This window comes from Bacillus sp. lyk4-R2A-2 (assembly GCF_030209735.1).
Taxonomy (GTDB): domain Bacteria; phylum Bacillota; class Bacilli; order Bacillales; family Bacillaceae; genus Bacillus; species Bacillus pumilus.
In genome coordinates this window covers 286987-401698 of sequence record NZ_JARVRK010000004.1, presented here as the reverse complement: position 1 = coordinate 401698, position 114712 = coordinate 286987, and the positions used below count along the sequence as shown (strand labels likewise).

Sequence of the window (114712 nt, the reverse complement as noted above, 5' to 3'; positions counted from 1 at the left end):
ATAAGACTCTGCTTCAATTCGTTTAGAAATGAGCATCATTTTTGCCCCAAGTCCAGTAAAAATAGCGCCGCTAATCAAGATTCCGAATAATCCAATCCAGCCAAAACGAACAAAAAATTCTACAATTTCTTTTCCGGTCGCAAACCCAGCTCCAACCACTGTTCCTACATATACAAAGGCAAGCTGAAAAGCGGATTCATTTGAACGTTTCATGTGACCCCTCCGCACCCATCACTTTCGATTGTCTTTTTTTATCCTATGAGACAAGTTCCTTGAAAAGAAGGACAAACCATGATTAAATGCAAAAAAGGATTTTCACCCGCCTTTGAGCAAAACAGTTGAAAGTCAAAATAGGTCAGAGTATACTATAGTCAAAGATGGTCAAACAACAGACCATTTTCTTTAACATTCATTGGTCAAATAAAGTCAAACTTTTATCATAAGGAGGTCATGGCAAATGCGTTGTCAACATTGTCAAGTAAATGAAGCAACAATTCGCCTGAATATGCAAGTGAATTCATCCCGGAGCCAAATGGTTTTATGTGAAGACTGCTACACCTCTTTGATGGAGCAATCAAAAATGAAAATGGGACCTCAATTTTTCGGAGGAAGCTCATTCTTCTCTGGGCAAGAGCAAGCAGGACATACGCAAAACGTAGAGCAGCCAAAGCAAAAAGGCTTACTTGATGAACTTGGCCGCAATTTAACAGATGGCGCAAATGCTGGTTTAATTGATCCAGTCATCGGCCGTGATGAAGAAGTCGCAAGAGTCATTGAGATTTTAAATAGAAGAAATAAAAACAATCCTGTCCTCATTGGTGAACCAGGTGTTGGGAAAACAGCGATCGCTGAAGGACTTGCATTGAAAATTGCAAGTGGCGATGTACCAAATAAATTAAAGAACAAACAAATCTATTTATTAGATGTCTCCTCCCTTGTAGCGAATACAGGGATACGTGGTCAATTTGAGGAAAGAATGAAGCAATTAATTAAAGAACTGCAAAGCCGTAAAAATATTATCTTATTTGTAGATGAAATCCATCTTCTTGTAGGCGCAGGATCTGCCGAGGGGTCAATGGATGCTGGAAACATCTTAAAACCAGCTCTTGCAAGAGGCGAGCTCCAGCTAGTAGGTGCGACGACATTAAAAGAATATCGTCAAATTGAAAAAGATGCCGCACTTGAACGACGCTTCCAGCCCGTCATTGTAGATGAGCCAACACAAGCTGAAGCGATCGAAATTTTAAAAGGCATTCAAGATAAGTACGAAAGCTACCATGGCGTCACCTATTCAGACGAAGCCATTCAAGCGTGCGTTCAATTATCTTCCCGGTATATTCAAGACCGTCATCTGCCGGATAAAGCCATTGATTTAATGGATGAAGCAGGTTCAAAAGCGAACCTCTCCATTGATGCAGCAAGCGAAGATGAACTAACAAATCGTCTGAGAGAAATTGCTGCTGAAAAACAAGTCGCTTTAAAAGAAGAACAATACGAAAAAGCAGCGAAGCTTCGAGATGAAGAAGAGGCCATTGAAGCTAGACTTCAAAACAAAACAAATGACAAAGAACATGTCGTCACAGCAGAAGACATTCAAGCCATTGTGGAACAAAAAACAGGCATCCCTGTCGGCAAACTGCAAGCAGACGAACAAACCAAAATGAAAGAAATTGACGTCCGCTTAAAAGCACGAGTGATCGGTCAGGAACATGCGGTTGAAAAGGTAGCGAAAGCTGTGAAGAGAAGCAGAGCCGGCTTAAAATCGAAACATAGACCAACTGGCTCCTTCCTATTCGTTGGACCAACAGGTGTCGGGAAAACCGAATTATCAAAAACACTAGCTGAAGAATTATTTGGTTCAAGAGATGCGATCATCCGTTTAGATATGAGTGAGTACATGGAGAAACACTCAGTATCTAAGCTCATCGGTTCTCCTCCTGGTTATGTTGGACATGATGAAGCGGGTCAACTGACGGAAAAAGTACGCAGAAAACCATACAGCATCATTTTGCTGGATGAAATCGAAAAAGCACACCCTGATGTGCAGCACATGTTCCTTCAAATCATGGAAGATGGCCGGTTAACAGATAGCCAAGGTAGAACCGTCAGCTTTAAAGATACGGTCATCATCATGACAAGTAACGCAGGCAGCACAGATAAAACGGTCAAAGTCGGCTTCCAGTCTGATCAGGAAGAAGCAATTGAGGAGCAATCACTCATTGATTCACTCAGCGCCTATTTCAAGCCAGAATTCTTGAACCGTTTTGACAGCATCATTCAGTTTGATTCATTAGATCGAGATGATTTGGTGAAGATTGTGGATCTTTTGCTCAATGAGCTATCAGAACAATTAAAAGAGCAAAATTTAACAGTCCATGTGACAAATGAAGCGAAAGAAAAAATTGCAGAACTTGGATACCATCCTGCATTTGGTGCTCGTCCACTGCGAAGAACCATTCAAGAGCATGTTGAAGATCAAATGACGGAAATATTGCTTGAAGAAGAACAGCTTTCAGGATTTACTGTAGAAGTTGAAGATAACGAAATTGTCGTAAAAAAAGGATAAGTACATCTTAAGAAGGATCTATAGCTCCATCATGTTGCGGTGTCTAAGTTCCATCCGCACGCCGACGGCTCCCCCGCCTCTATTCCTTTAAGATAAAAGAAAAAGAGGTGGATCACATGATGAATTGGAGCTATGATCTTGTCAAAATCATGTATGAGGAAAAATTAAAAGAGCTGCTTTTAATTGAAACCGCTCAAAGAAATTAAAAAGAAACTCCCTTTATATCAGAGGGAGTTTCTTTTTTAAGGTAATAGAAAGCGCTTTCGTCAAAAATTCTTCACAGAAACTGCCTTAATTTGATATTCAGACTAAAACCCTTCTAGAAGACACCGATATTAACTATAGAAAAAGATAGTTAAAGGATTTGGTGAGATAATGGACAAAACATCGTTAATAGGTATTATTTTAGCATTTATTGCACTGAGTGTCGGTATGGTTCTGAAAGGTGTAAGTCTAACCGCTCTTATCAACCCAGCGGCTATATTGATCATTGTGGTTGGGACGATTGCAGCTGTTGTCATCGCATTCCCATCTAGTGAAATTAAGAAAACACCAAAATTGTTCGGCAAAATTTTCAAAGACAACAAGCTTCCAACGATTCAAGAAATGATCCCTCTTTTTTCAAACTGGGCACAAATTGCGCGTCGTGAAGGTCTTTTAGCATTAGAAGCTAGCATTGAGGAAGTAGATGACGATTTCCTTAAGAACGGCTTAAGCATGGCGGTTGACGGTCAAAGTGCAGAATTTATTCGCGACGTCCTAACAGAGGAAGTTGACGCCATGTCTGAAAGACATCAGTCAGGCGCATTAATCTTTACACAAGCCGGTACATACGCTCCGACGCTTGGTGTACTTGGCGCCGTTGTCGGACTTATTGCTGCACTTGCTAACATGGGAGATATTGAAGCACTTGGACATGCAATCAGTGCAGCCTTCGTTGCCACACTGCTTGGGATTTTTACTGGGTATGTGTTATGGCATCCATTTGCCAACAAGCTAAAGCGTAAATCAAAGGAAGAAGTAAAACTTCGTCTAATTATGATTGAAGGGATCCTTTCTGTTCTTGAAGGTCAATCTCCAAAAGTGATTGAACAAAAACTTCTCATGTACTTACCAGCGAAAGAACGTGCAAATCTTGTCATTGAAGAAGGAGAAAAACAAAATGGCTAGGAAACGTAAAAAACATGATCACGATGACCATGTAGATGAATCTTGGCTGATCCCTTATGCCGATCTTCTGACGCTTCTACTCGCTCTCTTCATTGTGCTTTTTGCATCAAGTTCGATTGATGCGGCAAAGTATGAACAGATGGCCAAGTCTTTTAATGTCGTCTTTACGGGCGGTACAGGTGTCATGGATCAAACCAGCATGCAAAGCACTGAAGAAACTGAAAATAGCAACCAGACCAAAAAAGCAGCTGAAGAGGATGAAGAAGCTCAAGCGAAAGCTCGAGATCATGCCGTTCTCACAAAGGTCAAAAAGCAAGTGGATTCCTTCATTGCCAATAAGAAACTTGGAGCTAAGCTCGAAACAAAGCTCACGGACGAAGGTTTGCTCATTACGATAGAAGACAGTATCTTCTTTGATTCTGGCCGGGCGATTATTCGCCCTCAAGATGTCCCGTTAGCAAAGGAAATCTCAAAACTACTCGTCATTAACCCCGCTCGTGACATCGTCATTAGCGGACATACTGATAATGTTCCGATCAGAAATTCAGAATTTGAATCCAACTGGTATTTAAGTGCCATACGTGCTGTAAACTTTTTGAGTATTCTTCTTGAGAACAGCAATTTAAACCAAGAAAACTTTAGTACAAAAGGTTTCGGTGAATTCAAGCCAATCGCTTCAAATGATACAGCAGAAGGCAGAAGTAAAAACCGACGCGTAGAAGTACTTATTTTACCGATTGAGAAAAAAGCAAAATAAAAAAGGGAGCCCTCGGCTTCCTTTTTTATTTATTCTTTATGATCATATAAATGTTTTGCACGCAGTCCCACATGTTTAAGCATGTCAATGCAGGCATCCTTCTCTTCTTCGCTCAGGACACTGATCATCTCATGAATTTCTTTCGCATGATCTGGGAAGATATCATCAAGCAAAGCTCGTCCCTGCTCGGTAATATGCGCAAATGTGACCCTGCGGTCTTCTGCACAGGCCTTACGACTAAGGAGTTCTTTCTTCTCCAATTTATCGACCACATACGTGATGCTGCCGCTTGCAAGTAAAATCTTATCACCGATTTGCTGAAGCGGCTGATCCCCTTTATGATACAGCAATTCTAATACTGCAAATTCAGTCGGATTCAGCCCGTGCTTCACAATATGTTTGTTCATGTGATGATTAATTGAGCGATAGGCACGTGATAATACAATAAATAATTTCAAAGATTTTTCAACATTATGATTTTCCATTTTTTATCATCCTTTATGAAATACACCCCACTAATGTGACATTAATAAACAATAAGTAAAATGTCAACATTTTGATCTATCTTTAGCATGAAAATGAGACCAGAACGAATCACCTAATTTTTTAAAAATCACACAAGTCATCGTAATAAACATAGGTTCAATGCTATAATAAGTCTATTAGGTAATACGTTGGAGCGATGAATGATGAGTATACTGAAAGGGTTTTGGAAGAAGATCAGGCTGTACCTTATTTTGGTCATGATTCCAACCCTAATCATTAGTTATTTTATCTATGAAAAAGAAACGGAAAAAATCGACTTAAAAAACAAACAAACTGCTACACTTATGTTAAATATTCACAAAAACCAAATGAATTATTTAATTAGTGAAACAGAAGCGAGATTAACTTCACTTGCCATGGGATTTGACCAGCCTCTTGAGACGAAAAAAGTAAAAAACATCCTAGAGAAAATCTATAAACAAGAACCTCGTTTTTCAGGCCTGTATCTCCTAGACAAAAAAGGAAATGTAACAGTAAGCACCACACCATTAAAGGAAAAAATCAACCTATCATTCAGAGATTACTTTAAGCGCATTCAAGTGACCAAGCAGACGGTGATCACAGATAACTATGTGAGCCGAATTACAAAACAGCGGATTCTTTCCATTTGCGTGCCTGTGCTGGATGAAAACGAAGAAGTCACCAATGTGCTAGTCGCCGCCATTCAAATTGATTATTTAAGAAATATTATGAATGTATTGAACCCTGATCTTCATTTTAAGATGCTGAATCAAAATGGACATGTCGTGTTTACAAGTGGTCCACAGCCAGCATCAGAAAATGGCAGCACCGTGTCTACATATTTAGATGAAAACAGCTGGAAGCTAGAGGTCTATCCGCAACGCGCTTCTACAGGTGAAGTGCTGTCTGTTATGCTGATCCCTTTATCCAGTGCTTTTATTTTATTAAATATTTTATTCACACTTGTTCAATATGTTATTTTAAGGCGTCAAACCCAGCAGGAGCGTCACCAAAATGAAGCGCAAAAGCTTGAATTAATCGGAACCCTCGCAGCAAGTACGGCACACGAAATTCGCAACCCATTAACAGGGATTAGTGGATTTATACAGCTTTTGCAAAAGAAGTATCACTCTGAAGAAGATCAGCTCTATTTTTCTGTCATTGAAGAAGAAATTAAACGAATCAATCAAATCGTCAGTGAGTTTCTTGTATTAGGGAAACCAACGGCAGAAAAATGGCAGAATAACTCTGTCAAAGAAATTGTCAGTGAGATCATGCCGATCGTTTTCTCTGAGGCGAACCTTTATAATGTTGAGGTTGATTTGCAAATTAATACGATTCAAGATGTTGGGGTATATTGCACAAAGGATCACATTAAACAAGTCGTATTAAATGTAGCGAAGAACTCGTTAGAAGCGATGCCAAATGGCGGTCATTTGAAGATTTTAATTGAGGCTGAAAAAGAACATGTCATTATTAAAGTGAAGGATACAGGCGAGGGCATACAAGAAGAAATGTTAAAACATATCTTCCTCCCTTTTATTACGTCGAAGGAAAAAGGGACAGGTCTTGGGCTTGTTGTGTGTAAACGAATCATTTCGATGTATGGCGGAACAATTGATATCGAGAGCGAAGTGAATAAAGGAACAACCGTCATGATCATGCTTCCTTCTGCTCACTCAGCATAGCTGAAACATTCAGCCGGTTTTGCTTAGGCAAGACCGGTTTTTTCATTTCAATAAGAGGGACGGTTCACAGATAGAAGACTCATTTGAGTTACAAGATCATGAAAGGAGGGGGCAGATTGTTTCTCATGAAAAAGGAGATGCTGATACTCATTCATCAGGTTGTCCAGTTCTTGACTATATTTAATTGTCGTCTCACCAGTGTAGCCTTCTGCTTGAGCAGCTTCTACCATCTGTTTTCTCTTCTCATCAATGGACATTAGCAATTGTTCTTTTCTTACATAAATATTCATGATCTCAGCTCCCGCAATGAATTCGACTGTCTATGCTCAAAATGATCCGACACCAAAATTATACTTTATTTGTAAATTAAATTAAATATGCTAATTTTATTTAATTTTTTACAGCCTAAAGACCTCTTACCCAATCATATTTGGGGGTAAACTTCAAATTTGGACAGGACTGACACATGGATTAAACAGAATTTTATCCTATGTAGAAGATCAAAATCAACTATTTTCTTTCTCATTTTATGTCTATTTCCCTAAAAAAAAGCTGATCTTCCGCCTCATGCGGAATGATCAGCTTTTGTCATTAAACCTTTTCTTCCTCGTAAATTGGCACCCAGCCCTCAGTTGTGACAAATATGCGAACGGCAACCACTTTTCGATCCTCTTGAAGTGTAAAATAGTGACGAATATGTGGCGGAACAGAAATTAAATCGCCTGGATTCAGTCTCACGTCAAAAAAGACCCCATCCTTACCTTGAATGGCAAAGATTCCATGTCCGCTTACAATAAAGCGTACTTCGTCATCTGTATGGTGATGCTCACGCTGAAAATTTTGGAGCAGGTCATCTAGGTTTGGTGTGGCGTCAGATAATGAAATCACATCCTGCGCTTTGTATCCTCGTTTTTCAGATATACTCTCGATTTCCTTTTGGAAAACAGTCAAAATCTCTTCCTTTTCCTCATCTGTTAAATCATACTTTTCTGATAATCGGTTTGGCAGCTTTGCAATATCCCAATGCTCATAAATGACCCCTTGGTTTTCTAAATAGGCTGCCACCTCTTGCTCGCTTTCAAGTAATGTGTTCTCTTCGTTATGAATCAAAATCGTCGCCATGTGCTTTTCCTCCTTTTTATGTGACAAGCTGCTTTTGATATAGCGTTAATTTTAAGTGGTAGCTAAACAAAAATTCATACGCCTCTAATACTCGTTTTGCTTCAGAGGCTGTTTTTCCCCAGACTGTGATGCCGTGATTTCGAATGAGCACAGCTCCTGATTCCGACTCTTCAGTGAGATGCTTTGCAAATTGTGCTGCAAGATGCGGGATATGGGCTGGATTTTCAATAATCGGTAACGACACTTCTGCATCCTCTTCCCAGTAACCAAGCGCTTTGATGATTTCGTTTCCTTTGAAACGAACCTCGCCCCTATCCCCATACAGCTCAGACATCACATTATTATCGATTGTATGAACATGGAGACAGCAGCCTGCATTCGTCTGCTCATACACGTAGTTGTGAAGCAATGTTTCAGCTGATGGTCTAAGCGGTTCGTTCGGATCAACAGGCTTACCTGCTGCATTTACTAAAACAAAGTCTTCATCTGTTTCTTTTCGTTTATCTTTGCCGCTTGCCGTCACCAAAAACGTGATTGGATCATCCGACACCTTGATCGATAAATTGCCGCTTGTTCCGTAAAACCAGTCTCTTTGTGCCAGTTCACGTTTGACGTCTGCTAGCTCCTGCCAGCGCTTGCTCTTTGCGTCTGCCATTCCTTCACTTCCTTTATTTGATCAAATTGTGCTTTAAGATCAATAAATGTTTCATACTCTAGATGGACAAGCCCGAGCTCTTTACATTCGTTTAGCAAGTAGTCACGCGCAAATGTGAGATCCGCATGCTTTGCCGCCTCCACATCGGTGACTGAATCTCCAATCATGATAATGAAGTCATTCTCACAGGTCAGCTCTCGAATGATTGACGGCTTGCAGCATCCGCAGCCATTTTGACATTGCGAATCGCAGGCATGCGGCCATTCAATCTGAATATGCTCTTCCCCAAATGACGCATGATTGCAATAAATATCGTCTCGATCCACAATGCCCTCGAGTATGGGATAAACAAAGAAGTCCATCCCGCCGCTTAGCACATAGAAGGGAATATCAGCCTTTTTCACATGATCAACAAATTGCTTGAATCCTTCTCGAATCTCTGTATCTTCTAAAATAAACGATTGAACGGCTTCTTTTTGATCACTCGTCAGTAATTGAAACATCTGCCCGACGCCTTCTTGAATGGTGATCTCCTTTGTGAGAACATCGTCCTTCAGCTTCGTCCATTCACTTGGTGCAAAGTGTTTCATGATGCGAATGATATTATCATTTTTCGTAATGGTTCCATCAAAATCACAACATACAATTGGTTTTTTCATTTATTCTGCTACCCTTCCCCATAGTTCAAGTGCTGCATTTAAATCTTGACAAGAAGCTGCCTTCTCTTGGATCGACTCTCCATGTATCACCGCATCAATGATCGATCGAAATGCTTTCCCTCCGCCGATGGCTCCACGCGGATGTCCGTGAATTCCTCCACCAGCATTTATCACATGATCGAGTCCAAAATCTTTCATCAAAACTGGAACCATTCCAGGATGAATGCCTGCTGACGGAACAGGGAACGTTTTTTGAACCGAATCCTCTTTTACACAAGCTTCATAGATTCCAAAGGCATCTTTTTTCGGAAGTGCGACCGACCCATACGGTGAGGGAAAAAGACTCAAATCAGCGCCTGCATATCGATTTAATTTACCTAAAAGAAGAGAATGGGAGAATCCATATTCGTGCGATGATGTCAGAGCGCCGCTTACTGCGGGATGGGCCATAATAGGCAATCGAATATCTGGATCCTCAGCTAAGCTTTGCATGACATCTAACCCGTAGGCAAAAACATTGAATAAGAGTGCATCTGCTCCAAGCTCAGCTGCCTTTCTTGCTCGATCCTTTAGTTCAAAGGTTCTGCCTGTTAAATTAACGGCATATAGCGTTCGGTGCCCTGTCTCTTCATATGTTTCTTTTAATATCTTTTTTCCTTCTTTGATTCGTTCTTCAAAAGGGGCTAGTGGGCTCTCAAATAAAATTTCATCGTCTTTGATAAAGTCAACGCCTCCTAATGCTTGTAAACGGAGCTGTTCTTTTAAATCTGCCATATCACGGCCAATGACACCTTTAAAAATACTCATCAACAAAGGTCGATCAAACACGCCTACTTTTTTTCGTATGCCATCAATTCCAAATACCGGTCCTGGCAGACTTCTTTTCAATCGATCCGAGAATTGAATGTCGATTAGCTTCACTTTTCCATCTAGTGAAAGCTTTCCAAAGATCGTCGTCAAAACGGCCGGAATATCCGCTGAAAAGTTAGCCTCAGGATAAGCAATGGTCACCTCAGATTGATATAGGCCATTTTCGGCTGGAGCAAACTTTTCTGATACCTTTTCCACCCGGCCTTTATGCTTTTGAAGCTGCTCTTTTTTGAGCTGCGGCAAATCCGTCCATGATCCAACTGTTAAACCAAGTGCGATCTGCTCCGCTTTTCGGTTTACTTGTTCATCCTCTCGATGTGTTAATACGTATGTTGCCAGTAATTCACTCACTAGGAATCCCCTTTCGATTGCGTCATGCATATGGTCAATAAAAAAACCTCTCCAAGTGCTTTATCAGCGCCTTAAAGAGGTTGTTTCGTGTCATTCATCCGAATCTTATCTCTCAGCGCTTGCTGCAAGAATTAGCACCGTGCTTCATGGAAGTCGGTTGCCGGGCTTCATTGGGCTAGTCCCTCTGCCTACTCTTGATAAGAATATTCAATTTTCTTAAATATTGTCTGAATTATCGCACCGTTTATTCATGTTGTCAATGGCTTATTTTCAAACAGATTCAAGGAATCGATTCGCCGAGCGGCTTCTTTTAACCGCTCCTCATTTGTTAAAAGTCCTACTCTCACGTATCCTTCACCGTGAGTACCAAACCCATTCCCCGGCGCCACAACCACATGTGCTTTCTCTAATAATACGCCAGCAAAAGATTCAGATGAATATCCTTCTGGCACCTTTAGCCAAGCAAAAAACGACCCCTTTGGTGCAGTGACCTCCCAGCCAATCTCCTTGCAGGCAGCAATCCACACATTTCGCCGATTCTCATATCGATCATTTTGCACCTGTACGCACGTTTGGTCGCTTAACAAAGCTTCCGCTGCCGCATCTTGAGTGGCTTTGAACAGTGAAACAAACAGGTGATCCTGATAAAGCTCAATCGCTTCAATAACAGACGGATTTCCTGCTGCAAAACCTACTCTCCAGCCGGCCATATTATACGTTTTAGACAATGTGTATATTTCAATTCCTGTCTCTTTCGCTCCATCTGTTTGCAAAAAGCTGATTGGCTTTTCCCCATCAAACCCAATGCCGCCATAGGCAAAATCATGGACAACACAGAGCTTGTGATCTTTTGCGAATGTAACGGTTTCTTCAAAAAATGAACGGCTTGCCGTGGCACCTGTCGGATTGTTGGGATAATTTAAATACATCAACTTTGCTTTTTCCTTAACATCCTCAGGCAACCTGTCATAGTCAGGTAAAAAATCATTTTGTTCAAGAAGCGGCATCGTCACCATCTGAGCTCCAGCAAGTACGGCACCTGACCAATAATCAGGATAACCTGGGTCTGGAACAAGGAGCGTATCACCCGGATTCAGCAGGCATTGCGGCAGCTCAACAAGCCCCGCTTTCCCGCCAAATAAAATCGCAATTTCCGTCATCGGATCAAGCGTGACACCATATTCTCTTTCATAAAAGGCAGCGGCAGCCTTTTTTAATTTCGCTGTTCCGCGGAATGACGAGTATTGATGATTTTCAGGTTTTAATACCGCTTCCTGCATGGCTTTTACAATGTGCGCGGGAGTTGGCTGGTCAGGATTTCCCTGCCCTAAATTAATCATATCTGCGCCTTCCTGCACCTTTTTCTGGACCTTTTGGACAAGGGATGCAAAAAATTGTGTCGGTAATTGTTTCAATACATCTGATTGCTGGAATTCCATTTTTCTTCACCTTCTATTCAAGTTACGTAGCAATACAAATACTGTAATGGATTGTTTTACGAATTGTAAAGCAATTTTGAAAAAGGATTGACATGTGAAGCGCAGCTCTGATAATATCTTGAATTAAGAAATGCAAACAGACACGAGACAATGACATATTGATTTCTCTTATCGAGAGTTGGGCGAGGGATTTGGCCTTTTGACCCCAACAGCAACCGACCGTTAATACCACTGTGAAGTGGGGCGCAGCAAGTAAGCGCCAAGACAATTGTCTTATAGGGCACGGTGCTAATTCCATCAGACGTATGTGCTGAGAGATAAGAGAGGCTTTGAGCATACACGCCATCAAGCCTCTTTCTCTCAGGAGAAAGAGGCTTTTTTATATGATTTGGAGGGGAAGCAATTGGTTACACTTACGGCATCATATGAAGAATTAACAGAAAGCTCGGCAGTTGCACTCGCAATTAGACTTGGCTTGATCCAAGAAAGCAGTCATTTGACATGTACGGAAATCGGGGACGGGAATTTAAATTACGTCTTTCATATTTTTGATCATAAACAAGAAAAAGGTTTGATCATCAAGCAGGCACTGCCCTACGCCAAGGTGGTCGGAGAGAGCTGGCCGCTTACATTAGACCGTGCGAGAATCGAAAGTACTGCCCTGATCAAGCAGTCAGAGTATACACCGCACCTCGTACCAGCAGTCTATTATTCAGATACAGCTCTTGCTGTGACGGCAATGGAGGATCTATCACACCTCGAAATCGTCAGAAAAGGGCTAATTGCCGGAAAACAATATCCGCATTTATCCGATCATGTCGGAGAATTTTTAGGAAAAACACTTTTTTACACTTCTGACTTTGCCACAAATCCTAAAATTAAAAAACAATTTGTGAAGCAATTTACGAATCCGGACCTTTGTGACATTACCGAAAAGCTCGTCTTCACAGATCCTTTCTTTGATAGCGGCACAAATGATTTCGAAGAAGAATTAAGAGAAGCTGCCGAAGCACTTTGGGCAGATCTTGAAGTGCAGGCAAAAGCAGCTGAATTGAAGCGTATTTTCCTGACATCTGCAGAAACACTTGTTCATGGAGATCTTCATACAGGCAGTATTTTTGCAAGTGAGACGGAAACAAAAATCATTGATCCAGAATTCGCTTTTTATGGTCCCTTCGGATTCGATATTGGTCATTTTATCGCTAACCTGTTCCTAAATGCTTTGTCCCGTGAGAATGAACACGATCAGCAGCACCTTTTTGACCATGTCGTCAATGTATGGGCAACATTCAAAGAAGTGTTCGCAAAAGCTTGGAAAGAAGACAGCATTGAAGCGTTTAGTGTATCAGACAGTTTTTTAGAAACAACCTTTGACCGTATTTTAAAAGAAGCGACAGGCTTTGCAGGCTGTGAACTTGTCCGCCGAACGATTGGCCTTGCTCATGCCGCTGATCTCGATGCGATTCCATCACCATCTAAACGGATTCAGCAGAAAAAAGCAGCACTTACGCTCGGAAAAACATTCATCAAACAATATCATGCAGTGGAAACAGCGTCTGACCTCGTCGCATTATTCCAGCAATCTGTAAAGGAGTGACGGGTTTTGTCTAAAGAATTTGAAGTCCCCCGTTCTGTCGAATGGGAAGAAAACCATATTAACATTTTGAATCAGCAAAAATTACCGGCTGAAACTGAGTTTGAGCATCTATATACAAAAGAAGACGTGTATGATGCCATTGTCACGTTAAAAGTGCGGGGAGCACCTGCCATTGGCATTACAGCAGCTTTTGGACTGGCGCTCAGTGCCCAAGACATTGAGACAGAAGAAATTGATGTGTTTAGACAAGAAGTCATTCAGATAAAAGAATATTTAAACAGTGCTCGTCCAACCGCTGTGAATCTAGCCTGGGCATTAGAGCGATTGTTGCAGCGCATTGATCGTGCAGCTTCGGTCAATGCAGCCAAAACAGACCTTGTCCATGAGGCCATTCAAATTCAAATTGAAGATGAAGAAACATGCAGACAAATCGGTCAAAATGCACTCCAGCTCTTTAAATCGGGTGATCGGATTATGACCATTTGCAATGCAGGCTCCATCGCCACGAGCCGGTACGGAACAGCCCTTGCTCCATTTTATTTAGCCAAAAAGAAAAATCTCGACCTTCACATTTATGCCTGTGAAACACGCCCTGTTCTCCAAGGGGCTAGGCTGACAACATGGGAACTCATGCAAGGCGGCGTAGATGTGACGCTCATTACAGATAACATGGCAGCCCATACGATGAAAGAAAAACAAATTTCTGCAGTCATTGTTGGAGCTGATCGCATTGCCCGTAATGGAGATGCGGCGAACAAGATTGGCACGTTAAGTCTCGCCATTTTAGCCAAGCATTTTCAAATTCCGTTTTTTATAGCTGCACCGCTTTCTACCTTTGATATCTCAACCAAAAACGGGGCAGATATTCCAATAGAAGAGCGTGACCCGCTGGAAGTAAAGGAATTAAACGGCGTCCAAATTGCACCACCTGATGTTCAGGTATTCAATCCCGCCTTTGATGTCACTCCTCACCATCTCATTTCAGGGATCATTACAGAGAAAGGGATTATCACGTCAAACTATACAGAAGAGATTGATGCTCTGTTCACTGAAGGCATCTCACTCTGATCATAAAAAAAGCGCCGTGTACTTCTTATTTAAGAGCACCGCGCTTTTTTATTTCATTCGTTTTTGCTAAAATTTCTTTTTTCTGTTCTTCTGTCAAAACCTTCATTTTGACACATAGTGATGTGACGGCATACATTTTATTCTTTTTGTCCCAAAACATTCCCTAGCGCCCTCCTTTTTCCCTCAACCAACTTTTTTAGCTTAATAAAAGGATATGTCGCACGGAAAACATTTGGAACAGGTCAATCGATTTATTTTTGAACAAATGGGATACCTTCTAATTCAAGCAGAACCGCTTTCATATCTGTCTTCGTTCCTGCATAGCCCGTCAGAGAACGGTCTTTTCCAATCACTCTGTGACAAGGGATAAAAATAGGTAATGCATTGCGTCTATTGGCTTGTCCAATCGCTCTCACAGCCTTTGGGTTACCAATTGCTTCTGCAATGTCTGCATAACTTTTTGATTCACCATACGGAATAGTCGAAAGTGCTGCCCACACTTGCTCTTGAAACGAAGTTCCCTTTTGCTTGAGCGGGAGATCGAATTCTTGGCGCTCACCCTTGAAATATTCATCTAGCTGCTTTTTTGCTTCTTGTAATACAGACGTTTCTTCTTCTTTTAGATTGGCTTCCTGTTTTTTTGCTAAAAACGGCTCATCATCAAACATCACTTCGATGATGGCGTCGTCTTTTTCTAGTATGTATAGTGCCCCAATTGGTGCGTGATAGACGGTATAATACACGTTAATGCTCTCCTTCTTGTTTCTTCTGCCTCAGTGGCAGCGTGAGATGAAAGACGGTTCCTACCCCTTCCTCACTTTCTACCTCAATAGTTCCTTGATGCTCTTCAATAATTTTATAACTAACCATTAAGCCAAGTCCAGTTCCTCTTTCTTTTGTCGTATAAAATGGTTCCCCTAGACGCCTCAGCTTGTCCTCTGCCATTCCGCACCCTTCATCCCGCAGTGAAATGACAATATGCTCTTCGCCCTTCCGCTGAATGCTCACATAGACATTTCCTTTTCTCGGCATGACTTCAATTGCATTTTTTAAAATGTTAATAAAGACTTGTTTTAATTGATTTTGTTCACAATAAATGAGCGGAATCTCATCAATCACATTGAGATGCATTTGAACGTTGCCAAGATTCGCCTGTGCGTGCAACAGATCCATCGTGTCTTTCACAATTTGCACCACATTTTTTTCTTCAAATACGATGGCTTGCGGCTTTGCTAAAATCAAAAATTCGGTGATGATCGATTCAATTCTTTTCAGCTCTGAAGTGATGACATTGAAATAGAGCGAATACTCCCCTTCTATATTTCCTTTTAGCAGCTGAATGAAGCCTTTTAATGCTGTCATCGGGTTTCTAATTTCATGCGCAATTCCAGCGGCAAGCTCTCCGACCACATGAAGGGTATCTGATTTTCTCACCCGTTCTTCTAATTCCTTCCGCTCTGTCACATCTCTAAAGATCGCCAAATTCATATTATGAATGATGTTGCGTTTAAAAGAGAATTCCAATATCCGCTGATCTGGGTGGTTCAGCACAAATGGCACTTCATTGTCCATTTCATCTAATGACATCGCCTGGGCAGGCTGTGCCAAATGTTCAATTTGATAAGGCGCAAGGATGTGGAAAAGGTTCATTTCCGTTAAATGATCACTTTTCAATCCTAGTAGCTCACTTGCGGATGGATTGACTTCGATAATGCGGTATTGGTTATTAAACAGAACAATGCCGTCCATTGATCCATTAAATACTTTACGGAATTTGAGCTCACTTTCGCGCAGCTCCTCCTCCATCCTTTTTCGATCACTCACATTACGTAAAATGGTTAAGTGCTGTCCTTCTAATACCGTATGCTTTGATGTAAACTCGAGCTCTTTAAACTGACCATTTGCCATTCTGAACAAAAGCTCTTCCCTTATTTCATGATTCCGAATATATCGTCTTCTAGTCGATCTATATCTCTGATCAGATTTCACGAGAAAGTCTGTGAGTTTCTTGCCAATCAGTGAATGCATAGGTAATTCAAAAATGCGGCAGGCTGATTCATTGGCTCTCACAATCTCTCCATCATCTGCCCAAATGATGATCGCATCCATTGCATTTTCAAAAATTTCTCTAAAGCGTTCCTCACTTTTTAACAGCTTTTCTTCCATTAACCTCTTTTCTGTAATATCCCGCATGATCGACATATAAAAACCGCTCATCACATTTGATGTAATGGTGAGCTCGAATAATTTGTACTGGCCAGATTGTAGAGTAACAGGAAGCTCTCCTTTTGCTTTCCCTGTTTCTTTAAGTGACGTTAAAAGGTGCTGTAAGGATGGAAGATTTTCTTCGTCGACAAATTCATGTAAATAGCGATCGGTTAAATCAGTCTTTTGCAGCTCAAAGCTCTGACAAAAAGAATGATTCGCATCAATCATGCAGCCATCCTGATCAAAAATGACCATCCCGTCAATGGCTCGGTCAAACAAATCTTTGAACAGCTGCTCATTCATGGAGCGTTCTCGTTCTAATATTTTCTTTGAGGAAATATCTCGCATGACGACAATATATTGCTGATTCATGGTGTCATGCTCTGCGACAAATTCAATGTATTTTGTTTCACCATTTTCCAGCTGAATGGAGATTTCTCTTTTTAACGTACCTTTTCGAAAAAATAGATCGAGTGAGCATTCAATTTTATCTTTCGGGATGCCGTAAAGGAAATCTAGAACGGATTTATTGAGGAGGTCTTCTTTCGGTGTCTGTACAAGCCTGCATGTTGCTTCATTGGCTTGGATGATGTTGAGGTGCTGATCAAATATAAAAATGGCATCTAACGTCTTATTTAACAGCATTTTTTGCTGCATCAACTCTGTTCGCAAATATTCGTTCTCTTTTTCTAATTTTCTGATATCTTCTGCGCCATCGAGCGTTTCAGTCATTCTCTTACACTCCTTTTCCAGCCTCATTCCTCTACAATATTTCTACAATATTTTCATTGTTCCTTCATTCGACTCATAAAAAAAGATAACTTTTTACACGAAGACTGTCTCATTTATTTCATTTGGATGACAGGATCGAACCTCGATTCTCTTTTCTTACGCTTCTTTTACAGCCGTTCTACAATTTCACATCAAATAGCGAAATGAGCCAAAATGTATTTTAAAATGGGGCAAATACGGGAACAGTGCACTTAGAACATTTATGTTTAAAATCGAGCAGGAAAGGTGATGTTATGGCATCTTCACGAGATAGTTATTTTGATAATGCGAAATTTCTTCTGATTTTTCTAGTTGTTTTTGGTCATTTGTTACGATCATTCATTCATGATAATGATTGGATGCTTTATTTATACAAGTTTATTTATACTTTTCATATGCCTGCCTTTATTTTGGTTTCCGGCTTCTTTGCAAAAGGGTTTAGAAAGCCAGGTTTTATGAAAAAAGTTGCTATTAAGCTGATCATCCCATATTTCATTTTTCAGGTGATCTATTCCGTTTACTATTATCTCTTGCAGGATCAAAGCATGGCCAATTTAAATCCAATTGATCCGCAATGGTCTTTATGGTTTTTAATTAGTTTATTCTTTTGGAATTTGCTGCTCATTCCTTTTTCTAAACTGCCATTTCACTGGGCGATGATCGTCAGTTTGTCGATTGCGTTACTTGTCGGTTACGTGGACAGTATTAGCAATACACTGAGCTTATCGCGTACGTTTGTCTTTTTGCCAATGTTTTTAGCAGGCTTCTATTTAAAAAAGCAGCATTTTGAATTCATCCGTACAAGTAAAGGAAAGCTGTCAGCACTTCTTGTATTAATGGCTGTATTCTTGTTTTGCTATTTCTATGAATTTGATTATTCCTTCTTATTTGGATCACAGTCATATGCTTCTCTAGGTGATGAGGGAGTGATTGCGGCAATGAAACGAATGGCATGGTATCTGCTTGCATTCGGCGCTACATTCAGCTTCTTTGCTTTAGTGCCAACACGCCGTTTCTTCTTTACAAAATGGGGCACAAGAACGTTATATGTGTATTTATTACATGGCTTTGTCATTAAGCTACTTAGAACGACTTGGTTTGATGACTGGGCCTTGAATGCAGCAAGTGTGGTCATGTTATTGCTGCTGACCATTCTGTTAACCTTTACCCTGTCTAGCACCTTTGTTAAAACCGTTGCACAGCCAGTGATTGAGCTCAAAATGACCAATCTCATGCGTACAATCACCGGCAGGCAGGGCAGTTATAGCAAATAAAAAACGATCCCGCGCGGATCGTTTTTTCTATTTTTCATTCATGTGTCCATTGTGACATTCAGCATCTTTCTTAGGCTTTACAAGCGTATCAATCCATTTGCTGCTGTTGATATCTCCAAGCTCACTACCAAATTCCTCTTCTAAGATATCTGGGTCCATTGGCTTTTTATGGTCTTTCATGTCCTTGCTTTTTACATGCTTCTTAGTCACGAGATCCTCCCCCTTGTTTCCCTTTATGAGAATTTCGGTTTGCTTGACGATCTCTTGAATGTTCATCAAATTGGGTTTGTCCTTGATCATGTGCCATGCTTTCTGTCGGTGTCATATTATTTGTCAGTGCTTCATTTTTCGCTGCTTTTCTTTTCATCTGAAATCAGTCCTTTTTTGACATATTTAGTTCTTCTCTTAATTGGTCTAGAAGTTCCTTCATTTGTTTGACCGTCACCGGCTTTTCCTCTGGCTTTAACTCATAGCCGATTTGTCCATTGGCTTCTAGGGTGGCTTTTTTGAGACTGCTGATGTCTGTAATGCCTTGCTGCTTTAAGCGCATTTTGAATTCATCCCTTGTGAGCCGCGTTTTCTTAAGTTTGTGATCAAGCATTTCTCCATCCTGCAAAATGACCACAGATTTCCCTGAAACCAATTTTTCAAAGAAATCAGATTGGATAGACAATTTTTCCATGATGACGAGTGCAATGATAAATGTAGCGGCGGCATAAATCGTTTCAAGTAAATTGTGCTCAATAAAGGGTTGGATAATAATCGATCCGATTGAAATCATGATCACTGTTTGTTGAACAGTTAATTGACTAATGGATTTAGGCCCTGCTATTCTCAGCAGCAAGGTACCAACTAGCAGCATGACAATTGCTTTCCATATTACATCCAGCACGTCTCGTTCACCTCTTACCTATAGATTGCGAACATCCCATGTGATTTAGCCAGTTAGATAATGGAAATAAAAAAACAGCATTCGCTCGGAATGCTGTTTAGCCGATGATGACGCGCTCTTTCGGATAATGATAATTCGCTTCGCTTTCTCTTCGGCCAATTAAATATAAGAAGCTTGGAATGCCGATCCGTCCAATAAACATGACGACCATAATGATACATTTACCGAACACCGTAAGGTCCGAGGTGATTCCTAGCGATAGCCCTGTTGTTCCGAATGCAGAGCAAACTTCAAATAAATTTTCTAGAAGTGTATTATGCTCGGATAAGGATAACAGGAACGTAGCGCCAAACACCAAAATAAAGGCCATCATCGTCACCATCAAGGATTTGTTAATATCCGCTTGATGAAGCTCTCTTTTGAAAATTTTAATGGACTTATTTCCCCTAGCAAAATGAAACAGTGCGAGTAAATTAAGGGCAAACGTAGTTGTTCGAATTCCGCCTCCCACAGAGCTTGGGGAAGCCCCGATAAACATAAGCATACATAGAAATAAAAGGGTCGGTTCTGTCAGCTGGGTAATATCTAATGTTGTCAAACCCCCACTTCTTGTTGCGGTCGATTGGAAAAAAGAATAAAACAAGATTTCGTGCCAGCTTTTCCCTAGGAAGCTGAACCCGGCTTCAAGTGCATATATGCCAATCGCTCCAACAACGACAAGACCGCCAAACGTAATCGTTGTGATTTTTGTAAACAATGAAAACGATGCGTGCTTTCGGTCCTGATTAAATAAATAATCCTTTACTTCGACGAGCACAGGAAAGCCAATCGCTCCAAAGATGATCAGCAGCATCGTAATAAATTGGACAAAATAATCATCCTTGTAAGGGATGAGCGAGTTCCCTGTAATATCGAAGCCCCCATTGGTGGTCGCACTAATACTTGAGAAGAAGCCATGCAAGAATGCTCCTTGAACATCGTAATATTTGAGAAAATACATGCTTAAAATCAGACCGCCTAAAAACTCAATGAGCAAAATTAAATATAAGACCTGCTTCATTAATTTCACAATACCTGATAAATTGCTCTGGTTTTGATCTGCCATGATGAGCTTTCTTTCTTTAATCCCAATCCTTTTTCGCATGACAATCCACACAAAGGTACCGAGCGTCATAATGCCGATACCTCCGATTTGCAGGACAAACGCAAGGATCCACATACCTGCCACACTAAATGTTTGCGAGGTATCAACGACAGTGAGTCCTGTGACACTTACCGCACTCACCGCCGTAAATAGAGCATCAATAAATGTCCATTTCACTCCCTCTTGATGAGCCACTGGGAGGCTGAGAAGAATAAGTGATACGGTTACAGCAAGAAAATAATAGAGGGCAATCAGCTGAAATGCTGACAGCCGGTCAATTAGCTTTTTGATAGGATTCATTGTCATTCCTTCTTTTATCTATCTTTTCGAATACTTTATCATTTTAATGAAAAGAGACATGATTTTAAAGATATTTTATGCTTTATTTTCTTTTTCATCAAAAAGAAAAAGACATCCTGTTGCAGAATGTCTTTTCGTCTTTCTTATTTTGCTTCTAGTCTTCTGATTCTTTCGTTTAAATCAGGGTGTGTTGAGAAAAGAGAAGCTTTTCGTTTACCACTGATTTTAAGCGTAGCAACTGCTGTTTGATCATCATCTTTGATTCTTGACGTATACGCCTCAAGTGAGCGAAGCGCATGAACCATTTTATCTTTACCGGCAAGATCAGCTCCGCCGCGGTCTGCATGGAATTCACGGTGTCTAGAATATGCAAACACGACAAGGCTTCCTAGGACAGAGAAAATGATTTGGAAAACAATCACTGCAATAAAATGAACAATCGGAACAAGCTCTTCACGCGAAACAAAGCGGCTTGCGATCCATGCCGCAATTCTTGAAAGGAAGACAACGAACGTGTTGACGATCCCTTGAAGCAGCGTCATTGTCACCATATCACCGTTCGCAACGTGAGCAACTTCATGAGCGATTACACCTTCAACTGCTGCATCATCCATTTCATGAAGCAATCCAGTTGAAACGGCAACAAGTGATCTTCTCTTAGAAGGACCTGTCGCAAAAGCATTTACTTCAGATGATTGATAAATACCAACCTCAGGCATTTTAGAAAGGCCTGCTGCTCTTGATAATCTGTGCACGCGGTCAACAAGCTGCTGCTCATCATATGTTAATGAATCCTTTTCAGGGTTTAACACACGCACACCCATCATCATTTTTGCCATCCAGCGAGACATCGCAAGTGACATGAACGAGCCAACAAAACCAACAACTGCACTGAATACTAGCAGTGCCACCAAATTAATTCCACCGTCTGCTCCTATATAAGAACCAACACCAGTTGCTGCACTAATAACCGACAGTACAATACCAATCGTAGTGATAACAAGAATGTTCGTTAATATAAACAGAAATATTCTTTTACCCATACATAACCTCCGCTGTCATATTAAGTTCATTTGAACTTATTAATAAAATTATAAAAATAAACGTCTCAAATTGCAAGGAAAAAGGAATCATTCCTTCTGTTTATCATAACGGCTTAAGCCCCGTCACTTCAATATTTACGACTTTGCCACAGCTGAAAAGTGAACAAATTGTGACGCCGCGTTCTGTATTTTAGTTTATTTTGCATTTTCATCAAAAAGAGATTATGATGTTGAATTAGATCAATAATCACGTTTTTGACGTACAAATGAGGTGGAACATGGTGACTTTTAAATTAACGAGAATTGACATGACGAGACTTCTATATTCTCTAAAAGGAGAGGGAGATCTGACTCCGCTTCAGCTTTTGAATCTATCTGTAAAGGGCGATAAGGATCATGAATATGATGAGTTAAAGATCCCTTCGTTTTTTGAGAAGCTCGAACGGCGGAAGCAAAAATCAGAGCACGGTCTTTCTACAAATGAAATTGTTGAGCTTGGCAACTTGTGTGAGCTAACGTCTCTTAAATCGACGGCGATTCAAAATTGGATCAAGCGTGATATTAAAGATATGATTGGTCATCCAGAGCTTGGCAAGAAGTACTCCATTGATCAGGTCGTTATTTTATTAATTGTCAGGGATTTAAAATCAGTTTTTGACTTTGATGCCATTCGCTTGATCTTATCTGCCTTATTTAACACGATCACAGATCGAACAGATGATATTATTAGTCCAATCCGTTTTTATGAAGCATATGCGCACGTCCTAGATTTTATTTATCACCATACACATTTTCCGTTAAAGGAAACAAATTTACGAGAAATGACTGAGGAGCAGACCGACATGCTCCATGAAGAGTTTACAGAATTAACGAAGAATCAATGGAATTTGATTAAAGGCATTATCAGTTCTACCGTCTTCTCTGTGTTCACTTCCCACTTGCAAAGTACAGCGCAAGAAATGATGTTTAATACGCTACAGGCAGCTAAATAAGGATAAAAGAAAACCGAGGTGATGAGGTCACCTCGGTTTTTTTGTGCAGCAATTGCCAGCATAATTGTACGCCGTTTTCTTCAAAATAAGAAGGCGCAACAAACATGAGGTGAAAGGAGGAATATGGACATGGCAAATCGAAATCAGCTTCTTGTTCCTGGAGTAGAACAAGCATTAGATCAATTTAAATACGAGATCGCTCAAGAATTTGGCGTGACTCTCGGTTCAGATACAGTCGCACGTGCAAATGGTTCTGTTGGCGGTGAAATTACAAAACGACTCGTTCAACAGGCTCAATCACAAATGGGCAATCAATCTAAATAAAAACATGGTGAAATACGCCGGAGCTATTCTGGCGTTTTTTTATTGTTCATATGTGTGCTCAAACCGGTTTTCACGATACGGGGACGGTGCACCTTTTCCCTGCTTCTTCATATGGTCTTTTTTTCGTTCAGCGGACGGCTGTTTCTGATCCCTGTCGTTTTTTTTTGCGTGCTTTTCAGCACCACCACGTGATGTGCCGTTTGGATTCCTTTTATCATCAGGTTCCGTTGAGTGATTTTTTTTTTGTTCTTTATCGATAGAACGTTCCTTTTCTTCCTTTATTTGATTGTCTTTGCTTTTATCATCAGGTTTTGTTTGGTGTGGCTTTTGAATAGATCCTTGCTCTTCCCTCTCTTGATCCTTCTGCTCTTTGTCTTCAGCTTCAGGAGCCTCTTGATCTGGCTTCATCTCTTCGCTATCGTCTGTCTTGACGTCTTCTTGTTTGTCTTTGTCTGCTTGATCTTCATCATCTTTTTTAGGCTCTTCTTCTTTGACAGCATCACTCTCTGCTGCGTCTTCATCCTTTTGAATGCCTTCTTGTTCTTTGTCTTGGATTTCTTGATTTCTGATATATGTGCCTGTTGAAATGCCTGCCTTTTGAGCTTTTTCTCTTGTTTCCAGGTCACTTTCTACAGTTTCTAGCTTGTAATCGCGCTTTTGATATTCACCAGAGATGGTGTTAATTTTACTTTTGACGTTGGTTTTATATGTATGGTCCTGCTTGTTTTCATAAACCGTTGAAATATAAATACTCTTAGAGTGGTTCACATAACCTTTTTTGTCACAGTCATCTATGATTTCCTGCACAACTTTGGTCATGTCGTTTTTTTCTAAATCCTTCATACTGGCCAGTACTTGTTTCGCATCTTTATTCAGTGGTGTGACACCGATCACTTGATAATTGTGATCAAGCTTCAGTTCAAAGCTTGGATTAATGTCAATCGTCATATATGCATATGCTTTTTGACTTGAGAAAGATGGCATCATAGTAAAAATCACGACAATAATCGCTGCGATTGATAGGATTCCTGCATTTAATGGACGTAAACGAAGCAAGTCAAAAAAACCGGCTTTTTTTCTTTCGAGACGTGATTCATTCGGAAATGTCACTTCTTGACCGATTTCATAATCTTGCTGTTCATATTTTGTCCGCAGAAATTGTCCATCAGGGGTCAGCAGCGTGACATATTTTTTGTTTTTCTCTACTATAATGCCTCTTCTCATGAATTAAGCACCCCTTTAAGGTAATCTTTCAAATACACATAATCACCCGTCATAATGATCGCCATCGCAATGATATATTTTCTATTTCTCTCAATCGTTTTGCGGCTGACTTCCACTAGCTTTTCAAGCTGTTTGACTGGCAATTGTTTTTTCTGAAATAAAATGGTTCTGAGCTCATCGTGTTCAACGAGTGTGTGAGCTACTTTAATGGCATTTTGCCTTGCATCTGCATGCTTTGGTGAATGTTCAAGCAGCTCTTGAAACGTGAGACCGTATACTTTCAATCGTTCTTTAAAATGTTCAATTTCTTCTCTTCTGTGTTCTTGTTCAATTAAACGTCTATATTCGTTTGTAGACAGCTCTGCTTCAATCATGCTTTGAGAGTACTCGCCATTTTCACTTTCTTGCAGGTCCATTTGAACCGTTGGCGCATTTCTCGCTTCTTTTCGAATATAGTCGATCACTTTTCTTTTAATAATTAATTCTGCGAAAGCAAGGAGTGAGTTTCCTTTTTCAGCAGAGTATTTTTCTATCGCTTCATTAAAGGCAATTAAGCCTATGCTGAATTCATCATCTTTTTCATCTATATATCGTTTACAAACGGATGAAACCGTCTTAGCGACAAATGGTTTGTATTGCTCTATTAATGCATTTTGCAGCTCGATATCACCTTGTTGAATACTGATAGCCGACTGCTCTAATGTTTGCTTTTTCTTTCCTTTTTTAAACAAAAGGCTAAGCAATGGTTTCACCTCAGTTCTCCCTATATTACTCATTTATGATAGCTAATTTATGAGGGAAGCGCAAAGGAAGAAATGAGGAATTCATTTCCTGTTACCCAATTATGACATGTATATCATCATCTACTTTACAATGTTTCGTCTAAAAGCAAAGAAATAAGGGGGTATCTCCCCCTTATTTGTAATATACGTGTTATGAAAATGAAATGATATTTCTTTCAAAAAACCTACTCTTCTAGGCGTACCTCTTGTTTTTCCTTGTTTTGTTGCCCGCCTTTTCTTGATGGACTTGATAAAAACCAGCCAAATGCTGCAATTGCGAGAAGCACTGTCCAGAAAATCACTTTCCATAATGTTGAATGAATAAAATGAGAGGACACGATACCAATGGCTGGATGTGACAGTGTGTAAAGCGTGAGCTTCACACCAACCCACCCGACAATGACAAAGGCTGCTGTTTCTAGGCTCGGTCTTGTTTTGAGCAGTTTCACAAAGACAGTCGCTGCAAATCTCATGATGATCAGACCGATGATACCACCTAAAAGAATGACAATAAATTGACCGCCATCAAGTCCACCGATTTGCGGAAGACTTGTTTTCGGCAAAGTTACGGCTAATGCGACCGCCGCTAAGATGGAATCGACAGCAAAAGCGATGTCAGCAAGCTCGACTTTTACGACTGTTGCCCAGAAGCCGCTTTGCTTCATGTTTGTGTCTGATTCCTTTTTCTTAAATACGTGCGATTTTAAAATATGGTGAATGGAAATATAAAGAAGATAAATTGCACCAATGGCTTGAACTTGCCACACATCCACTAAAAACGAAATAAGAAACAGGGAACCAAATCGCATGACAAACGCACCCGCAAGTCCGTAAAACAATGCTTTTTTCCTTTGCTTTTCTGGAAGGTGTTTCACCATCACAGCCATGACCAGCGCATTATCAGCGGCTAAAATCCCTTCTAATCCAATCAGTACGAGAAGAACCCACCCGTACTCTAAAATAATTGCTGCATCCATCATCATTCCTCCTTGTTTTATCTATTGTCCCACAACAGACAAAGGCTTATGAATGCAAAAAAGACCTTTGCCTGTAATGGCAAAGGTCTTGCTAGACATGTGATATGTAGAATCATGCCAACAAAGCCGATGGAACTTAAGTCCATGTAATGACGACTTTGTTTCCGGTAAAAACCGGACGCTACTCCCCTTTGGTGGGATTTAAGAATATTTAGATTACTTATAGTTTAATCAATAGACACTATATTGTCAACAGGGGACTTTCACCTCGGGTCCAGTGATTAGGCAGTTGGTGTTTCTGCTTTTCTTTTTCTACGTTTCAGCCATATATACATCGCGAAAAGCAACACAATCCCGATCCCAATCGGCAGAAGATATGGATCTAACATTGCGCCAACCTCTTTCCAGTTCTCCCCGAGCACAAATCCAAGATACACATATACAAATGTAATAGGCGTAATCGCTAAAAACGTGTACAGGCAAAAGACCCACACATTCATCTTGGCAATACCGCACGGGATGGAAATAAGCGTTCTGACTCCTGGAATAAACCGGCCGCTAAATGCGACGAATCCACCATGCTTTTCAAAGAAGGCATCCGATTTATCAAGCGACTCCGGTTTAACAAAAAAGTACTTCCCATATTTATTTAAAAAAGGTCTACCGCCATAACGTCCTAACCAGTACAAGGTCAAAGGGCCAGCCACGCCGCCAATAGAGCCGGCTGCCACAACACCAATGAAGGCCATGTCCCCTTCTGAGACCCAGTAACCCGCAAGAGGCAGAACCACTTCAGCAGGAACAAATTCAATACATAATGCAAGGAAGATGCCAAAGTATGACAAGTTCTTAAAGGCATCAGCTAAAGAAATAATAAAATCTTCGATGTTTATCAATCCCTTTCACACATAATCGTTTAACTGATTCTATCTCTTTTAGAATCGCACATATATTAAACGAAAAAAACCGAAGAAACGATTCACTTTTCGTCGTTTTTTTACATTAAATTTGATTTTACTATAAAAGACAGGTGAAAAAAAAGTTGATTGTGGTATTTAAGTGAAGGAAAAGTGAACACAGAAGCCATTCGATCCGATATATTAGGTATACGTCTGTTTTAAGATACTGGAGGTTTTCTTACATGACCCATTTAACAGGAAGTTACAATGGATGGCTTGTCTTTCTGTCAATCGCAGTCGCCACTGTCGCCTCCTACTCAGCTCTTCATTTAGCCAGCCGAGTGGCACAGTCAAGCGGTGCAAAGAAAAAGGTATGGCTGATCGTTGGTGCCTTGATCATGGGAATGGGGATATGGTCGATGCATTTTATCAGCATGATGGCATTTCACGTGCGTGCTGGCATCACCTATGAAACACCCTTGCTCATTTTATCGATTTTGGCATCTTTTGTCGGGTCCTTGATCGCATTCACAATATGCATTCAAGAGCAACTCTCCACAAGGCGGCTGCTCATTAGTTCAATCACCATGGGCTCAGCTATTTGCAGCATGCATTATCTTGGAATGGAATCAATGGCCAATGTCTCAATCAGCTATGATCCAGTCCTCTTTTTTCTTTCGTTTTTCATTGCTGTGATAGCGTCTTTCTTTTCGCTTCATCTCTTTTTTCGGCTCCATCGATCCGGGAAAAAGCAGGAGGATCATCTGTTAAAAATAGCTGGTGCACTCGTGATGGGCGGGGCTGTTTCTGGGATGCATTATACCGGTATGGCTGCTTCTACTATGTTTTTTCATTCAGACGGACAGCCCTATAGGGGTGGTTCTCTTGAACTATCACCATTCAGTCTGTCGATTTTCATCGGCTTAATGACACTGATTGTCCAAACACTGATGATTTTTGGTGCCTATATAGATCACCGAATCATGAAGCAGGCAGATAAGCTAAAGGAAAATGAACAGCGGTTCCAATCGCTCATCAAACATAATATCGATGGCATTATCGTGTTATCTGTCAATCGAAAGGTGCTTTCTGCGAACGACTCAGGTAAACAAATTCTAAAAATGTGCAATTCTTGGATTGGTGATGATGTCAGCCAATACGTCATGCCGACTGACATGTGGGAAGAATTTATTTACGAGTCAAAAAAAGCCATCACACGTGAAGCAGAACTAAAAGCAGCAGATCGCTTTTATTATTATCATGTCACTTACATACCTGTTCATGTCAACAATACGCTTGACAGTATTTATCTTGTCTTAAAAGATTTAACGCAGCAGCGGATTGCAGAAAAAGAAATTCATGTCATGGCACATTATGATGCGTTAACCGAGCTTCCTAATCGGCGCCACGCCATCAACCATCTAAGTGATGTTCTCTCCGCTCAAAAAGAGACAGGAACATCGACGGCTGTTCTGTTTCTTGATTTGAATCGCTTTAAAATTATCAATGATGCACTTGGTCATAACATAGGGGACTTACTTCTTAAAGCAGCTGCAAACAGACTGACGCAATGTTTACCAGACAACGGCTTTATAGCCAGACTAGGCGGGGATGAATTTTTAATGATCTTCCCTGACATGGGGCATGACACACAGAAAATTGAACAGCTTTCTCAAAATATCATTCGGCAATTTGAGCGTCCTTTTTTCATCCAGAATCATCAGCTCATTACTTCTATCAGCATTGGAATCGCTATCTCACCTCAAAATGGCAAAGATGGGATGGAGTTAATGAGGAAAGCCGATATGGCGATGTATTTATCCAAAAAACATAAGCAAAGCCGTTATGAGTTTTTCACCGAATCAATGGAAAGATCAAGTGAAGATAGGTTGAACCGAGAGCTTGAGCTACGGGATGCCATTCAAAGAGAACAGTTTGTGCTTCATTACCAGCCGCAAGTGAGTGCGAAAACAAGACAGATGACTGGTGTAGAAGCTCTTCTAAGAATGAAAGCACCAGATGGTTCGTTAAAATCACCCGAGGCTTTTATTGAGCTGGCAGAGGAATCAGGACTGATCATTGATATTGGCAGATGGGTGATTGATACCGCATGCAGGCAGGCTAAAACGTGGTATGACAACGGGCTGAAAATTCCCGTGGCTGTCAATTTATCTGCAAAACAATTCAATTCTGAAGACTTAATTGATTTGATTAAGCTGACACTGAAAAAATACGATATGACACCGTCACTGCTCGAGCTTGAAGTCACAGAAAGTATGACAATGGACAATATCAAGCAATCAAAACAGGTACTGACCTCACTGAAACATCTGGGCGTTCGTATTAGTATTGATGACTTTGGTACAGGGCATAGCTCCTTAAGCTATTTAAAGGATTTGCCCATTCATCGCCTAAAAATCGACAAATCCTTCATCGAAGATATTTTAAATGATTCAAAATCTGAACAGATTACAGGTGCCATTATCGCGATGGGACATCAACTATCTCTCGAGGTCATAGCAGAAGGTGTTGAAACCTTTGCGCAGGCGCAGCTTTTATCTGCGCAAGGATGTGACGACTTGCAAGGCTTTTATTATGCAAAGCCCCTTCCAGCAAACGATATCGAAAAATTCATTGCCTATCCAGCGCATCAGCTGGACACATAAAAAAGGTGCCAATCATGGCACCTTTTCGTTCTATCTAAATAATAAATGTTGACTGTGAATACCTGCTTTTTTCAATAGACTAATCAATTGTTCTTGTTCTTCTCGCGAGAGGCCTGAGAAGGCACGCGCAATCCGGAGAGAATGAATCGGGTAAATTTTATCAAGATAACTGCGCCCTTTATCTGTTAAATGGGCATAAACCGACCTTTTATCCTTTGGGTCCTGCTCTCTTTCAATGAAACCATTTCGTTCTAATTTGTCAATTACGTACGTCACATTCCCGCTGACAAGCAGGAGTCTTGAGCCGATTTGCTGAAGTTTTTGAGCACCTCTTGTATACAGCAATTCAAGAACCGCAAATTCAGTTGGATTAAATCCATGCTCTTTGCTGTCTCTAATGCTGTGTTCTGAAACGCTTTTAAATGCTCTTGCAAATACCTTGTAAAGTGTCATTGAACGTTCTACTTCTTCTTCATTAAACGATAGTCTCATCACATATCTACCTCTTATAATATTTTTTTAACTTCAAGGCTTTCTTGCGGTGCAGTTGGAGCCTTTCGTAAAAAATAGAAGTACGTTTTTGAAAACCCTTTCAACCACATAAGTGACTCCATTCGTGTTATGTATAAGATTTCGATATAAACTTTTAAAATCCTTCTTATTTTTCACAACCATCTCGAAAAAAAGGTTTTTTAGCAAACCATCAAGATCCGACACAGTTTAACATAATCTGTAAAGACTCTATGTTTCTTTACACTGTATTCGTCAAATTTCTACAAAATTCAATATTGCTATAACATTAAACAAAAAAAGAACCCTTTATGTGACATGCGCACATTTCAAGGGATTTTCACAAATCACGCTTTGTTTTGTTGAAAAAGAAGTGATACTCTTTTTTTAAGTCACTAATTGTCATTTTCTTGGCCGCACTAGGACTGTACACTCCTAATGAACAGAGCTGCTTCGTATAATAATGTCTTTCCTTCGCTAAAGCTTCTGTTAGGATACGCCGCACCGATTATCCCCTCCTATCAATTGATCTGGAGCAGGTGCTTATGAAGACCTTTTATACAAATCATTTTGTACAGCTCTTAGAAGAGCATGCGCATTCTGACCTGCAGCCTGCATGAATCGCTCCAGTAATTCATCCCTCTTCATATCTAATGCGATGATTTCTTTTGCCATACAGATGATCCGTGTTTGCTCCATCATATGCTCCTCCTCCTATTTCAACTCATCATCATTATATGCAAGCGTAGCAATCACTTCACATATGTTGTCAACTTTCCTTCCATCATTTTTTCATTTTTATGTTATATTTCCTAACAAACGATAGGTTTTTTTCGTTGTCATTCTGTATAATATGAAGAAAAGACTTGCAGGGGTGAGTATATGACGCAGGAAGATGTATCTTATAAAGATAAAAAAGTCATTTCAATCGGGATTGTCAGTGAATTAACAGGGCTATCCGTCAGGCAAATCCGATATTATGAGGAACGCAGACTCATCTACCCCCAGCGCTCAACAAGAGGCACGCGTAAATATTCTTTTTCTGATGTAGAACGATTAATGGACATCGCCAACAAACGAGAAGACGGTGTGCAAACAGCGGAGATTTTGAAAGACATGAAGAAAAAGGAACAGGCATTAAAAAGCGGACAATATAAGAAAAAAATGCTGGAAGGTCAAATTAACGCACACTTCCGGTACAAAAATCGATAAACAAATAAAGTTTAGCTGACTCTTTTAGGCTTTGTTCGTACTGTTTTTTGGTCATGGCTTAATGAAAAAGAGACAGCTTTTTTTGCTGTCTCCGTTATCAAACCAAAGCCCTTGGCAATGCCAGATCATACTCAGTGAAATAAGCTATATAGGCAAGGACATTCGTTTAAATTTACTTTTTTTAGGCGGCGTTCCACAACATTTCATTCTAAGAAACAACACTATATCAAATAGCGTTTTAGGTATATTGTTAAGTGCAGGCGATCTAGCGTTTATCCATTCGTTCAGGAATCGAAACAGTTCGTTCATTGATCACATTCCCCGTGTTCAGCGTCGTTTTTGGTTCAATTAAGAGCAAATGAACTTCTTCTTCAGCAATTGGCTGATGTTCAATTCCTTTTGGAATTACAAGAAACTCCCCTTCATTAAGCGCTATTTCTCTATCCCTAAAACGGATGACTAGATTTCCTTTCCATACAAAGAACATTTCATCCTCGTCATCATAGTGATGCCAAATGAATTCACCCTTAATTTTTACCATTTTCATGTATGAGTCGTTCAACTCTCCACTTATTCTAGGATTCCAATAATCATTTATTTGCGAAAATTTCTCTTGGATATTAACCTTTGAAATCAATAGATTCCCTCCTCATTTACTTGGAAACGTCTTTTTTATCTTTCTTAAGCTAGAACTCCCTACCTTGCAAATTCTCCTCCTCATGATGAGACACCAAGGGACACAATGAGCATCAACCTCTTATATTATTAAGTTTACTTATTCTGTTGGATCACGTAAAATCATAAAATAGTGTATAGTTCATCACAATTTGTGATGCAAAAAGGAGCATTGTTTTGGATATTACATCTTTGGAGATATTTAAAGCAGTAGCTATTGAACAAAGCGTTACAAAAGCTGCTGAGAAATTAAATTATGTGCAGTCCAATGTCACTGCACGAATCCAGCGTCTTGAACAAGAATTAGGTGTTCCTCTTTTCTATCGATATCACAAAAAGATATCCTTAACGCCTGCAGGGCGAGAACTGTTGCCATATGCAAACAAATTACTCTACGATTTTGAAGAAGCGATAGAGGCCGTAAAGCTTTCCTCTACTCCGCGAGGTACTTTGCACATTGGATCTATAGAGTCTACCGCTTCGACAAGATTGCCCAGCATTTTCGCAGCATATCACAAGACATTTTCACAAGTAGAATTAAGCATGTATATGGCACCTACTGTAGATCAGGTTCATGCTATTCTCAACTACAAGGTAGACGGTGCATTGGTTGATGGGCCCATTCTTCATCCCGACATTATTGAATATCCGGTATTGGAAGAATCACTTGTTCTCATTACAAGCTACTCCCAGGAGGAATTCCAGGTAGAATCAATTTTACATGAACCATTGCTTTCGTCATTTGCGCATTGCATCTATTTGGGGCGTTGGCAACGATGGTTAGAGAGCAATGGCTTTGCTCCGATGAAGGTAATGGAATATGGCACTTTAGAGGGCGTGCTTAAATGCGTTGAAAACGGGCTAGGGGTTACCGTATTACCAAAATCTATGGTTGAATCTCGGGTGCAAGGCAGATTTACCTGTCATCCTTTACCGGAACCACACAGAATCGTGCCAACTGTGTTTATAAGGCGCCGCGATTCGTACATGACCAGTGCCCTCTCACGGTTTATGGAATTATTGGGCATAACTCATATGTGATCGGGTCATTTGTGGTAAAAAAGAGGATAGATAGAGCGACATTCTTTCAGCTCTTCTATCCTTTTTACATAAAATTATTTTAGCTTTCATTGAGAGGAAGTGTCAGTTCCTTCAACGAGTCCTACAAAGTCAATCCGTACACCGCCTTTTTCAGGATCTTCTATGACCCGCATGGCCAGTGCCTTTTTCTCCCCTGTTTTTTCATCTTCGTAATTCGCATGAAAGACGTGAATGCTGGCTTCTTCCAATTGAAAATCATCATAAGAAAGCGTCTCTATGCCCCATTCTTTTTTCAGCTTTAGAATGTCATTTGGGCTTGGGACAGCACCTTCAACATAGATGTTTTCTATTTTTTGTTTATTTCCTTCGGTAATCGCTTCAATCATATGCTCTGCAGCCACTAGTCTTCTGTCTTTCCCCTCGTCTTCCCTTGAACATGCACCTAGCAATACAATGCACATTAAAATGAATAAAAACTTCTTCATTTTTCTCTCCCACCTTCTCCTTAAAATGTAAAGGATGGAAGCGCTATATGCAATCTTTATTCAAAAAAGACTGTAAAACGTCACGTTTTACAGTCTTCATCCTACATCAGTGTATGAAGGAATGCGGTTGCAATTCCAAAATAGATCAGTAAGGATAAAATATCATTCAATGTTGTGATTAGCGGTCCAGATGCAATGGCTGGGTCCACGTTTAATCTGTGTAAAATAATCGGTACAACCGTACCTGCCATTGTCCCAATAATCAGTGTTGCAAGCAGTGAGGAACCGACAACAAAACCTAAAATCATATTGCCCTGCCACACCATTGCGACGACTGTAATAATAATGGAACAGACAATCCCAATGTAAATACTCGTTCTCAGCTCTCTAAAAATAAGGCGCATGATGGTTTTTTTCGTTAATTCTTCTTTTGAAAGCCCTCTAATGACGACGGCAAGAGACTGTGTCCCTGTATTCCCTGTCATCCCGGCAATCATCGGCATAAAGAACGCTAAAGCAACGACTTGCTGAAGGGTACCTTCAAAATAATTTAAAATACTGCCTGAAATCAGCCCAATGAACAAGAGTAAAATGAGCCACGGAAGACGGCGGTATGCCGCCACAAATGCCGGCGTGTCGAACGTGATATCTTTACCAGAGGCAGCAAACTTTTCATAGTCTTCGCCCGCCTCTTGAATCACAACATCAATGATATCATCGACTGTAACAATTCCGACTAGGACATTGTTCTCTTCCACAACAGGAATCGCAAGGAAATCATATCGTTCAATCAGCTTTGCGATTTCCTCCTGATCCTGAAAGGCTCCAACGGCAATGACTCTTGTAAACATGAGATCCTGTACCTTTTCATCCGGTTCACCTAAAATGAGATCCCGGTATGAGAGAACGCCTACAAGCTGTTTTTGATCATTAATCACATATAAATAGTTGATTGATTCCGCAATTTCAGCAAAGCTTTTCAGCTTCACAACGGCATCCTGCACTGTAAAATGCTGAGGAATCCAAACATAACGGTTCGTCATGATCCGTCCCGCTGTCTCAGCAGGATAATTCATAAGAAGCTGGACGGCTTTTGATTCCTCTGCTTCCATGTTAGATAAAAGCTGATCCTTTAGCTCATCCTCCATCTCATCAAACAAGTTGGCTAGATCATCGTTATCCATTTTGTTTGTGACGAAGGTCGCTTTGTCTTTACCTACTTTTTCAAGAACAATTTCTTGATATTCCCGCTCCAGCTCACCCATCATTTCTGTCACGTCATCGACTGGTAAAAAGCTGAGGAAGCGGCCGCGGTGTTTCTCTGGAAGCTCTTTAAATAAATAGGCCATATCATATGGCTGAAGTTCTTCCATGATGTTTTTAAATTCTTTTCGTTTTCCATCTCTCAGTAAAATAATGATGCGTAAAATGAGTTCATCATACGTAATATTTTGTATCATCGCTGTTACCTCCCCAAAGTCAGGAGATACCCGAATCCCTTAGAATGTGCGGGGGTCAGGATCTCCTCTATCTGATGTCTCAATCTGATCTTTTGACATATCCTCTATGTGTCTCGAATCGGGATGATCCATCCCCACACCTCCTTTTCTCATAAAAAAGCACCTTCAACCGAATGAAGGCGCTTTGTAAGCATGACAAATAAACACTTGCTCCTTCAATCGTAGAGCTTTAGCACTGTATGGCATAGGAAAAATCCAGCTGCATTAAAAATCACCTTATGTCGATGATTTCTGTTGACCCATTGGCGTCTTTGGACATTTTTGGGCAGCAGCGTATCTCCATACAGGAGCCTCACCTAACGAAGTCTCATATTGTTGACACACTGAGATTACAGAAAAAGCGCAGTGATGTCAATAAGCAAGATGCCAATTTCCCTTATGTATTCGCTTACTTTTGAAAAAAAGAGCGATAGACAAAGTAGACTATCGCCCTTTCATGTCTTTTATTCCTCTTCTGGCTGATTCATATCCTCTTGGGAGAGGAGATGAAAGGAATCATGCAAAAACAAAGCATATCCTTCTCCATCAGGATGCGGAACATATTCCGCATGGTCCATTGTCTGCTCTTCTTCTTTTTTCTTCATATTCTCTCGCCTCCTTTCCCGTAGTTTGTCCCAATGAAAAAACCTTACACATGAAAGTGTAAGGAGTGATTAGTACAAAACAGTTGAACTCATAAAGGTGCGGCGAATGTCACCATTGGCAATGCGCTGATAACCGTCGCTTTAGCTAAAAATGAATGATTGTTTACAGAAAAAAGCTCTCTCTGATTAGGGTACAGCCATTGATTGATAACACAATGTATAATACTAAGTATAAGAAATGAATATTGGGGGATATGATGATGAGCGAATCTACACTGAACATGCACTTTTCAAATGATTTTTTAAAAAAAGTAAGAGAACAATTTTTATATATTGATGAGGATCCTATCCTAAAAAAGGAACGACTCTTTTTTGACAATGCAGGTGGCTCTCTTCGTTTAAAACAAGCAAATCATATATTTTCAATCATTGATGGCATCCCAGATTGTTCTGAAAGAAATCATAAAGCTGCAAAACACTTGATTGATATCCAGAAAAAGGGGATTGTTGATCTTCAAACCATTTTTAACGTGAAACAAGGAAGCTTCGCCACATATCTGACAGCATCACAGGCTATCTTTCAAACTACGGGTATCATTGCAGAACATATTCAAGGAACAAATATTGTCACAACATCCTTAGAACATCCAGCAGCCTACGACGCAGCTAGTTTTTATGCAAATAAATTAAACAAAGAGCTGAGAGTGGCCAAGTCTAATCCTTTAACAGGTGGAGTGAACGTAGAAGACATCTTGGCATTAATCGATCAAGATACTGTTCTTCTAAGCGTCATCTATGCTTCGAATATCTCTGGTGCTATTTTAGACATTGAACAAATTGTACAAGAGGCAAGAAAAAAGAAACCAAACTTATTTATCATGGTTGATGCCGTTCAACATGCACCTCATGGTTTAATTGATATTGAAAAAACACCTGTGGATGTGATAAATTTTGCTCCATATAAATTTTTTGGTGTTAGAGGCTGCGGGATTGCTTATTTATCGGAAAGAGCTGCTCTTCTCCCTCATCATAAGTTAAAAGGAAAGAAAGAAACTGAATGGGGTCTAGGAACTCCAGCACCTGCTCATTATGCGGCTATTAGCGCAATTGTTGATTATGTGTGCTGGCTTGGAGGTCATTTTACAACAGTGAATGCCAGACGACAGTTATTCGCAGCAGGTATGGAAGCTATCGGAAAACAAGAAAGGTCTTTATTAAAAATAATGCTAGACGGGACACCCAACGTAAAAGGGCTAAGAGAAATCAAAGGAGTTACCGTGCATCTTGATGACCATGATTTATCAAAAAGAGATTTCATCGTAGCCATATCGATAGAAGGAACAAACCATGAGGATGCAGTAAGACAATATGAACAGCACGGTGTGATCGTATATGAAAGGTTGAATACAAGCATTTATTCTAAAAGGATGCTGGATTCCTTTGGAATGAAAGGGGCTATTAGAATATCACCTCTCCATTGTCATACTATTCAAGAGATTGAGACGTTTTTAAGAACAACTGAAATGATAAGCAATCAACATAAAAAGCATTAACATGCTTGGTGGACAGATACATGGAAGTACGCTATTTAGTTTAAAAGATGATATTCATTTGTACTTTAATATAATCATTTAAGCAAAAATAACGGTCTGAACCATCGGTTCAGACCGCATACAAATTTATCTTAGGATTGCTGCCGTATTAATCATCCCATTCTTGCTTCAGGATTTTGCCTGTTTTAGCGGAAATCTCAAAATCAACTTCCTCGCCGTTTGGTGTGGTGATTTCGACTTCATACAAGTACACACCATTTTCTTTATCTAAATCAGAATCTGTGACTGTTCCTTTTACTTTTGCAAGGGCAATTTGTTCAGCCTGCTTTTTAGTGATTTTCACATTCTTTTTCTTTTCTTTGACTGGATCATTCAGCGCTTTCCCTGTTTTGGCATCGACATATACTTTATATTCAAAGCCGCCTTTTTTAATCTCGACCTCATACACCCATTTTCCTTTTTTACGCTCAAGATCCACATCGTCCACATAGCCTTTCACAACTTTTAATGCTGCTTTTTCAGCTTGTTTCTTTGAGACAAACGATGATTTCTTTTGCACCACCTGCTCGGCGTTTGCTGTTTGATTTGTATTTTGCGCTTGAAGTGTAAAACCACCTGCGACAAGAGTTCCTGTTAATGCTGTAGCTACTAGTACTTTTTTCATCATGTTCATGTCCTCCTCTATTTGATTTCTCCTTTATCTTAAAGAAACAAGATGATAAAGGAAGGAAAGAAACATGAGAAAATCATGAGAAAAGGATTAGTTTTCGTACGTAATACCTTCAATGTCTCCTGTATATGCGTTCACAAGCACCTCTGCCTCTCGCCCATCAGGCAAATCCAGCTCAACCTCAAAGACGAGCATACCGCTAAATGTTTCAAGATCAGCATCATCCACTGTCCCTCCGACTTCTTTTACTGCAATTCGGATGGCTTCTTCGACCGTGATTTTTGTCATTTTCTTTTCTTTAGAGGTTGGGTTTTTCTTTTCTGCTTCAAGCACCTTAAACGTTTGCTTGTCGACATCGACTTGATATAATTCTTTTTTTGATTGGATCGTAAAAATAAAACGATCGGACTTTTCTTTCTTTTGAATGACCGTACCGCTTACTTTTTTAACAGCCGCTTCTTCTGCCAGAAGCTCAGCATTTTTTTCATTTGGCTTTTGATAGCTTTTTAACTGCTTGATTTCTTTCATTTGACCGCTTGCAGAAGATGCAATGATTTGATAGATCCCATTTGAATTTTCCAGGGTCAGGGTATAGTCCTGTTTATGATTGATTAAATCAATATTTGTAATGTTTCCATTGTAGTCTTTTGCGATGATTTTTTTGATTTCTGCTTCACTTAATATTTTTTGATCAATGGTTTGAATCATGAGCATTGCAAAGGCTGCAAGAACGACGAGACATCCTGCGAGCGCAAGCACCATTTTCGTTTTTCTAGACATGCAGCGCCTCCTTCCTATTTCCTATTTTATAAGGAGGAAATGAGAAATTGATGAGAAAAGACCTATTTTATTTCTGAAAAAGAATGGTCATGGTTGTCCCTTCGCCGATACGACTGTCCACCTTCAGTTCGGCCCCGTGCTCTTCCGCAATTTGCTTCGCAATTGAAAGACCAAGTCCGGTTCCGCCCGTCTCACTGTTTCTCGCTTCATCCACACGGAAAAAGCGGTCAAAGATTTTCGGCAGATCCTCTTCTTTTATGCCAATCCCATGGTCAACAACTGAAATAAACGGCTTCTCTCCCGCCCATCCGCAGGTCACATCAACGGGCTCTGTACTATATTTAACTGCATTATCAATCAAGATGGTCAAAAGCTGTTTGATTTTCTCTTCATCCCCCTCAGCGACGAGCGGCTGATCTGTTTGCACATCAGGATCAATGGTTCGATTCGTTGCGACTTCAAGTGTATGACATACCTGCTTGCATAAATGACCAAGATCAACTGGCTTCATGTCCAAGTAAAGCGGCTGACCATTTTTCGCAAGTGTTAATAATTGATCTGTCAGCCTTTTCATTTTTTTCGCTTCATCATGAATCGCTTGAGAGGATTCTTCTATAACCTCTGGACGTGTCTGTCCCCAGCGCTTTAGTAAATTGCTGTAGCTCATAATGACGGTAATCGGTGTCTTCAATTCATGAGAGGCATCATGCAAGAATTGCTGCTCTTTCTCATAATGCTTCTCGAGGATTTCTGACATTTCATTAAAGGTTTGTCCCATTTGATACAATTCATCCTTTGAATCGCCTGCTAGTTTGATTCGCTTAAACGCCTTCTCCTTCATACTTGCCTTCATGGTGCTCGTCATTCTACTAATAGGGCGTACGATTTGTTTTGTTAAAATGTGGCCAGCAAAATAGGAAAGCACTATAATTAAAACGCCAGCAGCGATTAAAATCATTCTTAATAACGCCAAATTCTCTTCCGTATTTTCGATTTCTTCATATACTTGAAGCGACACGATCTCGCCATTTGTCCAAATAACCGGAATCGCAGCGAACGCAACCATATGCTTGTTGTATTCTTTGATTTCTGCTGTCTGACCAGTTTCATATGTAAAAGGCAGTGAGCTAAACGTTGATTCCTTTGTGACAGTCAGCTTTGACTCACCCTTTTCTGTCACGACACGGATCATGCCATTTTGAGGTAGGTACGCCTTCAGCAGCTCCGAGGATGGAAGACCCTCTTCTTCTGATTTTTTTAAAGCAATGGCAATATTTTCAGCGACCTCAGACAGCCTGGACATATCTTTTTGCGTCAAGGTCATCGAAAAAATAAAATAAATGGCTGTATGAAACAGTAGCACCATTAAAAACAAGGACAACGATGTATAAAGCTGAATTTTATTTTTTAATCTCATTCTTTATCCTTTCATCACATAACCCACACCTCTCACTGTGTGAATCAGCTGTTTTTCGAATGGGTAATCGACTTTTTTCCTTAAATAACGAATATAGACATCCACTACGTTTGTGTCACCGAAGTAATCAAAGCCCCAAACGGCTGTTAAAAGCTGATCTCTTGTAAGCACTTGCTGCTGATGCTTCAGCAAGTGGACAAGCAGGTCATATTCTCTCGGTGTGAGCTCAAGCATTTGCCCGGCCCTTTGTATGTCTCTTGTTTTCTCGTTGACGGTCAAATCTGCTATGCTAAGCTCCGTTTCCTTCTCTTCTTGCGCCTTTATATTCAACCTTAGCTGCGCACGAATTCGCGCTAGTAATTCTTCTATGTCAAAAGGCTTTGTAATATAATCATTCGCCCCAAGATCGAGGCCGCTTACTTTATCAGGCACACTCCCTCTTGCTGTTATCAAAATAATAGGTGTCGCTGTATTTGTCTTTCGAACCCTTCTTAGCACTTCAAGACCACTTAATTCTGGAAGCATGACGTCAAGCAGCACCAAATCGAAGCTTTCCTCTTCAAGAGCCTGGAGTCCGCTCATACCTGTCTCTTTGACTTTGACCTCATATCCTTCATATTCAAGCTCTAGTGACAGCACCCTTGCAATTTTCTTTTCATCTTCGACTACGAGTATCTTCCCTTTGTTCATCTCTATCTCTCCTATCTAAAAGGCAAGCTTGTCTTTCCATTATTATATGTTGCCTTTCCCATTTGGAACAGTCACAAACTTCACGTCTTTTTTTACTTAAAAAAGGAACATATATTTAATAAAGCTGTATTCATTTTCATCAATTTTTAAACATAGTCATTCAATCTCACGAAATACAGAGAAATCAAATTGAATAGATGCTCAACAAAAAAAGCCTCTTTCTTGAGGCTTTTTATTTATTTCGTTTTAGGATTATTGTCAAAAAGCTCGTCTACTGTGGTATCCAGAACAGTTGCAATGTCAAAGGCTAATTGTAAAGTAGGATCATATTTATCATTTTCAATGGCATTTATGGTTTGTCTTGAGACCTTACAACGTTTAGCCAGTTCTTCTTGGGATAATTTAAAAGATTTTCTGAGTTCTCTAATATGATTTTGCATTTAATCACCATATTTTTTTCTGTAAATGATTAATGAAAACAAATATATGATTGAGATCAGAGTCAAAAACATGATAGGGGAAACTCCAAAACCTTTATAAGAATTTTTTTCTTGAATCATATAAAATATGGCCTGTGCGACTTCTAATACCAGTATACCGATTACCACCATAAAAGCATAGGATTGAGCTTTCGAGTAGATAAATTTCTTTCTCTCATCACCTTTTTGAATCATTGGTGCAATAAAGATGAACAGTCCGATCAGTAATAATATAACTGAATACACAATTTTTACAACATCCATTTATTCGTCCCCTCTCCATCAAAATGTAAAAAACTCTTTACATTTAAAATCATAGCATCATTCCGATAAATGTCAAATACTTTTTACATTTTATTTTATATAACGTTATCATAAAAAAACAATCATTCGCCCCTCGCTTGTGCTCTTCCTTCCCTTCTATTTATCATCTCCTGATTTCATTGTTATGTAGTTTGCCTCTTTTAGTCCTTTTCACCCATTTTCATCTATACAGGTGCAAGCTCACTATGCAGCATTTCCTTCTTTTTCATATGATATCAAGAGTTTTCCTCAAAAGCTGAGTTCTTTCGTCAAGATGTGAGGAGAACTGCACTTTTGATAATAGATTGATTATTTGAAAAATTATTACAATTGACCCTTTCCGATCAAAAGTTTCTTTTATACAATAACATTACGCAGCCTGAATCTACTTTGAAAACAAAATAAGGAGGGCTTTCTTATGAAAGGTGAAATTCGCTTAATTCCGTATGAAGTAAAAGCCAATGTGATGGAAGCGAAAGAGACGCCGGAAAGTATTCAGGAGATTAAAGCACCCGAACTTTGGTCAAGTGGCTTCAAAGGAAAAGGCATAACCATTGCTGTCCTTGATACAGGCTGTGACACAGAGCATCCCGACTTAAAAGATCAGATTATCGGAGGCAAGAACTTTACCGATGATGACAATGGAGATGCTGAAAATGTAAAAGACTACAACGGGCATGGTACCCATGTAGCAGGAACGATTGCAGCAACAGATCAAAATGGCGGAATTCTAGGGGTTGCCCCTGAAGCCAAGCTGCTGATCGTGAAAGTTCTTGGCGGTGAAAATGGCAGCGGGAAATACGAATGGATCATTAATGGCATCAACTATGCCGCTGAGCAGAAGGTGGATATTATCTCTATGTCTCTCGGTGGTCCAAGCAATGAGCCCGCCTTGCAGGAAGCCATTCAAAATGCGGTGAAAAGCGGTGTACTTGTTGTGTGCGCAGCAGGAAATGAAGGGGACGGGGACGAGCGTACAGAAGAATTCTCCTACCCAGCAGCATACAATGAAGTCATTGCCGTCGGCTCTGTCTCCCTTGCAAGAGAATCCTCTGAATTCTCCAACGCCAATAAAGAAATCGACCTCGTCGCTCCAGGAGAAGACATTTTATCCACTCTTCCTAACCATAAATATGGCAGACTCACAGGCACCTCAATGGCTGCCCCTCACGTGAGCGGTGCACTAGCCATTATTAAAAATGCCGAAGAAGAAGCGTTCCAGCGTAAGCTGACAGAGCCTGAGGTCTATGCTCAGCTTGTCAGAAGAACCCTTCCACTGAAGCAATCTAAAGCCCTCGTCGGAAATGGATTTTTATATTTAACTGCGCCTGATGTCCTTTTAGAAAAAACATTGGAAGCAGATCTTTTATCTCTATAGCTTGAATAGAGGTCCTGAGAATAGATAGAATTTTCTCAGGATTTTTTTAATTAAAATTATTCAAAATTTACTTTGACGAAATGAAATGGACGTTATATAATCGAACACAATAAATTCATAGTTTGAGAGTCGGTAATTCGATCATACGTCGAATTTTAATTGGGAAGACCGGTGAAAATCCGGCGCGGTCCCGCCACTGTGAGTGAGGAGAGCTTTTCTTATGAATCCACTGTCATAAGGACGGGAAGGATGAAAAGCTTGCAGATTCACCAGCCAGGATACCAGCCGCTCTATCACATCAAACCCCCTACGGTTGATAGGAGATGTCGGGAAAAAGCGTCAGTTCTGCTCACGCCTTATTTCGCACACACATTTTGTCTTTTTAAACCAGACATTTGCCCTCATCAATCTTCACCATGAGTGTAAATGTCTTTTTATATTTAGAGGAGGAATTGGAATTGACAATTGTTAAAACAAGTAATCTAGGTTTTCCGAGAATTGGTTTAAACAGAGAATGGAAAAAAGCACTTGAGTCTTATTGGAAAGGTCAAACTGACCGTGAAACCCTCTTAAGCACACTGGATGAACAATTTTTAACTGCCATTAAAACGCAAATTGATCAACAAATTGATGTTGTTCCTTCTGGAGATTTTACCTTCTACGATCACGTGCTCGATACTGCTGTCATGTTCAATTGGATTCCAGAGCGCTTCCGCAGCTTAAAAGACCCGCTAGATACATACTTCGCGATGGCAAGAGGAACAAAAGATGCTGTCTCAAGTGAAATGACAAAATGGTTTAATACAAACTATCACTACATCGTTCCAGAATACGAAAAAACCACCGAATTCAAACTCACACATAACAAACCGCTTGAAGCTTACGAAAAGGTGAAAAAGGCGTTTGGTGTTGAAACAAAACCTGTCGTACTTGGTCTTTATACATTTGTCTCACTTTCTAAAGGCTATGAACAAAATGAAGTAAAAGAGATTCAGCAGCGTCTCGTCCCGCTTTATACTCAAGTTTTAAAAGAACTTGAAGAAGCTGGCGTCAAATGGGTACAAATTGATGAGCCAGCACTTGTCACAGCTTCATATGAAGACGTGAAAGCCGTCAAAGAAATCTATCAAACGATCAAAGAAGCCGTACCTGCCTTAAATATTCTTCTTCAAACCTACTTTGATTCAGTAGATGCGTATGAAGAGCTTGTCACATATCCTGTTGAAGCCATCGGTCTTGATTTTGTCCATGATCAAGGACGCAATCTTGATCAAGTGAAAAAGCACGGCTTCCCGAAAGATAAAATTTTAGCAGCAGGCGTCATTGATGGAAGAAATATTTGGAGATCAGATCTTGGTGAAAGATTGTCATTCGTTTCTGAGGTCATTGCTGACGCTCAGCCGAAGGAAGTATGGCTGCAGCCATCAAGCAGTTTGCTGCATGTACCAGTTGCAAAACACCCAAGCGAACAGCTTGAAGAAAAACTATTAAACGGACTTTCTTATGCTACTGAAAAGCTGGCTGAATTAACAACATTAAAAGAGGGCTTAACAAAAGGAGCTGCGGCGATTGAAGCCGCCATCAATGAAGCCAAGCAAGCACTTCTTACTTTAAAAGAATTTGCAAAAGGAACCAATGCGGATTTCACAGCAGAACGCAACAATCTTTCATCGAAAGACTTTAAGCGTCCAGTTGCCTTTGAAGAGCGCCTTCGTATCCAAAACGAATCTCTTGAACTGCCACTCTTGCCAACAACAACCATTGGCAGCTTCCCGCAGTCTGCTGAAGTGCGAAGTGCTCGTCAAAAATGGCGTAAAAATGAATGGACAGATGCGGAATATGATGAATTTATTAAGAAAGAAACAAAAAGATGGATTGATATTCAGGAGGAAATCGGTCTGGACGTTCTCGTACATGGAGAATTCGAACGTACAGACATGGTTGAATACTTTGGTGAAAAGCTAGCCGGATTTGCCTTTACGAAATTTGCTTGGGTACAATCCTACGGCTCACGCTGCGTGAAGCCGCCAATCATTTATGGAGATGTCGAGTTTACAGCGCCAATGACCGTGAAAGAAACGGTTTATGCACAAAGCTTAACGGAGAAAAAGGTCAAAGGAATGCTGACAGGTCCTGTCACCATCTTAAACTGGTCTTTCCCAAGAACAGATATCACCCGAAAAGACATTGCCTTCCAGATTGCTTTCGCATTACGTAAAGAGGTAGAATCGTTAGAGGAAGCAGGGATTCAAGTTATTCAAGTGGATGAACCTGCGCTAAGAGAAGGTCTTCCGCTCAAAGAAAGTGATTGGGCAGACTATTTAAACTGGGCAGCAGAGTCGTTCCGTCTATCAACATCATCTGTTCAAAATGAAACGCAAATTCATACACATATGTGCTACAGTAACTTCGAGGATATTGTCGATACGATCGAAGACCTTGATGCCGACGTGATCACAATTGAACATTCACGCAGTCATGGCGGATTCCTCGATTACCTAGAGAAGCATCCGTATTTGAAAGGCCTCGGACTTGGTGTATATGACATCCATAGCCCGCGCGTTCCATCTGTCGAAGAAATGAGTCAAATCATTGATGATGCGCTGAACGTATGCCCGACAGATCGCTTCTGGGTGAATCCTGACTGTGGACTAAAAACGAGACAAGAGCCTGAAACCATTGCTGCTTTGAAAAACATGGTGACGGCGGCTGAAGTCGCTCGTAAAAAGCTGTCGCAGCATGCATAATTGATTTCCTCTCCCCTGCTATCATGGCGGGGGATTTTTATGTGCAAATTGTCCTGCTTGACCATCTACTAGGAGGTTTCCTTTTCTAGCATGATTCGTTTATACTAGAGAAGTCAGTCGAACAAAGGGAGGAAGACAATGAATCACGAAGATTTTTTACAACGCGCAATTGATCTTGCAGTAGAAGGAGTCAATAGTGGTACTGGCGGCCCTTTTGGAGCAGTCATTGTCAAGGATGGACAGATTATTGCCGAGGGAAGCAACAATGTGACAACAACAAATGATCCAACCGCACATGCTGAAGTCACAGCCATTCGAAAGGCGTGCCAAACGCTGAATACATACCAATTAGAAGATTGTATTTTATATACAAGCTGTGAGCCTTGTCCGATGTGTCTTGGTGCTATTTACTGGGCTAGACCAAAAGCGGTCTATTTTGCTGCTGGACATCAGGATGCAGCAGTTTCCGGTTTTGATGACTCGTTTATTTATGAAGAAATCAATAAAGATTACGAATCAAGAAATATTCCATTTTATCAGCTGACACTTCAAAAAACCCTTGCACCATTTGAAGCATGGGAAACATACGAACAAAAGAAAGAATATTAAAAAAAGACACCTGCGCTCATCAGCAGGTGTTTCTTTTTTTCAGCGTGATAGAGGACCTTTTTTATTCAGCCACTTCAAGCTCTACTTCGATGTTCCCTCTTGTTGCTTTTGAATATGGACAGAATTCATGCGCAGCCTCAACAAGCTCTTTCACCTTGTCATGGTCAAGGCCTTTTGCAGATACAATCAGCTTGACACCAAGCTTAAATCCGCCATCACTTTCATCTTTTAAAAGACTGACATGTCCCTCGACTTCTGATTCAATGTTGCCCCCTTGCTTTTTCGCTACTTGTTCAAGTGCCCCTCCGAAACAAGCTGCATAGCCCGCTGCAAATAATTGCTCTGGATTCGTACCAGTTTCTCCGTCTTTCTTTGCATTAGGCATGACAATGTTATGATCGAGCACACCATCTTCTGAACGAACATGTCCAGCTCTTCCATGTTGTGCCTTTACTTTTGCTGTGAATAATGGTTTCATCTTCATCTCCTCCTTTATCTATTTATTCCTTTCACGTTCTATCCATTTCTCAAACATTTATCGCACATTAAAGAATTTTTTCGTTTTTGGGCTGTATTTATTTTAAAAAAGAAGAAAATCTTATACAATGATAAGTATGACAAAAAATAGTTGGTGACTGACATGACAAATGAATTCGAGCATATGAAGCTGGAAAATCAGCTTTGTTTCTTGTTATATGCAAGTTCAAGAGAGATGACGAAGCAGTATAAACCGTTATTAGAAGAGTTAGACATTACGTATCCGCAATATTTGGCACTGCTTTTATTGTGGGAGCATGGGACATTAAATGTGAAAACGATGGGAGAGCTTTTATATTTAGACTCCGGTACACTCACACCTATGCTGAAACGGATGGAGCAAAACGGACTCATCATCCGCGAGCGCTCGAAAGAGGATGAACGTTCTGTGCAAATTCGTTTAACGGAATATGGCGAGCAACTAAAAGAGAAGGCTACTGCAATTCCATTTCAGATGCTGTCTGGGACAGGCAGATCGGAAGAAGAGTTAAAAACGCTGCGCGCCTCTTTGCATGAGCTTTTGCAAAAATTAACACAATCAAAAGGCTGAGGGAACATTCCCTCAGCCTTTTATGATATTAATTATTGTGCGACAGCTACTAATTCTACTTCAATATTTCCTTGAGTTGCTTTTGAATATGGGCATACGCCGTGTGCTTTATGAACAAGCTCATCTAATGCTGATTGCTCGATTCCAGTTCCTTTTACTTCTAGCTTAACGCCTAGTTTGAAGCCGCCATCTGAACTGTCTTTCACTAAGCTCACATGTGCTGTTACTTCACTTTCAAAACGGATACGCTCTTGTCTTGCGACCATTTGAAGGGCTGAATCAAAACATGCAGAATAGCCTGCTGCAAATAATTGCTCTGGATTTGTTGCTTTTTCAATTTTTTTCGCTCTTGGTGTTCCAGGCATTGCTACATCATGCTCAAGCACACCATCAGTTGAAACAACCTTTCCTTCTCTTCCTCCTACAGCTGATACCGTTGCAGTAAATAAAACTTCTGACATGTATATAACCCTCTTTCTCTCCAATAATATTTTCTACAATTGAATTGTACACAATTAAAATTCAAGAGTCAACGAATACACACTCTTTTTTTAAGATTTCCTTTCTCCTCTATTTTATGTACACAGTAAAAAAAGCCCTTAATAAGGGCTTTTAGATGATGTCATGCTGCGCATTTGGTTGTTGTAGCGTATGGTTTCTGTTATCCGGGTCGGCATTTGCTGCTGCCAGCCATAACGCCAGGATGGTGATGCTTGTACAGACGACTGCCCATTTTTTAAAATTCATATAAACAATCCCCTCTCTGAATATAGATTCGAGCATGTTCCGCTTCTCCGTAGAACATGGAAGATTTTTCATAATCTTCCATTTCATTATAATACTTTGCGGTATCTAATGCCAGCTCCTCTATATCTGGATATGCATAGGCAGACTCTAAAAAATGAAAAATTTGTTTAATATGCTCCGCATCTTGCTTTAAATACAATGCTTCTAAAAATATCGTCTTTTGAATATGAATGTCATCTTGAAGTGCTTCTGCTCGCTTCATACATTCTTTTCTGTAGTGTAAGGCTTCTTCGTGTTTACCTTGTTTGTATAATATCTGAGCGGCTGTATAAAGAGGGTCTATGGATCGACGAAGGTGATCGGATTGATTTTGGTCAAATAACGAGATGGATTCTTTCATTAGTTCGAGTGCGCGGTCAAGATTGCCCATTCGGTAATAACTGTTGCCCATATTAAACAAAGAGGAAGCAATAAAACGCACATTTTGAAAGTCTCTTGATCTCGCAAGCGCTCTCTCGAGATGTGGTAATGCCTTTTCATGTCTTCTCATATCATCATAATTACCTGCCACAATAAATTCGCATTGGATCGTGCGAAGCGCATATAGCTCATGCTGAATATAGACATCTCGCGCCAGTTTGGCATGATGCATCGAGATATGTGTTTGTTTCATGTGATAATATATTTCTGACATTTTAAAATGAAATTCCGCACGTTCAATATCATCTGACACAAAAGAAAGCTTGTGCTCTGCCTTTTGATAAGACGAGATGGCAGCAATATACTGCCTACGGCCAAATTCATACATGCCTCTGAAAAAATGATAGTAGTATTCAAGCATGCCTGTGACATGTGTTTGATGCTCATCTATTTCTTTCGAAAGCTCGGAAAAGTTGGCGCGAAGCTTTCCTTCCTTTAATGGCTTTAAATAATCGAGCATGACCTCATGTCTGAATTCCATTAAAGAAAAATAGAGAAGCAAATTCTGATCTTCTTCCATTGAATCAAGAGAGGTGCGAATTTCCTGCTTTAGTTGTTCTGCTTGTTCTGAATCAAATCTGCGGATTAATTCATACCACTTGTTGATTTTCACTCCAATATCCGAAGAGGGAATGATTTTCGCCATACGTTGCCTTCTCCAATCTTCTCAAAATATAAAACATTACCATATTTTATCATACTTGACCGAAGAAATACAAAAATGAAAGGAAAAAGAGAGTCCTTTTGTCACAAGACTCTCTTTTGAATTCGTTATTCTCTTATTTGTCCTTGACCGCGAATGACAAACTTTTCAGAGGTTAAGGCAGGCAGACCCATAGGTCCTCTTGCATGCAGTTTTTGTGTGCTAATCCCTATTTCTGCTCCGTAGCCAAATTCAAAGCCATCTGTGAACCGAGTAGAGGCATTATGATAGACAGCGGCAGCGTCGACAGCTGTTAAGAACAGTGACGCATTTTGATCATTTTCCGTAATGATCGCTTCAGAGTGCTTGGAGCTATACGTTTGTATATGCTGAATCGCTTCTTCTATATTGGCTACGATTTTAATACTGACAATCGGCGCTAAAAACTCTGTTTCATAGTCCTCTGTGGTCGCTAATGAAGCACTTGGCGCAAGAGCACATACAGCTTCATCGCCCCGTATCTCTACCCCATTTGCATGAAGGGCTTCAAATAACGAAGCGCCATATGTTTTTGCCCATGTTTCATGAATGACAATGCTCTCGATCGCGTTGCAAACAGACGGCCTTTGGGTTTTTGCATTCAGCACAATCTGCTCAGCCATTTCGTTTTTCGCTGTTTCATCAATGTAGATATGACAGTTCCCTGCACCTGTCTCAAGCACTGGCACGGTAGACTCTCTCACAACAAGATCAATTAAATTTTTCCCGCCGCGCGGAATAAGGACATCCAGATATTCATTTAAAGTGAACAGCGTTTTCGCCGTTTCACGGCCTGTATCTTCAATCAATTGCACACTGTCTACTGGAATATCCGTTGTGTGAAGCGCTTCATGGATCACCTTCACAATCGCTTTATTACTATGGATGGCAGAGGAGCTCCCGCGAAGAATAACAGCATTCCCAGTTTTCAAACAAAGGGTGGCAGCATCTACAGTCACGTTTGGTCTTGCTTCATAAATCATTCCAACCGTTCCAAGAGGCACACGCACCTTTTCGATGTACAGACCGTTTTCTTTTTGAATGGTTTCTAATGTTTCACCAATTGGGTCTTTTAGGTGAATGAGTTGAAGGGTCGCGTCTGCGATGGCTTCAATTCTCTCCTCCGTGAGTCTAATCCGGTCAATAACAGAAGGCGTGAACTGCTTTTCCTCTGCAGCCTGCACATCCTTTTTATTCTCGTCGAGTAAATAAGCGGAAGATGCTTTAAGTGCCGTTGCGATGGCATGTAAAGCTGCATTTTTTTGCTCCGTCGTTTTTAGGAGCAGCTGATCTTTGGCTACACTTGCTTTTTTTGCTTTTTCAAGAACTTCATTCATCGTATTCCCTCCTCAGTTTTGTACATGCTGTACCCAGTGATCTCTGTGTATGACTTCAGGCTTCTCATTTGAAAGCTCATCACTTCGCATTCCTTTAATACCGCGAAGCTCATCGGATGCGTACAAGGTTTGTCCTTTACCTACTAGTCCATTCGGACCGACCACTTCAACGACCTCTCCTTTAGAAAAGTCACCAGCGACATCAATGACGCCAGCTGGAAGAAGACTTCTGCCATGATGCAAAATCGCCGCTTCCGCTCCTGCATCTATCATAATTTTCCCAGAAACGGGTGAATGGAATTGAATCCATTGACGGCGGTTGTTAACAGCTGATAAGTCCTGTTCTCCGATATACGTTCCGTCTCCTTGACCCGCTAGAATATGAAGCAGCTTATCCTCACCAGTACCTGTACCAATGAAGACTTTCACGCCTAGTGAAAGTGCCGTTTGTGCAGCAGACAGCTTTGATTTCATCCCGCCTGTTCCCACTTTTGAGCCTGTGCTCTTCGCATATGAAAACAATTCTTCTGAAATGTGTGTTAGTACATCAAAACGCTTCGCCTCAGGATGCTCATTTGGATTTGCATTATAAATACCGTTAATGTCTGTTAAGATGATCAATTGGTCTGCATGAATTAATCCACTGACAAGAGCTGACAGCATGTCATTATCACCAAAGGTAAGCTCCTCAATGGAGACAGAATCATTTTCATTAATGATCGGTAAAATTTTTCTTTCTAGCAGCTCCATCATCGTTGCATAAGCATTTCGATATCTTGTTCGATCTGAAAAGTCATTACGGGTTAAAAGCATTTGTGCAGGTGTCATGTGAAACTGTGAAAATAGTTCTGTATATTTCTGCATTAATAAGCCCTGACCAACGGCTGCTGCTGCCTGTTTTCCCTTTAAGGTCACAGGTCTTGATGGATACCCTAAGCTGCCAAACCCTGCTGCCACGGCTCCTGATGAAATTAAAATAATTTCATGCCCAGCCTCTTTCAGCTTTGCTATCGCTTTCACATGATCCTGCATTTTTTGTTCATCAATGGCTCCTTTTTGCTCTGTTAATGAACTGCTGCCAATTTTGATGACGATCCTTTGCTTTTTCATTATTGATTCCCTCCGCTATACCTTTAGGCACAAAAAAATCCCTTTTTCTCCTTATGTAAAGGACGAAAAGGGATTTTCCGTGGTACCACCTTCATTGAATAAGCATACTTCTAGCTTATTCCACTCAACTCCTGTAACGCCAGGCACGCGCTTAGATTTTTCCTCTAAGGCTCAAAGGGCAGGTTCAGCAGCTGTCTGCGGCAAATGTTTCAGCATGTCATTTGCTCTCTTTACGCATCAGTTCCTGCTTACTATTCCTTTTCAACGCTCGTTAATTTTTTTATATTATCACCAATTGCTAAGGAAAAGTCAAGCGGTCAATTAAATACAATCGTTTTATTCTCATGCACAATAATTCGATCTTCTAGGTGCCATTTGACGGCACGTGCAAGCACACTCCGCTCAATTGTTCGGCCAATATTTTTTAAAGCTTCCGCATCATCCCTGTGATCTACACGCTCAATATCCTGTTCAATGATCGGTCCTTCGTCTAAATCATTGGTCACATAATGAGAGGTTGCGCCAATTAATTTGACTCCTCGCTCATATGCACGCTTATATGGATTCGCACCGATAAACGCTGGCAGGAAGGAATGATGAATATTAATGATTTTGTTCGGGTGTTGTTCTATAAATCCAGGCGTTAAAATTTGCATGTATCTAGCAAGCACAATGGCATCAATATCATACTCTTCTAATAATGTGAGCTGCTGTTTTTCCGCTTCTTTGCGAATGTCTTTGTTCGCCTTCACAAAATGGAACGGAATTCCAAGCGCTTCTACTGTATCTTTTGCCGTTTCATGATTGCTGATGACGACCGCAATTTCAGCCATCAAATTGCCGCTTTGCCATTCCCATAGCAGCTCATGTAAACAATGAAGCTCTTTTGACACAAAGATTGCCAGCTTTTTCAGCTCACTTGCACGCGACATGCTCCACGTCATTTGAAAAGATGCTGCAATTGGTTCAAACTGCTGCTTCAGCTGATCCATATTTGCCGAGATGTCTTTCCAATCAAATTCAATTCTTAAAAAGAACCGGCCGCTTTCATGATCTGTTGTGTATTGGCTGGATTCAATGATATTTGCTCCGTGCTCAAATAAAAATGAAGAGACAGCTGATACAATTCCAGGCTGATCCGGGCAGCTGACAAGCAATCTTCCTTTTTGCTCATGCTTTTGTCTGTGTAATTCAAGTTTCTCTGTTATCAAAGTTCTCATGTATCATGACCTCATTTACGTTTTCATTCTAATGAAATATTATACTGGACTGGAAAGAGAAAAAGCAATGTAGAGCCCTATTTTTCATTGAATATTCATTCAATTCTGCACCTATCGTGATATAATGTGAATAGACCTTTTATCATAAAAGGAGTGATGGAGATGAAAAGTATGACTTTGTTTGGAAAAGTGAGCTTTTGGCTCGGCATCATTTGTCTAATCACAGGTATTTTCCTTTTTATAGCCGGTGAAAGACTCATTCCTTTTCTCACATTTGGTGTGTGTTTTCTGCTTGTGAGCCAGCTTTACCGCAAAAATGAAAACGATTCCAATCATCATTCGATGTAACAAAAGGCTGGCATCTATCTGCCAGCCTTTTCTTATTCAATGATTTTCAATCCTACTGCCGCAGATAAAATCAGTGCGATGAAGAAAATACGTTTTGCGTCTTTCGATTCTCCGTAAAACAGCATACCGACGATGGCGCCTCCAGCAGCTCCGATTCCAGTCCAAATGGCATACGCCGTTCCCATCGGAATCGTGTTCATCGCAAGAGACAGCATCAGAAAGGACATCGAAAAGCCAGCCGCAATGAATAAAATCCATTTGACATGCTTGTCTTTTTGGAATTGGTTCATCATGGTCACACAAAACATTTCTAAGATGCCTGCTCCAATAAGTAAAAGCCAGCTCATGATTCAGCCTCTCCCTTCTTTTCACCTGTTGTCAGCTTCAGTCCTAATACACCGCACAAAAGCATGACAATCAAAAGCAGTTTGACAAGCTGAACCGGCTCACCAAGCACCATGCCTATGACGACGGTTCCTGCTGTCCCAAGCCCGGTAAAAACGGCATAAAGTGTGCCAACTGGGAGTACACTTGTTGCTTTCAGGAGTAAATAAAAGCTCACGATAATACAAACGATGGTTGCGCCCCATTCTATGAGCGAGTGGGCATATTTCAACCCCATCACCCAGCCGACTTCAAAGATGGCCGCAATAAAGACATTTCCCCATTTCATCTGATCTTCTCCTTTCTGAACGATTCCAACCAACAAAAAAAGCCTGGAAATCGATCGTTTGATCAAATCTCCCGGGCTTTTATCCCTCCGTGTCCATATGGCCTCTTCTAAGACCCTATGTGTTTTCTCTCGGTCCAGACTGCGCCAGCGCACGGAACCCTAGAAAACCAATTCATGATAAACAGACCTGACTTAGAGCAGATTCTGTATTAAAAATCTTATCACACCCCAATATGCCGGTCTACCAGTTTGCTCTCCCTCTTCAAATATACTTGTTCATTTTTCGAAAGAAATGATTTCGGACCGGCGTATACTAAGTGTTAGAAACAGATCAACTGATAAAGAAGATCTGCGGGATATTTGCGTGCTGCTAACCGAAGGGAAATGAACGTATATGACAATCCATTTATTTTTTATTACATTGACGATCAAGCGTAAATACAAGGACATGGAGACCGTTCTTTACGAACAAGAAGTTGAAACATTTTATGAAGAAATGAAACAGAAACAACTAAAGTATATGAACTAAAACAGAAAAAATATGGAAGAAGGACCAAGTTAGACACGCTCAGACGTTAAAGGAACGATCATATCGCTGGTATAATGAACTCAGATTGATGTGATGAACGTTCAACTTTAGGATGCTGCATTTACAGATCATCCGTTGTATCGGCCCAAATAATGAAACCAAGAGGTGGATCGTATGATGATAACCGACGAACAGAAACATGAATTTTATCAAGCACTGGTTGACAAGAATCCGCAATATGACGGCACATTCTTCGCCGGCATTAAGACGACCGGTATCTTCTGCCATGCCACATGTACCGCTAGAAAACCAAAATATGAGAACTGTGAGTTTTTCTTTACAGCAGAGGAAGCACTGCTAGCAGGGTATCGTCCGTGCAAGCGCTGCACTCCATTAACCTATCCAAACAGCATTCCAGAAGAAGTCAAAACACTCGTTTCAGCAGTTGAAACACATCCTGAAAAACGCTGGAAAGAAGAGGACTTTCGCGAGTTAGGGATTCACTCTGCAACGGCCCGGCGGAAATTCAAAGAAATCTACGGCATGACCTTTGTTCAATATGCGAGATCACGCCGAATGGGGCTTGCCTTTAAAGAAATTATGAATGGAAAAAAAGTGATTGATCAGCAGGTCGCCTTGGGCTATGATTCTTCGAGTGCCTTCAATGATGCCTTTACCAAAATCATGGGAAATCCCCCTAAAAAGACGCAAACCAAGATTCTCCACGCTAATTTTATTTCCACACCGATTGGACGGATGATCAGCGTGACAGATGCCGCGCATGTGTATTTACTGGAATTTATGGACAGGCGGGGACTAGAAAAGGAAATTGAGAACATGAGAAAAAAGCATCATGCGCGTATTTTAGTTGGGGAAACAAACGTCCACCAACAATTGGTAAAGGAATTGACCTTATATTTCGAGAAAAAACTGACGCAGTTTACCGTACCACTTTCCATGCATGGCACCCCTTTTCAAATGAAGGTGTGGGACCTGCTCACACGCATTCCATCAGGCGAAACAAGTTCATATCGAGATCTTGCTGTGATGCTGGGCGATCCGCATTTGGTCCGGGCGGTAGGGAATGCAAATGGTGCCAATCAATTGGCGATCATCATTCCATGCCACCGCGTCATTCAAACAAGTGGTGAGCTTGGCGGCTACGGCGGCGGGGTTGAACGTAAGAAATATTTACTTCAGCTAGAACAGCGGATATAAAATAAAAACGGCTCTGCTTATTTTGTAAGCGAGCCGTTTTCTTCGTTGCGGGTGATGCTGTATACATCAATGATTTGGTCCCATTTTGAAATGGTTTTTTCTTTTTTCATGCCCATTTTTAAAGCGACCTTTACCGATGCTTCATTGTCTGGGCGGATTAAGCTCACCATTCGTCTGACCTTCATTTCTTCAAAACCATAGGTGAGACAGCCTTTTGCGGCTTCAGCAGCATAGCCATTTCCCCACGCTGCTTTTTTTAGCATGTAGCCGATTTCAAGTTCTGTTTGTCCTTCAATGTTTTGCAGAACAATCCCGCTTTGTCCAAGTGGTTCATTCGTTTCTTTGTCTTCAATGATCCAGAGAGAAGTATGATACATACGGTCATTCTTTTGATTCCATGCAATCCACTCTTTCGTCTGCTGCTCATCCTTCAAAGAAGGATAATACTTCATTACTTCTTCATCTTGGAACAACATGTCATATAAAAATGATGCATCATGTTCATTCATCGTTCTCAGTCTAAGGCGCTCTGTTTCAAGCACTGTGCGTGTTTGAAGTTTCATTTATGATCCCCCCTCACTTACTGATTAAAAATATCACCGAACAATCCATTTGAATCTGGGACAAAGTAATGGATTCCCGCACCGGTTAAACTAGCTGCCAGCGCCGTCCACATCATTAAACTGACTGTCATCCACACCGCAACTTGCTTTCTCTTCGTCCCGAAGCTCATGCACATAAATGCCGCTAGATGACTGCCGATGATAAAAGGACCAATAAGCGCTAATCCCGGGAGACCATATCGTTCCCAAATTTTTCTGGCTCGCAGTTGCTTTTTTTCTCCTTTTTCATCACTTTTGTCCTCTTTTCTTCTCAACCGCCATGCTTTGAAGCGGTCTACGAAAACAATGAGGAGCAAGACTGTGAGAAAGTTGCCGATGAATCCGATTACAGCCGTTGTCACAGGATGCAGTCCACCTAAGATGGCCAGTGGAACAACACCAACCACTTCAAAAAAAGGCAAAGCAGCCAATACAAAAACAAGTACATATCCCCATAAAATATCCAAGCATAGAACCCCTTTTCATTTTTGTCCTCTTCCCATTGTAATGAAAAATACGCTACCATTTCTACATTTTTTTAGAAAAAGAAAAGCACACCGGATGGATGTACTCTATTTTTTACATCGTGTTTTCATTTTTCTTGTTCGCTCGGCGTAAGGCCATGAGCATAAGCCCTATTACGATCACAACCGATAGTAGACTTTGCATGAGAAGCACGCTTGGTGATGTCCAGCCAAGCCATTCGAATATGAGCTGCGGTCCGAAGAAGATAACCGGTATCAATGAAACGACATTCGCCTTTAAGATTGCATTAAAGACAATGATACATAACAGCATAAGCAGGATGACGCCCCATCTTTGACCTGAGGTCAGCACAAGTAATGGTGTGCCGAGCTTTTGATCCAATAGTTTGATTGTGACCATTGAAGTCAGTTGAAAGATTCCTAAGATCCAAAAATAAAGAAATTCCCGGCCGCCTGTCTGAAAGGCAGACGCTCTAAACATCACAATAATCATGATGACATTGGCTACTAAAACGAGCGGATAGCCAATTAACGCATACCAAGAATAGGATAAGCTTTGACTGATCGCATCTGATAAAATCATATAAAAGAGTGAACCAATTAAGAAGGCACTGACGAAAGGAACCCAGTCTTTATGGTTTCCTGACAGCTCTTTTGCGAGTTCATCAGCATAGCCCCTCGGATCTCCGCCAAACACAGCCTCCCCTGTTTTGCCGTCTTTTTCAGCCTCAACCGCATGTGTCGTTAGCTCATCCATTAGCTCATCAATTTCGTCCTGATTTTTCCCCTTTGATATGAGATAGAGTTTCAGCTCTAGTAGGATGTGTCTTGTTTCTTTTGATACCATAATCTCACTTCCCTTTTTGTAGTAAACAGTTCACATTTTTTGAAAGCTCACTCCAGCGGGTAATAAACTCTGTGAGCGCTTGTTCTCCAGCTTGTGTGAGCGTATAATATTTCCTTTTCGGCCCGCTTGCTGATGCTTTTGTGACAGTGGTCACAAGCTGTTCCTTTTGCATACGCAGCAGAATCGGGTAGATACTGCCTTCACTAATTTGATCAAATCCATAATGAGCGAGCTTCTTCGTCATTTCATATCCATAAATCTCACCCTCTGAAATAATCGACAGCAGGCAGCCTTCTAAAATTCCTTTTAGCATTTGTGTGGATGTTGTCATCTTTGTTCCTCCGATTCCAGTACCTTGCATCACAAGATAGCATCATCTTACCACACACTATCTTGCCATGCAAGATACCGTTCTAGAAAAAAATCACCGCTTAAAGGGTGATTTTTACGCCCATGGTTTATCTGTCCCAAGTGCGTCAGCCAGTGCCTTGCTATGCTTTCGGCGGCTTTTTCTTTCTTCAGCCCGCTGTTTTGCGGTTTGATGCAGCATGATTTCTTCCTCTGTTTCCGGCATGACTTGTGGGACTTTCTTAGGCTTCCCATTGTCATCTAACGACACAAAGGTAAGAAATGAAGTCGCTGCGAGTCTGCGCTCTCCAGACATCAAGTTTTCTTTGATGACCTTGACGAACACTTCCATAGAAGACGTACCCACCCATGTGACATAGGACTCTAAACATACCGACTCCTTTTGTCCAATCGGCTCTAAAAAATCAACTGAATCCATTGATGCCGTGACCGTTTCACATCGGCTGTGCCTTGCTGCCGAGATGGAGGCAATGTCATCTATATAACTCATTAATTTTCCACCAAATAAGGTTTGGTGATTATTCGTATCGAGAGGGAATACCCTGCTGGTTTTGACAACTTTTGATTCCTTGCAGTATTTAAAATTTTCTTCACTCATCATCATAGCTCCTTCTTGCTGTTTTCGTGAATGCGGAACGACTTTTATTAAACACTATTCTTTTAGGTTTGTCTAAACATTTTGCTTTAGTCTCCTGTGAGAGATTTTCTTTCGGAAATGTTTCAACTATGACTAGAACGAGGAATAATAGAACTATGAACAAACAAGGAGGCCATTTGATGGATTCTATGAGAGCAGAACAAATACACAAAATGCCGCAATGCATGAGTGAATATGACGATTTACAAGAAGTCCTTTTATGCAGTCCCATCTATATGGAAATCAAACAGATCATCAACGAAACCCAAAAACATTTTGCAAGAGAAAATATTTCTCAAATGAAAGCCATTACTCAGCATAAGCAATTGATCCAAACCCTAAAAGACCATCAAGTACGCCCCATTATGCTTCCTGCAAATGACCGCTTTCCTGAACAAGTGTTTACCCGGGATATTGGGTTTACGATTGGACATACACTCTTTGTTTCAAGCATGGCCGCTCCAGTTAGGCAAGGAGAAGAACAATTGTTAAAAGAGTGGGCACAGGGAAATGGGTTGAAGACTGTTACCCTGACAAATGGAACGATTGAAGGCGGCGATGTGCTTGTGGATCAAAGACGCGTATTTGTCGGAACGAGCAAAAGAACAAATCCAGCCGCTATTCATGAGCTTAAAAAAGAACTGCCGGATCATGACATCATTCCCATTCATCTTCCTGCTCACATTTTGCATCTCGATTGTGTGATGAATATTCTCTCTCATGATGAGATATTGATTTATCCAGAAGCGTTCAAAAAAGAGGATCTTCACCTGCTCAACATGCATTATCATCTAATTGAAATAAGCGAACAAGAGCAATTCACACTCGGCCCAAACGTTTTATCCATTGGACAGAAAAAAGTGATCAGTTTGCCCATCAATCAAGAAACAAATGCTGCATTAACCGCTCACGGCTACACTGTCATTGAAGTGGATTTTTCAGAAATCATTAAATCTGGCGGCTCTTTTAGATGCTGCACATTGCCGATTCGGCGTACGTTCACTAAAAAAGCCAGCGTGTAGAACAGTTTGTCTACTTGCTGGCTTTTTATCTGCCTATTTTTATGTCCGATCGTATAAATGACAGGCGACATCATGCCCTTCTTCTACTGCTTGTAATGTTGGCTTTTTTTCAGCACACACATCCATCGCTGCAGGACACCTTGTTCGAAATACACAGCCGCTTGGCGGGTTCACTGGACTTGGAATTTCTCCCTTTAAAATGAACCTTTTGCGCTTGTCCTCCACGTCAGGATCTGGAATGGGGATCGCTGACAGCAATGCTTGTGTATAGGGGTGCAGCGGTGTTTGATATAACGTATCACTGCTAGTCAATTCGACGAGATGACCTAAATACATGACACCGATTCGGTCGCTAATATATTTGACCATCGACAAGTCATGCGCAATAAAGAGAAATGTCAGCCCTTCCTCCTTTTGCAGTTTCTTCAGCAAATTCACGACCTGCGCTTGAACGGAGACATCTAGTGCAGAAATTGGTTCATCTGCCACAATAAATTTCGGCGCTAAGGCGAGTGCTCTTGCAATACCGATTCTCTGCCTCTGCCCTCCGCTGAATTCATGAGGATAGCGCGTGGCAAAGTCATAGCTAAGTCCAACAGCTTCCAGTAGTTCTTTCACCCGGGCAACCCTTTTCTTTTGACTCCCATAAAGGTTATGAATCTCCATTGGCTCCAGCATAATATCTTTTACAGATAGCCGCGGATTTAAGGAGGAATACGGATCTTGAAACACCATTTGAATTTGCCGATTAAAATCAAAGGATTCTTTTTGTGAAAGGTGATGAAGGCTTTTCCCTTCATACAAAGCTTCTCCATCTGTCGGTTCATAAAGGCGCATAAGCACTTTTCCAAGTGTGGATTTCCCGCAGCCGGACTCGCCAACAAGGCCAAATGTTTCGCCTTGTTTCAGCTGAAAGGAGACACCGTCTAGCGCTTTTAGCGTTCTTCCTTTCGATAGATGAAAATGTTTTTTGAGATTGTTTACTTGTAAAAGTGGTTCAACTGCCATGACCTTTGCTCCTCTCGCTTCGCAAATACCGTCTTGCACCTGCCCATTCTTTTTCATATGAAGTGCCAGCAAGGGAAAGAAGTTCAATTTCTCTGCCGGTTTTAGGCGAATGAAGCATCATACCGTCACCTGCGTAGATCCCCACATGGCGGACTGCTCCCTTTCCGTTGTCATTGGCGAAAAACAATAAGTCGCCTTGTTCTAAATGGCTTGATGCGACCGGTGTTCCTTGCACTGCTTGGTCACTTGCATCCCTCGGCAAAAGATATCCGCACGCTTTATACATGCTGTAAGCAAAGCCCGAACAGTCATAGCCAAAGCTGCTCATGCCGCCCCATAAATACGAAAGACCAATAAATTGTTTTCCCTTGTCTACAACATCTTTGCCGGCCATAGAAAAAATGGATGAAACTGGCTGCACATCTGCTTTATTGATTTCTCTCGTCCCTGCTGGTGTGACAACACGAAAGCGATCACTCGTTTCTTCTACAGCTGCGAGCTCTGTTAAAAAACTAATTTCCATGTCCGCTTGCCCGTTTCGATAGAGCATGGCTTTTTTCTGACAAACGATATGAGATATAGTTGGTGCACTTCCTTCTGTCACTTGCTTTAGTTGGTTTGCAGGTATATAGCCAGGATAGCCTTGTGGGTGTTTCCGGCTGGCCTGCTGCGGAATAACGACTTTCATCCAGCCGTCTGTTTCTTCTAAGCCAATGACTCGTTCACCGAGCAGTACTTGCGACTGGATCAGATTTTCTTCACATAAAGCCAGTTTTTCTTCATATGTTTGCTTGTCAATCCACTCTTTGAATTTGAAGGAGCTCTGAAGTACCTTTTGATCGATTTCTCTCGGTGACTGCGGCGCTGTCCATACGTTCGCAACTGCAACCTTTGATTCAAATATCATCATGAGACTCCTTTCACTCCTTGAATGCCTAACCCATGATGCGGCGGGAAAAAGATATCTTTTCCTTTGTACACGATTCCTCCGTCCACCATGTCCTCTTTTAGCATGAGCGGGGCATCAAAATCATAGCGGGTGATATTTGGCTGGCTGGCGGCGAGATGAGCGGCTGCTGTAATGCCAAGTTTTGACTCAATCATGCTGCCAATCATGCACTTTACGCCGTATGCTTCTGCCAGTGCATTGATTTTTAGGGCTTCTTTTATGCCGCCTGATTTCATTAATTTTAAATTGATTAAATCACAGCTTCTCGTTTCAAGCACCTTGATCGCATCATGAAAACTAAAAATACTTTCGTCTGCCATTATCAGTGTATCTGTTGCCTCCGTCACACGGCGTAGGCCTTCGATATCTTCTTTTGGCACTGGTTGCTCGACTAGTTCGATATTCAGTGGCTCCATTTTCCGAATGGCTACGACCGCTTCCTTCCACGTCCAGCCCTGGTTCGCATCGAGTCTAATCTGAATATCCGGCCCGATCTTTTCTCGAATTCGCTTGATACGCTGAATATCGGTATCTATATCATCTTTTCCTACCTTGATCTTTAATGTCTGAAAGCCTTCAGTTGCGTATTGCTTCGCATCTTCCGCCATCTCAAGCGGACGGTTTACACTGACCGTATAATCGGTTTCAAGCTGACTGCGATATCCGCCAAGGTATTGATAAAGCGGAAGTCCTGCCTGCTTCGCTAAGCCATCATAAATGGCCATGTCAACCGCTGCCTTTGCGCTTGTGTTGCAAGCGAGCACCCTGTTCATATGAGAAAAAATTTGTTCATATTCTGACAAGGAAGCTCCAAGCAAACTCGGTCTGATCACTTCGCAGATGGCATAGTCGATGCTTTCCAGCGTTTCACCTGTAATCACTGTTGTCGGGACTGCCTCTCCGTAGCTGACGTCACCTTGATCATATGTGATGATAACGATTAGAGATGCTGCGTCATACACCGTTCGTAAAGCGGTTTTGAAAGGTTTTTTTAGCGGTACACTCATTCTGAATGTACGAACATCAACGATTTTCATTTGATCACCTCTTTCGCTGCAACGCCTGGAGAAATGTGCAGGTTTTTTCCTGTCGCATCTAATGCAGCCTGCGTGCCCATTGGAATGGCAAAGTTTGGCGAAGAATGACCGATCCGGAAGCCCCCAAGTGCAGGTTTCTTTTGCGGGACAATATAGGTGTCCCATACTTGATTCAATGTGAGGGACTGATTTTTCTTTTTTGGCTCACATTGATGAAAATCTCCAATGATGAATCCAGTCGCATCATCCAATTTTCCAGCAGATGTGAGGTGCTGCATCATTCGATCGATTTTATAGGGTTCTTCGTCAATATCTTCAATGAACAAAAGCTTTCCCTTCGTATCGATTTCAAAAGGCGTACCAAGTGTTGTCACGATGAGGGCAAGATTTCCTCCTGCAATCTCACCTGAAGCGGTGCCCGGATAGAAAGTATGAAGGGGTGACAAGTGGTGCGCATACGTAAAGGCTTTCGGTGCGAACAGCTGTAAAAAGGTATCTTTCGTATAAGGATGGACCTCCTCAAGTCCCACATCAGAGGAAAGCATTGGCCCATGAAACGTCACAAGACCCGTCTGCTGCTGGATGGCCGTATGTAAAAACGTAATATCACTATAGCCCCAAAAGATTTTTGGATTCCGGCGAATCAGGTCATAGTCAATGGCTTCCGCAAGTCTGCCAGTCCCGTATCCTCCGCAAGCACAAATAATCGCCTTCACTTCTGGATCTTGAAACATACGATGAAGATCCTCCACTCTTTCATGATCATGACCTGCTAAATATCCATACCGGCGGCCCAAATACTTCCCTTTTTTCACCTTTAGCCCGAGGCTTTCTAAAAAGGCAATCCCTTTTGCTAATTTCAGCTCATCAGGAGGGCTTGCTGGTGCAATAATCCCCACCGTATCCCCTGTTTGAAGTGCCACTGGCAGCTGGCTCATGCCATATCCCCTCTTTCTCTTTGTTTCTTTCAATCTATGGGTTTCTGCTTCATAACATGAACGAATATAAAGGAACAGACGCTTTTATCTAAAAGCGTCTTAGATTGTTGACAAAGGGCTAAAATGATGTTTATTTTAGCCCTTTGTCTTCTTTTCAGCGTGATAGAAAACCTTTGCAGTCTAGGAAGGACGAGCACTGGCGCGGAGCGAATTTGTCATTCGTGAGCACCAGCGCGCAGGACTGACAACGAATGCGAGGGTTTGTCTACACGCTGAGACGCTTTTATCTAAAAGCGTCTTTTGATCCTAATATTACTCTCCATCTACTTGTGCCCATTTCAAATCGATATACCCAACAGGGTGACGGACAATCCCCTTCACGCCTTCTTTTTGTAAATGAACTTGGTTATAAAAATGAATCGGAATAATCGGTGCTTCTTCAATGAGAAGTGCCTCTGCATCATGAAGAATGTTATTTCTCTTTTGCTCGTCTGCTTCCTGGCTCGCCTTTTTGATCAACTGATCATAGGTATCGTTTGACCATCCTGTCCGGTTCATGGCATTCCCTGTTTGAAAGCTCTCTAGGAAATTGATTGGATCTGCATAGTCTGCTAAAAATGAACTTTGTGAGAATTGGAATTTGAGCGCCTTTTGATCTTCTGCAAACACATTGGCTTCCATGTTTGCAAGCTTCACATCTACACCTAGCGCTTCTTTCAGCTGCTGCTGGATGGCTTCAGCTTTTTTCTTGTTCTCAGGCTTTGTACTGTATGTCAATGTGACGGCTGGCAGTTTTGAATAGTTCTCTTCTTTCAGCCCTTTTTCTAATAACTTCGCAGCCTCACTCTTATCATTCTTCACAAGATCACCGCCAGCTTTTCTGAAATCCTCACCCTTTGAATCAAGAATGCCTGGCGAGACGAAGGCACGTGCTGGCTTCTCTTCATTTTTCGTTACATAATCCACGATATCTTGCGGGTTGATCGCCATTTGAAAAGCTTTGCGGATGTTCTTATTTTGAAAAGGTTCCATGTTCACATTCAGACGATAAAAGAACAATCCAGCCTGGTCTTCAATTTGTACATCTTTATTTTTCAGCAGGTTTTCACTTTGCTCTGCTGGGACAAAGGCAGTATCTAAATCTCCTGATTGATACATTTGATAGTCTGTGTTTCGATCACTGATCATCAGCCACTTCACTTGATCCAGCTTGACTGTTTTTTTGTCCCAATACGTCTCACTTTTTTCCATTGTGAAGCTCTCATCATGCTTCCACTCTGTCAGCTTGAACGGTCCATTTCCGACAAAGGTTTTGGCGTCTTTTGCCCAGTTTGGGTCCTTCTTAGCTACCTGTTCATTGACAGGAAAAAAAGCAGGGTTTGCGGTCATATTTAAGAACGATTTCTGCGGATATGCCAGTGTGACCTTAAGCGTTTTGTCATTTACAGCGCTGACTTTCACGTCTTCTTTGTTTCCTTTTCCGCTGTTAAATGCCTCTCCGCCTTCAATCATGTAGGCTAGGAACGATGCAGATGAGCCTGTTTTCGGATCAAGCAGCCGCTTCCACGCATATTCAAAGTCACTCGCTTTCACTGGATCACCATTTGACCACTTGATGCCATCTCTTAAATGGAACGTGTACGTTTTTCCATCCTCTGATATCTCCCATTTTTCCGCCATTGCAGGAGATGGTTCGTGCTTTTCATTCAGTCTTGTTAATCCCTCCATTAAGTTATTGAGTCCTTGCCACGATACATTATTAAAACCAATCGGCGGATCAAACGACGTCGGTTCATTTTCGTTATTTAAAGTTAATACTTTCTTTTCACCCTGATTGCTTGATGATCCTTTCCCTGCTTGCTCATTGGCTGTACATCCTGCGAGCAGCATGATCGTGAACAAACATATACTGATGATCCATCCCTTTTTTCTCATCAAAAACTCCCCCTTTGTGTTGAAGATAAAACGGTTTGATTCGCTCGCTCATCTTGGAGCCAGCAATGCACTGTGTGGGTAGGTGACCGCTGCGTTTCGTGCGGCATGATATGATCACACACCTTCATGGCGGACGGGCAGCGATCTGTATACGGACAGCCCTTTGGCGGAGCAAATAAATCAGGCGGGCTTCCTTCAATTGGAATGAGTTCATCTTTCATATCAAGTCTTGGAACGGATTTCAGAAGTCCTTTTGTATAGGGATGCTGCGGACTGTAAAAAATATCTCGCCTCGTTCCGACCTCCACCATTTTCCCTCCGTACATGACGGCTACCCGGTCTGCGACTTGGGCGACGACCCCTAAATCATGTGTGATTAAAATAATGGTGACCCCTGTTTTTCTCTGAATCTCTTTAAACAGCTCTAATATTTGTGCCTGTATGGTCACATCCAGTGCGGTCGTCGGTTCATCAGCAATCAGCACTTTGGGCTCGCAAATTAGTGCCATGGCAATCATGAGCCGCTGCCTCATTCCCCCGCTGAACTGGTGAGGGTATTGCTTTAACCTTTCCTTCGGCTGCGGAATGCCGACCAAATCAAGCATCCGAATGGCGGCTTCTGTCACTTCTTTTTTCGTCAGCTTTTGATGCTCCTTTGCCGCCTCCATGAGCTGATCGCCGATTGTCAAGGTTGGGTTCAGTGCGGTCATTGGATCTTGGAAGATCATCGAAATATCGACACCTCGTATGGCGCGCATTTCTTTTTCAGATAATGACAGCAAATTTCGGTCTTCAAACCAGATTTCTCCCTGATCAACATGAGCGCTGTAAGCTGGCAGCAGCCTCATAATGCTTTGTGAAGTCACACTTTTCCCGCAGCCTGACTCTCCTACAATGGCAAGGGTTTCTTTTTCATATACATCCACATTCACCCCGCGTACCGCTCGAACTGAGCCGCCATATGTCCGAAAACTGACGTGCAGATCGATGATTTGTAGAACTTTTTTCAAAGCGCCATCACCTCTTCATCTTCGGATCAAGCGCATCTTGCAAGCCATCACCTAAATTGTTAAAGCAAAACATCGTGAGCGAAATAAAAAACGCAGGGAAAAATAAACGCCACCAATGCCCGTTATCTGACAGCACTGTCGGCAGCGCATCATTTGCCATCACGCCCCAGCTTGCAAACGGTGCTTGAATGCCTAAACCAAGAAAGCTTAGGAACGCTTCTGCAAATATCGCGGTTGGTACAGTTAAGGTCATCTGAACGATAATCGGCCCCATCGTATTCGGCAGCAGGTTGCGGCGAATGATACGAAGGCTCTTTGCACCAAAGGTTTTTGAGGCAAGGACATATTCCTGGCTTTTCAGCTGAAGAACTTGACCTCTCACGATTCTTGCCATTCCAATCCATCCGGTGACAGTGAGCGCTACAATAATGGTGACGAGCCCTGGCCCCATCAGAACCATCAATAAAATGACAACAAGTAAATAAGGAAGACCGTAGAGCACCTCGACGATTCGCATCATGACATGGTCATATCTCCCGCCCTTATAACCGGCAATGCCTCCATAGATCACGCCGATGGCAAAATCAATCAGGGCTGCCATGACGCCTACAAATAAAGAAATACGCGCCCCGTACCATGTACGCGTGAACACATCTCGTCCAAGCTCATCCGTTCCGAACCAGTGAGCAGCGGATGGCGGCAGATTTTGCATCGAAAGACGCTGCTCTGTCACGCTATTAGGTGCAAGCAATGGGCCTAATAGTGCCATGATAAAAAGAAAAATCAATACCGATAGACTAAACATCGCAAGCTTATTTTGCTTCAGTCGCCTCCATGTGTCTGCCCAATACGAAAGAGAGGGTCTTTTAATGGCATGGGCCTCCGTTTTCTTTTGCTCTCTCGGAGAAAACCATTCGTCCGGCACTTCATGATGCGGATTCGGTTGATCCTGCTGCAAATGTATACTCATGCCTTTCCTCCTTTCTGATGCAGCTGAATCCTTGGATCAAGCAGGCGATACGCCACATCGACAATGAAAAGAAGTGTGATTAAAATGATGCTGTAAAAAACAGTGGTTCCCATGATGACAGGATAATCACGGTTGTTAATACTCTCGACAAAGTATTTTCCCATGCCAGGAATCGCAAATATTTTTTCAATGACAAAACTTCCTGTTAAAATGCTTGCGACAAGTGTGCCAAGAATAGTCACAACAGGCAAAAGCGCATTTCGAAGTGCATGTTTAAACACAATTTTAAAGGGAGAAAGTCCTTTTGCTTTAGCAGTGCGAATATAGTCCTGAGACAGCACTTCAATCATGCTCGATCTTGTTAACCGGGCAATAATGGCCATCGGACTAACGGCAAGAGCAATGGTTGGCAGCACCATATGCATCGGACTTGTCCACATCGCTGTAGGAAAGAGCTTCAAATTCACAGCAAGCTGCTGAATTAATAAGGTAGCAAAGATAAAGTTTGGAATGGATATACCGAAAACAGCAATGGTCATGGCGATATAATCAATCAATCCATTGTGCCGGAGGGCAGCCATGACCCCTAGCAGGATGCCGGATATGACAGCAATCAATATTGAGATAAGACCAAGTTCTAATGAGACTGGGAAGCCTCTCGCCAATAGATCATTGACACTTTCAGAAGGCTTTTTAATGGAAGGACCAAAATCAAAGGTAACGATGGATTTTAAATAGATGACATATTGAACATACAGTGGTTCGTCTAAGTGATAGTAGCTTTCGAGGTTTCGCTGGACGGTTTCGTTTGTATTTCGTTCTTCATTGAAGGGCGATCCTGGGATGACCTTCATTAAAATAAACGTTAACGTCGTAATCGTTAAAATCGTGGCAATCATCGCAATAAAACGCTTGAGCAAAAAGCTGGTCATCTGCCGTCTCCCCCTCGCTTAACAAAATGTTGTACGTGCGGCAAGCTCTGTCATGACAAGCATCGCTTGGTAGGCTTCTAATATATTCTCTGCTTGATACGTCACCGTTGTTGTCCCTTCAATAATGGCAGTACCAGGCATTAAATTCGCCCATTCAGCTTGTCCATAATTGGCAAACTCAATCTTCAGCAGCGGCTGATCAGGAGGCGTCAGCGGCTTGATGTGATGAATCTGTTTCATTGCGGCTTCCACTTGCTGTGAGATTTGTTGGTTGACTTTGGCAGGAGTGAGACATTTCACAGCAGATCTTGATATGGTCTCTTTCACTGCCACTGTTTTCACACCAGGCATCAGCTTCTCTGCTTCAAGAGCTGCTTGATCGTCTCCGCAAACAAGAATCACCGGCACACCATAGTAGCCTGCAACATACGCATTAAAGCCCATTTCACCAATTGGATGATCATTTATGTAAAAATGTCTAACACCAAAAATCATACTGTGGGACATCACACCTTTCATAGACGCCCTCGCATGATAGCCTAAAAAAACAGCAGCATCATAGGTTTGATCTAACCCTTGAACCATTGAATAAGGCTTGACGTCACCAGATATAAGAGATGCTTCTTCATGCAATTCTTCAATCAACAAATTATTCATTTTAGAATGACTGTCATTGACCAAAATATTGGTTGCGCCATGCTGAAGAAGTGCCTCCACACAGGCATTCACTTCACCCGTCATGATCTTTCTGCCCCGTTCATAATTGTGCTGACGGGCATCGACAAATGTATGATCAGCTAGACCAGTAATCCCCTCCATATCGACAGATACATAGAGCTTCATTCCCATCCCCCTTAAATTAAACTTAAAATTTGTGTATATTTTTCTAAATTTTCTAAAAAATTATATGATTACTTGATCGATTTTTCAATACAATGTCTGAAAATAAGGAAATTAGACTCAGATATTATAGATCAAAAGACTGTATGACAAAGGATTTTTTTAACAAATAAAACACCACTAACTATGTCTTTAGTGGTGTTTGTCTGCTTCGTTAATCTGTGATTTCAGCTGTTCATATTTCTTCATCGTTTGTGTAAATAGATCATCAAACATCTGAGGTGCCTGCTTTTGAATAACCTCGGCGCCTTCTCCTGTAATGCCCCCTTTTGTCGCCACTCTATCGACGGTTTCAGCAAAGGTGAGGCCCCGTTCTACAAGGACTTGACCTGTGCCTAAAAGGGCATACGTTAAAAATTCATACGCTTCCTCTAAGGAAAGCTCACTATTTCTCACAGCAGCTCTCGCCATTTCTTCAAAAAGAGCAGCGATAAAACCAGGAGATGAGCTCGTCAAGTTACTCGCCGCATCGAACTTGTCTTCTTCAACTTCACGTACGATGCTAAAAGCTGAAAGCAGGCGGTGCAAACACGCCTTTTCTTCCTCTCCAGCAGTTTCACCATGCGCAACGAGGGAAACGCCCGTTCCAACAGCTGACGTGAGCGTTGGGATGTATCTGGATATTGGTTGAGTCGTATGCTTTGATAACTTGTCTAACGTCACAGCCGCGGCTACTGACACAATATGTACCGATTTAGCTGCTGAAGACAGTTGATCGAGTACATCAAGTACAGCAAGCGGCGGCACGCAGATAAAAAGTACATCACATGACGCAGAAAGTTCCTCTAATGAGCAGATGTTTATTTCTTGATGCTTGTCTTTAAGTTGAAGCAGGCGGTCCGTTTCACTTCTTGTATGGATCATGATTTGATGGGCATCGAGCACTTCTTTTTCCAGCCATTTTTGCACCATCATATCAGCCATGCTTCCATATCCAATGATTCCAATTGTCTTCACAGTTTAATCTCCTCTATTTTGCTTAGATTCACTACTTATTTTAACAATTTCCCACAATGTTTTCATTTTTATCCCACACTTTTTTCTTACGATCAAGTCAGTATCCACAACAAAAGGTAAAACCCCCTTAAACCCATACATGAAAAAATGATGAAAGAGAGTGATTTGAATGACACATCACAAAAATGAACAACAACCTTCTCAAGAACTTCAAACAACGGAGCAGCCGCAAAAACGAAAGAAGAAGCCAAACGGCTGGTTTAAGCCATTTGTCAGCGGTGTTGTAGGCGGTACGCTGGCGTTAGGTGTGTACGTCCTTTCGCCATATGCCCAGCACGCATCAGACAACACAGCACATAATTCAGCAGTGGTATCGACAAATGATACAAGTGCCAATTCGTCAAAAACAACCGCCGTCCAAACATCACATTCATCGAGCAGCATCTCCAGCATGGTGGAAAATGTATCACCAGCCATTGTCGGCATTACAAACTACCAAGCGCAAAGTCAAACAGACACGAGCTTCGGCGATTTCAATACGCCTTTTGATGAATCACAGCAAAATAAAAGCAGTCAAGAGGAAAAAACAGGTACAGGCTCAGGAGTGATTTTCAAAAAATCCGGCAGTAAAGCCTATGTCTTAACAAATAACCACGTCATTGAAGGGGCAAATAAACTCACAGTATCCTTACACGATGGCAAAACCGCCAAAGGTAAACTGGTTGGAGCTGACCCGCTGACTGACCTAGCTGTTGTAGAAATTAGCAGCAGTCACGTAACGAAGGTTGCGGCATTAGGCGATTCCTCCTCGCTGCGTGCTGGGGAAACCGTCATCGCGATCGGAAACCCGCTTGGTGAAGATCTATCAAGAACCGTGACACAAGGAATTGTCAGCGGTGTCGACCGAACAGTCTCGATGAACACATCCTCAGGTGAAAGCAACATTAATGTCATTCAAACAGATGCAGCTATTAACCCAGGAAACAGCGGCGGCCCGCTTCTTACGACAGATGGAAAGGTTGTGGGGATCACGAGTATGAAAATTTCTGAAACAGGTGTTGAAGGCATTGGATTCGCGCTTCCAATCAATGATGTCAAACCAATCGCCGATCAGCTTCTCGCAAAAGGAAAGATTGAGCGTCCATATATCGGCATCAGCATGCTGGATCTCGAACAAGTCCCGGATGTGTATCAGAAAGAAACACTCGGTCTCAAAAATAGTCAGCTTGATCAAGGCGTATACGTCAAAGAAATCGCCGCAGGCTCACCTGCCGCCAAAGCCGGCTTAAAGTCTGAGGATGTCATTACCGCCATCAATGGGAAACAAATCAAAACCGGAAGTGAATTACGTCATGAACTATACACGAATACGAAAGTTGGAGACACCGTAAACATCACACTCATTCGAAACGGAAAAGAAGAAACGAAGAAGGTGACATTAACACAAACTGAATCTAAGCAGGTAAGTTCCTAATGCAAAAGAAAAAGGGCTAAAATCAAGATGATTTTAGCCCTTTTTTCTTTTCAGCGTGATAGAAAACCTTTGCAGATCTGACAAAGAATGCGAGGGTTTGTCTATACGCTGAGCAGCTCATCATGAGCTGCTTTTTTATGATGACTGAATTGGCGTTAATCTTTGTTCTATTTCTGCTCGTTTGTGCTCTAGAAATGGCGGAAGGGCTAATTGATCGCCAAGCTCATCTACTCCTTCGTCGACTGTAAATCCAGGGCCGTCTGTTGAAATTTCAAATAAGATACCATTCGGTTCTCTAAAGTAAAGGGCTTTAAAGTAGAAACGTTCCACAACACCAGAGTTCGTGAAGCCTGCTTTTGATATTTTGTCATACCATTTTTCCAGTTCCTCTGCATCTTCCACGCGAAAGGCTACGTGATGCACACTTCCTCTGCCGGAACGCTCAGAAGGCCCTTCAGTTTTTTCGATCACATGAATTTCTGTTCCAGCACCGCCATTTCCTGACTCAAAAATGGTCACGATCTCACCATCATTTGATTGTTCACGCGCTCTTTCGGTGAAGCCAAGGATGTCTGTTAAAACACGGATCGTTTTGTCCGCTTCTGCAACAGTTAATTCCACTGGACCCAAACCTCTAATGGCAAACTCTGCCGGAATATCATCATGCACTGGCGGTGAGCCTGCTTCTTGTGCGTTCGGTTCTACTGTTAAAAATAGCTGCTGCCCTTCTGGGTCTTGAAAGCGCAAGGCAGGTCTGCCCCCTCTCAAGGAAGCCGTTTCTTGCTGTACGTCTGTCTCTTCAAAACGCTTTTCCCAAAATGAAAGTGCTTCTTCAGAAGAAACGAGAAGGCCTGTGCTTGTGATCGCGTTTGTTCCTTTCAAACGACGAGCGAGCATTGGAATTTCAAAGAATGTGAGCTCCGTTCCCGGTGAAGCGACCTCATCTCCATAAAATAAGTGATACATAGATGGGTCATCCTGATTGACCGTTTTCTTTACAAGTTTTAAGCCAAGAATCTGGCGGTAGAAATCAACATTTTTTTGAGCATTGGCTGTTAATGCAGATACGTGGTGAATTCCATTGATTTTCATTACGTTCACTCCTATTTCTAAATATCTCGAATTCAAGATAATATCCTTATGAATAAAATAGGTCATTTCTCAAGAAAAGTCAACCATTTGGCTAGATGTTCGGTTTCTAACGATAAAATTAACATTAAATCAAAAATAATCTTTTATTGTTCGCTTTTAACGAAACATTTACCCTGATATCTCCAATAAACGAACACTTTTAAATACAAATACGAAAATCAGAAAATTTTTTTAATTCTTGTTTTCCTAAAATCGTATTACAATGAACAAAATACATGTCACAGTAACGTACGAAAGTGATGCAGGAGGTCGCGAGTAATGAACAAAGAACAACCAGCGTTAAAACAGGACATCGGCTTATTTTTCGCCCTATCTCTTGTCATCGGGACTATTATCGGGTCCGGCGTCTTTATGAAGCCAGGCAACGTCCTTTCCTATTCAGGAAGCTCAGATATCGCATTATTCGCTTGGCTGCTGGGCGGCATTTTAACCCTTGCAGGCGGACTCACTGTTGCTGAAATTGGTACACAAATCCCTCGGACTGGCGGATTGTATGCCTACCTTGAAGAAGTGTATGGTGAGTTTTGGGGCTATTTATGCGGCTGGGTGCAGATTATCATTTACGGACCTGCCATCATCGGTGCGCTCGGTCTTTATTTTGGTTCATTGTTAGCTAATTTATTTTCTCTATCTTCTTTATGGTCGACAACAATTGGCATTATCACTGTTTTATTTTTATGTTTAATTAACATCATGGGAACAAAATACGGCGGCTTTGTTCAAGGGCTGACCACCATCGGAAAGCTTGTCCCGATTGCCGCTATTATTGTGTTTGGCTTATGGAAAGGAAACGAAAATATTTTTATGGCTGTCAACGATAGCATCGCTCAAATGAACTTCGGTGCAGCGATCTTGGCTACGTTGTTTGCCTATGACGGCTGGATATTGCTTGCAGCACTTGGCGGTGAGATGAAAAACCCAGAGAAGCTGCTTCCTCGTGCAATGGCAGGCGGGATTTTAATCGTCACGGCTTGCTATCTCTTTATTAATGTCGCTCTTTTGCACGTGTTACCAGCAGATCAAATCGTACAGCTTGGAGAAAATGCGACAAGTACTGCTGCGACAATGCTCTTTGGACCAATCGGCGGTAAGGTCATTAGTATCGGCATCATCATTAGTATCTTTGGCTGTTTGAACGGAAAGGTTCTTTCATTCCCACGTGTGATTTTCGCGATGGCAGAGCGAAAGCAAATTCCTTTCGCAAACGCGATCTCACGTATTCACCCTACATTTAAAACACCGTGGATTGCTGTATTTGTACAAATTTTGATCGCCATTGTGTTTATGGTCGTCAGCAATCCAGAAAAGCTGTCAGAGGTTTCGATCTTCATGATCTACATCTTTTATGTCATGGCCTTTTTCGCAGTCTTTAAACTGAGAAAACAAAACAAAGGAATCGAACGTGCTTATAGCGTACCACTTTATCCGCTCACACCAATCGTTGCGATTATCGGTTCTTTATTCGTCTTAATCAGCACCATGATCACCGACTGGAAAAGCTGTCTCATCTCTATGCTGATCGGGATTGCTGGACTGCCTATTTATTATTATATGAAAAAAACACACAAAAAAGCAGAGCGCTAATCAGCTCTGCTTTTTTTATATTGCTTAATCACTTTGTATGATTCGTTTAAATATCTCATGAGCCGGTATGGCTTACTAAGCACGCGGATTGGGAGTCTTGAGATAAATCCATTCAAATTCGCCTTATATTCCTGCGTCATCCGCTTTGGCTTTGTCGCAATTTTTTCGTATACTTCTTTGTAAAATTCCTTCATGATGTCGACTTTCACACTGATCTTCTGATGACACTCTGTACACTCAACGCTTTTCATCTGATCATTCACATAAACGATGCTGTGGAGGGTCTCTTCTTGGCACCGAGTACAATGTAGGTTCGCTTCCATTTCGGTTTTCTTCAAGATACACAGCTCCTTTCTCGTTTGATGTTGCTCTTTTTATACAATTCGATGGCTACTCGCCGTTTATTGGACGGAAGCTTCCTTTAAAATGGCTGCGGCCGTTAGTTCGTCTGTCACCAGTACTTGAATAAAGCCGCCATTTAAAGCCCCTAAAATACTTTCAGCCTTATGGGTTCCTTCTACAACAGCGATGACCGTTTTGACGCTCTTTAACTGCTCCAGTGATAAACCAATGACCTTTTGGTTCAGTTCATCTTGGACAGGTTTGCCTTGACCGTCAAAGAAACGAAAGCCAATATCACCAACAGCCCCTGATTGCCTTAAACCAGATAAATCTTCTTCTTTTAAGTAACCAACTGTTTTTAACGTTGAACCTTTATGCGGGTTGCCAATACCGATGAGGGCAATATCTACATTTTTACCTTCTTCAAGCACAGCTTCTATATCCTGCATTGCCATGAGCCGCTCTTTTAATTCTTCTGTTTCTAAAATCGCCGGGGCATATAAATAGGAACACGTGCCATTCATTTTCTTTGCCAGCTCATATGCCAGCTGATTGGCATGAATGTCGACTGCCTGCCTGCCCATTCCGCCCTCTAATGGAATGACCTTCACATCATTTCTTCGCTCGAACGGGTATTCCTTTACAAGCTCAGACAGTGTAGTTCCCCATGAAATGCCGATTTTCTCCGCGTCTTTCATGTTTTTAGATAAATAATAGGCGCCTGCTTGACCGACTGCCCGCTTCACCATCTCAGACATTGTCCCGACGCTTGGGACAACGACAGCATCTGTTAATTGAAAAGTTGTTTCTAGCTGTTTTTCCAGTTCCACCGTATGAATACTTTCATCTTTAATGTACACCTCAACGATTCCCACATCTTTTGCTTTTTGTAAGAGCTTTGAAATGACTGGTCTTGAGACATTGAGCTTTTTTGCGATTTCCTGCTGCGTCCACCCGTCTGTATAATAAAGATGAGCAACTTTGACGAGCTGTCGTCTTTCTTCCCAATTCAGCATGTGACATCATCCTTTTAATATACTATGATTCCCAGTATACCAAACATTCGTTTCTAATTGGCACAATTGTTATGAAAATGACAAAAAGAGCGATTACCTCTCCGCTCTTTTTCCCACCGTATATTTTGGCTGATACGTTCTCCCGCCGTCTAACAGGATAATTTGTCCGTGCAAGTAGCTTCCCTCTTCACTTGTAAGAAATAAAGTGAGTCCTGCGATATCCTCTGGTCTTCCTAATCTCCCGACAGGAATGAGCGATTGTAGCTGCCTTTTCTCCACCTCAGTAGGATAGAGCGTATCAAGCATTTGAGATTCAATCACGCGGGGTGCAATCACATTGATACGCACATGGTGTGCCCCTAATTCCTTTACAAGCGAACGCATCAGGCCAAAAGCACCTGCTTTTGAGGCGTAATACTGAATTCCACCGCCTGAGCCAGTGATAGCAGATCCTGATCCAATCACGACAATGCTTCCTTCTTGCCGCTCACATATATAAGGTGCTGACGCTTTGATGCAATAGTAAAGACCATACAAGTTCACAGCCAGTGTCTTTTTCCAAAGTAAAAAATCGACTTCTAAAAAAGGAAGTGATTTTGTCATCCCTGCTGAATACACAAGATGAGCAATGCCGCCTAGCTCCCTTTCAGCTGCTGAAATCATCTGCTGAACACTTTCCCACGATGAAACGTCAGCTTGAAATGTCAGCAGCTCAGAGTGCTGTTTTTTTAAAAGTGAAAGTCCTTGTTCATCTATATCAGACACAGCCACTCTGTGCCCTTCTTTTAAAAAACGCTCGGCAATTTCCTTTCCAATCCCTTGGGCACCACCAACGATGAGAACCGGTTTTTGATCATTAGCCAGCACTCTCACCCCCATCAAGCATAATCGCTGCACCATCAGTAAATGCGCCATATGATGTACTTAAAAAGACCGTCATATGGGCCACAGTCTCCTTGATTTGCTCTGCATTAGGAATCAAATGGAGAGGGGGCGGCAATAAGGCGAGCACCCGAATGCCTTTGTCTTTAAATTCTCGCGCCAGCCCTTTTGTCATGGCATTCAGCATGGAATTCGATGTCGCATGTGAAATCCCGCCATCACCTGTGATACTGCCTGATGACGATATATTAATAATGCAGCCTTTTTTCTGGTCAACCATGTGCCATACGGCAGCTTGACTGGAAAGAAAGACAGTATTCACAGCTGTTTCCACTTCGTCCATCCACTCATTAGGGTGAGCGGCATCAAGCTCCGCCTCAGCTCCTTGCGCTGCTTGATTGACCAAAATATCCAGTTTCCCGCACGTATCGATCACTTGCCTCAGCATACGCGTGGCATCACGCGGCGTTTCTAGCGGGTTCATGATGATACTCGCCTGACCGCCCATTTTTTGAATGTCTTCACAAATGGTTCTAGCCTTTGATTCATCATGAAATGTGTGTAAAAAAACATGTGCACCTGCCTGGGCTAAAGCCAGGCAGATGGCTTCTCCAAATCCATCTGTGCTACCTGTCACAAGTGCCGCTTTCTGATGAAGCTGGACGTGCACATGCATCTCCTCCCTATCCCTTGTTTGGCATTTATTTTCTCAGCTTACTCACGATATCAAGAGCTGCTTCATAAAAACCTTCTGAGATGGTCGGATGCGGATGAATCATTTTCGCCATCTCTTCTGCTGTTCCTTCTAAATACATAAAGGAAGAAGCTTCTGAAATCATTTCTGTGACATGCGGACCAACCATCGTTGCACCGATCACTTCACCATATGCTGTATCGTACACCAATTTAATAAAGCCTGTTTGAACACCTGCCGCTAACGCTTTACCGCTTGCCGCTAAATCAAATCGTTCAGTTTGTACGCTGAGCCCTTTGGCTTTTGCCTCTTTCTCCGTAAGACCAACACTTGCCACCTCTGGTAATGTATAAATACATCTAGGCATAATATCAGCATTCATTTTTTCAGGCACGCCGCAAATATTGCTGACCGCAACAGCAGCCTCTGCCATCGCCGCATGAGCCAGCTGATAACCGCCGGCGACATCCCCAACTGCGTATACACCTTCAGCACTTGTCTGCATCCGATCATTCACCTTGATAAACGGACCATCATGCTGAAGATCAAGCTGGTTAACAGCTGATACATTCGGTCTTCTTCCAACGCAGACAAGCAGTCTTTCCGCTGTAAAGATGTGCGTCTCCCCTTTATCATCTGTTGCATGAACCGCTTTGACTCCTTCGCTTTCCGTCACCTCTGTCACAGTGGTTTTCTTCGCGATATGGATGCCCTTTTTCTTGAGTTCTCTTTCTAGCAGCTTAGATGCTTCTTCATCCTCTTGCGGGATAATGGACGGTGCCGCTTCAATAATGGTGACTTTTGATTGAAGACTTTGGAAGATACAAGCAAGCTCAAGACCAATGACGCCTCCGCCAATAATGACGACAGAAGCAGGAATATCTGGGATGTCAAAGATTGTATCACTTGTATCAAATGAAATATCTTTAAGCCCCGGTATTGGCGGAATAGCTGGTGTAGATCCAGTAGCAATGATTAACTCTTTCGTTTCAATCGATTCTGATCCATCTTGTTTTTCAATCTCAATCCGGTGCTTTGTCACCGCTGTGCCTCTGCCGTTATATACATCAATCTTTCCTTGCTTTAATAAAAAGGCGATTCCACCTCTGAGCTTTTCAATGACTTCATCTTTGCGCTTTCTCATTTTATCGAAGGAAAGAATCATGTCACCTGTTTCGATTCCCCAGCTTTTCGCCTTCTCGATTGATTCAATGACTTCTGCATGTTTCAGCAGGGTTTTTGAAGGGATACAGCCTCGATTTAAACAAGTACCGCCTAGAAAATCCTCCTCAATCAAAGCAACCTTCCGTCCGCGCTCAGCCGCTTGAAGGGCGGCAGTATACCCGCCAGGCCCTCCGCCAATGACTGTCAGATCATACGTTTTCGTCATCCGATTCATCTCCTACATTAGCAATTCAAATGGTTGTTCAAGCACTTTTTTAAGGTCTGTTAAAAAGGCAGCCGCTGGTGCGCCATCTACTACTCGGTGATCAAACGATAAACTGACACCCATCATTGGCCGCACCTGAATTTCTCCATCTACTGCAACAGGTTTATCTTGAATCCGTCCTACACCTAAAATCGCCACTTCTGGCTGATTAATGATCGGGGTAAAGGTATCAATGGCATACATGCCTAAGTTACTAATCGTAAAAGTGGATCCTTTCAGCTGGTCAGGAAGCAGTTTTTGATCGCGTGCGTTTCGGCCAATTTCTTTCGCTTCTTTTGTTAGTTGTTTTAATCCTTTTTGATTCGCATGAGAAATGACTGGTACCATCAAGCCGTCTTTCACTGCAACAGCGAGACCAATGTGTACATCTTCATGGAAATGAAGCTCATTTTGTTCAAATGTCATATTGATCTGCGGGTGGCGCGTGAGTACATGGCTGACCGCATGAATGATGATTTCTGTGAACGACAGCCGGTAGCCTGTCTCTTTTTCAATCGCCGGAAGTAACTGCTGACGCACTTCTTTCGCTTTCGTCATATCAATTTCACTTGTTAATGTGACGTGCGGTGCTGTAAAGGCACTTTGTGACATGCGATCAGCAATCACTTTTCTCATGCCAGCTAATTTTTGTGTTTTCACAGGCGAAGCCTCTTTTGTTTGCGTTGCTGCTTGTACGTCACTCTTCATGATCTTACCGTGAGCGCCAGATCCAGAAACTGCTGCTAAATCAATTCCTTCACGAGCAGCGACTTTTTCTGCAAGTGGTGAGACGCGCTGGTCTTTCTCGCTAGAATGAACGACTGCCTCGACGTCCCGCTTTTGGACTCTGCCTTTTGGCCCTGTGCCAGATACCTCTTGAATCGCCACATGATGATCCTTTGCCGTTTTTCTCGCTGCGGGCGTGGCACGTACTTTTTCATCAGATGTTTTTGGGGCTTCAGTAGAACTGGATGATGCCGTGTCTGGTGAAGACGATTCGCCGCTTTCTGAGGAATCTTCATCAGCCTGTGCTGGCGGCTCGCTTGGCACCTGTTCATTTGCCTCTCCGATATATCCAATAACAGCATTGACTGGAATTTGATCATCAGCTTCGTAGTATTTCTTTAGAAAAATGCCGTCATCATAGGCTTCCACCTCGATGTTGATCTTGTCTGTCATAATTTCAAAAAGAGGCTCACCGATTTCAACCGAATCTCCTTCTTCTTTCAACCATTGAAGTAAGGTTCCGATCTCCATCGTACTGCTTAGCTTCGGCATAAATATCTCTTTTGGCATGATCTTCTCCCCTTTATTTAAGAGCGTACAAGCTCTTTTGCTGCTTCAATAATATCTGGCACTTGTGGAATGACCGCTTTTTCCAGCGTCGGGTTGTATGGTATTGGGACTGCAAGGCCGCCAAGTCGTTTAATCGGCGCATCTAAATAGTCAAACGCTTCACTTTCCGCTATCATACTTGCAATCTCTCCACCGTAGCCTCCTCGTTTGACCGCCTCATGAACCACGATACATTTACCTGTTTTCTTCACAGATTCGATAATGGTTTCTTCATCTAATGGGACAAGTGTTCTTGGGTCAATGATTTCAACATCGATTCCCTCTGCTTCTAGTTCCTTCGCCGCTTCTAATGCTTTGTGTACCATAATCGCTGTTGCTACAATTGTGACGTCTTTCCCGCTTCTTTTCACATCAGCTTTCCCTAAAGGAATCGAATAAGGCTCTTCAGGCACTTCGCCGATTGTTTTATATAAAAGCTTGTGCTCGTAGAAAATGACAGGGTTGTCATCATCCATTGCTGCTTTTAAAAGTCCTTTGGCATCATAAGCTGTTGAAGGCTGAACTACCTTTAATCCCGGAATATGAGCCATCCACGCTTCTAAGCTTTGTGAATGCTGCGCTGCGGCACCCGTTCCTGATCCTGCTGGTGTTCTCACAACGAGTGGTACTTTTCCTTTTCCGCCAAACATGTATCGTGTTTTGGCTGCTTGGTTTACAAGCTGATCCATTGCGATTGTAATAAAGTCAGAGAATTGAAGCTCTAAAATCGGACGCATACCTGTCAAAGCCGCTCCGACTGCACCTCCTGCGATGGCAGCCTCAGAGATTGGTGTATTGCGTACGCGCTCCGGACCGAACTCTTCAATCATGCCGCGCGTGACCCCAAAAGCACCGCCATATACGCCGATATCCTCACCTAAAATGAATACATCTTGGTTCTCTCTCATTTCCTGACTCATAGCCTCTCGAACGGCTTCTAAATATGAAATCTCTCTCACTGTTGTTTTTGTCACGTGATTCCCCTCCTAATTAGGCGTATACATCCTCTAATAGTGTATCGATTGACGGTTCTTTACTGTTTTTAGCGAATTCTACAGACGCTTCAATTTCCTGCTTCGCTTCTTCCTGCAAGGCCGCTGCCTGCTCTTCTGTCAAAACATTCAGTTCAATCAAGAGAGACTTAAAGCGCTTGATTCCGTCTTTTTGTCTCCACTCTGTTTCTTCTTCACGTGTACGGTATTTTTTCGCATCACTCTTAGAGTGACCTTTCCAGCGATACGTTTTCATTTCAATAAGTGATGGACCTTCTCCAGCTCTTGCGCGGCTGACTGCTTCATCTACTGAGTTCATAATCTCGACCATGTCATTTCCATCAATCGATTTCCCAGGTATTCCATAGCTTTCTGCTCTTGTTGAAATGTCTTCAATGTTGATCATTTCTTTTACAGGGCCAGACATGCCGTACTGATTGTTTTCACAAATGAATACAACAGGCAGATCCCAAATGGATGCAAGATTTAGCGCTTCGTGAAAGCTGCCTTCATTTGTCGCTCCATCTCCGAAGAAACAAAGAACAACATAGCCTTCCTGTTTCATTTTAGATGTGAGCGCTGCACCTGTTGCCAGCGGGATACCGCCGCCAACGATTCCATTTGCGCCAAGGTTCCCTTTTTCTAAATCAGCGATATGCATCGAGCCGCCTTTTCCTTTGCAATAGCCAGTCTCACGTCCGAATAGTTCTGCCATCATCTTATTGACCTCTGCACCTTTTGCAATACAGTGACCATGTCCACGGTGCGTGCTGACGATCTTATCTTCGTCCTTTAATACGGCAATTGATCCAACAGCTGACGCTTCCTGTCCGACACATAAATGAGTGGTTCCATGGATAAGTCCTTTGGCAAAGAATTGATCGACCTTTTCATCAAAATATCTCACTAACCACATTTGTTTATATAAATCTGCTAATCTCTCATGACTAATCTGTTCAGGCAAAGTGATTTGTTTTTGCATTTCTTCTCTCCCCTTTACATTTGTTCTTATATGTTACATTTGTAATTATCATACGTTTAAGTATCTTTGAAGTCAAGCATTTCTCTTTCATTTTTAAGCGTTTTCATCTTTTATCAGAAAAAAAGAGAAAGGCAAAGCCCTTTTCTAAAGAACTTCTCTTTCTCTTCCAATCTCCTAGGTTCTCATTCATCTGGGTACATCATGATTTTGACACTCTCACCTTCAGGGTGCCTTGCGCATTCTATCGCCTGAAGGAGCTGACTTAACGGATAACGATGCGTCACCATCTTTTCTGTGTTGACCACTTTTGCTCTTAGAAGTTCAAGGGCTTCGAGGTAGTGATAAGGATGTGAGGAATAGGCTCCTACTACTTTCACTTCATCATGGAAAAATCGATCAGCCGGAATGGAGACGTCTCCCTTTGGAAAATGAGCAAACACTAAAATCGTTCCGCCTCTCGCTACCGATTGAAATGCTTCTTTTAAAAGCGCACTACTCCCAACAGAAATAATGACGAGGTCTGCTCCCTTTCCATTTGTTTCTCTCATGACCCGGTCTTCCACCGGCTCAGAGGCTGGATGAAAAGCGACGTCTGCACCTAAATTTCTCGCTTGCAGCAGCCGGTTCTCATTCACATCCGTTATCATCACTTTCCCAGCTAAGTAATGTTTGGCAAGCTGTAGTTGAATGCAGCCAATTTGCCCCGCTCCAAGGATCAGTACAGAATCTCCTGGATGAACAGGTGCTCGTTCAAACCCGTGCAGGCAGCAGGCGACTGGCTCCACCATCGCCCCTTGCTCATATGAGACATCATTCGGGAGCTTGCCCATTGTGTGCTTGACATGTAATGCAGGGACGCGGATATACTCTGAAAACCCGCCTGGCTCTACATTAGTGGCTGCAAACTGCGGACACATTGTATAAAATCCCTTTTGACAAAAGTCACAGGTGAAGCAAGGTACATGGTGCGCAACATAAACCCTGTCTCCCGTTTTTATATTTGTCACATTTTTTCCGGTTTCAACAACATCTCCTGCGATTTCGTGCCCTAGTACCGTTCCAGGAGGTACCGTCTCATGTGTTGCTTTGTAAATATCTGTGCCGCATAAGCCGCAGGCACGCATTCTTAATAGCACTTCATCATCACCAATCGCAGGCCGGTTCCGCTCCTCATACCGAATGTCCTCTGTAGAATAAAAGACAGCTGATTTCATGTAGCTGCATCCTCCTTTTCATCACCTTTCGCAAAATCCTGCAACGTTTGCACAAGCTGCTTGTACTCACTCATCTCACTGGATATCCAGTAACGTCCTCCGAATATGCGAGATGGGCCCACCCTGACATAGACTTTTCCGATATGAGGGTATGGCTTGATAAAAAGCTTTCCTTTAATATCAGAGAGCGCATATGTGTGCCATCTGCCAAACGCTCCGATTTTGAGTTTATCTTCACTAATGATGACGTTTGTCGGCTGGTTCAGTCCAGTGATGCTAGAAAGCATGAGGATAGGCAGCGTATAAACGCCTAACACAGCTAACGGTTCAGGCCCTGCTGACATTAACGTATAAAGAGACCAAAGAAAAAACAGACAGATGAGTATGGCTGGAAGAAAAATAGACAACACTGCAGACGTTCGGCTATAAGCATGATGCTGCATGAGACGTCCTCCTTTCAGATACATAGAAGGAGCCGGGAAAGCAAAGCTCCTCCATAGAATGATTGTTTACTTAATATGATCGATGATTTTTTCAATATCATCTTCAATGCCAAATCCAGTTAAAAAGGATAATGTTTGAATCACAGGCGTTCCTTTCGTATCACTCACTGGTGTTGTCGTTACGATTAAATCGGCGCCTTCCGCTTTTTGCGGGACTTCAGATGCCTTGCACTGTTCCACCACGACATCATATCCTTTTTCCTTTAACGTCTCTTCGACCTTTTTGGCAACAACCGTTGATGTTGCAACCGCTGTTCCGCATGAAACCAATATTTTCTTTGCCATAAGAATCCCTCCAGCTCTTTTATTGATCTTTCTGATCTAAGCCCATTTCTTTCGCATACTGCTTTCTAATATCATTTCGCACCCAGTACCATAGGAGCGCATAAGCCAGAGCACAGATGATGGCTGCAATAAAGTACGGGTTGCTCGGATCAAGAAGTCTCACCATGATCCAAGGAATGACGTGGGAACCAAGGTCAATACCTGAAATCATATTGGCTCCTTCTGGGAAGTCAAACCCGACTGCTTTCCCCATTGTTGTCGCAAGCGGTGCGAGATTCGTTGCGATAAAGAAGACAATCATTAATGTAAAAATACTGTTAATAAGACCACGAATAATGTTTCCACGAGCGGCTGCTACTGCCCATACAACTGTAAATGGTAGAACTGATAAGTCAGCAAACGGCAGCATGCCATTGTAAGGGAGAACGACTGCAAGTAGAATCGTAATCGGCACCATAAGAAGGGCTACCGCCATATTCGCCGGATGACCAATCACAATCGCTGTATCTAAACCAATATAGACATTTTTCCCAGGGAAGCGCTTTTGAATATAAGAACGAGCGCCTTCAGAGATTGGAATAAGACCTTCCATTAATAACGCAACCATTCTTGGCATTAGGACAAGAACTGCTGCCATTTGAATACCAAGCGTCATGACGCCTTTCGCATCATAGCCGCCTAAAAGACCAATAATGATACCAAGTATGAGACCCATCACAAGCGGTTCGCCAAAAATACCAAAACGTTTCTTCAATGTTTCTGGATCAGCATGAATTTTGTTTAAGCCAGGGATCTTGTCAATGATACGGTTGGACGCATACATAAGCGGTGCGAAGTTGACCGTTTCAGCATGAGCCATCGATACGCCTTTCAATCCAAAATGGTGTTCGATTGTCGGTGCCGTCCAATCAGCTAATTTAAGCGTGATAGCAGAGACGATCAAACCAACAGCAAGTGCCAAGAACATATTATGATAAGCGTAGTAAGTCACAGAGGCTGCGAAAATCAAATGCCAGAAGTTCCAAATATCCACATTCAGTGTTTTTGTAAAGTTAACGGACAATAAGATGACATTTAACAAAAGCACAAGAGGAATCATCAAAGGGGCAACAGGTGTACCGAAGGATATAGCCGCTCCAATCGGCCATCCAACATCCAAAATATCGAGCTTTAGGCCAAGGGAATTAACCATGGCTTTTGCTGCTGGCCCAAGGCCGCTCACAAGCAAATTAATGACAAGGTTGACACCGACAAACCCTATTCCGATCGTAATACCGGCTCGGAAGGATTTCTTAAAGCCTTGCCTTAAAATCATACCGAAAAGCGTCATAATAATCGGGAGCATAATAGTTGGTCCAAGGTCTAATATAAAATCGACAGCTTGCTTGATCATACATCCACCTCCTGGATTTTTCAGATAAAGCGCTTACATTATTTTGTGAAAGGCTATTGGTTTAATTCTTTCTGAAGCACAGCAACCGCTTCTTCATACGACGTCATATCAGACAGCTTCGTCATCACCTCTTCTTTTCTAAAAAGTGTCATGAGCTTCTCTAACATCACAAGCTGCTTACTAGGTTCAGAGATTGCTAGGACGAACACAATTTTAGCTAGCACAGTTTCATCAGGGCTCCCCATCTTGTGAAAGATGACAGGTTCCTTTAAAGTGGCTACACTAATCGCCGGTTTGTTCACATGCTCAGGATCTGTATGTGGAATTGCTACCCCAAAGGTCGCAAGTGGAAGGCCCGTAGGATATGTTTTTTCTCTTTCAAGCACAGCTGGTAAAAAGCTTGACTTAATATATCCTCCCGCCTCTAATCGCTCTGCTAAATATGTGGTCACCTCCTCTCTTGAAGATGCATCGTACTGCAGCTTGATCAGCTGTTCATCTAACTCAAACAAGTTGTTCAAACAACCACTCCTTTCATTTGGTATAAATATGAACACATGTAACAAAAAGAAAGAACATTTTGGAATAGAACCTTTTATAAAGCGCTTACAAATATGCATCCTGAAAAATGTTCAATGTTGTTACCTTTGTAAAGATATTATAATATTCTAAATTATAAGTCAATGTTCCTAGGGAAAAATTTATAAAAAAAGAGGCAGTCTTCTGCATCTTTCATCAACTCTGCTCTACTTCTTATTAAATGTGACTTCCTCTCTCTAATCACTCAGTACTTGCTCTTTGATGTCAGCAACAACATTATCATTCATACGGAAAAAAGGCCCTTAGCCATCGAAATACATACAGTCCTGTACTTCATAAATAGCGAAGCGTCTTCCGCTCTCTGATCAGCTATGTTTCATTTATTTAAATAAAAAAAGAAACGCCATCCTCAAGAGGCGCTTCTTTTCCCGGGAAATGTTCTTATTGGGCAGAGAGCTTTAAATTGACGCCAACGGCAGTTCCGTTTCTCGAGGAGTCAGCCACTCCAGTAAAGGTTCCTGCTTTTCGATCAATGAGTAGCGCTTGGACATTTCCTATATCAATAGGCGAATTGCCGAAACGATGTCCCATGTCATTAAGCTTTGTTCTCACATCGAGAGGGACACCTACTTCATAACGATAAGAAGTTGGGCTGTTTGTGTAAATTCTTGGTTCTTCAACTGCATCCTGAAGCTCCATCTCATATTCAAGCAAATTCAAAATGGTTTGTGAAACAGAAGCAATAATGGTCGTTCCTCCCGGTGAACCTACTGTCATGACAGGCTCATTATCTTTAAAAATGATGGTCGGTGTCATACTAGACAATGGTCGTTTATTCGGCTGAACTTCATTTGCTCCGCCTGGTCTTGCATCAAAATCTGTTAATTCATTGTTTAAGAAGAAACCATATTCCGGGACGAGAATCCCTGTACCAAATAACTGTTCAATGGTTGTCGTGAATGACACAACATTTCCCCACTGATCGGCAACAGTAAAATGTGTGGTCTCACCAATGGTTTTATCTTCAGGCTGCGGAACAATAGGAGATGGATTTTTTTCATCCTCATACGCCCACGGATCCCCTTCTTTCGGGTTACGATTCTTTTGATCTAATTGAATAAGAGAGGCTCTTTCTGAAATGTAATCATCGTCTAATAGTCCTTTTAGTGGAACATCTACGAACTCGGGGTCGCCGGCATATGCAGCACGGTCAGCATAGGAGAGATGCATCGTTTCAGCAAGTAGCTGATATTTTTCAAATGATTTGGGGTCATATTGAGATAGGTTAAAGTGGTCAAGTATTTTGAGAATTTGCAGCATAAACACCCCGCCTGAGCTTGGTGGAGGCATACTTGCAAGCTGGTATCCTTTATAGTCTCCCCAGATAGGCTTGTCAGTCTCGACCTCATAACGACCAATGTCATCAGTTGTCATCGTCCCGCCAAAATCCTGGACTGTATTTGCAAGTGCCTTTGCTACTTTTCCTTCATAAAATGCTTTGCTTCCTTTTTTCGCAATGAGCTTAAATGTTTTTGCAAGACCTGGCTGAACTAGGAGGTCTCCTTCTTTGAGCGGCTGATCATCTGGAAGAAAGATTGGCGCTGCGGCCGTTTTTTTCAATTTTCCTTGATGATCATCAATGGCTTTTGCCAGAACAGAATCGATTTCAAATCCATCCTCTGCAAGCTGAATGGAAGGCTTAATCAATTCCTTCATCGAGCGGGTTCCCCACTTTTCTAATGCCGCCTCAAGACCTTTCACAGTCCCTGGAACACCAACAGCATTACCGTGTGTGGATCGCTCAGCAAACGGGATGACTTTCCCCTCATCTGTTAAAAACATTTCTGGTGTTGCGCCTTGTGGTGCTCTTTCTCGACTATTGATGATGGATGTTTCTTTTGTCTTCCCATCATAAACCATCATAAATCCTCCGCCACCAATTCCAGACATCATTGGCTCTGTCACATTCAGTGCGTACTGGATGGCAACAGCAGCGTCAACAGCGTTTCCACCTTTCTTTAATACATCTGCACCCACTTCTGATGCGAGTGGATGGGCAGTAGCCACCATGCCATCCTTCCCAACAGCTACTTTATTCCCATGAGTTTCGTTTGCAGTGACCTGACTGACAGGCAGAAAAAACGAGAAAACCAACAGACATATGGACAAAATAGTTAGAGAAATGCGTTTCATACACAACACCCCTTCCATATTCTTACTTTGACCATACCGACTTCTTGACCAGAATACAATAGATTATTCTAAAATTTCTAAATTTTTCATTATATCTTCCTATATTCACCAAATATAAAGCGGATTTTCAAAACATATGACACATGTACTAAGTAGGGATAAAGACACTATCCTTTCATGACTTTGATTTCGCGGTATAATAAACGCATCACAAAGGGGGAAGAATGATGAATCAGCAGAGCACCTTATTTTGGGAAACTTATTGGAAAGAAAAATCAGAAAGCGCACCAATTGACGCATCTGTTTCCGCTTGGGCATTTGGAGCAGACCCAGATCATTTACTTGACCTTGTTCTGCAAGGGAAAAAAACAGCGACATGTTCTGGGCATCTTTTTTACGAAAAGGAACAGGAGCCGCTTCCAAAGGCAGGACAATATGCGGTCATTTTAGACAGCCATGACGAACCAAAAGCCATCATAGAGATCACACATGTAGATGTCATGCCAATGAATGAGGTTCCAGAATCATTTGCCCAAGCAGAAGGCGAAGGCGATCTTTCTTATAACTATTGGTACAAAGCCCATCAAGCATTTTTCACAGAAGCACTCAAACCGTACGGATTAGAATTTAAAGAAGACATGCTCCTAGTTTGCGAGCGATTTAAACTAATATATTCAGCTTCTTAAGCTTTAAGCGGCGCCAAGAATGGACCGCTTTTTTCATTTCTTTTCTCCTTTCTGAAAAAGGTGTGTTGAGAACACATCTTTAGGTCAGAATAAGATCAAATAGAAAAAGTGAAGAAATTTTCGACTACACCTGTTTTTTTTCGACAAAAGAATATATAATTATTTGATGTGTGCATTGTCTCATTTATACAATGGAGGGTTTTTACATGTTAAAAAGGAAAAAAGACAAGTTTTCCGTCTTGTTAACGGAAATTGCTAAAAATTTAGATGAAACTGCTGAGTATTTTGTTAGCTATAAAGTAACAAATCAAACCACTCTGAAAGAATTTTCTGACACATTGAAGGAATATGAGACAAAAGGTGATAATCATGTTCATACGATGATTAAAGAGCTGAACAAAGCCTTTATTACGCCGATTGAACGTGAAGACATTCTTCAATTGACGAATAGCCTCGACGATGTTTTAGATGGAATTGAGCATTTTTCAGCGACAATGGAAATTTATTCAATGACAAGCTCTGACGAACATATCGACAAATTCAGCCACTACATCAGAGAATGTGCAAAGGAAATTTTAATTACAATCGATTTACTGGCTGAAAATCGCTTAAAAGATATTCAACCACACGCAATCAAAATCAAAGAGATCGAGCATAATTGTGACAATCTTTATCGTAAATCACTAAAGAACTTGTTTGGAAAAGAAACGGATCCAATCAAGGTCATTCAATACAAAGAAATTTACGAAACACTTGAAGAAATTGCTGATTCCTGTCAAAGTGTTGCCAACAATCTAGAAACAATCATTATGAAGAATGCGTAACGGGGTTAGTTAAACATGGACACATTACTCATCCTTACCATATTTATTGTCATTTGTGCACTTGCTTTTGATTTCATCAACGGATTCCACGATACAGCAAATGCCATTGCCACTTCGGTTTCAACAAAGGCGTTAAAGCCTAGACATGCTATTATTATGGCAGCGTTCATGAACTTCTTAGGAGCAATGACATTTACAGGTGTGGCAAAGTCCATTACAAAAGACATCGCAGATCCTTTCACACTTCAAAACGGTTCTGTCGTCATTTTGGCTGCTTTAATTGCGGCCATTACTTGGAACTTGCTTACTTGGTATTACGGAATTCCGAGTAGTTCTTCGCACGCACTGATCGGATCAATTGCAGGAGCTGTTATTGCCTCTGCTGGTTTTGGCGCTTTAAACTATTCGGGGTTCATTAAAATCATTCAAGCACTGTTGCTTTCACCTATCCTAGCTTTCGTATTGGGATATATCGTGTATACCATTATCAAAATTATATTCAGAAACAACAATCTCGCAAAAACAAATAAACAATTCCGACGTGTTCAAATTTTAACTGCTGCACTGCAATCGTATACCCACGGAACAAACGATGCGCAAAAAGCGATGGGAATTATTACGATGGCTTTAATTGCAGGTAATTTGCATACAACTGACGACATTCCTTTCTGGGTACAATTCTCTTGTGCGCTTGCAATGGGACTAGGTACTTCTATTGGCGGCTGGAAGATTATTAAAACAGTCGGCGGTAAAATTATGAAAATTCGTCCAGTAAACGGAGTATCAGCTGACTTAACGGGTGCAGCTATTATCTTCGGAGCGACATTTATTCACTTACCTGTTAGTACCACTCACGTGATCTCATCTTCTATTCTAGGTGTAGGTTCTGCACACAGAGTAAAAGGAGTAAACTGGGGTACGGCAAAACGCATGCTCGTCACTTGGGTGATCACATTACCGATTTCGGGAACTCTAGGGGCTCTTATATACTTTGTGTTAAATGCGATTATCTAATATCAAAGACCTGTCAGACAGGTCTTTTTTTATTTGTCTGCACCCTTTTCCTGCAAGCCATTTTTTCATGAAGCAGGGTTTCCAATCATATCCATAGAAATGAATAAGTATCCATCTGTCTATGGGAGAGAAGAACATGCTATTATTTTTTCAATTGACCGTGTGGTTATTGCTAGGTGCTCTTGCTGTATATGTATTTGCCGTATGGCGCTTTGAACAAAAAGTAAAAGAAAAGATGTTTGCCATTCGTAAAACGTGGTATTGGATTTATGTAGCTGGTGCTGTTGTGTACTGGACAAATGACCCTTCTTCAATCTTCACCGATTGGATGCACTACTTGATTATTGCCGTTTTTTTTGCATTAACCGATGCATTCATCTTTCTCAGCTCCTATATTAAAAAACTCGGAAATCACGAACTGGAAACCGACACCCATCAACTCCTAGAACAAAATAACGATCTACTTCATTCTTACCTCAATAAGCTAAAAACGTACCAATACCTATTGAAAAATGAACCGATTCATGTATATTATGGAAGTGTAGAGGCATATATAGAGGGAATTGAACGGCTCATTTATTCTTTTGCCGACAAAATGAATATTCAAGCGGTTCTTTGTCCATACGATACGCAGGAACAAAAAGATGACCTGCTGCGGACACTTGACCAGCGCTCTCTTATTCAGGCGAAGCTTGACAGGCAGGAAGTCTATTACGATGATTTCGGCAAATTGGTGCTCATCCCGTTTTCTGTAGCAGATGATCACTTCGTCATTAAGCTCACCTCTGATGACATTGTCACTGAGTTCGACTATTTATTAATGACGTCACTTACAACAATTTATGACCTAATCTTGCCTGACGAAGAGGAAGGTGATGAAGATGGACCACGCACTTCAAGGGGATAACAACAATCGCAAGAAAAACCCTTTTAAGATTTTAAAGAAAAAGCAACATATTAGTATGGCGGATTACAAGGTAAGCCCCCATACTGAGCGTATTTTTAAAAAGAACGAACAGCTCTTGGATGAGTATAAAAATAAAAGGGCTTGATTACACTAAAGGACGCGGAACAAAATCCGCGTCCTGCTTCCATTTTCACATAGACTTGCATACAATAATCTATACGCTGCAACGATTGAGGTGCCAATAAATGAAAAAGAAAATCAAACAATTGAGATATGTTCAGTTTGCTGAATATAAGTCGTCGCCTTATATGCGTCGATTAAATGAGCAAAGTGAAGCAATCATCCAATCATACAAACAGAAACACTCACTTACTTAACAGCTTCAGAAGCTTTTCCTTCGTTTTAGGTCCGTATACCCCATCACTTGTCAGACCATTTACCAGCTGAAAACGTGCTACGGCGTTCGCCGTTTTTTCTCCGTAAACTCCGTCTATTCCTTTATTTGCAGCTGCTTTATCAGGATAAAAATAAACAGCAGCAAGCGCCTGCTGGACGAGGCGTACATGCTCTCCCTTTGTCAATGGAGAAGTCACCTTTAAAACCCCATCTGGCAGCTCATACAAGCTCTTTGCATCGTTACGATAAATTTTGAGAACCTGTCCAATTTGAATCTTGTTCGGATCGCTAATGTCATTCCACTTCTGTAAATCCTGAACTGTGACCCCGTGAGCTTTCGCAATACTCGTTAACGTATCACCGCTTTTCACGACATACGTGATGACCGTCTCCGGATCTTCTGCCGTTCCAATCCCTTTTTTAAATTCATCCCAAGTAGATAGAAGCTGGCGTGGACATGCTTTTCCAGACCAGTACTGATGTGTGACCACGTTTGCTAGCGGAATGTGATGTTCTTTTAACAGCTTTTGAATGAGCCATTGTGCATGTTTGACCGCTTGCTGAAAATTCCCATCTACATTCTCACAAATTTCAATTCCGATCGACTTCCGGTTACCATTCCCATGACCATCCCCTGCATGCCAGCCATTTTCATTTAACGGCAGATGCTGAAAGATTTCATGATCATCCACTGTAAAGTGCCAGCTCACCTCTGTCGTTGGGCTTTTTACATAGGCCGCATGACTTTTCGCATCCGCTCCCTTTGACGTGTTTGCTGTGTTATGCACCGTTACATACTCCGGTGTCATCGCATATCCTGGGCGGTTTCCGTTTCCAACTGGAATAAAATCTTGATAAATTTGTACCATGTACTGCACTCCCTTTTGCTAAATTGAATTGATCTTTCTCATCAATCGGTGGCATTCGTAAGACAATACTTGTTTGTTTTCATGAGAAGACTATGGTAAAATTTGAATTCAATTCACTCTTTTTAGTCGTGAAACGTGCAAAAATACAGAAAAAAACAGGAATTAATTCCATTTTTCCTTGATTTTATGTTAAAATTGTTAAAAATAAGCCGATAATAAAAGTAAGTAATAGCTCATTTAGCTATTTAGTCCTATATGGACTTTTCTTTTACGCCAAAAATAGAACATACGTTTGTATGGAGGTTTTCAAATGACTGGTTTTTTAACCCATTTAGAAGAAGATATTAAGCGTTTATATGCTCAATTACAAATAAGCGGTCCTGCTTATAGAGAGATGCAAAGGATCGCTTCTGAATTTCGCGTGTGGGTCCATTACGAGGAGACTGGCAGCATGATGATCCAGCATCAAGGTCTTTACAGTATTATCTTAAACAGATCCCTATCACCTGAAGAACAGTGGCAGGATTTCGCCCACGAGCTTTGTCATGTGCTAAAGCATACAGGCAATCATTTCAAAATGAACAAACTCTTTCGAGAACTGCAGGAGTTTCAGGCAAAACAATTCATGTATCACTTTTGTGTTCCAACCTTTATACTGATGAAAATGAAGCTTCCACCCCTTCGGCAGCAAGCCATTTTGCATATTGCTCAAACGTTTCACGTCACTTGGGCTTTTGCTGAAAAACGGCTTGCCTTATTCGAACAGCGAAAAGCAGGTATTCGCTTTCAACAGGAGTTTACGTCTTATTTAATGAAAGCAGAAAGAGTCGCTGAAAAAGAAGCAGTTTATCAAACGTAAATCATCGCATAAAAGTTTATTCATAAAGGGCTAATACTTGTTTGAGTACATTTGTGTACCGATAAAATTGTTCAGTTTGTGTATCTCGCCGGTATTGACGCCTAAAGTCTTGAAAGAATGCTCTTCTTTGCGCCTGACTAATTTCAAGTTGTACACTTTTTCCTGTCAGACATTTGTTATTGATATTATCAGGATGCGTTCCAGAAAAACGATCAGATTCGGCTAGCAGCAATGCTTGAAAGCCATTTTGCGTTAAACGCTTCACAGTTTCTGCCGCTCTTTCTCTGTCTGTACCTCCCACTAACGTTTGAAGCACCTCTGTTTCTCCGTAGCCATGAAGTGCAAACGTATAATGATGGGTATGCACTTCCGAAAGGCAAAGCGGCTCATCAAAGCGTGTACTTGTAATATGAAGAACATGATTGCCTTTTACTTTAAGGCCTTCAAATAAATACATAGAATAGTCACTAGAAATTTCATGAACAAGCTCACTCACGCCTGATTCAATTCCTCCAGCATGAGGAGACAAAACTAGCAGCTGGTCACCTTTCCGCTTGTGAAGAATTTGATAATCAATCCCTTTTCTTTCATGAGCGGAGAGCTCTTCATAATTTTCATACGTATCGATAATTTGCCTCATGTCATCTGCTCCATTTCTTTATATGAGCATAAGTCTACTGATCCCTCATTCTTTTGTAAAGAGGTTTCGAATCTTCCTTAAATTTTCCTTACATTTACGGCATTCTGTTGAATTTTGAGAAAAAATGACCGATAATTGAAACGAATAGAACTTTTGGACTATATGAATCTTTTTGTATTCTCTCTCATAAATTAGAAATATTGTGATCTACATCTGGAGGAATTCATGTTAAAAAAGAAAACCACCCTCACTCTTATCATCTTACTCCTTAGCTTCGCTGGAATTATTTATTGGAAATGCTTCTCTCTTCAAGGCGTGTCTCACGGAACATTCATCCGCTCGATGTCATCACCTGACGGAATGTACATCATCAACACCTATCAGCATAGCGGAGGAAAGCTAAAGGAAAACGCAGTCAGAGCAGAAATTGAAAACAAACTGACCCACCGCAAGAAAACGATTTACTGGAAATACCCTGATAAGGACCCTCTCATCAAATGGAAAAACGGACAGCTTGTTCAAATTGGACATGAGTTTTTAAATGTGGTGAAAGGCGACACCTACGATTATCGCTTTGATCAGAACAAGAGAAAATAACGCATCAAAAAAAACGAATCCCTCTTGGATTCGTTTTTTACGTTGACATGACGGTTTGCATGAATTTCTTCATATCCTTACTAACCGTCGTCAATCGATCGACAATTTCACTAAACTCTGTCACAAGTAAAGCCTGTTCTGATGAAGAACCTTTCATATGGTCCATACTTTCAAGTAATGTATGTATATTGGAGGAGATTCCTTGCAGTGAGCTTTCGATGTTTTCTGTTGCACGTGAAGTTTCACTTGAAAGCTTTTGAACCTCACTTGCTACAACACTAAAACCTGCTCCCTCTTTTCCTGCCCTGGCCGCTTCAATTGACGCATTCAATCCTAGCAAACTCGTTTGTTTCGAGATGCCTTTAATCATTTTTGTAATATCGGCTGTTTGTTTCGAGCTTTCAAGAGTTTGCTGCGTTTGTAAGGTCATCTCCTCACTTGTAGCAGAAAGCTCCTCTGAATGTGCCGCCACCACGTGCACTTTTTCTTGAATACTTTGAATAATGTCATTCAATGAATCCATATACGCTTCAAGCTCTATTTGATTTTTGAGTGGAAATCCTAAAGCGAGGGCACCAATCACTTGCCCATTTTCATCAAAAATAGGCAATCCCATCGCATTTAATGGTACTCCATACACTGATTCAGGCACAAACATACTCGATGTCTCACCTCTCAACGCTTTTTTCATATTCAGATCATCTGGTTTAATACGTTCACCAGCTCGAATTTGAAAATCAACATCTTTCGATGGCAAATACAGCAAAAATTTCTCTCGGTCAATGACACCCATCGTCACTTCATTTTTTAAAATCTGCATCATATAAGGTGCTGCTGTCACTATACTCTGTAGTATATCCATTTCCTCTACCCCCTTGTATTATTTATCGGTCGTTCTTCTTAAAATAATAGTTAATTTTTAAAAATAATGATGATGATGAAAGTTATTTCTCATATGTACGAGTAAAAAGAAGGAAATTCCCTCTTTATATTCAACAAAACGTAAATTTGCTATAATTTAAGTATCAACATATGATGAAATGGTCATGTAATCATTATATATATTCATTGGAGGCGCATGTTGTGAGACAACCTATGACATATGAGCGGGCGATCGTCATTGGCGGCGGCATGACGGGAATACTCGCTGCAAAAGTTTTATCAACGTTTTATCATCAAGTTTTCATTATCGAAAAGGACGAAATGCCAGACTCTCCTAAGAATCGTCTCGGCACTCCTCAAGCTTTTCATCCACATAGAATGCTGCCACTAGGCAAGCAAATAGTGGAACGTCTATTTCCTGGTTATACAAAAGAGTTACTGACAATGGGCGGATTTAATACGTGGCATCAAACCTCTCGTTTTATTACAAAAGATGGTGAGTTAACGCTTACTGATACCGAAGAAACAGCCGTCACAAGACGTGCCATGCTAGAGTGGGTGCTGATGCAAAGAATGTTAAATGAGGGACGGGTGCAATGTTTAGAAAAACATGAAGCCCTCTCACTTCAGTTGAAAGAGGGAACAAACCAAGTCATTGGACTGGTCGTGAAAGATCGGCATGAAAAACCAGGAAGCATTCGTGAAATGAAAGCAGACTTAGTGGTCGATGCGTCTGGAAGAATGTCTAAATTGCCAAAATGGCTGAAGGATGCTGGACTGACCTTACCACGGGCAGATGAATTAACGGTGTCACTCGGTTACAGCACAAGATACTACAAGATACAACCAGAAGCGCCATACCAGCAATCAATGGTCGTAGTGGGTCAGCCGGAAAGGCAAATCCCAACAGGACTATTTGAACGGGTAGATCATGATTTAGTAGCTGTTCTTCTCTCTGCAGCTGGCGGAGCACATTATCCAACAACAGACGCTGATCAATTTGATTCAGAAACAGCTGCACTCGCGCATCCCGCAATAGCAGATGCCATCACTCATTTAACGCCCTATACAAAGCCAAAAGGATTTAGAGTCCCTTCTTGCGTGAGATATCACTATGAACAAATGCACGACTGGCCAAGTGGATTATTGGTGATGGGCGATGCCTTGTGTACATTAGATCCCATTCATGGTCAAGGAATGACAAAGGCCGCACTCGAAGCACAAACTCTTGAGCGCATGCTCAAACAAGCACAAGAAAATGAGCGGCTATCTTTTGAAAAGGACACATTACAACAAATGCAGCACGCGAGTGAACTTGGCTGGTGGCTTTGTGCAATTGCTGATATGGCGTGGGAAGGCGTCGAGTTAAAAGGAGAAAAAACCATTCCTCATTTAACGTTTGTACAGGAATTTTTAAATCGCTACGTACAATACGCCATTGTCACAAAACAGCCTAAACGTCTTGAAGCGTATCACCGGATGCATTCTTTCTTAATAGAACCGAGAGACATCATCAACTTAGAACAGCTGCTTGACATGATTCAAGCTGACACTTCTGGAGAAACGGCTGAATGGTGGAGTCAGTGGGATCAAGAGGACGATAAACGCAATCGAGCTTTTTTCCATGAAGCGGTTCCTGACTTTCGTTTACAGCACTTGCTTTCATTAGATTGAAACAAAAAAAGCCCCTTAGTGGGGCTTTTTCATTAACGTAATAATTGAAGTACGTTTTGCGGCTGTTGGTTTGCTTGAGCTAACATTGCTTGAGACGCTTGAGAAAGAATGTTGTTCTTTGTGAACTCACTCATTTCTTTCGCCATGTCAACGTCACGAATACGTGACTCAGCAGCTGTTAAGTTTTCAGCAGAAGCACCAAGGTTGTTGATTGTGTGCTCGAGGCGGTTTTGGACTGCTCCAAGTTTAGAACGCTGGTCTGAAACTTGTTTGATCGCTCCATCAATGATTGCTAATTGATCGTTAAACCCACCTTCTTCATCTGCTGCAATTTCGGCGAAATCAGTTACTTTAATAGTAGAAACGGTTTTATCCTCAACTCCAAGTTTATCAGCAGACATTGCTTCAATATGAACTGACAATTGCTGCGCACCGTTAGCTCCAATTTGGAAAGTAAGTTTTTTCGGTTCTCCGTCTTCTGGTTCAGCAGCAAAAGTTCCATCAAGAAGTTTCTTTCCGTTGAATTCAGTACGGTCAGAAATACCGTTCTTATCTGTACCGTTCCCAATTTCCTGAACTAGTGCATCAATTTCCTCTTGAATTGCACCAAGGTCTGTTTCATCTTGTGTACCAGTGTTTCCAGCTTGAACGACTAGTTCACGTACACGTTGAAGGATTGAGTGAGTTTCAGTCAATGCACCCTCAGCTGTTTGAATAAGAGAGATACCGTCTTGAGCATTTTTCGTCGCCATTTCTAATCCGCGGATCTGACCACGCATTTTTTCAGAGATTGCTAGACCTGCTGCATCATCTCCTGCACGGTTAATTTTAAGACCAGAAGAAAGCTTCTCCATGTTCTTTTGTCCTGCTCCATTGTTTGCAGACAAACGGTTCAGTGTGTTAAGTGCTGCGATATTGTGGTTAATTCTCATTTCCTATTACCTCCATGTGTTTGAACCAATTGAACATCCTTGTCCAAAAGTTCTAAATTAGAATTTTTTTGTAAGCCTTACAATCCATTTATCGAACATTAATGGAATTTGTTTAACAAAAAAGGATTAAATAAGGAAAAAGCCTTATTTATTATGATCATTTCGCTAGTGTATATCAAATTTAAAGGTCATTTTTCATGATTTACCAGAGGGATTTAAGAATCATAAGACTGGGGGAAAATCGAAGAAAAAAACACCATAAAAAAAAGCCCCATTAAGGGGCCTGTCATTAACGTAGTAATTGAAGTACGTTTTGTGGCTGTTGGTTCGCTTGTGCAAGCATTGCTTGAGACGCTTGAGAAAGAATGTTGTTCTTTGTGAACTCACTCATTTCTTTCGCCATGTCAACGTCACGGATACGAGACTCAGCAGCTGTTAAGTTTTCAGAAGAAGCACCTAGGTTATTAATTGTGTGCTCTAGACGGTTTTGAACCGCACCTAGTTTAGAACGTTGATCTGACACTTGTTTGATTGCATTATCAACGATATCTAATTGATCATTGAAACCACCTGCAGCACCTGCAGCAATAGTTGCAAAATCAGTTACTTTAAGAGCTGAAACTGTTTTAGTTGCATCAGCTGGGTCTGTTCCAAGTTTATCAGCAGACATTGCTTTGATGTTTACATCTAATTTTTGTGCTTTGTTTGCACCAATTTGGAAAGTTAATGTAGCTGTTTCAAAATCACCATTCAACAATTTTTTACCGTTGAACTCAGTACGATCAGAGATACCATTTTTATCCGTACCGTTACCAATTTCTTGAACTAGGTTATTGATTTCTTCTTGAATTGCACCAAGATCTGTATCGTCTTGTGTACCCGTGTTTCCAGCTTGTACAACTAGTTCACGAACACGTTGAAGGATTGAGTGAGTTTCAGTCAATGCACCTTCAGCTGTTTGGATAAGAGAGATACCGTCTTGTGCGTTTTTAGAAGCCATTTCTAGTCCGCGGATTTGTCCACGCATTTTTTCAGAGATTGCTAAACCTGCTGCATCGTCTCCTGCACGGTTGATTTTAAGACCAGAAGAAAGTTTCTCCATGTTCTTTTGGCTAGCACCGTTGTTTGCAGACAAACGGTTCAATGTGTTAAGTGCTGCGATATTGTGGTTAATTCTCATTTCCTATTACCTCCATGTATGTGGGACCTAACAGACGTCCTTGTCTGAAAAAAGTCCTTTATTCTAGGGCTTATCAACCCTACAATTCTTTTATCGGAATATTTCATAGGAAGTTTAACACTTTTTAATATTTATTTATTAATTTATCAGTCTTAATTCATGATTTAGTTCTATGGAAAAGACGTATTGTGTGCTCCTTTTAAAATATTAGTTCTTCTTATCATATTTTTAATTTAAAATATAAGTACGCACCAAGTGGGTCTCACATGATATATTCAGGATCTGCTTTTTTCAAATATCAGTAGACATAAAAAAGCCCCATAAAGGGGCCCTTCATTAACGAAGTAATTGAAGTACGTTTTGTGGCTGTTGGTTCGCTTGTGCAAGCATTGCTTGAGATGCTTGAGAAAGAATGTTGTTCTTTGTGAACTCACTCATTTCTTTCGCCATGTCAACGTCACGAATACGAGACTCAGCAGCCGTTAAGTTTTCACCAGAAGCACCAAGGTTGTTGATTGTGTGCTCTAGACGGTTTTGAACTGCACCAAGTTTAGAACGTTGGTTAGATACTTGTTTGATAGCTCCATCAACGATATCTAATTGATCATCGAAAGAAAGTGCGCCTGCAGCAGCAGGAGTGGCAAATTGTGTTACATCGATGTCTGCTACTGCGTGGTCTGCTTTAAGAGTTCCGTCAGCTTCTAATGCACCAAGTGCTGTAGAAGACATTGCTTCGATGTTCACATCTAATTTTTGTGCTTTATTTGCACCGATTTGGAAAGTTAATGATTTTGCATTAGCACCAGCTGCGCTGAAAGAACCGTCAAGTAGTTTCTTTCCGTTAAATTCTGTACGGTCAGAGATACCGTTTTTGCCAGAACCGTCACCAATTTCTTGAACTAGGTTAGCGATTTCTTCTTGGATAGCACCAAGGTCTGTTTCATCCTGAGTACCTGTGTTTCCAGCTTGAACGACAAGCTCACGTACACGTTGAAGGATTGAGTGAGTTTCAGTCAATGCACCTTCAGCTGTTTGGATAAGAGAGATACCGTCTTGTGCGTTTTTCGTCGCCATTTCTAATCCGCGGATTTGTCCACGCATTTTTTCAGAAATTGCTAAACCTGCTGCATCGTCTCCTGCACGGTTGATTTTAAGACCAGAAGAAAGTTTCTCCATGTTCTTTTGGCTCGCACCGTTGTTTGCAGATAAACGGTTCAATGTGTTAAGTGCTGCGATATTGTGGTTAATTCTCATTTCCTATTACCTCCATGTATATGGGACCTGACAGACGTCCTTGTCTGAAAAAAGTCCTTAATTCTAGGGCTTAACAACCCTGACAATTCTTTTATCGGATTATTTCATAGGAAGTTTAACATTTTTTAATATTTATTGATCAATTTTACATATCTTTATTCACTATTTAGTTTCACAAAAATTTCTATTATGCTATTCGTTCAAGTGATGAGCACATAGCCTGTATTAAAATGAATAGGAACAAAATAAAAAAGCCCCATAAAGGGGCCTGTTATTAACGAAGTAATTGAAGTACGTTTTGTGGCTGTTGGTTCGCTTGTGCAAGCATTGCTTGAGACGCTTGAGAAAGAATGTTGTTCTTTGTGAACTCACTCATTTCTTTCGCCATGTCAACGTCACGGATACGAGACTCAGCAGCTGTTAAGTTTTCAGAAGAAGCACCAAGGTTGTTGATTGTGTGCTCTAGACGGTTTTGGACTGCACCAAGTTTAGAACGTTGGTCTGAAACTTGTTTGATCGCACCATCTACGATGTCTAGTTGTTGATCAAATGTAAGTGTTGGTGTAGCAGCAGCGAATTGTGTAACATCAATATTAGAGACTGCTTGACCCGCTACAAGAGTTCCATTATTAAGAGCCCCTAGTTTGTCAGAAGACATTGCTTCGATATTTACATCTAATTTTTGCGCTTTGTTTGCACCGATTTGGAATGTTAAAGTAGCTGTACCATTAGCAAAGTCGCCATTCAACAATTTTTTACCGTTGAACTCAGTACGATCAGAGATACCATTTTTTCCAGTACCATTACCAATTTCTTGAACCAGATTGTTGATCTCTTCCTGGATAGCACCAAGATCTGTTCCGTCTTGTGTCCCAGTGTTTCCAGCTTGAACAACAAGCTCACGTACACGTTGAAGGATCGAGTGAGTTTCAGTCAATGCACCTTCAGCTGTTTGGATAAGAGAGATACCGTCTTGTGCGTTTTTAGAAGCCATTTCTAATCCGCGGATTTGTCCACGCATTTTTTCAGAGATGGCAAGACCTGCTGCGTCATCTCCTGCACGGTTGATTTTAAGACCAGAAGAAAGCTTCTCCATGTTCTTTTGGCTCGCACCGTTGTTTGCAGACAAACGGTTTAATGTGTTAAGTGCTGCGATATTGTGGTTAATTCTCATTTCCTATTACCTCCATGTATGCGGGACCTGACAGACGTCCTTGTCTGAAAAAAGTCCTTCGTTCTAGGGCTTATCAACCCTGACAATTTTATTATCGGACGTGGTAATAGGATGTTTAGCAGATTTTTTTTGAAATATCGCATTTTTTCATGACTTTGATCCTAATTTTAACAATTTCACAAAAACAAAAACTGCTGATCTATCATCAGCAGTTTTGCCATTATATGAATATCATATCAGTATTGTTTGATATCAAACATTAAAATATTTTGGTACACCACATAATCCTTCTTACTTGTGAAAGACCCTTTATTGTGTTCATCATTGATTTCATAGAAGTTCATACCAATTCCAAAGCTTCTTTCTTTATACCAGTTAAGAAAATCGTTGATTTCTTTCATTGAAAGCAAATAATCTTTTTGCAGTCCATTTATCATAGTAATTGAAAGTATACCCTTTGTTACTTCTTCACCAGGTTTTGTTCCGTCTTGTTCCTTTGGTTCTTCTGTTGATCCATCCCCAGGCTTAGTCCCGTCCTGATCTTTCGGTTCTTCTGTTGACCCATCATCAGGTTTTGTTCCGTCTTGGTCTTTTGGTTCTTCTGTTGATCCATCACCAGGCTTTGTTCCGTCCTGATCTCTCGGCTCTTCTGTTGTGCCATCATCTGGTTTTGTCACATCCTGATCTTTTGGCTCTTCTATTGTATCATCATCTGGTTTTGCCTCATCTTCAGTTATTTGCAAGTCGTTTAATGGAATGGAAATCACTGATTTGTAATCACTTTTTGCAGAAAAATTCCCCATATAATATGAGTAGTTACGTCCGCCAATGACATACAAATGGTCATCAACAATTGCTGCAACAGCTGATACTCTACCTTCTGGTAAATCATATGCTGAATTTTTAAATTGGCCATTTTCTGGGTTGAAAATTTGAACTTTCTTCAGTATTTCACTTGAATAATCACCAGTCAACTGTCCTCCAATAACGAAGAATTTCCCATTATATGTTTCATAGGCTGGTTCAAATGAATATGAAGTTAAGTCACTATCTTTTAATTTACTCCATTTATCTGTTGAGATATCATACTGGAACAAAGATCTTTCTCTACTATGCCCAATCGAATTTTCTCCACCGGCAACATATATTTTGCCATCAATTGCAGAAATGGCTCTCCCATTTCGAGATGGTAAACCCGATGAGTTCAAGCTCTTCCATTCACCAGAGGCTGTATTGTATTGATAGACATTATTCTTATAAGAATTTTTTGAAGATACAATATATATATCCTCTTTTACTGCAACTGCGTACAAAGTTCCCTTACTATAAGTTGAAAATACAGGGTCTCTGGGTATTTGAATTGGCTCTTCAGCCCACTGATCAAGTTCTGTATCATATATATCAATCGTGTTATAAGCTGTTTTTGTCTCTTCGTTTATTCCACCTATTAGATATATTTTCTTACCTACTGTAGCATAAGTACCACCTGTTCTATTTCTCGGCATGCTCGTTTTTTCTTCCCAAACATCTTTCTTAGGGTCATACATAAATGTTTGATTATTTAACTTATTTTTTTCACTTGCTCCGCCAAATAAATAAATTTTTCCATCTACCACTCCTACACCGGCATTAATACGTTCTTCTGGTAAATCAGCTCGTTTCGTCCATCCAGTTGATTTTGTTTCTGCATCTGCTTTAAATGGACTAAGGGTACTTATTAAAAGAAGTACCATGATAAATAGTAAAAATTTCTTTTTCATTTTTATTCCTCCACATCATTATATTCCCTCCTTTTATCGATCTAATATTTGTAAAGTTTACAATTTAATGGCTTTTTAATTAAACTTTTTATAATAAAATCCTCACACATACATCACCGGTGTCGATATTTTAATAATCTTCCCGCCTCGACGATAAAATCTTGGGACGCGGCGGCTTAGGGTGGCGATGACTTCGTAGTTGATCGTATTGAGCATTTCAGCAATTTCATCGACAGAAATTTCTCCGCCCTTTTGACGACCGTATATGACGACTTCCTCGCCTTGCTTTGCTTTCATTTCTCCTAAACTGATCATCGTCATATCCATTGTGACTCGGCCAGCAATCGGCATTCGTTTTCCGCGGAAAAGCATAAATCCCCGATTTGATAAAGCACGTGAGTACCCATCTGCGTAACCGATCGGTATGGTCGCAATAACCTCATCAGGTTTTGCTACATACGTTGCCCCATAGCTGACGGTCCTTGGCTCTGTCACCATTTCCTTTACGAACGCAATCCTTGCTTTTAAACTGAGAGCGGGCTCTAGCTGAACAGCGTCTATGCTTTCAATGTATTGCGAGGGATACAGACCATATAGCCCGATGCCCAGCCGAATCATATCAGCGCTAAATTCAGGAAACGCGATAGCAGCCGCTGTATTGTTCATATGTACGGTTGGCAGCTTAATTCCTTGTTTTTTCAAAAAGCGAAGAAATTCAATAAAAATGCTGTGCTGCAGAAGCGTGAAGTCAGGGTCAGGCTCATCTGCAGTGGAGAAATGCGTAAAAATCCCGTCCCATCTAAGATTTTCACTCTTTTCAAGAGCTTCCACCACTCCTAACAGCTCTTCCTTCGTTCGTACACCTAATCGTCCCATCCCTGTGTCGACATTGACATGAATCCCAAGCCGGCGATGACTTTCTTCTTCCGCTAAGATCTCATTTGCTTCAACAATCCAGTCTTCACGAAGGCCAGATAGATCAATTCTCCAGGCCGCAGCCCTTTTCACACAGTCGAGCGGGGTAAATCCAAGAACCAAAATCGGTGCTTCAATTTTTGCTCTTCGCAGCACAATGCCTTCCTCCAAGCTAGCAACTGCGAGCTCCGTCGCACCGCTTTCCAGTGCCTGCCGGGCTACCTCCACTGAGCCATGTCCATAAGCATTCGCCTTCACGACAGCCATGATCTTACTTTTCCTTGGAATATGCGCTTGAATGGCTTCGATATTTCTTTTAATCGCATCAAGATTGACTTCGATCCAGACTTCCCTGCATAGCTTTTTCATTTATTTTTCCTCCTCATCACATGAGCGTTCTTTCTATCTCCATGTTCACTTTTGCGTCTAGTCTATCTTTATTCATTTTTAAGAAAAACATTCAACTACAATGACTGAACCTGCTTTGTCTTATCTCACAAAAAAAAGAAACCACATCAACTGTGATTTCTTCTCTATGTGCGATGATATTCAATGTCATCCGCAGATTTCATCATTGCATCAATATCATGATAAATCTCCTGTAAATTTTCCCGTTCAGCTAAGTATTGAGCATTGCTTTTATGAACAGGCACATCAAATTGCAAGAAGTTGATCGTGATCGTTGATGACTCTCGGTCATTCATTATTAATCTTAATTCAAGCGTTGAGACCTCTTCTTTATCATCTCTCTCAGCTGAAGCAATCGGCACCCCATCTTCTAACATCTCAACTTGTTTCAAATCTTTCATGGATAGCTCAGTGACTGCAAATCTATTTTTTCTAGTTGACCCGCCAGGCTGATATTCAATAAAGCGCATTTTCTTTAACTCATCATCAATCGCAAAGCCCTTATCAACTTGCTCCGAAAAGATATAGGTAGATGCCTGAAACCCATCTTCGTGAAAAAGCATCATCATTTTGTCCAATAATATGTTGGGATCATTCTGTTCTTTTCGTCTTTGACATCTACCGGCTATGATTAAAATGACGAGTCCTCCGATGATGCTAAGAGCCGTTCCCCATCCATTCCCTACATCTACGAAAACAGTAAAACCTAAAATAGCAATCATAAAAGCAGTGATAATGCCTATGATGAATATCACACAATGCTCCTCCTATCATGACCCTTCATGAATGGTTTAGCCATAGTATAGCATTTGAAGTAAGGTGATTTAAGAATATTTATATGAAGAAAACAGACCATAAAGATCTGTTTTCCCATTGAACTTCATTCAAGTGTTTAAAAGATAGGCAGTAAGAATTCACACACGCCTTCTTCTTCTCTATATCTCTCCATAATAGATGCCTGACGCATGTTTAATTGATTGTTTTGGATCATTTGAGGCAATTGGCTCCAAAACAAATTCACTTTTTCGGTTGTATGTGTCACTGTAAACACAGCATACTTTCCCCCTTCAAAATGTCCAGTCTGAACCATTCGATCTTTTGAGAAATCTCTATTTGTCATCAACATGAGGTCGTATCTGCATTTTTCTGGTGAAATTTTTCCAGGATCATCTTGAGGAACACCATATATACCAAATTCCTTTAATTCATCATTTAATTGATGTTGATTGATCCATTTTTTAAATCTCTTCATCATCTCTACATTTTCTTTGCTACCATATGGTCCTATATTTCTCATAAACACCATTTTCATATTCGTTAACATTTCAATTTTGCAATTCATGATTTCCCTCCAACTCTTATTGGAAGATTGGCCAATCATTCCTTACATCCAACGGTAACATCCTTTAAAATATAATACAGTAGGATATTAAAAATAATTGAATTATGTTGGAAAAACATTCACAGGAATTGCGATTTAGATCATAAATAAAGTCATCTCATTTTCTCTTTAAATAGCATATCTAATTTTTTAAAATAAAAAAGAACGGTCTTTAGCCGCTCACTTGTTTATTGATTTTCCTTTGAAGATTTAGCAAAGAGAAGGGTGACAATCAAATAGATAATTGTTCCGAAAAACAGACCATTTAACAAGCTGATAAACAATATTTCACAAACCAGGCCAACATAATAAGACACTGGCGTCCCTGGAAACACAGCCATATTGAACAGACTAATCATAAAGGTTAAAGCAAAAAATATAATGAAAATCTTTCGAAATACTGTTGATTTTAACATTGTCATTTCACTTCCTTCTCAGTATGTTTTCTATGAAAAAAATATTCTTTGTTCATAGCGTATATTCCGTTTTATAGTAAAAAGCCCATAAAGGGCTTTTTACTTAAGCAGTATAACCAATACTTGCAGTATGACCTCTCCTAGCTTCATCATGACTTGCTGTCACTTCAGACGTAAAATAACCAACAACACTTATGACACTAATCATCACGAATACTACTGATAACGTTTTAAATTTCATACTGACAGTCCCCCCGCTTTACTTGAGTTTGGAAATAAAGAATCTTTTCATAGAAATGCATCGCATTGTCTTTATCTCCCATTTCATTATAATATTTTGCAGCATCTTTTGCTAAATCTTCGAGGTCAGGATACATTGACTTTACTTCTAACAATTCCATTATTTTTTCCAACTGCTCAAAATTGTTGTCAATGTATAGGGATCTTAAAAACTTGAATATCAATAATAGAACATGGTCTTTCAGCTTTTCAGATAGTTCTATGCCGTTATTTAATGCATATGTACCTAAGTCCTGTTCTTTCTTTTTGAAGTAGGCTTTTGACAACATAATGAGCGGATCTAAGATTCTATTTAAATGCTCGTATCCCTGCTCTTTAAATGCTCGAATTGAATCATTAAAGTGAATAATCGCTTGTGCTAATTCTTTGTTATGAAAATAACTCAATCCTAAATTATAAAGTGCTGATCCTTTTAATCGTTTTGTTGAGTTGTCGGCGGCTTTTTCTAGTGCGTGTTGAAAATGGGGTATGGCTTTTTCGGGGCAGCCCATATCGATATAGTTTAATCCAATGACAAAAGAACATTGAATCTCTCTAACAGTGTATGTATCTTTTTCTCGGTAACATTCTATCGCCTGTGCGATATGGTGCATCGACATGTGGGTTTGTTTCATGTGGTAATAGATTTCTGCCATCTTGTAATTGAACTCGGCACGTTCAATATCGTCGCTGACAAGAGACAGCTTTTTTTCTGCCCGCTTATAGAAGGTAATCGCATTTAGGTATTCATAGTTTTCAAATTCGTACATGCCGTAGAAAAAATTAAAGTAATACTCGAGCAATCCTGTTAATTTTTCTTGATCCCTTTTGATCTTCATTGCGAGTTCCCTAAAGTTCGCCCGCTCTTTCCCATTTTCTAAAGGATTTAAGTAATCAAGCATTAATTTATGTCTGAACTCCATGAGTGAAAAATACAATAATAAATCTTGATTTTCTTCCATATGATCAAGCATTGATTTGATTTCCTCTTTATATGCTTCGGCGTCCGGTACGTTAAATCGTTGAATATGATAATACCATTCATTGATTTTCAAACCGACGTGAGAAGAAAGTACTTTCTCCATCAGCCCTTACCCCTTCCTCTATTTCCCCTATAATGACATATATTATCATTTCATGAGCCATCCGGCACCGAAAAGAAACCGCAAAAAAACAAAAAAGCTTCTTCTAAAGAAGCCAAGTGATTGATCGTCATTTTGATAAGGAGGAATAACTGAGCTCGCGCCCCTGTACTCTCTGAAATAAGATGATACAATCAGGTCTAACGAAATATTTACATCCAGTATACCCTTCACGTCATACTTGATTTAATCGTTTCCATTTACGAATTTGAGTACGGAAATTTTTAAAAGGGGCAACGGTATTCACATGAATAAATTTATAAACTGGCCAAACTGCCTTTGCTGTAGCGCCATCCGCCCATTTTCGTTGATGAGGTTCAAACACTTCTGCTTCACTCATACGATCCAACATATCACAAATAGTTAACACATTCTGTTTGAGCTGAGCTCTTAATGCGACTAGTGATTGACAGGCATACTTCTCATTAAAAAGAGAATATAATGCGCCAAGCTGATTCCATTTGTATCCTTCTGCTGGCGTATGGACAACCTTTCCTTCAGTTTCGTTTTGCTCCCATTGAAGCAGCAGGGTTGTCCAACCAACTTGATAGGCCAAGTTTTCTGCAGGAGTTCGGCTTACATCCTCTATTCGATCATCTTTCATTTCTTCTGGAATCATATCGAATTCTTCATCGTATTGATTGTACGATTTCATGATTGCTTGTTTTAAAATGTCTTTCGACTCATAGGTTGTCATCATATTCACCTCTAGTTCTTTTCGTGAAAATTTTCCTCAGAACACATCTTGCAAAAGTAAAAAAAATAACTATAGCTCATGATACTGAATTATTCTAATGTTTTCTGCTTTATTGTCTCTATTATAATCAAACTCTTAATCGAGCAAAAAAGCAATAGCATTTCTGGTTAAATGAAAGCATCTACGTAAGTTTAATAAAGAATATCTATAAAACCGGCTGCGAAAAATAAAGACACTCTTTACGTTCTATCATAAACAAGCACCCAGTATTTCGCCCCAGGTTCCCCTTCTTCTACAACAGCCTTCCAGCCTCTTTTTTGATAAAAAGCCAAAGCCTTGTGATTGTCAGAGACACATTTGAGGGTGACCGGTGTTCCGAGCACTTTTATAGCATGTTTGAGAAGCAAGTCGCCAGCTCCTTGACCAGCAGCTTCGGGATGCACAAACAAGAGGTGAATAAAACGATCTGGTACATATAGAGAAATGAATCCGAGGATTTTATTGTTTTCCTCTGCTAAGAAAATTTGCTCTTCCAGCGTATCTTGATCAAAATCTTGCAGATTGATTTCTTCTGTATTGAGCCAGTGAAAGCTCTGACGGCGGGATTCTAAATAGATTTGTCTTAATTGTGGATAATCTTCTATGCTTGCTTCTCTAATCAACATCACAACATCCCCCCTGTTTTTATTTGAATGTTAATTCACCTCTAGAATGTGTTTTGCCTGTATTCTACCTGCCAATAACAATTGATCGCTGAACTGCGAATCATTGACAGCACGTGCAAGAGCGATTGTACCGACCATGCTGCTTACTAGTGCGTAACTCGTAGAGAGACCGATGTTTCCCGTATCGGCTATAAACGCCATAAACCGTTTCAATTCATCCGTATAGGCTTTCCGTACCTCTTGCGATAATTGAGAAATCTCCCCTGCAAGTGCAGGCAGTATACAGCCGACCTCCGTCTGATCACGGTGAACGGAACTTAAATAGAATTCAATGATCGTCTGAATTCGAGACTGGTCTGCTTTCTTGTCTGCAACACTTTGCAGCAGCTTTATCGTATCAGTAATAGCAAAATGAAAAGCCTCTATCACCAACTGATCCTTGTTCTTAAAATGAGCGTAAAACCCTCCATGAGTTAGACCTGCCCCTTTCATAATGAATGGCAAACTGATATTACGAACGCCATTTGTTCGAAATGCTCGTGCAGCACTTGCAATGATTTGCTCTCTCACTTTTGACTTATGACCTTTCGGATAAGGCATCTTTTTACTCCCCTCCTTCACTTTAACTCTTTTTAAGTGTCTTTATCAAAATATTATAATCATCATATTTTCTTGTGTCAATTGACTGAAATCCATCTTTCCTCACTTAGTTGGGATTGACTTCATCAAAATATGATGACTATAATATATTATGATCATCATATTTAAGACGGAGGTGCAAGAAATGATTCATTTAGAAACAGTAGATACTTTAGTGATCGGATCAGGTCCGGGAGGCTACGTGGCGGCATTACGTTCAGCTCATCTCGGCATGAAAACAGCGATTGTAGAGCGTGATCAATTAGGTGGAGTATGTACCCATGTAGGCTGTATCCCTTCTAAAGCCCTAATAGCAGAAGCAGAGCGGTTCAAACTCCGCACACAATTGGGGGTTTTTCAAGAAAGCGGCTCTTTCAAGGATGCTCAAGCGTTCAAAAAAGCTGTTGTGAAAAAACAAGCTGGAGGCGTCCAATTTTTGCTAAAGTCAGCGGGAGTTACCATTCTGGAAGGTGAGGCAAGCTTGATCGATCATCATACAGCGGTGATTCAACATGCCGAAAAAGGTGAAAAGCGAATCAATTTCAAACATCTAATACTAGCAACTGGTTCCCGTCCAATTGAAATTAGATCACTCCCTTTCGGAGGTCGTATATTGTCTTCAACTGAAGCACTATCCCTTCCTAAAATTCCGAAAAGCCTTGTTGTAGTTGGAGGTGGTTATATTGGGGTTGAACTAGGACAGATGTTTGCAAGGTTTGGAGCAAACGTCACCATTTTGGAAGGCGGCAATCAAGTATTGCCTGGCTTTGAAAGTGAACTTGTCTCGCCTGTCGTTCGACAATTGAAAGAAGATAACATCACTCTGATTACAGGAGCACACGTCACAGATGCCAAGCAGCATATAAACGGAATTGATCTTCATTATGAGAAACAGAAAGAAAGCTACACGGTGAAAGCGGAATATGCACTGATTACTGTCGGAAGAAAACCGAATACAGATGATTCATTAGGCCTTGATTCTATCGGGTTGTCCATTACCCCTCACGGACTGATTGAAGTTGATGAACAATGCAGAACATCCATTCCGCACATATATGCCATTGGTGATATCACCGAGGGTCCTGCTCTGGCTCATAAAGCTTCCTATGAAGCGAAGGTTGCAGCAGAGGCAATCGCTGGTAAACCTTCTATTATAGATTATAAAGCGATCCCACTTGTTGTGTTTTCCAGCCCAGAATTGACGAGTGTTGGACTGAGCGAAACAGATTGCAAGCAACAATCCATTCCGACTGTCATTGGAAAAACAATGTTCTCCATTAATGGTCGAGCGCTGGCATTAAAAGAACCAGAAGGATTTGTGAAGATTGTAGCTCATGCCGAATCTGGCCTTATTTTAGGAGCACAAATCGTAGGTGCAGAAGCATCTACTCTTATATCAGAACTTTCTCTCTCTATTGAAATTGGTGCTACAGTAGAAGATTTAGCAATGACGATTCATCCTCACCCAACATTAGGTGAAATGATCATGGAAGCTGCAGAAATGGCCACCCGTAAAGTTGAAAAATATCTTGCACGATAATTGGTTCAGGTGTAGCTTCTAAAATTGAGCAAAAATAATCGCCATAGCTTATTTATTTAAGAATAATAGGCTATGGCGATTTCAATTGAGCACTCATATTAAAACGTCGGTCAATTTATCGTTAATTGGATCCTACTTCACGCTTTTTACCGAGATTCATGGATAACTGAACGCCAATCATCAGCATGACGATGACAAGCATTGCCACAATAGAAGCATAAAAATGTCCGCTTAGATCGAAAACCAAGCCAATGAAAAACGGACCGAATCCTCCCATGATATACCCGCCCATCTGCGACATGGCGGACCAAGTTCCGGCTTCCTCTGGAGTACGCGTCTCTATAATCGGTAGCATGAGCGCTAAAGGAAATAATCCACCTGCACCCATACCTAGGAAAATGACAGCTGGCAAGATCGGCATTGGCAGAAGAAGAAAGATGAGGCCAATCAGCTCAGACAGACTGCATAAGATGAGAAATAATTTCGGTTTTCCTAATCGAGTAACGACCGCTGGAACGAGTAGTGCCACCGGAATCTGAATGAGTGTAAATATGGTCAGCAGCATGGCAGCATATTGCGGACTGTTTCCAAAACTAAGAGCAATCGGTGAAATCCATGCCGTCAAAGAATAAAACATGCTGGACATAAAGCCAAAAAACAAGGTAAATTGAATCGCCTTTTTGTTTCGCAGCGGCAATTTTAGCGGCAAGGTAACAAAATCACTCTGCTCATTTTTGCGAGCAATACCTACCCAGAGAATAAGCGCGATCACCCCTAGAATAGCCCAGCAAGACAATGCAAACGGAAGATGGTGACTGCGTAGGTAAATCGGAATGGTGAAGCCGGAAGCAAGTGCTGCACCTATTGTCATCGAAATGGAATAAACACTGACAATACCAGGATTTCTCGGGAAATACTTTTTAATAAAACTAGACAATAAAGGACCCGCGAAGCTAATCCCTACCCCTCCTGCAAATGCAGTCATGAGCAGAATAGCGACCGATTGGCTTGTACCCCGCAGCGCTGTGGCTATCGTGATGAGAAGAATCGAGAAAAAAAGCGTTCTCTCTAAACCAAAACGCCGGCTGAGTGTCGTCGCAACGGGAGCAAACACCCCCATACAAAGGACAGGCAAAGTGGTCAAAAGACTGGCTGTCAGTGCGTTCACACCAAGCTCTGATTGGATCATACTCATCATAGAAGCGACGGATGTAATGATTGGGCGCAAGTTTAATGCAGCTAAAAATAAAGCGGCTAAATAAAATATTTTTTTCATCAATGCACTTCTTCCTCTCTACTTGTTGAAGTTACTTTGAGTATAAATCCGCCGCATTCATTGATCAATACAATAATTCGTATTATGATGATAGTAAAAAACTATTATTAATGAAAGGATGACAAATGGATACTCGGCATATTACATATTTCATGGCTGTATTCGATCATTTACATTTCACAAAAGCTGCTGAGCAATTAGGGATATCACAGCCTACATTAAGCCAGCAGATTCGGCTGCTTGAAGCAGAAGTTGGGATGCCGCTCTTTGATCGAATCGGCAAAAAAGTCGTCGCTACCGAAGCGGGTTCTCTGCTATATCAATATGGGATGAAAATGCTTCAAGCTGAAAGAGATGCAAAAAATGCGATGAAAGAACTATTATCTGAAAAACGGGGAAACGTTCGACTTGCCGTTCTCCCTTCCGATCTTGACTTTCAGCTTGTTCCGCTATTTGTAGAATTTAAAACACTTTATCCTGAAACCAATCTGAAAGCATATTCAACGATCTTCGTTCGTGAAGAGGTTCTGTCGCATAAGGTGGATCTCGGCATCGGGCTGAGAGGGCCTGCGGATAAGCGTCTCATTCAAATTCCACTTGGAAGTGAGCCCTACGAATTATTTGCTCATTCAGAAAGTGAACTAGCCCAACAGAGTGAAGTGACATTGGAAGAGCTGACGCAGCATGCTTTGGTCATGTATCCGAAGGGATATCTAGGAAGAGATTTAGTAGAAGACGTATGTAAAGAACAGGGTGTGGAACTAGACACTGTCATGGAGGTTGGGTCCGCATCTTCATTATTGCAGCTGGTTGAAGCCGGCATCGGTGCAACCATTCAGCCGCGAGGATTGCTGCAACAACATGCGACATGGCCAAATATTGTTTCGATTCCTATTGCTGATCCGGCACCTGTTCGTCACTTAGAATTAACTTATTATGCAGATCGATTTGTCAGCAAAGCACAGCAGCAGCTATCTGAATGGCTAATAGACTTTTTCAAATCAAGAACAAACTAAAAATGAGGGTAAAACATGAAGAATGCAAACAGCATATTTACAAGGACAAACCG

123 protein-coding genes, 6 riboswitches and 1 other annotated feature (2 of these 130 running past the window's edge) are annotated in these 114712 nt (G+C 41.2%); of the genes, 34 read left to right on the top strand and 89 right to left on the bottom strand.

Annotated elements, in window-relative coordinates; translation table 11 throughout:
- Positions 1–213, bottom strand: partial view of a YkvI family membrane protein gene (locus QRN39_RS04825; RefSeq protein ID WP_050945166.1) — the beginning only. Its footprint begins 831 nt before the window's first position; the window shows 213 of its 1044 coding nt (coding positions 1–213); it begins with the start codon at positions 211–213; its stop codon lies off the left edge, out of view.
- A 244-nt stretch (positions 214–457) separates the two neighbouring features.
- Between QRN39_RS04825 and QRN39_RS04820 the strand changes: the two genes are divergently transcribed.
- From QRN39_RS04820 to motB, 3 genes are all read left to right on the top strand, one after another.
- The gene (locus QRN39_RS04820) at positions 458–2566 is read left to right on the top strand and encodes an ATP-dependent Clp protease ATP-binding subunit (protein WP_284906293.1); all 2109 of its coding nucleotides are present in this window, start codon (positions 458–460) and stop codon (positions 2564–2566) included.
- A gap of 375 nt (positions 2567–2941) precedes the next feature.
- The gene (motA, locus tag QRN39_RS04815; RefSeq protein WP_003212085.1) at positions 2942–3736 is read left to right on the top strand and encodes a flagellar motor stator protein MotA; all 795 of its coding nucleotides are present in this window, start codon (positions 2942–2944) and stop codon (positions 3734–3736) included.
- Positions 3729–4493, top strand: coding sequence for a flagellar motor protein MotB (gene motB / locus QRN39_RS04810; protein ID WP_003211671.1), 765 nt, complete (start codon positions 3729–3731; stop codon positions 4491–4493). The genes motA and motB overlap by 8 nt, the downstream gene beginning before the upstream one ends.
- A 29-nt stretch (positions 4494–4522) precedes the next feature.
- Here motB and mhqR read toward each other — a convergent pair whose 3' ends face one another.
- Positions 4523–4978 carry a MarR family transcriptional regulator MhqR gene (gene mhqR / locus QRN39_RS04805; protein WP_003211701.1) on the bottom strand — a complete coding sequence of 152 codons (456 nt, stop codon included), beginning with the start codon at positions 4976–4978 and terminating at the stop codon, positions 4523–4525.
- A gap of 204 nt (positions 4979–5182) precedes the next feature.
- On the opposite strand from mhqR, the gene QRN39_RS04800 reads away from it, so the two are divergent.
- Positions 5183–6688 (top strand): ATP-binding protein, encoded by a 1506-nt coding sequence (locus QRN39_RS04800; protein WP_034619953.1) that lies wholly within the window; start codon positions 5183–5185, stop codon positions 6686–6688.
- A gap of 47 nt (positions 6689–6735) precedes the next feature.
- Here the strand turns inward: QRN39_RS04800 and QRN39_RS04795 are convergent, their stop codons facing one another.
- The 6 genes from QRN39_RS04795 to QRN39_RS04770 all read right to left on the bottom strand — a co-directional run bounded on the left by QRN39_RS04795 (position 6736) and on the right by QRN39_RS04770 (position 11784).
- Positions 6736–6978, bottom strand: a complete 243-nt coding sequence (locus QRN39_RS04795) for an aspartyl-phosphate phosphatase Spo0E family protein (RefSeq protein WP_050945168.1) — start codon at positions 6976–6978, stop codon at positions 6736–6738.
- Positions 6979–7279: 301 nt separating this feature from the next.
- Positions 7280–7810 carry a 1,2-dihydroxy-3-keto-5-methylthiopentene dioxygenase gene (locus QRN39_RS04790; protein ID WP_003210925.1) on the bottom strand — a complete coding sequence of 177 codons (531 nt, stop codon included), beginning with the start codon at positions 7808–7810 and terminating at the stop codon, positions 7280–7282.
- 16 nt (positions 7811–7826) lie between these two features.
- The gene (locus QRN39_RS04785) at positions 7827–8465 is read right to left on the bottom strand and encodes a methylthioribulose 1-phosphate dehydratase (RefSeq protein WP_003210888.1); all 639 of its coding nucleotides are present in this window, start codon (positions 8463–8465) and stop codon (positions 7827–7829) included.
- Positions 8429–9124 (bottom strand): 2-hydroxy-3-keto-5-methylthiopentenyl-1-phosphate phosphatase, encoded by a 696-nt coding sequence (locus tag QRN39_RS04780; protein WP_284906288.1) that lies wholly within the window; start codon positions 9122–9124, stop codon positions 8429–8431. Before QRN39_RS04780 ends, QRN39_RS04785 begins: the two co-directional genes overlap by 37 nt.
- Positions 9125–10345, bottom strand: coding sequence for a 2,3-diketo-5-methylthiopentyl-1-phosphate enolase (mtnW, locus tag QRN39_RS04775; protein ID WP_284906287.1), 1221 nt, complete (start codon positions 10343–10345; stop codon positions 9125–9127).
- 102 nt (positions 10346–10447) lie between these two features.
- A riboswitch (SAM riboswitch) is annotated at positions 10448–10549 on the bottom strand.
- A 44-nt stretch (positions 10550–10593) separates the two neighbouring features.
- Positions 10594–11784 carry a pyridoxal phosphate-dependent aminotransferase gene (locus QRN39_RS04770; RefSeq protein ID WP_284906285.1) on the bottom strand — a complete coding sequence of 397 codons (1191 nt, stop codon included), beginning with the start codon at positions 11782–11784 and terminating at the stop codon, positions 10594–10596.
- Positions 11785–11949: 165 nt separating this feature from the next.
- Positions 11950–12108, top strand: a riboswitch (SAM riboswitch).
- A 79-nt stretch (positions 12109–12187) separates the two neighbouring features.
- Here QRN39_RS04770 and mtnK point away from each other — a divergent pair.
- Together mtnK and mtnA are read left to right on the top strand one after the other, a co-directional pair.
- A complete protein-coding gene (gene mtnK, locus QRN39_RS04765) occupies positions 12188–13381 on the top strand; it encodes an S-methyl-5-thioribose kinase (protein ID WP_034619956.1) in 1194 nt (397 codons plus the stop codon).
- A gap of 6 nt (positions 13382–13387) precedes the next feature.
- On the top strand, positions 13388–14449 hold the full coding sequence (gene mtnA / locus QRN39_RS04760; RefSeq protein WP_050945174.1) for an S-methyl-5-thioribose-1-phosphate isomerase: 1062 nt from the start codon (positions 13388–13390) through the stop codon (positions 14447–14449).
- Between the two features lie 25 nt (positions 14450–14474).
- Here mtnA and QRN39_RS04755 read toward each other — a convergent pair whose 3' ends face one another.
- From QRN39_RS04755 to QRN39_RS04745, 3 genes are all read right to left on the bottom strand, one after another.
- Complete coding sequence (locus QRN39_RS04755; RefSeq protein ID WP_003211599.1) at positions 14475–14609, bottom strand: hypothetical protein; 135 nt, start codon at positions 14607–14609, stop codon at positions 14475–14477.
- A gap of 91 nt (positions 14610–14700) precedes the next feature.
- Positions 14701–15192: a methylated-DNA--[protein]-cysteine S-methyltransferase gene (locus QRN39_RS04750; RefSeq protein ID WP_106918386.1), complete on the bottom strand. Its 492-nt coding sequence runs from the start codon at positions 15190–15192 to the stop codon at positions 14701–14703.
- Between the two features lies 1 nt (position 15193).
- Entirely contained in the window at positions 15194–17389 is a 2196-nt protein-coding gene (locus QRN39_RS04745) for a PAS domain-containing sensor histidine kinase (RefSeq protein WP_284906282.1), read from the bottom strand.
- A 293-nt stretch (positions 17390–17682) separates the two neighbouring features.
- On the opposite strand from QRN39_RS04745, the gene QRN39_RS04740 reads away from it, so the two are divergent.
- Positions 17683–18702 (top strand): acyltransferase family protein, encoded by a 1020-nt coding sequence (locus QRN39_RS04740; RefSeq protein WP_003212122.1) that lies wholly within the window; start codon positions 17683–17685, stop codon positions 18700–18702.
- Positions 18703–18729: 27 nt separating this feature from the next.
- Here the strand turns inward: QRN39_RS04740 and QRN39_RS04735 are convergent, their stop codons facing one another.
- From QRN39_RS04735 to htpX, 5 genes are all read right to left on the bottom strand, one after another.
- Positions 18730–18912: a hypothetical protein gene (locus tag QRN39_RS04735; protein ID WP_003211111.1), complete on the bottom strand. Its 183-nt coding sequence runs from the start codon at positions 18910–18912 to the stop codon at positions 18730–18732.
- A complete protein-coding gene (locus QRN39_RS04730; RefSeq protein WP_199852772.1) occupies positions 18905–19069 on the bottom strand; it encodes a hypothetical protein in 165 nt (54 codons plus the stop codon). Before QRN39_RS04730 ends, QRN39_RS04735 begins: the two co-directional genes overlap by 8 nt.
- A 6-nt stretch (positions 19070–19075) precedes the next feature.
- Positions 19076–19594, bottom strand: coding sequence for a DUF421 domain-containing protein (locus QRN39_RS04725; protein ID WP_003211987.1), 519 nt, complete (start codon positions 19592–19594; stop codon positions 19076–19078).
- A gap of 97 nt (positions 19595–19691) precedes the next feature.
- Positions 19692–21038, bottom strand: a complete 1347-nt coding sequence (locus QRN39_RS04720; RefSeq protein WP_003211513.1) for a TrkH family potassium uptake protein — start codon at positions 21036–21038, stop codon at positions 19692–19694.
- 143 nt (positions 21039–21181) lie between these two features.
- A complete protein-coding gene (htpX, locus tag QRN39_RS04715; protein WP_003212518.1) occupies positions 21182–22081 on the bottom strand; it encodes a protease HtpX in 900 nt (299 codons plus the stop codon).
- 278 nt (positions 22082–22359) lie between these two features.
- Here htpX and QRN39_RS04710 point away from each other — a divergent pair, with 278 nt between their 5' ends.
- Both QRN39_RS04710 and QRN39_RS04705 read left to right on the top strand, forming a co-directional pair.
- Entirely contained in the window at positions 22360–23073 is a 714-nt protein-coding gene (locus QRN39_RS04710) for a DUF1836 domain-containing protein (RefSeq protein WP_253622679.1), read from the top strand.
- A gap of 129 nt (positions 23074–23202) precedes the next feature.
- The gene (locus QRN39_RS04705; RefSeq protein WP_003211343.1) at positions 23203–23397 is read left to right on the top strand and encodes an alpha/beta-type small acid-soluble spore protein; all 195 of its coding nucleotides are present in this window, start codon (positions 23203–23205) and stop codon (positions 23395–23397) included.
- A gap of 39 nt (positions 23398–23436) precedes the next feature.
- On the opposite strand, the gene QRN39_RS04700 is transcribed toward QRN39_RS04705, so the two are convergent.
- The 4 genes from QRN39_RS04700 to QRN39_RS04685 form a co-directional block, all read right to left on the bottom strand.
- Positions 23437–24621, bottom strand: coding sequence for an anti-sigma factor domain-containing protein (locus QRN39_RS04700; protein WP_106029820.1), 1185 nt, complete (start codon positions 24619–24621; stop codon positions 23437–23439).
- On the bottom strand, positions 24618–25373 hold the full coding sequence (gene sigI, locus QRN39_RS04695) for an RNA polymerase sigma factor SigI (RefSeq protein ID WP_034662939.1): 756 nt from the start codon (positions 25371–25373) through the stop codon (positions 24618–24620). The genes QRN39_RS04700 and sigI overlap by 4 nt, the downstream gene beginning before the upstream one ends.
- A gap of 215 nt (positions 25374–25588) precedes the next feature.
- Entirely contained in the window at positions 25589–26380 is a 792-nt protein-coding gene (locus tag QRN39_RS04690) for a TerC family protein (protein ID WP_050945179.1), read from the bottom strand.
- Positions 26381–26410: 30 nt separating this feature from the next.
- Positions 26411–26582, bottom strand: a riboswitch (yybP-ykoY riboswitch).
- A gap of 79 nt (positions 26583–26661) precedes the next feature.
- Positions 26662–27276, bottom strand: coding sequence for a DedA family protein (locus tag QRN39_RS04685; protein WP_050945180.1), 615 nt, complete (start codon positions 27274–27276; stop codon positions 26662–26664).
- Between the two features lie 245 nt (positions 27277–27521).
- On the opposite strand from QRN39_RS04685, the gene QRN39_RS04680 reads away from it, so the two are divergent.
- On the top strand, positions 27522–29945 hold the full coding sequence (locus tag QRN39_RS04680; RefSeq protein WP_251190932.1) for a bifunctional diguanylate cyclase/phosphodiesterase: 2424 nt from the start codon (positions 27522–27524) through the stop codon (positions 29943–29945).
- 30 nt (positions 29946–29975) lie between these two features.
- Here QRN39_RS04680 and QRN39_RS04675 read toward each other — a convergent pair whose 3' ends face one another.
- The 3 genes from QRN39_RS04675 to QRN39_RS04665 all read right to left on the bottom strand — a co-directional run bounded on the left by QRN39_RS04675 (position 29976) and on the right by QRN39_RS04665 (position 31157).
- Positions 29976–30440 carry a MarR family winged helix-turn-helix transcriptional regulator gene (locus QRN39_RS04675; protein ID WP_088004396.1) on the bottom strand — a complete coding sequence of 155 codons (465 nt, stop codon included), beginning with the start codon at positions 30438–30440 and terminating at the stop codon, positions 29976–29978.
- 355 nt (positions 30441–30795) lie between these two features.
- A complete protein-coding gene (locus tag QRN39_RS04670; RefSeq protein WP_050945182.1) occupies positions 30796–30960 on the bottom strand; it encodes a hypothetical protein in 165 nt (54 codons plus the stop codon).
- Positions 30961–30998: 38 nt separating this feature from the next.
- The gene (locus tag QRN39_RS04665; RefSeq protein ID WP_003212375.1) at positions 30999–31157 is read right to left on the bottom strand and encodes a hypothetical protein; all 159 of its coding nucleotides are present in this window, start codon (positions 31155–31157) and stop codon (positions 30999–31001) included.
- A 180-nt stretch (positions 31158–31337) separates the two neighbouring features.
- On the opposite strand from QRN39_RS04665, the gene QRN39_RS04660 reads away from it, so the two are divergent.
- Positions 31338–31667, top strand: coding sequence for a MerR family transcriptional regulator (locus QRN39_RS04660; protein ID WP_012009715.1), 330 nt, complete (start codon positions 31338–31340; stop codon positions 31665–31667).
- Positions 31668–31932: 265 nt separating this feature from the next.
- On the opposite strand, the gene QRN39_RS04655 is transcribed toward QRN39_RS04660, so the two are convergent.
- Positions 31933–32304: a cupin domain-containing protein gene (locus QRN39_RS04655; protein ID WP_284906276.1), complete on the bottom strand. Its 372-nt coding sequence runs from the start codon at positions 32302–32304 to the stop codon at positions 31933–31935.
- A 215-nt stretch (positions 32305–32519) separates the two neighbouring features.
- Here QRN39_RS04655 and QRN39_RS04650 point away from each other — a divergent pair, with 215 nt between their 5' ends.
- On the top strand, positions 32520–33383 hold the full coding sequence (locus QRN39_RS04650; protein ID WP_050945183.1) for a LysR family transcriptional regulator: 864 nt from the start codon (positions 32520–32522) through the stop codon (positions 33381–33383).
- Positions 33384–33469: 86 nt separating this feature from the next.
- Here QRN39_RS04650 and QRN39_RS04645 read toward each other — a convergent pair whose 3' ends face one another.
- The 3 genes from QRN39_RS04645 to QRN39_RS04635 all read right to left on the bottom strand — a co-directional run bounded on the left by QRN39_RS04645 (position 33470) and on the right by QRN39_RS04635 (position 35972).
- Positions 33470–33868 carry a hypothetical protein gene (locus QRN39_RS04645; RefSeq protein WP_003211828.1) on the bottom strand — a complete coding sequence of 133 codons (399 nt, stop codon included), beginning with the start codon at positions 33866–33868 and terminating at the stop codon, positions 33470–33472.
- A 101-nt stretch (positions 33869–33969) separates the two neighbouring features.
- Entirely contained in the window at positions 33970–35328 is a 1359-nt protein-coding gene (gene mgtE, locus QRN39_RS04640) for a magnesium transporter (RefSeq protein ID WP_003212108.1), read from the bottom strand.
- A 207-nt stretch (positions 35329–35535) separates the two neighbouring features.
- A riboswitch (M-box (ykoK) riboswitch) is annotated at positions 35536–35699 on the bottom strand.
- A gap of 132 nt (positions 35700–35831) precedes the next feature.
- Positions 35832–35972, bottom strand: a complete 141-nt coding sequence (locus QRN39_RS04635) for a hypothetical protein (RefSeq protein WP_003212346.1) — start codon at positions 35970–35972, stop codon at positions 35832–35834.
- A gap of 260 nt (positions 35973–36232) precedes the next feature.
- Here QRN39_RS04635 and QRN39_RS04630 point away from each other — a divergent pair, with 260 nt between their 5' ends.
- Positions 36233–37525 carry an aminotransferase class V-fold PLP-dependent enzyme gene (locus QRN39_RS04630; protein WP_253622682.1) on the top strand — a complete coding sequence of 431 codons (1293 nt, stop codon included), beginning with the start codon at positions 36233–36235 and terminating at the stop codon, positions 37523–37525.
- 148 nt (positions 37526–37673) lie between these two features.
- Here the strand turns inward: QRN39_RS04630 and QRN39_RS04625 are convergent, their stop codons facing one another.
- From QRN39_RS04625 to QRN39_RS04600, 6 genes are all read right to left on the bottom strand, one after another.
- On the bottom strand, positions 37674–38192 hold the full coding sequence (locus tag QRN39_RS04625; protein ID WP_050945185.1) for a PepSY domain-containing protein: 519 nt from the start codon (positions 38190–38192) through the stop codon (positions 37674–37676).
- A 93-nt stretch (positions 38193–38285) separates the two neighbouring features.
- Positions 38286–38975 (bottom strand): PepSY domain-containing protein, encoded by a 690-nt coding sequence (locus QRN39_RS04620; RefSeq protein ID WP_003211196.1) that lies wholly within the window; start codon positions 38973–38975, stop codon positions 38286–38288.
- 67 nt (positions 38976–39042) lie between these two features.
- Entirely contained in the window at positions 39043–40392 is a 1350-nt protein-coding gene (locus QRN39_RS04615) for a HAMP domain-containing sensor histidine kinase (protein WP_050945186.1), read from the bottom strand.
- 3 nt (positions 40393–40395) lie between these two features.
- The gene (locus tag QRN39_RS04610; protein ID WP_253622684.1) at positions 40396–41082 is read right to left on the bottom strand and encodes a response regulator transcription factor; all 687 of its coding nucleotides are present in this window, start codon (positions 41080–41082) and stop codon (positions 40396–40398) included.
- 236 nt (positions 41083–41318) lie between these two features.
- Positions 41319–41522 carry a helix-turn-helix transcriptional regulator gene (locus QRN39_RS04605; RefSeq protein ID WP_050945187.1) on the bottom strand — a complete coding sequence of 68 codons (204 nt, stop codon included), beginning with the start codon at positions 41520–41522 and terminating at the stop codon, positions 41319–41321.
- On the bottom strand, positions 41523–41825 hold the full coding sequence (locus QRN39_RS04600) for a hypothetical protein (RefSeq protein WP_050945188.1): 303 nt from the start codon (positions 41823–41825) through the stop codon (positions 41523–41525).
- A 457-nt stretch (positions 41826–42282) separates the two neighbouring features.
- On the opposite strand from QRN39_RS04600, the gene QRN39_RS04595 reads away from it, so the two are divergent.
- The 3 genes from QRN39_RS04595 (at position 42283) to guaD (ending at position 46598) form a co-directional block, all read left to right on the top strand.
- On the top strand, positions 42283–43242 hold the full coding sequence (locus QRN39_RS04595; RefSeq protein ID WP_003210884.1) for a S8 family peptidase: 960 nt from the start codon (positions 42283–42285) through the stop codon (positions 43240–43242).
- A 112-nt stretch (positions 43243–43354) separates the two neighbouring features.
- Positions 43355–43546: riboswitch (cobalamin riboswitch) on the top strand.
- A gap of 154 nt (positions 43547–43700) precedes the next feature.
- Positions 43701–45989: a 5-methyltetrahydropteroyltriglutamate--homocysteine S-methyltransferase gene (gene metE / locus QRN39_RS04590; RefSeq protein ID WP_284906274.1), complete on the top strand. Its 2289-nt coding sequence runs from the start codon at positions 43701–43703 to the stop codon at positions 45987–45989.
- A 138-nt stretch (positions 45990–46127) separates the two neighbouring features.
- Entirely contained in the window at positions 46128–46598 is a 471-nt protein-coding gene (gene guaD, locus QRN39_RS04585; protein WP_003212370.1) for a guanine deaminase, read from the top strand.
- Positions 46599–46659: 61 nt separating this feature from the next.
- On the opposite strand, the gene ohrB is transcribed toward guaD, so the two are convergent.
- Positions 46660–47076: an organic hydroperoxide resistance protein OhrB gene (gene ohrB / locus QRN39_RS04580; protein ID WP_284906273.1), complete on the bottom strand. Its 417-nt coding sequence runs from the start codon at positions 47074–47076 to the stop codon at positions 46660–46662.
- A gap of 162 nt (positions 47077–47238) precedes the next feature.
- Between ohrB and QRN39_RS04575 the strand changes: the two genes are divergently transcribed.
- A complete protein-coding gene (locus QRN39_RS04575) occupies positions 47239–47685 on the top strand; it encodes a MarR family winged helix-turn-helix transcriptional regulator (RefSeq protein WP_003212097.1) in 447 nt (148 codons plus the stop codon).
- 32 nt (positions 47686–47717) lie between these two features.
- On the opposite strand, the gene QRN39_RS04570 is transcribed toward QRN39_RS04575, so the two are convergent.
- The 6 genes from QRN39_RS04570 to purU form a co-directional block, all read right to left on the bottom strand.
- On the bottom strand, positions 47718–48146 hold the full coding sequence (locus QRN39_RS04570; RefSeq protein WP_044138892.1) for an organic hydroperoxide resistance protein: 429 nt from the start codon (positions 48144–48146) through the stop codon (positions 47718–47720).
- 151 nt (positions 48147–48297) lie between these two features.
- Positions 48298–48432 carry a hypothetical protein gene (locus QRN39_RS04565; RefSeq protein WP_003211284.1) on the bottom strand — a complete coding sequence of 45 codons (135 nt, stop codon included), beginning with the start codon at positions 48430–48432 and terminating at the stop codon, positions 48298–48300.
- The gene (locus QRN39_RS04560; RefSeq protein WP_284906272.1) at positions 48422–49558 is read right to left on the bottom strand and encodes a Rap family tetratricopeptide repeat protein; all 1137 of its coding nucleotides are present in this window, start codon (positions 49556–49558) and stop codon (positions 48422–48424) included. Before QRN39_RS04560 ends, QRN39_RS04565 begins: the two co-directional genes overlap by 11 nt.
- Before the next feature lie 125 nt (positions 49559–49683).
- A complete protein-coding gene (locus QRN39_RS04555) occupies positions 49684–50931 on the bottom strand; it encodes a glutamate-5-semialdehyde dehydrogenase (protein WP_284906271.1) in 1248 nt (415 codons plus the stop codon).
- A gap of 12 nt (positions 50932–50943) precedes the next feature.
- Positions 50944–52041 (bottom strand): glutamate 5-kinase, encoded by a 1098-nt coding sequence (gene proB / locus QRN39_RS04550; protein ID WP_106029829.1) that lies wholly within the window; start codon positions 52039–52041, stop codon positions 50944–50946.
- Positions 52042–52096: 55 nt separating this feature from the next.
- Positions 52097–52315: a binding site (T-box leader), on the bottom strand.
- 43 nt (positions 52316–52358) lie between these two features.
- Entirely contained in the window at positions 52359–53261 is a 903-nt protein-coding gene (gene purU, locus QRN39_RS04545) for a formyltetrahydrofolate deformylase (protein ID WP_003212058.1), read from the bottom strand.
- A 162-nt stretch (positions 53262–53423) separates the two neighbouring features.
- Here purU and QRN39_RS04540 point away from each other — a divergent pair, with 162 nt between their 5' ends.
- The gene (locus QRN39_RS04540) at positions 53424–53609 is read left to right on the top strand and encodes a hypothetical protein (protein WP_050945194.1); all 186 of its coding nucleotides are present in this window, start codon (positions 53424–53426) and stop codon (positions 53607–53609) included.
- A 32-nt stretch (positions 53610–53641) separates the two neighbouring features.
- Here QRN39_RS04540 and QRN39_RS04535 read toward each other — a convergent pair whose 3' ends face one another.
- Both QRN39_RS04535 and QRN39_RS04530 read right to left on the bottom strand, forming a co-directional pair.
- Entirely contained in the window at positions 53642–53956 is a 315-nt protein-coding gene (locus QRN39_RS04535; protein WP_003212530.1) for a DMT family transporter, read from the bottom strand.
- Positions 53953–54282 (bottom strand): DMT family transporter, encoded by a 330-nt coding sequence (locus tag QRN39_RS04530; RefSeq protein WP_003211810.1) that lies wholly within the window; start codon positions 54280–54282, stop codon positions 53953–53955. Before QRN39_RS04530 ends, QRN39_RS04535 begins: the two co-directional genes overlap by 4 nt.
- 66 nt (positions 54283–54348) lie before the next feature.
- A riboswitch (guanidine-I (ykkC/yxkD leader) is annotated at positions 54349–54456 on the bottom strand.
- A 220-nt stretch (positions 54457–54676) separates the two neighbouring features.
- Between QRN39_RS04530 and QRN39_RS04525 the strand changes: the two genes are divergently transcribed.
- Together QRN39_RS04525 and QRN39_RS04520 are read left to right on the top strand one after the other, a co-directional pair.
- Positions 54677–54811 (top strand): YrzI family small protein, encoded by a 135-nt coding sequence (locus tag QRN39_RS04525; protein WP_003212325.1) that lies wholly within the window; start codon positions 54677–54679, stop codon positions 54809–54811.
- Positions 54812–54985: 174 nt separating this feature from the next.
- Positions 54986–56029 carry a bifunctional transcriptional activator/DNA repair enzyme AdaA gene (locus QRN39_RS04520; RefSeq protein ID WP_113386954.1) on the top strand — a complete coding sequence of 348 codons (1044 nt, stop codon included), beginning with the start codon at positions 54986–54988 and terminating at the stop codon, positions 56027–56029.
- A 17-nt stretch (positions 56030–56046) separates the two neighbouring features.
- Here the strand turns inward: QRN39_RS04520 and QRN39_RS04515 are convergent, their stop codons facing one another.
- The 5 genes from QRN39_RS04515 to QRN39_RS04495 form a co-directional block, all read right to left on the bottom strand.
- Complete coding sequence (locus QRN39_RS04515; RefSeq protein WP_137054731.1) at positions 56047–56592, bottom strand: GNAT family N-acetyltransferase; 546 nt, start codon at positions 56590–56592, stop codon at positions 56047–56049.
- A gap of 17 nt (positions 56593–56609) precedes the next feature.
- Positions 56610–57098, bottom strand: coding sequence for a small multi-drug export protein (locus QRN39_RS04510; RefSeq protein WP_284906270.1), 489 nt, complete (start codon positions 57096–57098; stop codon positions 56610–56612).
- 112 nt (positions 57099–57210) lie between these two features.
- Entirely contained in the window at positions 57211–57963 is a 753-nt protein-coding gene (locus tag QRN39_RS04505; protein WP_284906269.1) for an HAAS domain-containing protein, read from the bottom strand.
- Between the two features lie 4 nt (positions 57964–57967).
- Positions 57968–58294 carry a PadR family transcriptional regulator gene (locus QRN39_RS04500; protein ID WP_012009682.1) on the bottom strand — a complete coding sequence of 109 codons (327 nt, stop codon included), beginning with the start codon at positions 58292–58294 and terminating at the stop codon, positions 57968–57970.
- 114 nt (positions 58295–58408) lie between these two features.
- Positions 58409–58930, bottom strand: a complete 522-nt coding sequence (locus tag QRN39_RS04495; protein WP_034619972.1) for an acyl-CoA thioesterase — start codon at positions 58928–58930, stop codon at positions 58409–58411.
- A 179-nt stretch (positions 58931–59109) separates the two neighbouring features.
- Between QRN39_RS04495 and QRN39_RS04490 the strand changes: the two genes are divergently transcribed.
- Positions 59110–59991, top strand: coding sequence for a dimethylarginine dimethylaminohydrolase family protein (locus QRN39_RS04490; RefSeq protein WP_226805087.1), 882 nt, complete (start codon positions 59110–59112; stop codon positions 59989–59991).
- Between the two features lie 39 nt (positions 59992–60030).
- Here the strand turns inward: QRN39_RS04490 and QRN39_RS04485 are convergent, their stop codons facing one another.
- The 10 genes from QRN39_RS04485 to proG all read right to left on the bottom strand — a co-directional run bounded on the left by QRN39_RS04485 (position 60031) and on the right by proG (position 70627).
- A complete protein-coding gene (locus QRN39_RS04485; RefSeq protein WP_003211497.1) occupies positions 60031–60999 on the bottom strand; it encodes an ABC transporter ATP-binding protein in 969 nt (322 codons plus the stop codon).
- Positions 60989–61906 (bottom strand): C40 family peptidase, encoded by a 918-nt coding sequence (locus tag QRN39_RS04480; RefSeq protein WP_226805085.1) that lies wholly within the window; start codon positions 61904–61906, stop codon positions 60989–60991. The genes QRN39_RS04485 and QRN39_RS04480 overlap by 11 nt, the downstream gene beginning before the upstream one ends.
- The gene (locus tag QRN39_RS04475) at positions 61906–62985 is read right to left on the bottom strand and encodes a dipeptide epimerase (RefSeq protein ID WP_284906268.1); all 1080 of its coding nucleotides are present in this window, start codon (positions 62983–62985) and stop codon (positions 61906–61908) included. Before QRN39_RS04475 ends, QRN39_RS04480 begins: the two co-directional genes overlap by 1 nt.
- Positions 62982–63923: a S66 peptidase family protein gene (locus QRN39_RS04470; RefSeq protein WP_050945201.1), complete on the bottom strand. Its 942-nt coding sequence runs from the start codon at positions 63921–63923 to the stop codon at positions 62982–62984. Before QRN39_RS04470 ends, QRN39_RS04475 begins: the two co-directional genes overlap by 4 nt.
- A gap of 312 nt (positions 63924–64235) precedes the next feature.
- The gene (locus QRN39_RS04465) at positions 64236–65858 is read right to left on the bottom strand and encodes a peptide ABC transporter substrate-binding protein (protein WP_137054735.1); all 1623 of its coding nucleotides are present in this window, start codon (positions 65856–65858) and stop codon (positions 64236–64238) included.
- Positions 65858–66868 (bottom strand): ABC transporter ATP-binding protein, encoded by a 1011-nt coding sequence (locus QRN39_RS04460; RefSeq protein WP_284906267.1) that lies wholly within the window; start codon positions 66866–66868, stop codon positions 65858–65860. Before QRN39_RS04460 ends, QRN39_RS04465 begins: the two co-directional genes overlap by 1 nt.
- A 7-nt stretch (positions 66869–66875) precedes the next feature.
- The gene (locus tag QRN39_RS04455) at positions 66876–67838 is read right to left on the bottom strand and encodes an ABC transporter permease (RefSeq protein ID WP_044138912.1); all 963 of its coding nucleotides are present in this window, start codon (positions 67836–67838) and stop codon (positions 66876–66878) included.
- The gene (locus QRN39_RS04450) at positions 67835–68770 is read right to left on the bottom strand and encodes an ABC transporter permease (RefSeq protein ID WP_003211100.1); all 936 of its coding nucleotides are present in this window, start codon (positions 68768–68770) and stop codon (positions 67835–67837) included. Before QRN39_RS04450 ends, QRN39_RS04455 begins: the two co-directional genes overlap by 4 nt.
- A gap of 18 nt (positions 68771–68788) precedes the next feature.
- A complete protein-coding gene (locus QRN39_RS04445) occupies positions 68789–69613 on the bottom strand; it encodes a M55 family metallopeptidase (RefSeq protein ID WP_003211925.1) in 825 nt (274 codons plus the stop codon).
- Between the two features lie 189 nt (positions 69614–69802).
- Positions 69803–70627 (bottom strand): pyrroline-5-carboxylate reductase ProG, encoded by an 825-nt coding sequence (gene proG / locus QRN39_RS04440; RefSeq protein ID WP_284906265.1) that lies wholly within the window; start codon positions 70625–70627, stop codon positions 69803–69805.
- A gap of 169 nt (positions 70628–70796) precedes the next feature.
- On the opposite strand from proG, the gene QRN39_RS04435 reads away from it, so the two are divergent.
- Complete coding sequence (locus QRN39_RS04435; protein ID WP_137054739.1) at positions 70797–72101, top strand: trypsin-like peptidase domain-containing protein; 1305 nt, start codon at positions 70797–70799, stop codon at positions 72099–72101.
- A 135-nt stretch (positions 72102–72236) separates the two neighbouring features.
- Here the strand turns inward: QRN39_RS04435 and QRN39_RS04430 are convergent, their stop codons facing one another.
- Positions 72237–73193, bottom strand: a complete 957-nt coding sequence (locus tag QRN39_RS04430; RefSeq protein ID WP_003212217.1) for a ring-cleaving dioxygenase — start codon at positions 73191–73193, stop codon at positions 72237–72239.
- 318 nt (positions 73194–73511) lie between these two features.
- Here QRN39_RS04430 and QRN39_RS04425 point away from each other — a divergent pair, with 318 nt between their 5' ends.
- Entirely contained in the window at positions 73512–74837 is a 1326-nt protein-coding gene (locus QRN39_RS04425) for an APC family permease (protein ID WP_226805075.1), read from the top strand.
- On the opposite strand, the gene QRN39_RS04420 is transcribed toward QRN39_RS04425, so the two are convergent.
- The 14 genes from QRN39_RS04420 to ggt all read right to left on the bottom strand — a co-directional run bounded on the left by QRN39_RS04420 (position 74834) and on the right by ggt (position 88637).
- The gene (locus tag QRN39_RS04420; RefSeq protein WP_106032379.1) at positions 74834–75175 is read right to left on the bottom strand and encodes a bh protein; all 342 of its coding nucleotides are present in this window, start codon (positions 75173–75175) and stop codon (positions 74834–74836) included. The genes QRN39_RS04425 and QRN39_RS04420 overlap by 4 nt on opposite strands.
- 63 nt (positions 75176–75238) lie before the next feature.
- Positions 75239–76195 carry a sugar-binding transcriptional regulator gene (locus tag QRN39_RS04415; protein ID WP_050945210.1) on the bottom strand — a complete coding sequence of 319 codons (957 nt, stop codon included), beginning with the start codon at positions 76193–76195 and terminating at the stop codon, positions 75239–75241.
- Positions 76196–76288: 93 nt separating this feature from the next.
- Positions 76289–77074, bottom strand: a complete 786-nt coding sequence (locus QRN39_RS04410; protein ID WP_284906587.1) for an SDR family NAD(P)-dependent oxidoreductase — start codon at positions 77072–77074, stop codon at positions 76289–76291.
- Positions 77052–77753, bottom strand: a complete 702-nt coding sequence (locus QRN39_RS04405) for an SDR family NAD(P)-dependent oxidoreductase (RefSeq protein ID WP_233421732.1) — start codon at positions 77751–77753, stop codon at positions 77052–77054. Before QRN39_RS04405 ends, QRN39_RS04410 begins: the two co-directional genes overlap by 23 nt.
- Before the next feature lie 25 nt (positions 77754–77778).
- Positions 77779–79161, bottom strand: coding sequence for a dihydrolipoyl dehydrogenase (lpdA, locus tag QRN39_RS04400; RefSeq protein WP_284906264.1), 1383 nt, complete (start codon positions 79159–79161; stop codon positions 77779–77781).
- Between the two features lie 12 nt (positions 79162–79173).
- On the bottom strand, positions 79174–80496 hold the full coding sequence (locus QRN39_RS04395) for a dihydrolipoamide acetyltransferase family protein (protein ID WP_137054743.1): 1323 nt from the start codon (positions 80494–80496) through the stop codon (positions 79174–79176).
- A gap of 17 nt (positions 80497–80513) precedes the next feature.
- Positions 80514–81494 carry an alpha-ketoacid dehydrogenase subunit beta gene (locus QRN39_RS04390; RefSeq protein ID WP_034620051.1) on the bottom strand — a complete coding sequence of 327 codons (981 nt, stop codon included), beginning with the start codon at positions 81492–81494 and terminating at the stop codon, positions 80514–80516.
- Between the two features lie 31 nt (positions 81495–81525).
- Positions 81526–82509: a pyruvate dehydrogenase (acetyl-transferring) E1 component subunit alpha gene (gene pdhA / locus QRN39_RS04385; RefSeq protein WP_003211858.1), complete on the bottom strand. Its 984-nt coding sequence runs from the start codon at positions 82507–82509 to the stop codon at positions 81526–81528.
- Between the two features lie 182 nt (positions 82510–82691).
- The gene (locus tag QRN39_RS04380; RefSeq protein ID WP_284906263.1) at positions 82692–83723 is read right to left on the bottom strand and encodes an alcohol dehydrogenase catalytic domain-containing protein; all 1032 of its coding nucleotides are present in this window, start codon (positions 83721–83723) and stop codon (positions 82692–82694) included.
- Complete coding sequence (locus QRN39_RS04375; RefSeq protein WP_284906262.1) at positions 83720–84166, bottom strand: hypothetical protein; 447 nt, start codon at positions 84164–84166, stop codon at positions 83720–83722. The genes QRN39_RS04380 and QRN39_RS04375 overlap by 4 nt, the downstream gene beginning before the upstream one ends.
- A gap of 66 nt (positions 84167–84232) precedes the next feature.
- A complete protein-coding gene (locus QRN39_RS04370; protein WP_003212259.1) occupies positions 84233–84511 on the bottom strand; it encodes a PTS sugar transporter subunit IIB in 279 nt (92 codons plus the stop codon).
- Between the two features lie 19 nt (positions 84512–84530).
- Complete coding sequence (locus QRN39_RS04365) at positions 84531–85904, bottom strand: PTS galactitol transporter subunit IIC (protein WP_003210771.1); 1374 nt, start codon at positions 85902–85904, stop codon at positions 84531–84533.
- 53 nt (positions 85905–85957) lie between these two features.
- Positions 85958–86425: a PTS sugar transporter subunit IIA gene (locus QRN39_RS04360; protein ID WP_106029849.1), complete on the bottom strand. Its 468-nt coding sequence runs from the start codon at positions 86423–86425 to the stop codon at positions 85958–85960.
- 460 nt (positions 86426–86885) lie between these two features.
- On the bottom strand, positions 86886–88637 hold the full coding sequence (ggt, locus tag QRN39_RS04355; protein WP_284906261.1) for a gamma-glutamyltransferase: 1752 nt from the start codon (positions 88635–88637) through the stop codon (positions 86886–86888).
- Between the two features lie 227 nt (positions 88638–88864).
- Here ggt and QRN39_RS04350 point away from each other — a divergent pair, with 227 nt between their 5' ends.
- The 5 genes from QRN39_RS04350 (at position 88865) to QRN39_RS04330 (ending at position 92213) form a co-directional block, all read left to right on the top strand.
- Entirely contained in the window at positions 88865–89323 is a 459-nt protein-coding gene (locus QRN39_RS04350; protein WP_050945220.1) for an ASCH domain-containing protein, read from the top strand.
- A 206-nt stretch (positions 89324–89529) separates the two neighbouring features.
- Positions 89530–90147, top strand: a complete 618-nt coding sequence (locus QRN39_RS04345) for a DUF47 domain-containing protein (RefSeq protein ID WP_003212390.1) — start codon at positions 89530–89532, stop codon at positions 90145–90147.
- A gap of 15 nt (positions 90148–90162) precedes the next feature.
- Positions 90163–91161: an inorganic phosphate transporter gene (locus tag QRN39_RS04340; protein WP_003210927.1), complete on the top strand. Its 999-nt coding sequence runs from the start codon at positions 90163–90165 to the stop codon at positions 91159–91161.
- 136 nt (positions 91162–91297) lie between these two features.
- Positions 91298–92068 (top strand): type II toxin-antitoxin system SpoIISA family toxin, encoded by a 771-nt coding sequence (locus QRN39_RS04335; RefSeq protein ID WP_050945221.1) that lies wholly within the window; start codon positions 91298–91300, stop codon positions 92066–92068.
- Entirely contained in the window at positions 92043–92213 is a 171-nt protein-coding gene (locus QRN39_RS04330) for a type II toxin-antitoxin system SpoIISB family antitoxin (RefSeq protein WP_012009650.1), read from the top strand. Before QRN39_RS04335 ends, QRN39_RS04330 begins: the two co-directional genes overlap by 26 nt.
- Positions 92214–92433: 220 nt before the next feature.
- Here the strand turns inward: QRN39_RS04330 and QRN39_RS04325 are convergent, their stop codons facing one another.
- Positions 92434–93333, bottom strand: coding sequence for an N-acetylmuramoyl-L-alanine amidase (locus QRN39_RS04325; RefSeq protein WP_050945222.1), 900 nt, complete (start codon positions 93331–93333; stop codon positions 92434–92436).
- Positions 93334–93643: 310 nt separating this feature from the next.
- Here QRN39_RS04325 and QRN39_RS04320 point away from each other — a divergent pair, with 310 nt between their 5' ends.
- On the top strand, positions 93644–94192 hold the full coding sequence (locus QRN39_RS04320; protein WP_050945223.1) for an ImmA/IrrE family metallo-endopeptidase: 549 nt from the start codon (positions 93644–93646) through the stop codon (positions 94190–94192).
- A gap of 16 nt (positions 94193–94208) precedes the next feature.
- Here QRN39_RS04320 and QRN39_RS04315 read toward each other — a convergent pair whose 3' ends face one another.
- Entirely contained in the window at positions 94209–94832 is a 624-nt protein-coding gene (locus tag QRN39_RS04315) for a poly-gamma-glutamate hydrolase family protein (protein ID WP_050945224.1), read from the bottom strand.
- 225 nt (positions 94833–95057) lie between these two features.
- On the opposite strand from QRN39_RS04315, the gene QRN39_RS04310 reads away from it, so the two are divergent.
- The gene (locus QRN39_RS04310) at positions 95058–95429 is read left to right on the top strand and encodes a DUF5412 domain-containing protein (protein WP_058014230.1); all 372 of its coding nucleotides are present in this window, start codon (positions 95058–95060) and stop codon (positions 95427–95429) included.
- 37 nt (positions 95430–95466) lie between these two features.
- Here QRN39_RS04310 and QRN39_RS04305 read toward each other — a convergent pair whose 3' ends face one another.
- Positions 95467–96291: a methyl-accepting chemotaxis protein gene (locus tag QRN39_RS04305; RefSeq protein WP_253622706.1), complete on the bottom strand. Its 825-nt coding sequence runs from the start codon at positions 96289–96291 to the stop codon at positions 95467–95469.
- 221 nt (positions 96292–96512) lie between these two features.
- Between QRN39_RS04305 and QRN39_RS04300 the strand changes: the two genes are divergently transcribed.
- Positions 96513–97985 (top strand): NAD(P)/FAD-dependent oxidoreductase, encoded by a 1473-nt coding sequence (locus QRN39_RS04300; RefSeq protein ID WP_284906260.1) that lies wholly within the window; start codon positions 96513–96515, stop codon positions 97983–97985.
- A 32-nt stretch (positions 97986–98017) separates the two neighbouring features.
- Here QRN39_RS04300 and hag (QRN39_RS04295) read toward each other — a convergent pair whose 3' ends face one another.
- From hag (QRN39_RS04295) to QRN39_RS04235, 13 genes are all read right to left on the bottom strand, one after another.
- On the bottom strand, positions 98018–98917 hold the full coding sequence (gene hag / locus QRN39_RS04295; protein WP_003211802.1) for a flagellin Hag: 900 nt from the start codon (positions 98915–98917) through the stop codon (positions 98018–98020).
- Positions 98918–99206: 289 nt separating this feature from the next.
- The gene (gene hag / locus QRN39_RS04290) at positions 99207–100097 is read right to left on the bottom strand and encodes a flagellin Hag (protein WP_044141244.1); all 891 of its coding nucleotides are present in this window, start codon (positions 100095–100097) and stop codon (positions 99207–99209) included.
- Positions 100098–100433: 336 nt separating this feature from the next.
- Complete coding sequence (gene hag / locus QRN39_RS04285; RefSeq protein WP_284906259.1) at positions 100434–101351, bottom strand: flagellin Hag; 918 nt, start codon at positions 101349–101351, stop codon at positions 100434–100436.
- A 274-nt stretch (positions 101352–101625) separates the two neighbouring features.
- Positions 101626–102525, bottom strand: coding sequence for a flagellin Hag (gene hag / locus QRN39_RS04280; RefSeq protein ID WP_044141242.1), 900 nt, complete (start codon positions 102523–102525; stop codon positions 101626–101628).
- Between the two features lie 236 nt (positions 102526–102761).
- Positions 102762–104285 carry a Kelch repeat-containing protein gene (locus tag QRN39_RS04275; RefSeq protein ID WP_212046029.1) on the bottom strand — a complete coding sequence of 508 codons (1524 nt, stop codon included), beginning with the start codon at positions 104283–104285 and terminating at the stop codon, positions 102762–102764.
- A gap of 102 nt (positions 104286–104387) precedes the next feature.
- On the bottom strand, positions 104388–105569 hold the full coding sequence (gene alr / locus QRN39_RS04270; RefSeq protein WP_284906258.1) for an alanine racemase: 1182 nt from the start codon (positions 105567–105569) through the stop codon (positions 104388–104390).
- 164 nt (positions 105570–105733) lie between these two features.
- Entirely contained in the window at positions 105734–106363 is a 630-nt protein-coding gene (locus QRN39_RS04265; protein WP_284906257.1) for a hypothetical protein, read from the bottom strand.
- A 137-nt stretch (positions 106364–106500) separates the two neighbouring features.
- Positions 106501–106950: a GyrI-like domain-containing protein gene (locus QRN39_RS04260; protein ID WP_284906256.1), complete on the bottom strand. Its 450-nt coding sequence runs from the start codon at positions 106948–106950 to the stop codon at positions 106501–106503.
- A gap of 558 nt (positions 106951–107508) precedes the next feature.
- Positions 107509–107646 (bottom strand): hypothetical protein, encoded by a 138-nt coding sequence (locus QRN39_RS04255; protein WP_012009633.1) that lies wholly within the window; start codon positions 107644–107646, stop codon positions 107509–107511.
- A complete protein-coding gene (locus QRN39_RS04250; protein ID WP_050945233.1) occupies positions 107636–108769 on the bottom strand; it encodes a Rap family tetratricopeptide repeat protein in 1134 nt (377 codons plus the stop codon). The genes QRN39_RS04255 and QRN39_RS04250 overlap by 11 nt, the downstream gene beginning before the upstream one ends.
- A 232-nt stretch (positions 108770–109001) precedes the next feature.
- Positions 109002–109523 (bottom strand): ClbS/DfsB family four-helix bundle protein, encoded by a 522-nt coding sequence (locus QRN39_RS04245; protein ID WP_106029862.1) that lies wholly within the window; start codon positions 109521–109523, stop codon positions 109002–109004.
- A 239-nt stretch (positions 109524–109762) separates the two neighbouring features.
- Positions 109763–110188 (bottom strand): GNAT family N-acetyltransferase, encoded by a 426-nt coding sequence (locus tag QRN39_RS04240; protein WP_284906254.1) that lies wholly within the window; start codon positions 110186–110188, stop codon positions 109763–109765.
- Positions 110189–110218: 30 nt separating this feature from the next.
- A complete protein-coding gene (locus QRN39_RS04235; protein WP_251190962.1) occupies positions 110219–110788 on the bottom strand; it encodes a TetR/AcrR family transcriptional regulator in 570 nt (189 codons plus the stop codon).
- Between the two features lie 184 nt (positions 110789–110972).
- Here QRN39_RS04235 and lpdA (QRN39_RS04230) point away from each other — a divergent pair, with 184 nt between their 5' ends.
- On the top strand, positions 110973–112367 hold the full coding sequence (gene lpdA, locus QRN39_RS04230; RefSeq protein ID WP_284906253.1) for a dihydrolipoyl dehydrogenase: 1395 nt from the start codon (positions 110973–110975) through the stop codon (positions 112365–112367).
- 121 nt (positions 112368–112488) lie between these two features.
- On the opposite strand, the gene QRN39_RS04225 is transcribed toward lpdA (QRN39_RS04230), so the two are convergent.
- On the bottom strand, positions 112489–113643 hold the full coding sequence (locus QRN39_RS04225; protein WP_284906252.1) for an MFS transporter: 1155 nt from the start codon (positions 113641–113643) through the stop codon (positions 112489–112491).
- A gap of 125 nt (positions 113644–113768) precedes the next feature.
- Between QRN39_RS04225 and QRN39_RS04220 the strand changes: the two genes are divergently transcribed.
- Together QRN39_RS04220 and QRN39_RS04215 are read left to right on the top strand one after the other, a co-directional pair.
- Complete coding sequence (locus QRN39_RS04220) at positions 113769–114659, top strand: LysR family transcriptional regulator (protein ID WP_212046035.1); 891 nt, start codon at positions 113769–113771, stop codon at positions 114657–114659.
- A 15-nt stretch (positions 114660–114674) separates the two neighbouring features.
- A protein-coding gene (locus tag QRN39_RS04215; protein ID WP_284906251.1) for a hypothetical protein crosses the window boundary here: on the top strand, positions 114675–114712 show its 5' portion. 112 nt of this gene lie beyond the right edge of the window; the window shows 38 of its 150 coding nt (coding positions 1–38); the start codon lies at positions 114675–114677; the stop codon falls past the right edge of the window.

Excerpts from the sequence above, each read along its gene's own strand:
- QRN39_RS04820 (WP_284906293.1), top strand. The coding sequence starts at position 458 with ATGCGTTGTCAACATTGTCAAGTAAATGAAGCAACAATTCGCCTGAAT.
- motA (WP_003212085.1), top strand. The coding sequence starts at position 2,942 with ATGGACAAAACATCGTTAATAGGTATTATTTTAGCATTTATTGCACTG.
- motB (WP_003211671.1), top strand. The coding sequence starts at position 3,729 with ATGGCTAGGAAACGTAAAAAACATGATCACGATGACCATGTAGATGAA.
- mhqR (WP_003211701.1), bottom strand. The coding sequence starts at position 4,978 with ATGGAAAATCATAATGTTGAAAAATCTTTGAAATTATTTATTGTATTA.
- QRN39_RS04800 (WP_034619953.1), top strand. The coding sequence starts at position 5,183 with ATGAGTATACTGAAAGGGTTTTGGAAGAAGATCAGGCTGTACCTTATT.
- QRN39_RS04795 (WP_050945168.1), bottom strand. The coding sequence starts at position 6,978 with ATGAATATTTATGTAAGAAAAGAACAATTGCTAATGTCCATTGATGAG.
- QRN39_RS04790 (WP_003210925.1), bottom strand. The coding sequence starts at position 7,810 with ATGGCGACGATTTTGATTCATAACGAAGAGAACACATTACTTGAAAGC.
- QRN39_RS04785 (WP_003210888.1), bottom strand. The coding sequence starts at position 8,465 with ATGGCAGACGCAAAGAGCAAGCGCTGGCAGGAGCTAGCAGACGTCAAA.
- QRN39_RS04780 (WP_284906288.1), bottom strand. The coding sequence starts at position 9,124 with ATGAAAAAACCAATTGTATGTTGTGATTTTGATGGAACCATTACGAAA.
- QRN39_RS04770 (WP_284906285.1), bottom strand. The coding sequence starts at position 11,784 with ATGGAATTCCAGCAATCAGATGTATTGAAACAATTACCGACACAATTT.
- QRN39_RS04755 (WP_003211599.1), bottom strand. The coding sequence starts at position 14,609 with ATGTTTTGGGACAAAAAGAATAAAATGTATGCCGTCACATCACTATGT.
- QRN39_RS04745 (WP_284906282.1), bottom strand. The coding sequence starts at position 17,389 with ATGACTGAAACGCTCGATGGCGCAGAAGATATCAGAAAATTAGAAAAA.
- QRN39_RS04740 (WP_003212122.1), top strand. The coding sequence starts at position 17,683 with ATGGCATCTTCACGAGATAGTTATTTTGATAATGCGAAATTTCTTCTG.
- QRN39_RS04730 (WP_199852772.1), bottom strand. The coding sequence starts at position 19,069 with ATGAAAAGAAAAGCAGCGAAAAATGAAGCACTGACAAATAATATGACA.
- QRN39_RS04720 (WP_003211513.1), bottom strand. The coding sequence starts at position 21,038 with ATGAATCCTATCAAAAAGCTAATTGACCGGCTGTCAGCATTTCAGCTG.
- htpX (WP_003212518.1), bottom strand. The coding sequence starts at position 22,081 with ATGGGTAAAAGAATATTTCTGTTTATATTAACGAACATTCTTGTTATC.
- QRN39_RS04710 (WP_253622679.1), top strand. The coding sequence starts at position 22,360 with ATGGTGACTTTTAAATTAACGAGAATTGACATGACGAGACTTCTATAT.
- QRN39_RS04705 (WP_003211343.1), top strand. The coding sequence starts at position 23,203 with ATGGCAAATCGAAATCAGCTTCTTGTTCCTGGAGTAGAACAAGCATTA.
- QRN39_RS04700 (WP_106029820.1), bottom strand. The coding sequence starts at position 24,621 with ATGAGAAGAGGCATTATAGTAGAGAAAAACAAAAAATATGTCACGCTG.
- QRN39_RS04690 (WP_050945179.1), bottom strand. The coding sequence starts at position 26,380 with ATGGATGCAGCAATTATTTTAGAGTACGGGTGGGTTCTTCTCGTACTG.
- QRN39_RS04680 (WP_251190932.1), top strand. The coding sequence starts at position 27,522 with ATGACCCATTTAACAGGAAGTTACAATGGATGGCTTGTCTTTCTGTCA.
- QRN39_RS04665 (WP_003212375.1), bottom strand. The coding sequence starts at position 31,157 with ATGATGGAGCAAACACGGATCATCTGTATGGCAAAAGAAATCATCGCA.
- QRN39_RS04660 (WP_012009715.1), top strand. The coding sequence starts at position 31,338 with ATGACGCAGGAAGATGTATCTTATAAAGATAAAAAAGTCATTTCAATC.
- QRN39_RS04645 (WP_003211828.1), bottom strand. The coding sequence starts at position 33,868 with ATGAAGAAGTTTTTATTCATTTTAATGTGCATTGTATTGCTAGGTGCA.
- mgtE (WP_003212108.1), bottom strand. The coding sequence starts at position 35,328 with ATGATACAAAATATTACGTATGATGAACTCATTTTACGCATCATTATT.
- QRN39_RS04635 (WP_003212346.1), bottom strand. The coding sequence starts at position 35,972 with ATGAAGAAAAAAGAAGAAGAGCAGACAATGGACCATGCGGAATATGTT.
- QRN39_RS04630 (WP_253622682.1), top strand. The coding sequence starts at position 36,233 with ATGAGCGAATCTACACTGAACATGCACTTTTCAAATGATTTTTTAAAA.
- QRN39_RS04625 (WP_050945185.1), bottom strand. The coding sequence starts at position 38,192 with ATGATGAAAAAAGTACTAGTAGCTACAGCATTAACAGGAACTCTTGTC.
- QRN39_RS04620 (WP_003211196.1), bottom strand. The coding sequence starts at position 38,975 with ATGTCTAGAAAAACGAAAATGGTGCTTGCGCTCGCAGGATGTCTCGTC.
- QRN39_RS04615 (WP_050945186.1), bottom strand. The coding sequence starts at position 40,392 with ATGAGATTAAAAAATAAAATTCAGCTTTATACATCGTTGTCCTTGTTT.
- QRN39_RS04610 (WP_253622684.1), bottom strand. The coding sequence starts at position 41,082 with ATGAACAAAGGGAAGATACTCGTAGTCGAAGATGAAAAGAAAATTGCA.
- QRN39_RS04605 (WP_050945187.1), bottom strand. The coding sequence starts at position 41,522 with ATGCAAAATCATATTAGAGAACTCAGAAAATCTTTTAAATTATCCCAA.
- QRN39_RS04600 (WP_050945188.1), bottom strand. The coding sequence starts at position 41,825 with ATGGATGTTGTAAAAATTGTGTATTCAGTTATATTATTACTGATCGGA.
- QRN39_RS04595 (WP_003210884.1), top strand. The coding sequence starts at position 42,283 with ATGAAAGGTGAAATTCGCTTAATTCCGTATGAAGTAAAAGCCAATGTG.
- guaD (WP_003212370.1), top strand. The coding sequence starts at position 46,128 with ATGAATCACGAAGATTTTTTACAACGCGCAATTGATCTTGCAGTAGAA.
- ohrB (WP_284906273.1), bottom strand. The coding sequence starts at position 47,076 with ATGAAACCATTATTCACAGCAAAAGTAAAGGCACAACATGGAAGAGCT.
- QRN39_RS04575 (WP_003212097.1), top strand. The coding sequence starts at position 47,239 with ATGACAAATGAATTCGAGCATATGAAGCTGGAAAATCAGCTTTGTTTC.
- QRN39_RS04570 (WP_044138892.1), bottom strand. The coding sequence starts at position 48,146 with ATGTCAGAAGTTTTATTTACTGCAACGGTATCAGCTGTAGGAGGAAGA.
- QRN39_RS04565 (WP_003211284.1), bottom strand. The coding sequence starts at position 48,432 with ATGAATTTTAAAAAATGGGCAGTCGTCTGTACAAGCATCACCATCCTG.
- QRN39_RS04560 (WP_284906272.1), bottom strand. The coding sequence starts at position 49,558 with ATGGCGAAAATCATTCCCTCTTCGGATATTGGAGTGAAAATCAACAAG.
- QRN39_RS04555 (WP_284906271.1), bottom strand. The coding sequence starts at position 50,931 with ATGAATGAAGTTCTTGAAAAAGCAAAAAAAGCAAGTGTAGCCAAAGAT.
- proB (WP_106029829.1), bottom strand. The coding sequence starts at position 52,041 with ATGAAAAAGCAAAGGATCGTCATCAAAATTGGCAGCAGTTCATTAACA.
- purU (WP_003212058.1), bottom strand. The coding sequence starts at position 53,261 with ATGAGAACTTTGATAACAGAGAAACTTGAATTACACAGACAAAAGCAT.
- QRN39_RS04540 (WP_050945194.1), top strand. The coding sequence starts at position 53,424 with ATGAAAAGTATGACTTTGTTTGGAAAAGTGAGCTTTTGGCTCGGCATC.
- QRN39_RS04535 (WP_003212530.1), bottom strand. The coding sequence starts at position 53,956 with ATGAGCTGGCTTTTACTTATTGGAGCAGGCATCTTAGAAATGTTTTGT.
- QRN39_RS04530 (WP_003211810.1), bottom strand. The coding sequence starts at position 54,282 with ATGAAATGGGGAAATGTCTTTATTGCGGCCATCTTTGAAGTCGGCTGG.
- QRN39_RS04525 (WP_003212325.1), top strand. The coding sequence starts at position 54,677 with ATGACAATCCATTTATTTTTTATTACATTGACGATCAAGCGTAAATAC.
- QRN39_RS04520 (WP_113386954.1), top strand. The coding sequence starts at position 54,986 with ATGATGATAACCGACGAACAGAAACATGAATTTTATCAAGCACTGGTT.
- QRN39_RS04515 (WP_137054731.1), bottom strand. The coding sequence starts at position 56,592 with ATGAAACTTCAAACACGCACAGTGCTTGAAACAGAGCGCCTTAGACTG.
- QRN39_RS04505 (WP_284906269.1), bottom strand. The coding sequence starts at position 57,963 with ATGGTATCAAAAGAAACAAGACACATCCTACTAGAGCTGAAACTCTAT.
- QRN39_RS04500 (WP_012009682.1), bottom strand. The coding sequence starts at position 58,294 with ATGACAACATCCACACAAATGCTAAAAGGAATTTTAGAAGGCTGCCTG.
- QRN39_RS04495 (WP_034619972.1), bottom strand. The coding sequence starts at position 58,930 with ATGAGTGAAGAAAATTTTAAATACTGCAAGGAATCAAAAGTTGTCAAA.
- QRN39_RS04490 (WP_226805087.1), top strand. The coding sequence starts at position 59,110 with ATGGATTCTATGAGAGCAGAACAAATACACAAAATGCCGCAATGCATG.
- QRN39_RS04485 (WP_003211497.1), bottom strand. The coding sequence starts at position 60,999 with ATGGCAGTTGAACCACTTTTACAAGTAAACAATCTCAAAAAACATTTT.
- QRN39_RS04480 (WP_226805085.1), bottom strand. The coding sequence starts at position 61,906 with ATGATATTTGAATCAAAGGTTGCAGTTGCGAACGTATGGACAGCGCCG.
- QRN39_RS04475 (WP_284906268.1), bottom strand. The coding sequence starts at position 62,985 with ATGAAAATCGTTGATGTTCGTACATTCAGAATGAGTGTACCGCTAAAA.
- QRN39_RS04470 (WP_050945201.1), bottom strand. The coding sequence starts at position 63,923 with ATGAGCCAGCTGCCAGTGGCACTTCAAACAGGGGATACGGTGGGGATT.
- QRN39_RS04465 (WP_137054735.1), bottom strand. The coding sequence starts at position 65,858 with ATGAGAAAAAAGGGATGGATCATCAGTATATGTTTGTTCACGATCATG.
- QRN39_RS04455 (WP_044138912.1), bottom strand. The coding sequence starts at position 67,838 with ATGAGTATACATTTGCAGCAGGATCAACCGAATCCGCATCATGAAGTG.
- QRN39_RS04450 (WP_003211100.1), bottom strand. The coding sequence starts at position 68,770 with ATGACCAGCTTTTTGCTCAAGCGTTTTATTGCGATGATTGCCACGATT.
- QRN39_RS04445 (WP_003211925.1), bottom strand. The coding sequence starts at position 69,613 with ATGAAGCTCTATGTATCTGTCGATATGGAGGGGATTACTGGTCTAGCT.
- QRN39_RS04435 (WP_137054739.1), top strand. The coding sequence starts at position 70,797 with ATGACACATCACAAAAATGAACAACAACCTTCTCAAGAACTTCAAACA.
- QRN39_RS04430 (WP_003212217.1), bottom strand. The coding sequence starts at position 73,193 with ATGAAAATCAATGGAATTCACCACGTATCTGCATTAACAGCCAATGCT.
- QRN39_RS04425 (WP_226805075.1), top strand. The coding sequence starts at position 73,512 with ATGAACAAAGAACAACCAGCGTTAAAACAGGACATCGGCTTATTTTTC.
- QRN39_RS04415 (WP_050945210.1), bottom strand. The coding sequence starts at position 76,195 with ATGCTGAATTGGGAAGAAAGACGACAGCTCGTCAAAGTTGCTCATCTT.
- QRN39_RS04410 (WP_284906587.1), bottom strand. The coding sequence starts at position 77,074 with ATGGGGGTGAGAGTGCTGGCTAATGATCAAAAACCGGTTCTCATCGTT.
- QRN39_RS04405 (WP_233421732.1), bottom strand. The coding sequence starts at position 77,753 with ATGCATGTGCACGTCCAGCTTCATCAGAAAGCGGCACTTGTGACAGGT.
- lpdA (WP_284906264.1), bottom strand. The coding sequence starts at position 79,161 with ATGACGAAAACGTATGATCTGACAGTCATTGGCGGAGGGCCTGGCGGG.
- QRN39_RS04395 (WP_137054743.1), bottom strand. The coding sequence starts at position 80,496 with ATGCCAAAAGAGATATTTATGCCGAAGCTAAGCAGTACGATGGAGATC.
- pdhA (WP_003211858.1), bottom strand. The coding sequence starts at position 82,509 with ATGCAAAAACAAATCACTTTGCCTGAACAGATTAGTCATGAGAGATTA.
- QRN39_RS04380 (WP_284906263.1), bottom strand. The coding sequence starts at position 83,723 with ATGAAATCAGCTGTCTTTTATTCTACAGAGGACATTCGGTATGAGGAG.
- QRN39_RS04375 (WP_284906262.1), bottom strand. The coding sequence starts at position 84,166 with ATGCAGCATCATGCTTATAGCCGAACGTCTGCAGTGTTGTCTATTTTT.
- QRN39_RS04370 (WP_003212259.1), bottom strand. The coding sequence starts at position 84,511 with ATGGCAAAGAAAATATTGGTTTCATGCGGAACAGCGGTTGCAACATCA.
- QRN39_RS04365 (WP_003210771.1), bottom strand. The coding sequence starts at position 85,904 with ATGATCAAGCAAGCTGTCGATTTTATATTAGACCTTGGACCAACTATT.
- ggt (WP_284906261.1), bottom strand. The coding sequence starts at position 88,637 with ATGAAACGCATTTCTCTAACTATTTTGTCCATATGTCTGTTGGTTTTC.
- QRN39_RS04350 (WP_050945220.1), top strand. The coding sequence starts at position 88,865 with ATGAATCAGCAGAGCACCTTATTTTGGGAAACTTATTGGAAAGAAAAA.
- QRN39_RS04345 (WP_003212390.1), top strand. The coding sequence starts at position 89,530 with ATGTTAAAAAGGAAAAAAGACAAGTTTTCCGTCTTGTTAACGGAAATT.
- QRN39_RS04340 (WP_003210927.1), top strand. The coding sequence starts at position 90,163 with ATGGACACATTACTCATCCTTACCATATTTATTGTCATTTGTGCACTT.
- QRN39_RS04335 (WP_050945221.1), top strand. The coding sequence starts at position 91,298 with ATGCTATTATTTTTTCAATTGACCGTGTGGTTATTGCTAGGTGCTCTT.
- QRN39_RS04330 (WP_012009650.1), top strand. The coding sequence starts at position 92,043 with ATGGACCACGCACTTCAAGGGGATAACAACAATCGCAAGAAAAACCCT.
- QRN39_RS04325 (WP_050945222.1), bottom strand. The coding sequence starts at position 93,333 with ATGGTACAAATTTATCAAGATTTTATTCCAGTTGGAAACGGAAACCGC.
- QRN39_RS04320 (WP_050945223.1), top strand. The coding sequence starts at position 93,644 with ATGACTGGTTTTTTAACCCATTTAGAAGAAGATATTAAGCGTTTATAT.
- QRN39_RS04315 (WP_050945224.1), bottom strand. The coding sequence starts at position 94,832 with ATGAGGCAAATTATCGATACGTATGAAAATTATGAAGAGCTCTCCGCT.
- QRN39_RS04310 (WP_058014230.1), top strand. The coding sequence starts at position 95,058 with ATGTTAAAAAAGAAAACCACCCTCACTCTTATCATCTTACTCCTTAGC.
- QRN39_RS04305 (WP_253622706.1), bottom strand. The coding sequence starts at position 96,291 with ATGGATATACTACAGAGTATAGTGACAGCAGCACCTTATATGATGCAG.
- hag (WP_003211802.1), bottom strand. The coding sequence starts at position 98,917 with ATGAGAATTAACCACAATATCGCAGCACTTAACACACTGAACCGTTTG.
- hag (WP_044141244.1), bottom strand. The coding sequence starts at position 100,097 with ATGAGAATTAACCACAATATCGCAGCACTTAACACATTGAACCGTTTG.
- hag (WP_284906259.1), bottom strand. The coding sequence starts at position 101,351 with ATGAGAATTAACCACAATATCGCAGCACTTAACACATTGAACCGTTTA.
- hag (WP_044141242.1), bottom strand. The coding sequence starts at position 102,525 with ATGAGAATTAACCACAATATCGCAGCACTTAACACATTAAACCGTTTG.
- QRN39_RS04275 (WP_212046029.1), bottom strand. The coding sequence starts at position 104,285 with ATGAAAAAGAAATTTTTACTATTTATCATGGTACTTCTTTTAATAAGT.
- alr (WP_284906258.1), bottom strand. The coding sequence starts at position 105,569 with ATGAAAAAGCTATGCAGGGAAGTCTGGATCGAAGTCAATCTTGATGCG.
- QRN39_RS04260 (WP_284906256.1), bottom strand. The coding sequence starts at position 106,950 with ATGAATTGCAAAATTGAAATGTTAACGAATATGAAAATGGTGTTTATG.
- QRN39_RS04255 (WP_012009633.1), bottom strand. The coding sequence starts at position 107,646 with ATGAAATTTAAAACGTTATCAGTAGTATTCGTGATGATTAGTGTCATA.
- QRN39_RS04250 (WP_050945233.1), bottom strand. The coding sequence starts at position 108,769 with ATGGAGAAAGTACTTTCTTCTCACGTCGGTTTGAAAATCAATGAATGG.
- QRN39_RS04245 (WP_106029862.1), bottom strand. The coding sequence starts at position 109,523 with ATGACAACCTATGAGTCGAAAGACATTTTAAAACAAGCAATCATGAAA.
- QRN39_RS04240 (WP_284906254.1), bottom strand. The coding sequence starts at position 110,188 with ATGTTGATTAGAGAAGCAAGCATAGAAGATTATCCACAATTAAGACAA.
- QRN39_RS04235 (WP_251190962.1), bottom strand. The coding sequence starts at position 110,788 with ATGCCTTATCCGAAAGGTCATAAGTCAAAAGTGAGAGAGCAAATCATT.
- lpdA (WP_284906253.1), top strand. The coding sequence starts at position 110,973 with ATGATTCATTTAGAAACAGTAGATACTTTAGTGATCGGATCAGGTCCG.
- QRN39_RS04225 (WP_284906252.1), bottom strand. The coding sequence starts at position 113,643 with ATGAAAAAAATATTTTATTTAGCCGCTTTATTTTTAGCTGCATTAAAC.
- QRN39_RS04220 (WP_212046035.1), top strand. The coding sequence starts at position 113,769 with ATGGATACTCGGCATATTACATATTTCATGGCTGTATTCGATCATTTA.